At 47.5% G+C, this 115,343-nt stretch carries 95 protein-coding genes and 1 pseudogene (1 of these 96 running past the window's edge); 29 read left to right on the top strand and 67 right to left on the bottom strand.

Translation table 11 applies throughout. The features are described from left to right. Positions 1-458: the beginning of a hemoblobin-interacting domain-containing protein gene (locus WH37_RS21660; protein ID WP_046232724.1), read on the bottom strand. It extends 916 nt beyond the left edge of the window; the window shows 458 of its 1,374 coding nt (coding positions 1-458); the start codon lies at positions 456-458; the stop codon falls past the left edge of the window. A 291-nt stretch (positions 459-749) separates the two neighbouring features. Between WH37_RS21660 and WH37_RS21655 the strand changes: the two genes are divergently transcribed. Continuing rightward, entirely contained in the window at positions 750-3,860 is a 3,111-nt protein-coding gene (locus WH37_RS21655; protein ID WP_052737131.1) for a copper amine oxidase N-terminal domain-containing protein, read from the top strand. A 105-nt stretch (positions 3,861-3,965) separates the two neighbouring features. Here WH37_RS21655 and WH37_RS21650 read toward each other — a convergent pair whose 3' ends face one another. Further along, positions 3,966-5,486, bottom strand: a complete 1,521-nt coding sequence (locus WH37_RS21650; RefSeq protein WP_046232785.1) for a DHA2 family efflux MFS transporter permease subunit — start codon at positions 5,484-5,486, stop codon at positions 3,966-3,968. Between the two features lie 228 nt (positions 5,487-5,714). Between WH37_RS21650 and WH37_RS21645 the strand changes: the two genes are divergently transcribed. Continuing rightward, positions 5,715-6,314 (top strand): TetR/AcrR family transcriptional regulator, encoded by a 600-nt coding sequence (locus WH37_RS21645; RefSeq protein ID WP_046232723.1) that lies wholly within the window; start codon positions 5,715-5,717, stop codon positions 6,312-6,314. Between the two features lie 75 nt (positions 6,315-6,389). On the opposite strand, the gene WH37_RS21640 is transcribed toward WH37_RS21645, so the two are convergent. The 9 genes from WH37_RS21640 to WH37_RS21600 form a co-directional block, all read right to left on the bottom strand. Then, positions 6,390-6,944: a VanZ family protein gene (locus WH37_RS21640; protein WP_046232722.1), complete on the bottom strand. Its 555-nt coding sequence runs from the start codon at positions 6,942-6,944 to the stop codon at positions 6,390-6,392. Between the two features lie 195 nt (positions 6,945-7,139). Continuing rightward, positions 7,140-8,231 (bottom strand): HAMP domain-containing sensor histidine kinase, encoded by a 1,092-nt coding sequence (locus tag WH37_RS21635; protein ID WP_046232721.1) that lies wholly within the window; start codon positions 8,229-8,231, stop codon positions 7,140-7,142. Further along, entirely contained in the window at positions 8,224-8,919 is a 696-nt protein-coding gene (locus WH37_RS21630) for a response regulator transcription factor (protein ID WP_046232720.1), read from the bottom strand. Before WH37_RS21630 ends, WH37_RS21635 begins: the two co-directional genes overlap by 8 nt. Before the next feature lie 63 nt (positions 8,920-8,982). Continuing rightward, positions 8,983-10,533: an SAM-dependent methyltransferase gene (locus tag WH37_RS21625; RefSeq protein WP_046232719.1), complete on the bottom strand. Its 1,551-nt coding sequence runs from the start codon at positions 10,531-10,533 to the stop codon at positions 8,983-8,985. A gap of 380 nt (positions 10,534-10,913) precedes the next feature. After that, positions 10,914-11,834, bottom strand: a complete 921-nt coding sequence (locus WH37_RS21620) for an MBL fold metallo-hydrolase (protein WP_231594314.1) — start codon at positions 11,832-11,834, stop codon at positions 10,914-10,916. Between the two features lie 25 nt (positions 11,835-11,859). Further along, positions 11,860-12,906: an ABC transporter substrate-binding protein gene (locus tag WH37_RS21615; RefSeq protein WP_046232717.1), complete on the bottom strand. Its 1,047-nt coding sequence runs from the start codon at positions 12,904-12,906 to the stop codon at positions 11,860-11,862. A gap of 27 nt (positions 12,907-12,933) precedes the next feature. Continuing rightward, positions 12,934-13,626 (bottom strand): ABC transporter permease, encoded by a 693-nt coding sequence (locus tag WH37_RS21610; protein ID WP_231594313.1) that lies wholly within the window; start codon positions 13,624-13,626, stop codon positions 12,934-12,936. A gap of 4 nt (positions 13,627-13,630) precedes the next feature. Then, complete coding sequence (locus tag WH37_RS21605; protein WP_046232715.1) at positions 13,631-14,470, bottom strand: ABC transporter ATP-binding protein; 840 nt, start codon at positions 14,468-14,470, stop codon at positions 13,631-13,633. Between the two features lie 29 nt (positions 14,471-14,499). Next, on the bottom strand, positions 14,500-15,180 hold the full coding sequence (locus tag WH37_RS21600; RefSeq protein ID WP_052737130.1) for a Crp/Fnr family transcriptional regulator: 681 nt from the start codon (positions 15,178-15,180) through the stop codon (positions 14,500-14,502). An 883-nt stretch (positions 15,181-16,063) separates the two neighbouring features. Here WH37_RS21600 and WH37_RS21595 point away from each other — a divergent pair. The 5 genes from WH37_RS21595 (at position 16,064) to WH37_RS21575 (ending at position 22,695) form a co-directional block, all read left to right on the top strand. Then, complete coding sequence (locus WH37_RS21595; protein ID WP_046232714.1) at positions 16,064-17,620, top strand: response regulator transcription factor; 1,557 nt, start codon at positions 16,064-16,066, stop codon at positions 17,618-17,620. Positions 17,621-17,627: 7 nt separating this feature from the next. Next, positions 17,628-19,370 (top strand): sensor histidine kinase, encoded by a 1,743-nt coding sequence (locus WH37_RS21590; protein WP_046232713.1) that lies wholly within the window; start codon positions 17,628-17,630, stop codon positions 19,368-19,370. A 170-nt stretch (positions 19,371-19,540) separates the two neighbouring features. Further along, a complete protein-coding gene (locus tag WH37_RS21585) occupies positions 19,541-20,917 on the top strand; it encodes an ABC transporter substrate-binding protein (protein ID WP_231594312.1) in 1,377 nt (458 codons plus the stop codon). A gap of 87 nt (positions 20,918-21,004) precedes the next feature. Then, positions 21,005-21,892, top strand: coding sequence for a carbohydrate ABC transporter permease (locus WH37_RS21580; protein WP_046232712.1), 888 nt, complete (start codon positions 21,005-21,007; stop codon positions 21,890-21,892). After that, complete coding sequence (locus tag WH37_RS21575) at positions 21,889-22,695, top strand: carbohydrate ABC transporter permease (protein WP_046232711.1); 807 nt, start codon at positions 21,889-21,891, stop codon at positions 22,693-22,695. Before WH37_RS21580 ends, WH37_RS21575 begins: the two co-directional genes overlap by 4 nt. 301 nt (positions 22,696-22,996) lie before the next feature. Here the strand turns inward: WH37_RS21575 and WH37_RS21570 are convergent, their stop codons facing one another. The 5 genes from WH37_RS21570 to WH37_RS21550 are packed head-to-tail and all read right to left on the bottom strand — an operon-like array spanning position 22,997 to position 27,300. Beyond that, positions 22,997-24,352, bottom strand: a complete 1,356-nt coding sequence (locus WH37_RS21570) for an ABC transporter substrate-binding protein (protein ID WP_197091391.1) — start codon at positions 24,350-24,352, stop codon at positions 22,997-22,999. Between the two features lie 13 nt (positions 24,353-24,365). Continuing rightward, positions 24,366-25,184: an RND family efflux transporter gene (locus WH37_RS21565; protein ID WP_046232709.1), complete on the bottom strand. Its 819-nt coding sequence runs from the start codon at positions 25,182-25,184 to the stop codon at positions 24,366-24,368. A 3-nt stretch (positions 25,185-25,187) separates the two neighbouring features. Then, positions 25,188-25,520 carry an efflux RND transporter periplasmic adaptor subunit gene (locus tag WH37_RS21560; protein ID WP_046232708.1) on the bottom strand — a complete coding sequence of 111 codons (333 nt, stop codon included), beginning with the start codon at positions 25,518-25,520 and terminating at the stop codon, positions 25,188-25,190. A 45-nt stretch (positions 25,521-25,565) separates the two neighbouring features. Then, positions 25,566-26,420, bottom strand: a complete 855-nt coding sequence (locus tag WH37_RS21555; protein WP_046232707.1) for a carbohydrate ABC transporter permease — start codon at positions 26,418-26,420, stop codon at positions 25,566-25,568. Between the two features lie 10 nt (positions 26,421-26,430). Next, positions 26,431-27,300, bottom strand: coding sequence for a carbohydrate ABC transporter permease (locus WH37_RS21550; RefSeq protein WP_046232706.1), 870 nt, complete (start codon positions 27,298-27,300; stop codon positions 26,431-26,433). Positions 27,301-27,493: 193 nt separating this feature from the next. Between WH37_RS21550 and WH37_RS21545 the strand changes: the two genes are divergently transcribed. The 4 genes from WH37_RS21545 (at position 27,494) to WH37_RS21530 (ending at position 31,296) form a co-directional block, all read left to right on the top strand. After that, positions 27,494-28,207, top strand: a complete 714-nt coding sequence (locus tag WH37_RS21545) for a response regulator transcription factor (RefSeq protein WP_046232705.1) — start codon at positions 27,494-27,496, stop codon at positions 28,205-28,207. After that, positions 28,200-29,597: a sensor histidine kinase gene (locus WH37_RS21540; protein ID WP_052737127.1), complete on the top strand. Its 1,398-nt coding sequence runs from the start codon at positions 28,200-28,202 to the stop codon at positions 29,595-29,597. The genes WH37_RS21545 and WH37_RS21540 overlap by 8 nt, the downstream gene beginning before the upstream one ends. A gap of 68 nt (positions 29,598-29,665) precedes the next feature. Beyond that, positions 29,666-30,469 carry an alpha/beta fold hydrolase gene (locus WH37_RS21535; protein WP_046232704.1) on the top strand — a complete coding sequence of 268 codons (804 nt, stop codon included), beginning with the start codon at positions 29,666-29,668 and terminating at the stop codon, positions 30,467-30,469. 134 nt (positions 30,470-30,603) lie between these two features. Beyond that, on the top strand, positions 30,604-31,296 hold the full coding sequence (locus tag WH37_RS21530) for an MIP/aquaporin family protein (RefSeq protein ID WP_046232703.1): 693 nt from the start codon (positions 30,604-30,606) through the stop codon (positions 31,294-31,296). Between the two features lie 186 nt (positions 31,297-31,482). On the opposite strand, the gene WH37_RS21525 is transcribed toward WH37_RS21530, so the two are convergent. From WH37_RS21525 to WH37_RS21500, 6 genes are all read right to left on the bottom strand, one after another. Then, on the bottom strand, positions 31,483-32,598 hold the full coding sequence (locus WH37_RS21525) for a response regulator (protein WP_046232702.1): 1,116 nt from the start codon (positions 32,596-32,598) through the stop codon (positions 31,483-31,485). Beyond that, a complete protein-coding gene (locus tag WH37_RS21520; protein WP_046232701.1) occupies positions 32,595-34,328 on the bottom strand; it encodes a sensor histidine kinase in 1,734 nt (577 codons plus the stop codon). The genes WH37_RS21525 and WH37_RS21520 overlap by 4 nt, the downstream gene beginning before the upstream one ends. Positions 34,329-34,632: 304 nt before the next feature. Continuing rightward, the gene (locus WH37_RS33860; RefSeq protein ID WP_052737126.1) at positions 34,633-38,496 is read right to left on the bottom strand and encodes an S-layer homology domain-containing protein; all 3,864 of its coding nucleotides are present in this window, start codon (positions 38,494-38,496) and stop codon (positions 34,633-34,635) included. Positions 38,497-38,719: 223 nt separating this feature from the next. Then, positions 38,720-40,147: an NAD-dependent malic enzyme gene (locus tag WH37_RS21510; protein ID WP_046232700.1), complete on the bottom strand. Its 1,428-nt coding sequence runs from the start codon at positions 40,145-40,147 to the stop codon at positions 38,720-38,722. A gap of 45 nt (positions 40,148-40,192) precedes the next feature. Continuing rightward, positions 40,193-41,614, bottom strand: coding sequence for an aspartate ammonia-lyase (gene aspA / locus WH37_RS21505; RefSeq protein ID WP_046232699.1), 1,422 nt, complete (start codon positions 41,612-41,614; stop codon positions 40,193-40,195). A gap of 24 nt (positions 41,615-41,638) precedes the next feature. Next, positions 41,639-42,904 carry a cation:dicarboxylate symporter family transporter gene (locus WH37_RS21500; RefSeq protein WP_046232698.1) on the bottom strand — a complete coding sequence of 422 codons (1,266 nt, stop codon included), beginning with the start codon at positions 42,902-42,904 and terminating at the stop codon, positions 41,639-41,641. 244 nt (positions 42,905-43,148) lie between these two features. On the opposite strand from WH37_RS21500, the gene WH37_RS21495 reads away from it, so the two are divergent. Together WH37_RS21495 and WH37_RS21490 are read left to right on the top strand one after the other, a co-directional pair. Continuing rightward, on the top strand, positions 43,149-44,420 hold the full coding sequence (locus tag WH37_RS21495; protein ID WP_231594310.1) for a sensor histidine kinase: 1,272 nt from the start codon (positions 43,149-43,151) through the stop codon (positions 44,418-44,420). A 4-nt stretch (positions 44,421-44,424) separates the two neighbouring features. Beyond that, a complete protein-coding gene (locus WH37_RS21490; RefSeq protein WP_046232697.1) occupies positions 44,425-45,354 on the top strand; it encodes a DNA-binding domain-containing protein in 930 nt (309 codons plus the stop codon). Positions 45,355-45,693: 339 nt separating this feature from the next. On the opposite strand, the gene WH37_RS21480 is transcribed toward WH37_RS21490, so the two are convergent. Continuing rightward, on the bottom strand, positions 45,694-46,146 hold the full coding sequence (locus tag WH37_RS21480; RefSeq protein ID WP_046232695.1) for a helix-turn-helix domain-containing protein: 453 nt from the start codon (positions 46,144-46,146) through the stop codon (positions 45,694-45,696). Between the two features lie 168 nt (positions 46,147-46,314). Further along, positions 46,315-46,995 (bottom strand): YdeI/OmpD-associated family protein, encoded by a 681-nt coding sequence (locus WH37_RS21475; RefSeq protein WP_046232694.1) that lies wholly within the window; start codon positions 46,993-46,995, stop codon positions 46,315-46,317. Positions 46,996-47,210: 215 nt separating this feature from the next. Between WH37_RS21475 and WH37_RS21470 the strand changes: the two genes are divergently transcribed. After that, on the top strand, positions 47,211-50,066 hold the full coding sequence (locus WH37_RS21470) for an S-layer homology domain-containing protein (protein ID WP_046232693.1): 2,856 nt from the start codon (positions 47,211-47,213) through the stop codon (positions 50,064-50,066). 321 nt (positions 50,067-50,387) lie between these two features. Here WH37_RS21470 and WH37_RS21465 read toward each other — a convergent pair whose 3' ends face one another. The 3 genes from WH37_RS21465 to WH37_RS21455 form a co-directional block, all read right to left on the bottom strand. After that, positions 50,388-51,980 (bottom strand): ABC transporter permease, encoded by a 1,593-nt coding sequence (locus WH37_RS21465; protein ID WP_046232692.1) that lies wholly within the window; start codon positions 51,978-51,980, stop codon positions 50,388-50,390. Next, the gene (locus WH37_RS21460; RefSeq protein ID WP_046232691.1) at positions 51,977-52,861 is read right to left on the bottom strand and encodes an ABC transporter ATP-binding protein; all 885 of its coding nucleotides are present in this window, start codon (positions 52,859-52,861) and stop codon (positions 51,977-51,979) included. The genes WH37_RS21465 and WH37_RS21460 overlap by 4 nt, the downstream gene beginning before the upstream one ends. Positions 52,862-53,346: 485 nt before the next feature. Further along, complete coding sequence (locus WH37_RS21455; RefSeq protein ID WP_046232690.1) at positions 53,347-54,033, bottom strand: ArsR/SmtB family transcription factor; 687 nt, start codon at positions 54,031-54,033, stop codon at positions 53,347-53,349. A 93-nt stretch (positions 54,034-54,126) separates the two neighbouring features. Between WH37_RS21455 and WH37_RS21450 the strand changes: the two genes are divergently transcribed. The 4 genes from WH37_RS21450 (at position 54,127) to WH37_RS37475 (ending at position 57,122) form a co-directional block, all read left to right on the top strand. Continuing rightward, the gene (locus tag WH37_RS21450; protein ID WP_046232689.1) at positions 54,127-54,747 is read left to right on the top strand and encodes a flavin reductase family protein; all 621 of its coding nucleotides are present in this window, start codon (positions 54,127-54,129) and stop codon (positions 54,745-54,747) included. A gap of 147 nt (positions 54,748-54,894) precedes the next feature. Next, on the top strand, positions 54,895-56,079 hold the full coding sequence (locus tag WH37_RS21445; RefSeq protein WP_046232688.1) for a MerR family transcriptional regulator: 1,185 nt from the start codon (positions 54,895-54,897) through the stop codon (positions 56,077-56,079). Position 56,080: 1 nt separating this feature from the next. Further along, positions 56,081-57,043, top strand: coding sequence for a GDP-mannose pyrophosphatase NudK (nudK, locus tag WH37_RS21440; RefSeq protein ID WP_046232687.1), 963 nt, complete (start codon positions 56,081-56,083; stop codon positions 57,041-57,043). Position 57,044: 1 nt separating this feature from the next. After that, positions 57,045-57,122: an IS3 family transposase gene (locus WH37_RS37475; RefSeq protein WP_143088524.1), complete on the top strand. Its 78-nt coding sequence runs from the start codon at positions 57,045-57,047 to the stop codon at positions 57,120-57,122. Between the two features lie 169 nt (positions 57,123-57,291). Here WH37_RS37475 and WH37_RS21435 read toward each other — a convergent pair whose 3' ends face one another. The 3 genes from WH37_RS21435 to WH37_RS21425 form a co-directional block, all read right to left on the bottom strand. Further along, positions 57,292-58,236 (bottom strand): alpha/beta hydrolase, encoded by a 945-nt coding sequence (locus WH37_RS21435; protein ID WP_046232686.1) that lies wholly within the window; start codon positions 58,234-58,236, stop codon positions 57,292-57,294. A gap of 31 nt (positions 58,237-58,267) precedes the next feature. Further along, positions 58,268-59,323: an LLM class flavin-dependent oxidoreductase gene (locus tag WH37_RS21430; protein WP_046232685.1), complete on the bottom strand. Its 1,056-nt coding sequence runs from the start codon at positions 59,321-59,323 to the stop codon at positions 58,268-58,270. Between the two features lie 120 nt (positions 59,324-59,443). Then, complete coding sequence (locus WH37_RS21425; protein WP_046232684.1) at positions 59,444-60,721, bottom strand: MFS transporter; 1,278 nt, start codon at positions 60,719-60,721, stop codon at positions 59,444-59,446. A 294-nt stretch (positions 60,722-61,015) separates the two neighbouring features. On the opposite strand from WH37_RS21425, the gene WH37_RS21420 reads away from it, so the two are divergent. Further along, positions 61,016-61,606: a TetR/AcrR family transcriptional regulator gene (locus WH37_RS21420; protein ID WP_046232683.1), complete on the top strand. Its 591-nt coding sequence runs from the start codon at positions 61,016-61,018 to the stop codon at positions 61,604-61,606. A 269-nt stretch (positions 61,607-61,875) separates the two neighbouring features. Here the strand turns inward: WH37_RS21420 and WH37_RS21415 are convergent, their stop codons facing one another. Beyond that, a complete protein-coding gene (locus tag WH37_RS21415; protein WP_046232682.1) occupies positions 61,876-62,220 on the bottom strand; it encodes a winged helix-turn-helix transcriptional regulator in 345 nt (114 codons plus the stop codon). 148 nt (positions 62,221-62,368) lie between these two features. Between WH37_RS21415 and WH37_RS21410 the strand changes: the two genes are divergently transcribed. Then, the gene (locus WH37_RS21410; protein ID WP_046232681.1) at positions 62,369-62,722 is read left to right on the top strand and encodes a DoxX family protein; all 354 of its coding nucleotides are present in this window, start codon (positions 62,369-62,371) and stop codon (positions 62,720-62,722) included. Positions 62,723-63,032: 310 nt separating this feature from the next. Here WH37_RS21410 and WH37_RS21405 read toward each other — a convergent pair whose 3' ends face one another. The 7 genes from WH37_RS21405 to WH37_RS21375 all read right to left on the bottom strand — a co-directional run bounded on the left by WH37_RS21405 (position 63,033) and on the right by WH37_RS21375 (position 76,863). Next, positions 63,033-65,495 carry a winged helix-turn-helix domain-containing protein gene (locus WH37_RS21405; RefSeq protein WP_046232680.1) on the bottom strand — a complete coding sequence of 821 codons (2,463 nt, stop codon included), beginning with the start codon at positions 65,493-65,495 and terminating at the stop codon, positions 63,033-63,035. A gap of 1,116 nt (positions 65,496-66,611) precedes the next feature. Further along, positions 66,612-67,007: a nuclear transport factor 2 family protein gene (locus WH37_RS21400; protein WP_046232679.1), complete on the bottom strand. Its 396-nt coding sequence runs from the start codon at positions 67,005-67,007 to the stop codon at positions 66,612-66,614. Continuing rightward, complete coding sequence (locus WH37_RS21395; RefSeq protein WP_046232678.1) at positions 66,997-67,803, bottom strand: MBL fold metallo-hydrolase; 807 nt, start codon at positions 67,801-67,803, stop codon at positions 66,997-66,999. Before WH37_RS21395 ends, WH37_RS21400 begins: the two co-directional genes overlap by 11 nt. Positions 67,804-67,899: 96 nt before the next feature. Next, positions 67,900-68,613: a DsbA family oxidoreductase gene (locus tag WH37_RS21390; RefSeq protein ID WP_046232677.1), complete on the bottom strand. Its 714-nt coding sequence runs from the start codon at positions 68,611-68,613 to the stop codon at positions 67,900-67,902. Positions 68,614-69,278: 665 nt separating this feature from the next. Continuing rightward, positions 69,279-69,743 (bottom strand): hypothetical protein, encoded by a 465-nt coding sequence (locus WH37_RS21385; RefSeq protein WP_046232676.1) that lies wholly within the window; start codon positions 69,741-69,743, stop codon positions 69,279-69,281. Positions 69,744-70,046: 303 nt separating this feature from the next. After that, positions 70,047-70,823, bottom strand: a complete 777-nt coding sequence (locus WH37_RS21380) for a class B sortase (protein WP_046232675.1) — start codon at positions 70,821-70,823, stop codon at positions 70,047-70,049. Between the two features lie 19 nt (positions 70,824-70,842). Continuing rightward, a complete protein-coding gene (locus tag WH37_RS21375; protein WP_046232674.1) occupies positions 70,843-76,863 on the bottom strand; it encodes a DUF7601 domain-containing protein in 6,021 nt (2,006 codons plus the stop codon). Between the two features lie 730 nt (positions 76,864-77,593). Here WH37_RS21375 and WH37_RS33855 point away from each other — a divergent pair. Continuing rightward, on the top strand, positions 77,594-78,217 hold the full coding sequence (locus WH37_RS33855; protein ID WP_052737124.1) for a hypothetical protein: 624 nt from the start codon (positions 77,594-77,596) through the stop codon (positions 78,215-78,217). 213 nt (positions 78,218-78,430) lie between these two features. Here WH37_RS33855 and WH37_RS34900 read toward each other — a convergent pair. From WH37_RS34900 to WH37_RS36590, 3 genes and pseudogenes are all read right to left on the bottom strand, one after another. Further along, positions 78,431-78,670 (bottom strand): annotated as a pseudogene (locus tag WH37_RS34900) (hemin ABC transporter ATP-binding protein); the annotation flags it as partial. A 458-nt stretch (positions 78,671-79,128) separates the two neighbouring features. Then, positions 79,129-79,422 (bottom strand): TetR-like C-terminal domain-containing protein, encoded by a 294-nt coding sequence (locus tag WH37_RS36595; protein ID WP_231594309.1) that lies wholly within the window; start codon positions 79,420-79,422, stop codon positions 79,129-79,131. Positions 79,423-79,425: 3 nt separating this feature from the next. Beyond that, positions 79,426-79,695 (bottom strand): TetR/AcrR family transcriptional regulator, encoded by a 270-nt coding sequence (locus WH37_RS36590; RefSeq protein ID WP_231594308.1) that lies wholly within the window; start codon positions 79,693-79,695, stop codon positions 79,426-79,428. Between the two features lie 240 nt (positions 79,696-79,935). Between WH37_RS36590 and WH37_RS21360 the strand changes: the two genes are divergently transcribed. After that, on the top strand, positions 79,936-80,892 hold the full coding sequence (locus WH37_RS21360; protein WP_046232673.1) for an NADP-dependent oxidoreductase: 957 nt from the start codon (positions 79,936-79,938) through the stop codon (positions 80,890-80,892). A 314-nt stretch (positions 80,893-81,206) separates the two neighbouring features. On the opposite strand, the gene WH37_RS21355 is transcribed toward WH37_RS21360, so the two are convergent. The 4 genes from WH37_RS21355 to mmuP all read right to left on the bottom strand — a co-directional run bounded on the left by WH37_RS21355 (position 81,207) and on the right by mmuP (position 85,406). Beyond that, positions 81,207-81,890 (bottom strand): hypothetical protein, encoded by a 684-nt coding sequence (locus WH37_RS21355; protein ID WP_046232672.1) that lies wholly within the window; start codon positions 81,888-81,890, stop codon positions 81,207-81,209. A 265-nt stretch (positions 81,891-82,155) separates the two neighbouring features. Further along, positions 82,156-82,635 (bottom strand): 23S rRNA (pseudouridine(1915)-N(3))-methyltransferase RlmH, encoded by a 480-nt coding sequence (gene rlmH / locus WH37_RS21350; RefSeq protein ID WP_046232671.1) that lies wholly within the window; start codon positions 82,633-82,635, stop codon positions 82,156-82,158. 200 nt (positions 82,636-82,835) lie between these two features. Further along, positions 82,836-83,852: a homocysteine S-methyltransferase gene (gene mmuM / locus WH37_RS21345; protein WP_046232670.1), complete on the bottom strand. Its 1,017-nt coding sequence runs from the start codon at positions 83,850-83,852 to the stop codon at positions 82,836-82,838. A gap of 174 nt (positions 83,853-84,026) precedes the next feature. Then, positions 84,027-85,406, bottom strand: a complete 1,380-nt coding sequence (mmuP, locus tag WH37_RS21340; RefSeq protein WP_414812100.1) for an S-methylmethionine permease — start codon at positions 85,404-85,406, stop codon at positions 84,027-84,029. Between the two features lie 362 nt (positions 85,407-85,768). Here mmuP and WH37_RS21335 point away from each other — a divergent pair, with 362 nt between their 5' ends. The 3 genes from WH37_RS21335 to WH37_RS21325 all read left to right on the top strand — a co-directional run bounded on the left by WH37_RS21335 (position 85,769) and on the right by WH37_RS21325 (position 88,848). Next, on the top strand, positions 85,769-86,755 hold the full coding sequence (locus WH37_RS21335) for an iron-hydroxamate ABC transporter substrate-binding protein (RefSeq protein WP_046232668.1): 987 nt from the start codon (positions 85,769-85,771) through the stop codon (positions 86,753-86,755). 81 nt (positions 86,756-86,836) lie between these two features. Continuing rightward, positions 86,837-87,844 (top strand): FecCD family ABC transporter permease, encoded by a 1,008-nt coding sequence (locus WH37_RS21330; RefSeq protein ID WP_046232778.1) that lies wholly within the window; start codon positions 86,837-86,839, stop codon positions 87,842-87,844. Continuing rightward, positions 87,841-88,848 (top strand): FecCD family ABC transporter permease, encoded by a 1,008-nt coding sequence (locus WH37_RS21325; RefSeq protein ID WP_046232667.1) that lies wholly within the window; start codon positions 87,841-87,843, stop codon positions 88,846-88,848. The genes WH37_RS21330 and WH37_RS21325 overlap by 4 nt, the downstream gene beginning before the upstream one ends. A gap of 27 nt (positions 88,849-88,875) precedes the next feature. Here the strand turns inward: WH37_RS21325 and WH37_RS35675 are convergent, their stop codons facing one another. Next, positions 88,876-89,040 (bottom strand): hypothetical protein, encoded by a 165-nt coding sequence (locus WH37_RS35675; protein WP_156182349.1) that lies wholly within the window; start codon positions 89,038-89,040, stop codon positions 88,876-88,878. 53 nt (positions 89,041-89,093) lie between these two features. Here WH37_RS35675 and WH37_RS33850 point away from each other — a divergent pair, with 53 nt between their 5' ends. Then, positions 89,094-90,416 carry an SIR2 family NAD-dependent protein deacylase gene (locus WH37_RS33850; RefSeq protein ID WP_052737123.1) on the top strand — a complete coding sequence of 441 codons (1,323 nt, stop codon included), beginning with the start codon at positions 89,094-89,096 and terminating at the stop codon, positions 90,414-90,416. 89 nt (positions 90,417-90,505) lie between these two features. Here the strand turns inward: WH37_RS33850 and WH37_RS34230 are convergent, their stop codons facing one another. After that, positions 90,506-90,673: a CxxH/CxxC protein gene (locus WH37_RS34230; protein ID WP_063838033.1), complete on the bottom strand. Its 168-nt coding sequence runs from the start codon at positions 90,671-90,673 to the stop codon at positions 90,506-90,508. 375 nt (positions 90,674-91,048) lie between these two features. Next, a complete protein-coding gene (locus WH37_RS21315; protein ID WP_046232666.1) occupies positions 91,049-92,389 on the bottom strand; it encodes a S1C family serine protease in 1,341 nt (446 codons plus the stop codon). Between the two features lie 191 nt (positions 92,390-92,580). On the opposite strand from WH37_RS21315, the gene WH37_RS21310 reads away from it, so the two are divergent. Next, positions 92,581-92,820 carry a hypothetical protein gene (locus tag WH37_RS21310; protein ID WP_046232665.1) on the top strand — a complete coding sequence of 80 codons (240 nt, stop codon included), beginning with the start codon at positions 92,581-92,583 and terminating at the stop codon, positions 92,818-92,820. Here the strand turns inward: WH37_RS21310 and WH37_RS21305 are convergent. From WH37_RS21305 to WH37_RS21235, 15 genes are all read right to left on the bottom strand, one after another. After that, positions 92,789-93,595 carry an MBL fold metallo-hydrolase gene (locus tag WH37_RS21305; RefSeq protein WP_046232664.1) on the bottom strand — a complete coding sequence of 269 codons (807 nt, stop codon included), beginning with the start codon at positions 93,593-93,595 and terminating at the stop codon, positions 92,789-92,791. The genes WH37_RS21310 and WH37_RS21305 overlap by 32 nt on opposite strands. Before the next feature lie 316 nt (positions 93,596-93,911). Then, positions 93,912-94,649: a two-component system regulatory protein YycI gene (gene yycI, locus WH37_RS21300; RefSeq protein WP_046232663.1), complete on the bottom strand. Its 738-nt coding sequence runs from the start codon at positions 94,647-94,649 to the stop codon at positions 93,912-93,914. Positions 94,650-94,663: 14 nt separating this feature from the next. Next, positions 94,664-96,025: a YycH family regulatory protein gene (locus tag WH37_RS21295; RefSeq protein WP_052737122.1), complete on the bottom strand. Its 1,362-nt coding sequence runs from the start codon at positions 96,023-96,025 to the stop codon at positions 94,664-94,666. Beyond that, a complete protein-coding gene (gene walK / locus WH37_RS21290; RefSeq protein ID WP_046232662.1) occupies positions 96,025-97,869 on the bottom strand; it encodes a cell wall metabolism sensor histidine kinase WalK in 1,845 nt (614 codons plus the stop codon). Before walK ends, WH37_RS21295 begins: the two co-directional genes overlap by 1 nt. Further along, positions 97,866-98,630, bottom strand: a complete 765-nt coding sequence (yycF, locus tag WH37_RS21285) for a response regulator YycF (RefSeq protein WP_046232661.1) — start codon at positions 98,628-98,630, stop codon at positions 97,866-97,868. The genes walK and yycF overlap by 4 nt, the downstream gene beginning before the upstream one ends. 312 nt (positions 98,631-98,942) lie before the next feature. Beyond that, positions 98,943-100,511, bottom strand: coding sequence for a M23 family metallopeptidase (locus WH37_RS21280; RefSeq protein WP_046232660.1), 1,569 nt, complete (start codon positions 100,509-100,511; stop codon positions 98,943-98,945). A 143-nt stretch (positions 100,512-100,654) separates the two neighbouring features. Beyond that, positions 100,655-101,557 carry a hypothetical protein gene (locus WH37_RS21275; RefSeq protein WP_156182347.1) on the bottom strand — a complete coding sequence of 301 codons (903 nt, stop codon included), beginning with the start codon at positions 101,555-101,557 and terminating at the stop codon, positions 100,655-100,657. Positions 101,558-101,666: 109 nt separating this feature from the next. Beyond that, on the bottom strand, positions 101,667-102,215 hold the full coding sequence (locus WH37_RS21270; protein WP_046232658.1) for an NADPH-dependent FMN reductase: 549 nt from the start codon (positions 102,213-102,215) through the stop codon (positions 101,667-101,669). 91 nt (positions 102,216-102,306) lie between these two features. Beyond that, positions 102,307-103,593 (bottom strand): adenylosuccinate synthase, encoded by a 1,287-nt coding sequence (locus WH37_RS21265; RefSeq protein WP_046232657.1) that lies wholly within the window; start codon positions 103,591-103,593, stop codon positions 102,307-102,309. A gap of 188 nt (positions 103,594-103,781) precedes the next feature. After that, positions 103,782-105,143: a replicative DNA helicase gene (dnaB, locus tag WH37_RS21260; RefSeq protein ID WP_046232656.1), complete on the bottom strand. Its 1,362-nt coding sequence runs from the start codon at positions 105,141-105,143 to the stop codon at positions 103,782-103,784. Positions 105,144-105,165: 22 nt separating this feature from the next. Then, a complete protein-coding gene (gene rplI, locus WH37_RS21255) occupies positions 105,166-105,609 on the bottom strand; it encodes a 50S ribosomal protein L9 (RefSeq protein WP_046232655.1) in 444 nt (147 codons plus the stop codon). Next, positions 105,606-107,573 carry a DHH family phosphoesterase gene (locus WH37_RS21250; protein WP_046232654.1) on the bottom strand — a complete coding sequence of 656 codons (1,968 nt, stop codon included), beginning with the start codon at positions 107,571-107,573 and terminating at the stop codon, positions 105,606-105,608. Before WH37_RS21250 ends, rplI begins: the two co-directional genes overlap by 4 nt. A gap of 18 nt (positions 107,574-107,591) precedes the next feature. Continuing rightward, a complete protein-coding gene (locus WH37_RS21245; RefSeq protein ID WP_231594307.1) occupies positions 107,592-108,542 on the bottom strand; it encodes a DUF2232 domain-containing protein in 951 nt (316 codons plus the stop codon). A gap of 199 nt (positions 108,543-108,741) precedes the next feature. Then, positions 108,742-109,164: a CBS domain-containing protein gene (locus WH37_RS21240; RefSeq protein ID WP_046232653.1), complete on the bottom strand. Its 423-nt coding sequence runs from the start codon at positions 109,162-109,164 to the stop codon at positions 108,742-108,744. A gap of 54 nt (positions 109,165-109,218) precedes the next feature. Beyond that, a complete protein-coding gene (locus tag WH37_RS21235; protein ID WP_046232652.1) occupies positions 109,219-110,268 on the bottom strand; it encodes an LCP family protein in 1,050 nt (349 codons plus the stop codon). A 212-nt stretch (positions 110,269-110,480) separates the two neighbouring features. On the opposite strand from WH37_RS21235, the gene WH37_RS21230 reads away from it, so the two are divergent. Continuing rightward, positions 110,481-110,834, top strand: a complete 354-nt coding sequence (locus WH37_RS21230) for a DUF4870 domain-containing protein (RefSeq protein WP_046232651.1) — start codon at positions 110,481-110,483, stop codon at positions 110,832-110,834. Positions 110,835-111,036: 202 nt separating this feature from the next. Here the strand turns inward: WH37_RS21230 and WH37_RS21225 are convergent, their stop codons facing one another. After that, positions 111,037-111,804 (bottom strand): DUF1836 domain-containing protein, encoded by a 768-nt coding sequence (locus tag WH37_RS21225; RefSeq protein WP_046232650.1) that lies wholly within the window; start codon positions 111,802-111,804, stop codon positions 111,037-111,039. Positions 111,805-112,048: 244 nt separating this feature from the next. On the opposite strand from WH37_RS21225, the gene WH37_RS21220 reads away from it, so the two are divergent. After that, positions 112,049-113,371, top strand: a complete 1,323-nt coding sequence (locus WH37_RS21220; RefSeq protein WP_046232649.1) for a hemolysin family protein — start codon at positions 112,049-112,051, stop codon at positions 113,369-113,371. Positions 113,372-113,426: 55 nt separating this feature from the next. On the opposite strand, the gene WH37_RS21215 is transcribed toward WH37_RS21220, so the two are convergent. From WH37_RS21215 to WH37_RS21200, 3 genes are all read right to left on the bottom strand, one after another. Further along, on the bottom strand, positions 113,427-113,771 hold the full coding sequence (locus WH37_RS21215) for an MmcQ/YjbR family DNA-binding protein (RefSeq protein WP_046232648.1): 345 nt from the start codon (positions 113,769-113,771) through the stop codon (positions 113,427-113,429). 665 nt (positions 113,772-114,436) lie between these two features. Continuing rightward, positions 114,437-114,784 carry an Imm3 family immunity protein gene (locus WH37_RS21205; RefSeq protein ID WP_143088521.1) on the bottom strand — a complete coding sequence of 116 codons (348 nt, stop codon included), beginning with the start codon at positions 114,782-114,784 and terminating at the stop codon, positions 114,437-114,439. A gap of 16 nt (positions 114,785-114,800) precedes the next feature. Then, positions 114,801-115,343 (bottom strand): deaminase domain-containing protein (locus WH37_RS21200; protein WP_269431338.1); only part of this gene is annotated, 543 nt, incomplete at its 5' end.

Raw genomic sequence — 115,343 nt, 5'->3', positions numbered from 1 at the left:
GGAGCTACCGTACCAATATGATTGGCTCCAACCGCTAGCGATGTGTAACCTACAACCTCTCCGCTTTGAGCGTCTACTTCAACGACAGATAGGATATCGCCAGCAGCAGCAGGTACAAAAGGATTGTAGTTCAGGTTATAAGTATAAGCATTGGCAATCGTGCTAAACAGCGTTCCTGCTTGAGGTACCGCTTCTGCACTTGCCTGTCCATAGGTCGACCATACAACTGTACTATTCGAATTAACAAGGCCCGTCACTTTCACTTTACCCTGTGTAACGATTCCGCTGTTTGTCTCCAAGTCCAATGTCATGAGATTTGGACTCACCGAAACCGGAGTCGGAGCCGCCATTGCCGCGCTTGGCAGGATAGACAGCGCTACGACTAACGCCAACATCATAGACAACACAGTAAAGCTAGATTTCCCTTGCGCCTTTACTTTAAACCAACCTTTTAACATGAATCTTTCACTCCCCTGTACATTCTCGTATTCGACATACTTTTCAATGAGCAACCTTCCTACCCACTATTCCAGCTAAGTATAATTCACTCCAATGACAGCAAAATGACAAACTCCGACAAAAAACATCCCCTAAGTGAAATATCTCAAATCTCTCATACTCCCTTTATTCTGGGCGCCAAATTTTTTATGAACAAAATATGAATAAGCAGAAACTTTTACTCGTCTTGCTTCGTCTTATTATCGATTCAGAAAATGATGGAAGAACGATCCAGAGGGGATATGAACGCTATGAGAAAAATGGTTTCCGCTCTAGCTGCTTTTGCAACGCTGTTTTTTGTGTTACTTCAGCCTGTAGCGCAGGCAGCAACAACCGATATTAAAATTTATATCGATGGGCAAGTGCTGCAAACTGATCAACCCGCTATTATTATTTCAGGCAGCACCTTTGTGCCCTTGCGCGGGATTTTTGAAGCTTTAGATGCCAAAGTATTATGGAGTCAAAAAACCAAAACGGTAACCGCCACGAAAGGCGATACGACCGTTGTTCTTAAACTGGGTGCCAGAACGGCCACGATTAACAATACAACCGTTACACTGGATGCCCCGGCCCGTTCCATTAAAGGCAGAACCGTCGTTCCTGTTCGCTTCGTCAGCGAATCGCTTGGTGAAGACGTGAAATGGGACTCAAAATCAAGAAGCGTACGCATTACTACATCTGCATCCGTAAATGTTGGCGCAGCCACTTCGGTAAGTGTGTCCACTGTTAGCCAAAATGGAGATGGAAGGGATTTGCAGGTTAATTTCACACCTCCAGCAGATATGACGAATGTGAACAGCTACCGCATACTCGTTGTTCCGGCAGACAAAGCCACGGCCTTTAATTTGGCTAAAGCGCAAATTGTGGGAGCTACGAATTATACGGCACTTCCTACATCGTCTGCGTACCAAAATACGGTACTAACGGCTCAAACGAGAGATACAGACGGGGCATTGCTTCGTGCTAATCTGGCTTATAGAGTGTTTATTTTGACCGTTGGCAATAACGATCGTTACGCGCTATCCAGCGCTTCTTCATCTATTACGCTAAGCGTCAAATCGACGGTAGACGCTGCTTCGAATGTACGCATTAGTGATGTTAGCGATTTCGGCGACGGCCGTGACCTCTCGGTCAGCTTTACACGGGCCTCCAATGAAAACAACATTTCCAGCTACCGGGTTATCATTGTGAAGACCGCCAATGCTTCCAAATTCGATTTGGCAGCAGCCAATACGCTTAATAGCTCCTATTACACGACGGTTTCCAAAACGGGCAGCAGTACGATGAGTACAGGCTTCAGCTCCTCGGCAAGGGACACTTCGGGTGAATATATTAAAAATGGCGTAGCCTATACCGCTTATGTTCTTTCCATGAGCAGCAGCGTCGGTACTACTTCTAATACCTTGTCTTCGGCTTCTTCGTCTGCGACACTTGGCTCTTCTTCCGGATTTAATCCGACTATTACGAGCGTAGCCGATGTCAGCAACTATGGAGATGGCCGCGATTTGCGCGTTAATTTTAATCGGGCATCGGATGAGTCCCGGATTAGCTATTACCGGATTTTCGTAGTAAGAGAGGCTGATTACGGAAACTTTAATTTAACAGAGGCGAATAACGTAGCGTCGGGAAGATATACCGATGTTTCTAGAACTGGAAGCAGCAGCTACAGCCAAATTCTCTCTTCCAGCGCAAGAGATGTGAAGGGGAATTCCATTATTAATGGTGTTGCCTACCGTGTGTTTGTAATGGGTGTTACTAATAACAGCTCCTCCTATTCCAGCACCTTGTCCACCGCCTCCTCCAGTATTGCTCTTTATAGTACAGGAGTCAGCAGTGTAACCAATGTAGGCGTAAGCGACGTGAGCGACTACAACAATGGACAGGATTTGCGTGTTTCATTCACTAGAGCTGGCGATGAGAGCAGCTTGAACCATTACCGCATCTTCGTCGTTAGGACGGCAAATGCAAGCAGCTTCAATCTGGCTGCAGCGAACAGTATAACGAATTCCAGCTATTATACGACGGTTTCCAAAACAGGTGGAAATATTAATCAAGTATTGCCTTCGACAGCGCGCGACGTTAATGGCGTGCTCATCCAAAATGGCATCAGCTATCAGGTATTCGTCTTGTCCGTCGGCAATGGAAGCTCGACTAGCAATAATGCTCTGTCTGGCAGCTCGATTCCGATTATCCTGTCAACTAGCGCTGTAACAGCAGCAGCGAATGTTGCTGTCAGCGACGTAAACGAGTTTAACAACGGTCAAGATTTGCTCGTTGCCTTCACAAAAGCAGCCGATGAGACGAACCTGAACCACTACCGTGTTTTCGTAGTTAAGACTGCTAATGCAGGCAGCTTCAATCTGGCGGCAGCTAACGCCGTGAGCAACGCCAATAACTATACGACAGTGGCTAAGACAGGCGGCAATATTAGCCAAGCACTTGCTGCCACTGCGCGGGACGTAAATGGCGATCTGATTCAAAATAACATCAGCTACCAAGTATTTGTATTGTCCGTTGGTGGCGGAAGCTCTGCCGGTACGAATGCGCTGTCCCTCGGTTCAGCAGCTATTACACTGACAACTAAAAGTGTATCTGCGGCAGCCAATGTCGTTGCAGCTGAATACAATAGCGGTCAAGATATCAAGGTCGATTTTACAAAACCTTCGGATGATAGCAATATTGATCATTACCGTATTTTCATCGTCAAAAGTGCGAATGCAGGCGGTTTTAACCTGACCACGGCGAACCGGATTACTCTGCCTGATTATTTTACGGCAGTCAATAAAACCGATACACCGAGCAAAGTGCTTACTCGCAACACACGCGATACAGACGGAGAATTTATCCAAGCTGGCGTCAGCTATCAAGTGTTTGTATTGTCGGTTGGCGGTGGAAGCTCGGCAGGCACCAATGCGCTGTCTTCCGCTTCTGCGCCTATTACACTTCCTGTGCCGCTGCCTCCCGCAGCGGCAGCAACAGCGGTTAATTCGACTCTGCTCGCGAGCGGTCAGGATATTCAAGTATCCTTCACTAAACCGGCTGATGAGAGAAACGTCTCACAATACCGTGTGTTTATCGTTAAAGACGCCGATGCTGGTAGCTTTAACCTTGCTGCGGCAAGTGCATCCAACAATTATACGCCGTCGCCGGCTGAAGCTATGCTAACGCTATCCAAAAGCACACTTGATGTGAGCGGGCAGCCACTCGCATATGACACCAGCTATCGTGTATATGTGCTTACCGTAGCCAAAAGCGGTGCGAACGCCTTGTCCGATCCTTCGGCAGCCGTTCAAATGCCAACGCCAGTTGCGCCGGCTCCGGCACCAACAACACCGGCTCCTGAACAGCCTACAGGAGTTTAGATTTATTGGAATAAAGATGTACGTTTAAAGGCCGGGACCCCATCGATGGGGTCCCGGCCTGTTTGCGTTACCTGAATCTAGCCAATAACAATTGAGTCTCTTATATTAGGTGTTCTTCAGTTCTTTAGTGTGTCTCATTCCGGTTGTTACTTTATTATTTGCAGGTATTTTAACGCCTTCCTCTTCACCCTGCTTGACACGTTTAATAAAGAAAGAAAGCACAAGTCCAATGAGGCCAATTCCAACAATAACAAGATACGCATCATTGATGCCTTGAATGTTAGCGTGTATCATCATTTCCTTGGAAGCCGTCTGTGTGCCACTAGTCACCATCGTATCCGTCAGATGGGTTTTGGTGCTCGACGTCATGACGGTTACGAGCAAGGAGGTGCCAATCGCGCCTGCCACTTGCTTAATCGTATTAGAGATAGCCGTTCCGTGCGCATTCAGTCTCGCAGGAAGCTGATTCAGACCCGCTGTAGTAATAGGCATCAGGAACAGAGCCATACCGATCCGTCGTCCCGTAGACATCAGCAGCAAGTAGTTATAGCTGGTTGAATCCGTCAAATTTACAAATCCAATTGTAGTCCCAATTGTAATGATCATACCCACGATTGACAGCCACTTTGCACCAAAGCGGTCAAACAGCTTCCCGGATACTGGCATCATTAGTGCCATAAGCAGAGCGCCAGGCAGCATAAGCATGCCCGATTCCAATGCTGTATATCCGCGCGCATTTTGCAAATACAGGGGAAGCAGCATCATATCAGCATACATCACCATGGTGACGGCGATATTGATAATAGTCGTTAAGGAGAACATATTATATTTGAACGCCCTGAGATCAAGCAGCGGACTGCCCGAGCGCAGCTGCTGCCACGTAAACACGGCCAAGGAAACAATACCCACTATAAGTGAAACCACAACTTCCGTGTTGGACCAGCCTAGGCTGCCCGCCTTGCTAAACCCATAAATAACCATTCCAAAACCGATGGTCGAGAAGATCATTCCCCATACGTCGAGCTTAGGGAACAATCGCTCAGCTACATTTTTCAAATAAAAATGAGCAAGAATAATGACTAAAGCAGCAACAGGAATAATCGCCTGGAACATCGTACGCCAGCTATATTCCTCCATGACATAACCCGTGATAGCAGGGCCAACAGCAGGTGCAAAAACAATGGCTAAACCAACCACTCCCATGGCAACCCCGCGTTTGTCCGGAGGGAAGATGGTAAGGATCACGTTCATCAATAACGGCATAATGATTCCGGCGCCGGCCGCTTGAATCAAACGTCCAACAAGCAAAATTTCAAATGAATTCGCCACCGCCGACAAAATGGTGCCTCCGAGAAAAATAACCATGGCCGCTTGAAAAAGCTCACGTGTCGTAAAACGCTGCATGAGATAGGCTGTAATCGGAATGAGAACGCCATTTACCAGCATATACCCGGTGGTGAGCCATTGAGCTACGGCAGCTTCAATTGAAAATTCGACCATTAAATGGGGAAGCGCGACACTCATAATGGTCTGATTCAATACGGCGATAAATGCCCCTACTATTAAAACGAACAACAAGGGACCTTTCTTAATTGAGCTGCTGTCAAAAACGGTGTTTGTACTAATCTTACTCAATCCTTTCGACTTCAACTAATTGACAGTCTGTAGTATAATTTACTTAATGTAAAAGATTATAGGCGTCTCGTTTTATGATTACAAGCGACACCTTTTTCATTACTGTTTAATAGTTTACAAATATCTATAATCTGTCGTTTTACTTCGAAATTATCTACAAAATCATTGAAAACTGTCGTATAGACGATTGATTTAAAAGTTGAAAGGATCGGTGTTCTCATGCAGGCAAAATCGCCAAAAATGGATCCGCGTGTTATACGCACACGACAATTGATTCGAGAAGCTTTTCTCGAGTTGATTCAGGAGTACGATTTAGAGAAAATTACGGTGAATCGACTTGCGGAGCGGGCGACCATTAATCGGGTTACCTTCTATCTTCATTATCGGGATATCCCGGATATGTTGAATCAGATGGCGGACAACATGACCACGCACATTCGTAATCTGCTAGAAGATGTTGCCGATCATTCCTGCTCCGCTAAGGATGAATGGCCCGAGCTGGTCAAGCTTATTCAGCATTTTGCCGATCATTCAGCTTCTTACAAAATACTGCTCGCTTCCAAGCGTCTGCCCCTGTTTACGGAGCGCCTTTCTGTGCTTATGATGGACTATATTAAAAGTAAAATGAGTAGTCACAATGCCGCATCCAAAGCCATTACTCCCGAAATTCCGAATGATATTACCGCTTGGTATGGCGCCTCTGCCTTTCTTGGCACGATCGTTATATGGCTTCGCAACGATATGCCCTATACGCCTGCCTTCCTTGCCAAGCAGCTTTTGCTTATGGCTCCATTCCGATCAAATGTAGACAGCTCGTAGAATACGAGTCCTTGCTTAATTAAAATTCGACGCATAAAAACCGGGAACCCCTTAAGGTTCCCGGCTGTTCCAAGCTCATGTAGGAGAAGTCCTCTTTAACGTTCTCGCCGCTGCGGGCTGAAACCCTTTCACGACAACCACATATATTTTCCAAGCCGCGTATCCCATCATTCCGCCAACGGTGTTTAACAGTAAATCATCCACATCAAAGATGCCAATACCTAGAAAAAACTGGGATAATTCAAAAAATAAGCTGAGCAGCAGGGAAAGCACGAAAACTTTTATGCCTAATACCCTTTGGGATTTGATGAGCTCCGCGATAAAAGCACCAAACGGAATAAAGGCCAGTGTATTGCCAATCAAATTCGTAAACAAGATAGAACTAGAGAAACGAGAGATCGATAATCCATCAATATCTCTTGAAATCTCGTCGAATAGCTTTAAGTTCGCTTGGCGCTCGTAAATCAGATAAGGATGGTGCAGAAACGTTTTGAAATGATACCACAAAGCATCGAGACCAATGGAGTTCCATTTGAGCAAAATGATTTTAAATAAAAAAAACAGATACACAACAAACGCCGCTCCTATAAAAAGCTCCCACTTATTCGTCTTAATTTCCTTCTGCTTCAATTGGCATCCTCCTTTACCGTCACAATCACGTCGTTCTATTTAAAAAGCTCTCTGTCCGTCGCCGCATAGCCCAGCAGAACCAAGCATATAAAAATGCCCCACCTCGTCATTAACGTTTCCTCCTCTTGCCTTATACTTCTAGGATAGAGAAAACAAGTTAAAAAAAAGTGGGGCAAATTTAAAGTTTTTCTTAAATTATGAGCGCACAGGCAGTCGCACCTCGAAGACAGTCCGCACCACATTGCTCTCGGCCGTGAGGGTTCCTTCATGCTGCTCTACAATATTTCTGGCAATGAACAGGCCAAGCCCCGTGCCGCCCTCTTGATGCGCCCGTGACCGGTCGCCGGTATAATACATTTCGAAAATATGCGGCAAATCTTCTGGAGGAATCTCCCCTCCATAATTAACGACTTGAATGACCACATGCTGAGCATCCAGGTGCCCATTAATATCTACATACAAGCCTTCTTTGCCATGTCGAGCGGCATTCGTCAACAAGTTCTCGAATACCCGGGCCAGCAGCTCCCCGTCACCATAAATATAAAGATCGGGAGTCACATTTATTCGGGATAGTAAACGATTTTTCTCAAAAACAGGATATAGCTCCTCGTTCAGCTGCTTGAGCAGCTCGCTGAGATCGATATGCTCTTTCTGAACGGGCAGCTTGCCGTAGTTCATACGGGTAATATCGAATAATCCATCAATCAGCTTCTCCAGACGCTGTGATTTATTGAAGGCAATCGCGGTATAATGCTTGATCTGCTCATCCGTCAGCTGATTATCCTTCACAATCAAATCGAGATAGCCCAATATTGAGGTCAGCGGCGTGCGTAAATCATGCGCCAAATTCACGACCAGCTGATCCTTGCTATTTTCGGCAAAATCCCCTTTTTCAACCGCCGCTTGCAGCTTTTCGCTGGCCAAATTCAAATCCTCTGCAATGCTGCTAAACTCATCATTAGAGGAAATATGCACCCGATTGTCAAAATCACCATTAGCCAGCTGGCGGATTCCCTTGGAAATTTCATTGAAATAAGTCCCATAACGCTTCGTAAACCAGAAGAAAAACACAATAGCCAGCGGGATGAAAATAATGAGGAACACATAAATATCCCCCACTTCCCTCATCATCTTCCGGTACTGGGCCAATCGATCGCCTTCACGGACATCGACATAATAGAGCTGCAGCATTTTATAAATGCCATACGTAATTGCGCCGGATAAAAGCATGCTTAAGCCCAGCAGCATAATCATCGTGGTCCGAAAGCTTCGTCTGCTTTTAATCATTGAACGTGTACCCTACGCCCCAGATCGTCTTAATGAATTTACGCTTGGTCGTATCTTCTCCCAGTTTTTTGCGCAGTGTACGGATATGGACCATAACCGTATTGCCGCTCTCATAGTAGGTCTCGCCCCACACCTGTTTAAATATGCTTTCTGCGCTAAACACCTGCTTAGGGTGGCTCGCCAGCAAATAAAGAATGTCGAACTCCTTCGGCGTTAATTCGACGTCCTCGCCGTACAAGGTGATTTTATGCTGGTCGGGTGAAATCACGAGTCCGCCTAGCTCCAGCACCGCTTTGTTCATGACGGCTGGCTGATTGAATTGCAGCGACCTACGAAGCTGCGAATTGACACGCGCCACCAATTCCATTGGATTGAAGGGCTTGGTCATGTAATCGTCCGCACCCATTACAAGACCTGTGATTTTATCCAGGTCAGAGGTTTTGGCGCTTAAGAAAATAATCGGCAGATGGTACTGCTCCCGAATTTTACGAGTTACCTCGTATCCATCCATTTCAGGCATCATAATATCCAAAATAGCCAAATCGATCGTTTGCGATTGCACAGCTTGCATAGCTGCCTTCCCATCGGATGCTTTTATAATGTAATAGCCTTCTTTTTGCAGGTGCAAGGCGACCAGATCCGCGATCTCCACCTCATCATCTGCGACCAAAATCGTAATACGCCTCAAATCCCAGTCACCCCTAACTGTCATGCCTAAAAGTAATGATCAACAAGTTAAGCCATATGCCTTCTATTCAAATCGGCTTAACAACGCCAAAGCCTCTTCATGATCAGGCTCAAGCTCCAAAAATTGCTGAATATAGCCCAATGCCTGCTCGTCCAACTCTAGCTCAAAACAGCTAATAGCGAGACAATAAAACACGGACGAAACAATCTCATCTTGTTCTTGCTGCACCGATATTTCTAGAAAATGCTTGGATTCTTCGTACATTTCCATTTCAAACAGCAGCAAGCCAGCATCCAGTGCCAAGTCATAACGCTGCTCCATGACATAGTACGACGACCACATCAGCTGGATGCCTCTTAGAAGATCCTGCATTTCTTCATCATTTGCATCCGGCAGCAGGCTGGCTATTTGCTTCGTGCTCTGAATGAAAAACTCCGCATCATATCCACCCAAACGCCAAAAGCTCAATAATGGTTGCAGCTCCATGCTGGCGAGATTGCGGTCAACCCACATTTTCATGCTGAAAAACTCGTCCGGACCAAAACGTTCAATAAATCGGCGGTAGGCTAATCTGGTATTAGAGTACGCCAGCGGCTGATCCATATGGAGAATGCAGCCAACATTTATATTTTTATAATGATGCGGGGGAAATAACGCTTGGGCTCCTCTTTGTTCAAACACATGCTGTATCGCATGGTAGTTGGCGGTTAATGAAAAGCTGCCATGCAGGAACAGCTCTGGCGGCTCGGCAAATTTCCAATTACCCGGCAGGTGGTCGCCTTTGTCAGCGGTTATCAATAGGAAGCCTGCCTGAGATAACTGATTCAATCGCTCCAAGCAGGTTAAGCCAGCGGAAGGAAATAAAATATGCGAATCTTCCAGCTGGTCCTGATATACGGCGATGACATCACGGTAAGGATAGTCGTCTTGCTCATACTCGGGTGCCCGCCTGTGCTCATAATGCAAAGCGATTTGATCTAATAGTTCGGCTGGTTTAAGAGCATCCCTATTGTCAGGATATTCGACAAAAACATCCGCTTCATATATCTGGCCGTCGCCTACATAAATCAGCTCTTGTGGAATGCTGTCAAAAAAATAATTGGCGACAATGATTAATGGCTGCTCTAAGTCTTGCTCTCTAATGGTTGTGCCTGACACGACGAGGCTTAGCGCCGTATCATGAACCGCATCAAATCGTGCAAAATCTAGCAGTCCCTCGGCGATAAAAGCTTGCAGGGCAGGATGCTCCTGCCAGGCCAGAACATTTTTCATGGCCAAATCGGTCATAATATAGCGGAAAGGGGGGAGTACTATCCCCGCATAGTCTCTCAACTGGCATAGCTCATGCAGCACATGATAGGCGAGACGGCCTGCTCCAGCCCCTAGCTCTACAATAAACACAGGCTCTGAGCTTTTCCCCATATTTGCCCGATCTTGAAGCAGCCCAAATATCATTTCGGCATAGGCGGCAGCAATCATCGGATTACTCGTTATATATTGAGGAACTTGATCATTGTTCCAAGCCTTCATTCCTTCTTCTTCGAAATATTCCCTTTGAATATGCCATATAGGAGCTTCACTGAAGCGATAGCGTTGTGTTTGATTAGTGGTCATTTAAACAAATCCTGCCTTCTGAAAGTTATTGCGTTCCGTTGCATTCCAGCTTGCTTGCCTGCACATTACTTATTTTCATAATATCCCTTTTTATGATAGCACATTCCTTTCAAATACGCCGTTTCAACCTGCCTTGCGAATGGCAACACAGATATTTCAAGCTTGAAAGAATAAAACCATCATGACTCCGATTGCATTAAAAAAAAGGACGCCTAAATCAGCGCCCTAATAGTTAATGAAATGAAATGACTTAATCAGATTCAATAAGTCCGACTTTCTTTAAATCTTCAATCTTCAGATACATCGTCCGTTTATACTTCTTGACATGTATGTCATCTAAAACAAGATAGAAGGGCACCCTGCCGGGTGCCCTTTGTCCGCTACTTTAATTCGAAGACCATCAAGTCGCGACCTACTGTGATCGGGCCAGCGTAAATGCCAGCCATCCCCTCGATATACGCTTGCTCGGCCTTTAGATTCGCCGCTGGCGCGGGAATGTGATGCGTGAGCACGAGATGCTTGACTCCCGCCCGTTGCGCGATTGCAGCCGCTTCCAGCGTCGTCGTATGATACTTCGCGGGGTTTGACAGCGCCTTCTCGTGCTTCGGATATTGCGCGGTCAGGGCGTCAAGCCACGACTTGTTGTACGCTTCGTGAACGAGCAGATCTGCCCCGGTCGCTTGTTTCTCCGTATTGGCCACCGGAATCGTATCGCCTGATATAACGACCGTCTTGCCGTTATACTCGAACTTGTAAGCGATAGCAGGATAGACAGGGCGATGGTCCACTTCGAAGGCCGTAATTCGGATGCCGTCCTTGTCGTAGACAACACCCTCGTTGCATTCCGTATACTCGATTAGCGAGCCCGCTTCATCCGACAGATTATAGCTGATTCGGAGCTTGACGTCGAACTCGAAGGACTCCCGCATTTTGCCGATGATCTCCTTCGTCGTCTCTGGTCCGTACACTTGCATGGGCACTGAACGACCTTCGAAGACACGTTCTGCGGTAATATGCGTGCGCCAACTCGTGATGAACACGTCGAAGAATCCTCCGTTATGATCGTAATGGTGATGGGTGAACAGGACATCGGATATCCGTTGAGGCATGATGCCCGCTTTGATTAGTTGGTCCACCGTAGAGCCCCCGCAATCAACGAGGAACGTCTTGTCTCCCGCGAGCACCGCGGCTCCGGGCTTCGCTCGACCATAGAAGGCACGGGGAGAACCCGTCCCGAGCAGAACGACGGTCAGATCTGGGTGGTAGTCTGGCCTCAAATTCATTTGTGGCTGGATATACATTGCTGTCAGCCCTCTCATCTTCGTTTTATTTGCCTTCCTGCGTCTCCTTCAGCAGCGACAGATCGTACAAGCCTGCCAGATCCAAGCCATCTGCTCCTACTCCCTTGATATAGCCGGCATCGACCGCTACCTGCGCCATTATCTTCAAGGAATCTTGGTCGATGTTCATCGTCAGATTTAGATGAGACAGTGTGGCCTTGATCAATTCGGCTTCCAAGCCCTTGCCCGTCAGTTCCTTCAACTCGTCGCTAACGAGAGAATACGTGTCGCCTGGACTATCCTTGATAAACTTGATTGCGTCCTCGTTGGCCAGAAGAACGGATTTGGCCAAATTCCGATGTTCCTTCAGGAAGTCGTCGCTAGTTACGATAATCGTAAGTGGATAATTCCCCTTGTTCGGCGGAATCTGATCCCACTCGACGGCGATATTACCGATGCCTTCGTTCGCGATCTGCGTCCCCCATGGCTCCGGCAATAGCGCCGCGTCTACCTGGCCTTGCTTCATGGCCGTCAGCGTATCCGCCGGAGCCATCGCAATAAGCTGAACCCCGCTCTTGTCCGTCGACACCTTCAGGCCCTGCTCCTGAAGAAGCAGACGCAGAGAGATCTCGTTCGTGCTCCCCTTTGTCGGGATGGCGACCAGCTTGCCCGCCAAGTCCTTGACGCTCGTCACGCCGGAGCCCTTCCTCGTCACTAGCACGGCGCCGCCGTTGTTCGCTCCTGACAGAATCTTGATGTTCTTGCTCCTTATATATTGGTTGATTATCGGGCTTGGCCCGACGTAGCCGATGTCGATCTGGCCTGTCGCCATTGCAGTCGAGAAGTCGGAGCCGTTGTTAAAGCCCTGTACTTCGAACTTCACATTAGCGCCAAGACGGTCTTGCAGATAGCCCTTCTTGATCGCTACGAAGGCCGGAGCATGGGTCACGTTCTTGAGCAAGCCGATCCTCACCGTAATTGGGTCGACCGACTTGGAGCTTCCGTTACTCCCCGAACCAGAGGTCCCGCAGCCGGAAAGCAGAGTCAGAATCAAGACGATCATAAGACTCGAATAAGCCACTTTTCTAAACATGCATCATTCCCCTTTTCCTAGTTAAGCTTACGTTTTGGCAGCATTCAGACCGTACTGGGTCCAGATCCGCTCCTCTATGCGCTTGAAGACGAGGTGGTCGGAGATCGTACCGAGAATCGCGATCACGAGTACGATGCAGAGCATAAGAGAGGTGTCGCCGAGGCTTCGCCCCTCCTCCAACAGCTGCCCCAAACCGATGCCGCGCGCAATGAGCTCACCGGAGACGAGTGCCCGCCAGGCGAACGCCCAGGCCATGCGCATGCCCGTAATGAGCTGTGGTATGGCTGCGGGGATCATCACTTGGTAAAAGAGTCGGAACCCGCGGCCTGTTCCAAACATCTGCGCCGACTTCAGATAGATTGGAGGAATGTTCTTGATCCCACTCCGACTCGCAATCGTCATCGTCCACGTCGCCCCAATCGTCGTGATGAACACTACGGCGAAGTCGTTCAGCCCGAACCATATGATAGCGAAAGGTAACCAAGCGATGCTCGGCACCGTCTGCAGAGCGACGACGACAAATCCGAACGTCTCGTCCAGCAGCCGGCTCCGAGCGAACAAGACGCCGAGTGTCATGCCGATGCCGCACGAGAGGACGAACGCGATGAGGATTCGCCTCAAGCTGCTGAGCGTCGCTTCGAGTAGTTGCCCATTTGCCATCCCATCGTAGAATGTCTGCACCGTCTGAAGCGCCGATGGAAAGCGCCAGCCCCAATGCATCGTCCTATATGCCGTCTCCCAGATTATTAGCAGTAGAATGAGAAAGAGGGCTTTTCTCCAGAGTGTAGTCATTGCCATATTCCTCCTTCGCCACCTTCTCCAGTTCAGCGGCCAACGTATCCATAATCTGACTTTCGATATGGTGCAGAAGAGAATCGCCAGGCTCCCGCGGCCGTGCCGCCTGTACGCGGAACTCCTTCTTAATCTTTCCCGGCCGGGTAGACATGACGAGCACTCTGTCCGACAGTATGACCGCCTCCCGAATGTTATGCGTGATGAACAGAATGGTCTTCCGCGTGTTCAGCCATATTTGCTCCAATTCCTTATGCAGCAGCAGCCTAGTCTGTTCGTCCAGTGCAGCGAACGGCTCATCCATGAGCAGAATCTCCGGGTCCATGACGAGCGCCCGCGCTATCGCCACCCTTTGCTTCATCCCGCCCGACAGCTCGTGGGGATAGCGGTCCGCAAACTTCCCCAAATGGACAGCCCGGATCTGCTCCATGGCTCGCTCGCGGCGCTCCTTCTTTTTGATTCCCTTTTGCTTGAGACCGAATGCGACGTTCTCCAGCACGGTAAGCCAAGGATACAGTGCATGGTCTTGGAATACGACGATTCGATCAGGCCCTGGGGCCGTGACTTCCTTGCCATTCGCTTCTACTCGGCCGTGATCCGCCCGCTCCAGACCTGCTACCAAGTTAAGCAGTGTGGACTTGCCGCAGCCGGAAGGACCGAGGATGGAGACGAACTCTCCCTTTCCTATCTCGAAGTCAATGTCTTCCAACGCAGTATAGCCCGCTCTACCCCGTTGCGCGAACGTCTTACCTACTCCTTCTACCCGAATCATGCTCCCGCCCCCCATGGCTTTCCACATCGTTACAAGTGCTGTTGGAACTCGTTGGTATCATGAATGACAACTATTTTCTTCTCATAGCGAATGATGCCTTCCTCCCGCCATCGACCCAATGTCTCCGTAACCGTCTGCCTGCTGCAGCCGATGACATAGGAGATCTCCTCATGGGTAAGCGAAAGCGTGACGACCGTCTCCTTCCCGACACGAACTCCGAGCTGCATTAGTAGCTGAGCCAGCCTCCAGGCAACCGGCCGTGAGATGAGCGTCTCTACGTAACGCTGTGTCTGCAGCAGACGACGGGCGTTGACCACCGTTAGCGCGTAAAGGGCATTCGGATGTCTCTTCAGCAAGCTGGTGAATTGGGAAGTCGGAATCGAGAGAATCCAGCTGTCCGTGATGCATCGCGCATAGCGTTGTCTCTTCTGCCCCGTCAGAACCTCGGCCGCACCGAACACCTCGCCCTTGTGCCTCAGGAACAAGGTAATGCTCTGGCCCTCTTGCGCAAACTGCGAGATCTTCACCAGTCCGTCCTGGACGAAATAGATCTCCTGACTTTCTTCCTCGCTCCTGAAGATAAAGGAGTTCTTCTTCATGCCACGAGAAGAGCCAAATTCCTGGAAGAGCTTCGCTAACGCGAGTTGCTCGGCTTCACCGTTATCCGTTACAGTTCCTTCCCAATAGGAGGACATACCCTCTTGGTCCATCGTCGTTCCACCCTTCTCTAGCTGTTGGCGAATTCAAAGTTTACCTATCGGTATTTACAATTATAATTCATGGTCTAAAACAAAAAAAGTCGGCTAGCCGACAAAATATAAGACGTATCATTGGTTTATTTGTCGGAGATGGTAGTGACAGAAAAAAATAAGGTGGTCCGGAAAGGCGGCAAGGCCTTAGAGACAACCAATATTGGATCCAATAGAATAACCGGACGCTCAAGAGGGCCACCATCAGAACTGGTTTCTTCACTCTTGGTATCTCAACCCCAAACATCCCATCGTTGATAATTGCTCCGCCAATTCTGTTATCATCGTACATAATCCAAAAACATTGATCAGTAAATTTAGTATCATTAAGTCGGGAATTCCAGTCGTACCACATTTCGATATCAGCATCTGAATATAGTACCTGATACACTGCAAATAAGTCTTATTCGGCCTATTCTGCCTTTGATCGCTACAGTCTGGACGGTATCTGGTTCGTGACGCGTCTGAAAAACAATACGCATGTGGAGCCGCTGGAGGAACTCGCTGTCCCCCTTTTTCATTTCACCCTGAAAAATAATTTACTGAATATTCACTTTTCTAAATGACTGCGTTTTTATGCAACGCTAGTGAGGATCGGTCATATAAAAAATACAAATATTCAGGTTTTCGTCGTATACTTGGCGAAAGTTAGTCCATTTCTAAGAACACCTTTGGGTTCTCAAATCATCTGTCATTTACGAGCCCTCCATGAATGAAATGAGGCATACAGGAAATTATTTTACATAGAGAAAGAATTTGAAAGAGAAAGACTCAGTTGTATTTAGATACATGGCGCAAAAGAATGATAAATTTTAAGCATTAAGAATATGGAGGCAAGAAACTGATGAACTGGGTTAAAGTGATGCTCGTGGATGATGAAGTGCTGGCGATTGAGCATATGAAAAATCTAATTTCGTGGCAGCAGCTCGGATACGAGATCGTCTGCACGGCGAACAAGCCATCGCAGGTCGTAAGATTGGCGCGGGAGCACCGCCCGGACTTGATCATTATGGATATCGTCATGCCTGGCAAGGATGGGCTGGCGCTTAGCAAGGAGCTGCTGGCGGAGAGACTGGTGCTGAAAATCGTGCTGCTCACCTCCTACAAGGAATTCGAGTACGCCAAGGAAGCGCTAAAGCTGGGCGTAGCCAACTATTGGATTAAGCATGAGATGGATGCGGAAGCGGTCAAACGAGAGCTTGGCGGTTTAAGGGAAGAGATTGAGAGCGATAGGCGGCTCCGGAAAAATGACCGCGGCAGACTGCTCGTTGACTGGCTCGGCGGGAGGCCTCTGTCGGACGCGCAGTGGAGGACGGCGACGGCTGAGGCAGGAGAAACGTTCGATCGGCTCCATCTGCTGGTGCTTGAGCCTGCACGGATTATGCCGCTGCTGCCCGGCGTAGTGTCCGATAATCCCGTATTGCCGCCGGAATGGCCGGGCGTGGAGGATTCCAGCCTTTTGGCGGCTATCCGCTTTCTAGACAGTTGCTTTGTGCTCATATACGGGGATAAGAGCAGCAGGGGTGAGGGCAAGATGCGGGAGCTGCTCGAGGAAAAGGCGGTCGAGGCACGGCGAACGATAGAACAGTTGACGGGCCGCCCTACATCCATGGCGATGGCCTACGGCTTGCCAAACCGGGCGGACGTTCCGGGCAAGCTCGCTGAAGCTTTGAAACGGCTGTCACTGGCGCTGTTCCACGGTCCTAGTCATCTGTTCCGATTGAACGAGCTTCGGCGTGAAGAAGAGAAGGTCCCCGTACATTTGGAATGGGAAGAAGGCTTAACGAAGACGAAAGAACTGCTGTCGGACAAAAAATATGAAGAAGCGGCACGGGAGGTTTCGACCTTGTTTACGCTAGCTTTGGAGGCAAAGGATGCGAATGGATTCGCGGACCTGTGTCGGCAGCTGGTCACCGTGTTGAACCGCTGTCGCTCCACTTGTGGGCTGCCATCTCTATCGGAGACTTGGGCGGCTGGCCCCGGCACGGCAGCCGATTGGACCTCGCTTGCAGGCATCCGCGATTGGTTTTTGTCGGAGTTGAATACGCTTGCAAAAACGGATGCCGGACTGCCTGCAGTTTCACGCAAAGTGCGCCAAGCGCTGGAGCAGATGGAGAGCCATTACGGCGATCCCGAGCTCGATGCGGATACGATTGCAAGGCAGCTCGGCATTTCGCGCGACCACTTTCGCCACTTGTTCAAGCTGGAGACAGGCAAAACAGCGCTCGACCGTCTCACAGAAATCCGGATAGAGAAGGCCAAGCAACTGCTGGACGAGGGCAATCTCAAGGTATATGAGATCGCCGACCGGGTCGGCTTCCGCAATGGGCAGTATTTTAGTCAAGTATTTCGCAAGGTGACGGGCATGACCCCGCTCGAATATATGGAGAAACGCAGGTGACCTTACAATGCGCATGAGGATTCGCACCAAGATTATCGCCAGCACCGTTCTTGTCGTCTCCATTTCGCTGATCCTTAGCGGCTTTTTCATCTACGACTACGCCAAGGACATTATTCGCGAGCAATCGATTAAGGACAGCCGGACGAAGCTCGCGCAAATTTCATTTCAATTGAAGAAAATCCAAGAGCAGGTCGTCAAGACAGCGGAGTACATCGTATCCGACGAGGAGATAACGGCACTAATTAATGCGCCAGCAAGCGAGGATATTGAGGTGAATTATTTTCGCAAGCAAGCCGTACAGGAAAAGCTCGGGCGGTTCGTGGCGCTCAGCAACTTCATCCTGAACGTCGTGATCGTTACGCCGAACGAGGAAACCTACTCCAATTACAGCGGATACGAGGAATATTTCTCCGAGTACTTGAAGCAGGACTGGTTTGTGAAAATGAAAGATACACGCGCTGCCTACAGTGAGCCGCATCCATTCTTCTTTATCAGCGGCAACCGGCAGGTTTTTAGTTACGTGTTGAAATACCGCCCAATCGGTCAGGACTTAGATGCGGAAAGCTATCTTGTCATCGATATCGCCTATTCGGAACTATCAAACGTCTTTTTGCAAAGCGCGCAGGATTTCGAGCAAATAGAGCTGTTCACCGGCTCAGGCGCATTGCTGCTTGCCGCCAATGATAAGCTGCCAGAATCGGACCGGTCGTTTATGGCGAGCGCATTACATTCCGGCGAGCCATTTGCGGAGAACGCCCGCACCATCGTGTTGACTGACGACGCGATGAGCCAAGGATGGAAACAGGCGGCTTTGCTGTCTAAGAGCAAATTGTTTATGAAAATTAATCGCGTTTTCTTTTTCTATATCATCATCATTATTACCGCCATTATCGTAACGCTGGTCGTCATGCTGCCCATTATTGTCAATCTGATGAAGCCATTGATTCGGCTGACGAACGCGATGAAGCGCGTAGCGGTCGGCGATCTCGGGACAAGCGTCCAAATTCGCAGCGGGGATGAGCTGGAGATTTTGGGCACGGGTTTCAATCGGATGGTCAGAGACTTGAAAAACCTGATGGACACTGCCGTACAGAACGAAACGGTGAAACGGCAAATGCAAATCGATTTATTGATGGCTCAGATCAATCCGCATTTCCTGTACAACTCCTTGAATACGGTTATTTACTTGTCCCACGCCAATCGCGGGGCAGAAGCGGCCGAAGTGACTCAGGCGCTCATCTCTATTTTGCAAAATACGATCAAGACGGGGGAGGGGGCCGTGCGTGCGCCGCTGTCGGAAGAGAAGCGGATCATCGACAAATACACGGTCATCCAGCAGACTCGTTATCCTGGCCAATTCCGGCTCGTCTGGGAGATGGATGAAGCACTGCTTGACCGTTCGGTTCCCCGGCTGGTGCTGCAGCCTCTCGTCGAGAACGCGATTGTACACGGCATCATTCCGTCGGATTTAGAGGAGGGCATCATTATTGTACGGGCTTACCGGGACGGAGAACAGCTTGTTTTGGAAGTTGAAGACGACGGTCAAGGCATGACTGTGCCCGAAGAAGGCTGGAAGATGCAGATGGGACAGGGGGGACAGGAGCCCGAGCGCACGAGAGGAATCGGCTTGTCCAACATTCAAGAACGGCTGCAAACCCATTTTGGCGCTTCGGCGCGTCTGGAAGTATTTAGTGAATGGGGGCAGGGCACCCTTATACGAATTAAGCTTCCTTGGACCGATCAAGCGTAAACGGCTGTCGCCGTCCTCTGGCGGCAAAGCTACCGTTTCGAGGGTGAAATCGATTTGATCACCGGATTTTATACGAAATCGCCGTTTTGGCTAATTACCACCTAACAGGGTCCTGGGTTACGATATCAGTGTAAGCACTTACAAAATTATTTTTAGGGGGACTCACCATCGTGAACAGAAGAAAAAATGCCAAATGGGTGGGCGGTTTCATATCTCTGCTTATGGTGACGGGGCTGCTCGCAGCCTGCGGCGGCAACAACACCACTGGAGACAACGGTACTGGTAACAATGGAAGCACTGCTGCTCCGTCGGCGTCGGCTGCGGTCAGCACTGATCCGACGCAGATTAGCGGCACCGTTAAAGTATGGGATTGGGACGAAGCGTTTCAGAAGGGCATGATCGTGGAATTTAATAAGAAATACCCGAACATCAAAGTTGAAGTAACCGTCGTTAATCCGAACGACTACCTACAGAAGCTGCAAAGCGGCATCGCTTCCGGCTCTGACGTTCCAGACGTCATCCTTGGAGAGTCGGCTTACCGCGGCAAGCTGTTTGACCTTGATGTACTCGACAACCTGGAAGCAGCACCTTATAACTTCGATAAAAGCACCATCATAGATTACGTTGTGCCGTACGTTTCTAATTCCAAGGGCGAAGTCATCGCTGTCGATCAATCGCTGACGCCTGCCGGGTTCGCTTACCGGAGAGATTTGGCGAAGGAATACTGGGGCACGGATGATCCGGCTGAGCTAGAGAAAAAGATTTCGACATGGGATGATTTCATCGCCGCTGGCAAAGAGCTGAAAGACAAAAGCGCTGGCAAGGTGCTGATGTTCCCAGGTCTGGGTGACGCCTATCTTGCCTTGAAAGGGCAAAATTTCGTTTCCTACGTGAACGGCACCGAAATCGATTTGACAACCAAGCTGCAAAAGCCTTTGAACCGCTTGTTTGAGATGCGTGACGCTGGCATTATCGGCAAAAATGAATTGTGGACACCGGCTTGGTCTGCTTCCATGGCGAAAGGCGAGTTCATGTTCTATCCGATGGCACCATGGGGAGCCAAATGGCATATTTCAGCTAACGATCCGGATGGGTCGGGACGCTGGGGTCTCCTTAAAGCGCCAGAAGGCGGATTCACCCGCGGTGGCACAGCAATCGGCATTTACAAGGACAGCAAAGTCAAGGATGCCGCTTGGGCATTCATCCAGTATGCTTACTTGTCCGATGAAGGCTCCGCATATAACTTCAAGACGTTCGGCAACATGACCAGCTCCAAGTCGTTCTATGAAACCCAAAAAGCGCTCATCGACGCACCGGGGGCTTACGATGAATTTTTCGGCGGCCAAAATCTCGCGAAATATTTCGTCGAGAATATCGTTCCAGATATGAAAGGCGAGGCGCAGTCCAAATACGATTCTGTCTTGGACTCTGTATTTAACGCTCTGTACCCGCTATGGATGAAGGACGAGTCGGTTACAGCCGATTCCGCCCTGCAGAAGTTCATTCAGGAAACGAAAAACAAAGCGTCGGACGCGACCGTTAAGTAAATTTTGGGAAAACGAGGGATGACCGTGAATGCGGAACGCATAATCAACACTTCCGCCGCATCCAGCAAACGCAGATGGGGGCCACGCATGTGGCCCTATCTTTTCGCCCTGCCTTTTGTGCTGACGTATGCGGCGTTTCAATTGTATCCAGTCCTTTACTCATTCGTGCTCAGTCTGCATGACTGGAATGGCATAGGTGACAAGACGTATGTCGGCTTTAAAAACTATGTACAGCTTTGGACAAATGACCCTTTGTTCATTAAATCCTTGTGGAACACCCTGATCATGATGGCTATGTTTATACCAGTAACCTTGATTCTAGGGCTCACGCTGGCGTATTGGACGTTCAATTTGACGCGCGGCAAGAGATTATTTCAGACAATCAATGTACTTCCATATATAACGACCCCGGTAGCCATCGGCTTTATTTTCTCCTACTTGTTCGACTGGCAGACGGGAATTGTGAACTTGCTCCTTACGAAATTTGAAATACTGGAAGAAGGCTTTTACTGGCTTCAGGACCCATGGGGCTCCAGGGCAATTATCGCTCTAATGGTCATATGGCGCAATCTCGGGTATTTTATGATTATTTTTATGGCCGGCATGACAGTTATTCCTCAGGACGTATACGAAGCAGCCAAGGTAGACGGCTCTACAGGACTTCATACATTCCGTAAAATCACGATGCCCTTGCTTCGGAACATTATCGTATTTCTCGTCGTCACATCCGTTATTAACGGATTGCAATTATTCGATGAACCAAAGCTGCTTTACGGCGGATGGTCGGGCTCGGCACAGGTAGGCGGTCCTGACAACACAGCTCTTACAATTATTTGGAAATTTGTGGACGAATCATTCGGTTCCAATACACGTTTCGGCTATGCTTCAGCCATTGCCTACTCGCTGTTCTTGCTAATCGTGCTATTCTCCATACTAAGCTACCGATTGACAGCACCTAAGGAGGACAAACGATGAAAACAGCGTTGATGTGGTTTTGTCTAATTGTCATTTCCCTGCTCTCGCTCTTTCCGTTCTATATTATGATCGTAATGGGAACCCATTACAGCGAGGATCTATTCAAGGGGATTCCGATCCTTCCAGGCAGCTATTTGGGGGAAAATCTGAAGACGGTCCTGCAGGCCGACTTCATAAAAGTATACGGAAACAGCTTGATTGTATCCGTTGTATCTGTCGTGCTGGCGACATTCACCAGCACACTCATCGGCTATGCCGTGGCGAAGTTCCAATTTCGCGGACGCAAGCTGCTCCAGACCTTCGTTATCATCACGATGATGGTGCCGACTCAAGTCGGATTGATTGGTTATATTATCGAAATGAGGCATCTCGGCGTCGGCAATACGCTATGGCCGGTCATCCTTGTCTGGGCCGCATTCCCGTTTGGCGCATTTTTTATGATCCAGTTCATGCGCGATTCGATTCCAAACGACCTGCTGGAATGTGCGCGAATTGACGGCTGCTCGGAGCCCGGTATTTTCGTTCGGATCGTGCTGCCCATTATGAAACCGGGTTTGGCAACGCTCGCGACTCTCGTGTTTCTATGGTCATGGAACAACTATTTGCTGCCTCTCGTAACAATCAACAAATCCGAGTGGTACACGCTCCCGATATTTATCTCGAATCTGGGCATCGTACATCGGACTGATTACGCGGCACGAATGACTGCGTTGACCATGACAACAATTCCCGTGCTGATTCTGTTTATTCTTGGCTCGAAAACGTTTATGAAGGGCTTGACCGCTGGCGCGGTCAAAGGTTAAACGTTATAGGTGACATGAGCCATATGTAGTCCTCGTTCTTCCATCATTTCTACCAGACTACGATAACTGAGGCTGTATTTTTACCATCAGATGTCAAGCAAGATAATCACCGATTCAACGAATCATTTAAACGGCTACACAAAGAAGTCACTCTACAAGAGTGACTTCTTTGTGTATGATTCGCCTCCCAGCGGAGGGCATCCGAGATTTTCAAAGGCTTGGTGCGCAGGCTCATCTACAGGCAGATACACGACAATTTGCAGGTACATCCGGTTGCTCATCCCTTCGTTTTCATATCCTATCATTCGTTCAAATACGTATTCACCCGATTTTGGATCAGCTTGCTCACTTCCTCCGCCGATTTCTGGCCGCTCATGTACGAATCGAATTCTTCTATGGCGATCGCGGATACCTTTATGTCTCCAGGCGCTTTCGTCCTCGCCCTTTCCAATATCTCCTGTAGCGCTAGAATATTTCCCTTGAGAGTTTCTGCGCTGGGCTTTCCCCCCGGAACGGGAATCTTTCCTTGTTCAATCATTTGACGACCCTCTTCGAGCGTTTTATCCAATACACTTTTATTTAATGGATACCCTCCCAATTGGGGAGAAGCCTGCATCTCTTCCGAGAGCAGAAATTTTATAAATTCCCAGGCTTCCGGTTGTACCTTCGATTTGCTGTTTATGCCGAGCAGCAACGTTGTACGGTAACCGAAGCCGCTCGGCTTTCCGTCAAAGGAAGGCATCTGCAAAAATTGCGTATCCGATCGAAGCATGTCCATCAAAGCGCTCAGCGGTTCGACAAGTCCGTTCAGGGAAAACATCGTTTGTTTCTGATCCATCACAGGCTCAGCACTCAAAATGCCTTCGTCATACATCGATTTGATCTGCCGCATGACGTTCCTGAATGGTTCGGTATCGAAATTCGTTTTTCCTTGACCGACAAGCTCTGAGTAATGAGCGTCGATGTATTGATAAAGCATCTGCGAAGGAGGCATGTTGGCGAAAGACGGGAAGCTGCTGCCTATTTGGCCCTGCAACTTCTTGGCGATGTCCTTGAACTGATTCCATGTCCATGCGCTGTCGTCGATCGTTATTTTGGCCTTGTTCAACAGAGGGGTATTCGCCATGATGACCTTCTCCAAATAGAAACTAAACGGTATTGAGTAAAGGCCTTCTCCGACTTGAGAGGTTTGCAAAATGTTTTGGTAATATTGACTCTTATCGAATGACGCGTCCTTACTGATCAGGTCATTTAAATTGATCAATATTTTTTTCTCAATGAATTTTTCCTGCGGCAAGTTATCCATGGCGATCAAATCAGAGGCGTTTCCCGATAGTGCCTGAGTGGTGACGGTCTGTACGAATTTCTCCATATCCTCCTGCGTCATCCCAGGCATAGCCGTTCCTCCGCCCGATTGCGGCGTTGATTTGTATTCGTTGATTTCGATATGGATATCCTTATGAAGCTCTTCAAATTTCTGGACGGCCGTTAGCAGAAACGGGTCTGCATTCATCACGGCTACGGCAACCGTTTTTTGACCAGCAGGCGCCTTAATGTCTTGGGGTGCTGTAAGGTCGTCAGTGCCGGTTTCTTTGCCGCTGCATGCAGTAAGCAATAATAACGAGCACAATAGGAAATATATCCAATTCTTCTTCAAAGCCATCATCCTCTCAATCCAGTCGAATTCTGTTGTCTTCTTGCAGGGGTTCGCTTGTTTCCGCGATGATATCGTCTTTCGCAAATAGTCCGTCCAAGACAATAATCTCCTCTTCGTTCCAATCTCCCGTCTTCACATATGCTTTATGTACGGTGTAGATATTGCCCAGTGAATTTTTGTTCTCACGAACGACGAGCACATAGCTTCCTTTCTCATCCTTCTTCAGTCTCTCTTTGCGTATGACTAATCCTTGCTGTTCGGCCTTTTTCTCCACGGCTACGCTGGCTGCCTCACCTCCTTGCAGGCTGTCGCCGGAGACGAACACAACGACTGCTTTACGGCGATCCGCGCCCTCTTCTCCATTCCCGTTCAGAGCTCCGCCTTCTGCGCCCAGATTGCCATTTGACTCGCCGCCGCTTCCCTGTGACACATCCTTGATTTCAGCAATCTTCCCTTCCAATTGCCAATTTTTCTCCCCTTTCACATCCACCGTCACTTTCTCATTGTTCTGAAGAAGGGACGCCGATTCTTCGTCCGTCGTGAAGGAGAACTGGAAGCCTTCTTCCGTCTTTATCAACTCGAGCAAAATTTGCCCTGGGGCCATGTTTGTTCCTTCCTCCGCCTGAAGATTCGCAACCACCCCTTCAAAAGGAGCTTTGAGCGTACGGTTACGGGATAATTCCTTGCGCATTTGATCGATTGTTCGCTGCCCGATGTCCCGGTCCAACTGCCAGCTCTTCAAGTCGCGTACAGCTTTACGAATCATCTCTTCGCTCCCCTCCCGTTGCGTAAGCACATACTGTTCTTGCAACGCCTCCAAGTTCAAGATCATCTTCTACAGCCGGGCTTCCTCATCTAGCAGTTGCTGCTGCGCCTTCGTACTGTCGAACGTAATAAGAACCTGCCCTTTCTTTACGCGCTCGTTATCGTGCACATGCACCTTCGCGGCCTTCCAACCGCTTTCGTTCACAAGAGCTGTCATTTGCCGCGGGGTAATCATGCCGTCGCCTTTAATGAAATGCGACAATGTTTTTTTGACGGGTTTCTCCGTCGTCACTTTCGGAAGCATAACGGATTGGATCGTATTGCTGAATATCGTTAAACCGGCTAACACGAGGAAAAACAAAGTCAATAGGATGCCTGTCAGTCGCTGGCGTCGTATTACCATGGGATCGCTCTCCTTTTTTCTTGCTGCAGTAAACCATTCTTCACATCATCCTTTTACGCCTGAAAGCTGTACGCCTTGGATAAAATACGGTTCGGCGGACAGAAACAAGAGTACCATCGGTATCATATAAACCACGGAAGCGGCAAACGAGACGCCCAGCGCTTCTTCCTGAATGCGGGACAAAAAAATGGACAGCGGCTGCAATCCGGGATCCTCTAAAAAAATGAGCGGCTGCTCAACCATATTCCAATAGTCGGCGAACAGCAGCACGACAAGCGCGGCGATCCCCGGCTTGACCATCGGCAAGACGACCGAAAGGAAAATTCGGAAATAGCCTGCCCCGTCCATTCTGGCAGCCTCCATGTAGGCTGAGTGGATATGAAGCATAAATTGCCTTAATAAGAACACGCCGAATGCGCCGAACACGCTCGGCAATATGATCGAGCTGTAGCTATTCAGCAGTCCCAGCCGATCTACCATCATGTAATTGGGTACCAACGTTACTTGGAACGGCATTACCATCGTAATTAAGTAAAGAAAAAACAAGGGGTCTCTCCCCGGAAAACGCAGCTTGCCGAAAGCGAATGCGGCTAATACCGATACCGCCGCTTGTCCGACAATGATGGATGCCGACATGTAAACGGAATTCCAATACAATCGTAAGAATACCGATGTCTCGATCAATACGTTCGAATATTGCTGGAAGGAAACCCAATCAGGAATCCATTTCATGTTTACAAACAAACTGGAGTCGCTTTTTCCCAGCATCCTGTAATTTGCCATAATCTCCCTCTCGGTCATGAGAGAATTGACGACCGTCAAGGCTACCGGAGCAAGCAGAAAGGCTGCTATTGCAATCAATAGAAACGTGCACAACAAGAGCATTAACGGGTTCTTCATGTAGTTCGCCTCATTCCATAAAAGAGCTGAATGCCCGTTCAGTTCGGAACAATACGGCAACAAGCGCCAGAATACCGACTGCCATTACTACCGCTGCGGCAGACAGCTTGTGAATATCGAGAGACAGGAACATGTTGTTCATATAATGCTGCATCATATAGATGCGATCATAGGGATAATCGCCAGTTAGCAAATACGTCTCGCGAAACATTTTAAATGAATTCAGCACAGACATCAGCACGATCAGAACCGTCGTTGGCGTCAAATACGTCAAAGTAATCTGCAGCAGCTTGCGAACCGGACCGGCCCCTTCCAAATCCGCGATTTCATAATATTGCTCCGGAATATTCTGGAGTCCGGCCAGAAAAAGGATGATGTTGTACCCCACGTACTTCCAAATATAGATCAGAAGGAGAACAAGGCTGGCCCAATCCGATTTTATCCAATCCTGACGGCTCATACCCCAATCATTCCATATAGCATTTAACACACCGTTCCAATCGAACAGGATCTGCCATACCATGACAATCGAGGCAGCCGGTACAACGAGGGGAAGGACATAGGCCGTCCGCAACCAATTGCGTAAAAAAACTCGCTGGTTCAAGAGCATCGCCAAAGCAAGCGACAAGACGATAAGAGTCGGCACGCTGATTGCTGTGAACCAGAACGTATTGGCCGCTGCTTTCTGGAAAGAGGAACTCTGGAACAGTTCTCGATAGCTGGCAAGCGTCAACCCTTCACCTTCGAGCCGGCCTTGAAAGGAAATGACTATGTTCTGACCAAACGGGATCAGATAAAACACCGCAAAACCGATTAGGCTCGGAGCGAGAAAAGCAAAAGCGACTCCAGCTTCCTTGTATGCCAGCCGATGCATCTTCATGTATGGATCCTCCTATGGTTACGCGGTATCACGCTGCGCAAATTTTTATTTTGCTTCTTTGTTTTTAGTATAGCGATCGCCTAAGTTGAAACTTCGGAAGAGGTGTGGAAAGAATGAGGAAAAAGTGTGGAAATTAGCTGAGTCGATCCGTTTCCTGATACTATGGAAGAGATTCAGGTTTGGAGGTTGTGAAATGAAGTCTTATCAAATCGCGATTGTAGAGGACGATTCACAGATCCGTGGAATCGTAGAAGCTTATTTGCAGAAAGAAGGCTACCGGACGATTCCGCTCCCGACTGCGGAAGAAGCGTGGGAATTATGGAAGGACGAACCGCCGGATATGTGGATTCTTGACATTATGCTGCCAGGGATGAACGGCTTTGAATTGTGCCGCCACATCCGTAAAGAAGCCGAGGTTCCCATTATTATGGTTTCCGCACGGGATGAGGAGGTCGATAAAATCCTCGGTCTGGAGCTCGGAAGCGACGATTACATGACCAAGCCATTCAGCCCCAGAGAATTAGTTGCACGGGTGAACCGTTTGTTTCACCGATTCAGCTCTATCCGGCAATGGCAGGAATCCCCGGCCTCACCCCAGTCGCACAATATACAAATAGAAGCAAGCCGTTTGCGGCTGTCCCTTTCAGAAAGACGCGTATTTTGGCATGAAGACGAAATTGAGATGACCCTGAAAGAATTCAAGCTGCTTCAGACGTTGGCCGAGCAGCCGAATCGCGCCTTCTCCAGAGACGAGCTGCTGGACCAGGTTTGGGGAGACGACTATTTTGGCAGCGAGCGGGCGGTTGACGATCTGGTGAAGCGGCTCCGCAGAAAAATAAACGAGCTTCCGATCGAAACCGTCTGGGGCCATGGATACCGTTTGAAAATGGAAGGGAAAGATGAATAACGTGAAGTTGATTCACCGGCTTAATCTATCCTTTGGGATTCTTCTTCTTAGCGTTCTGACGATTACGGCGGTTCTCATCTACCCCCTGCTTTTCAATACCTTAATTGACAGACAGCGGCAAGAGATGCAGACCCAGGGCAGCATGCTGATGAATTTCGCTGTTCCTTCCACCCCCGCAATGCCGGTGCAATCCCCGAAGCCGATGGAACAGAAGGACAGCGTAATAGAGGATCGTCAAATCGATATGGTATTGTTTGCGCCCAATGAGCAAGTGATTTACAGTAACCTGCCTCCCGCAAAAGCGATGAAATGGATCGAACTATCGAAACAATCAAAATTGGATAAGGGAATCTGGCGTGGCGAAAACGATAAATATATTGTCGAAACCATTTCAACAAAAGGAAGCATGTCGATGGCGAAGGACATCACCGCCGTAATGGCCACTCCAATAAGTGAAATTAAATCCCTTCAGCTTTCCTTATTCCTGCGATTGATGATCATCCTGTTCGTAGGCGGAATTACGGCTTTTCTGTTAAGCACATTGATTACGAAACGACTTGTTACACCGCTGGCAAATTTACGAGACGAGCTGAAGAAAGTAGAAACACGTCGATTCTCTGAGGTCCGATTGGTCGCATCCGGAGGGGAAATCGGAGAGGTGGCGAAAAGCGTCTATCAGCTCGCCGGTGTGCTGGAGAAATATCAACGGACCCAGAAACAGTTTTTCCAGAACGTTTCCCATGAGTTGAAGACACCCCTTACATCCATACAAGGCTTTACCGAGGGCATTAAAGACGGCGTCTTTACGGGAGTGGCCGCCGAGAAGGCGCTGAACGCCATTGTCAACGAATGCGTCCGATTAAAAAAAATCGTGACAGAGATGATCCTGCTGGGCAAGCTGGAGAGCGAAGAAGGCATTTTCCATATGGATAAGGTGGCGGTGCAGGATTTGCTTGCCCAGACAGTGGAGCGAATCAATCCGCTGATCGTCAAGAAGGGATTGCAGGTGCGAATGTCCGGAGAAGAGAAGGAGCTTTATATTTATGCCGACCGCGAAAAGCTGCTGCAGGCGCTAATCAACATTGTAAGCAACGCCACGCGCTATGCCAAGGATACAATCCGCTTTCAAACATCTGCAAACGATAACGGCATTGACATCGAGATTGCGGATGACGGCGAAGGGATTTCCGACGACTTGCTGCCCCTCCTCTTTCAACGCTTCGTCAAAGGAAAGAACGGTGAAACGGGGCTCGGCTTGGCCATCTCCCGCGCGATTGTCGAACGGTGCAACGGACAGATCTCGGCCCGCAACCAACCTGAAGGCGGAGCCTTGTTTGTTTTGCATTTCCCGAAAAGCACTTTCTGGCCCCAAAGAAGTAACGATGGTTGACTTTGAATAACAGAAACCGCTTTGAGGCGAAAACGTAATAGGAGGAAAATAAGGATTAGAGGTGAAAAATGAAGCCTATAACGAAGAAAAAAATCCAGACGATACATGGAACCTTTGAATACGCACAATCCGGGCAAGGCTCCCCAGCTGTCATTTTTATTAATGGCGGTAGCGGACCAATTGAGGGTTGGTACAAAGTATTTCATGAGACAGCTCAAGAAACTTCCGTTTTTGCATATAACCGACTAGGAGTTAGCGGCAGTGATAAACCCCATAGTCCTCAGCACGGAAATGAGATCGTAGCTTCACTTGTACAAGTGCTTGCCGATATAGAGCTTCCTCCTCCTTATATTCTTGTCGGGCATTCCTTAGGAGGGTTATACGCCAACTTATTTGCCCGTCTCTTCCCCGACCAAGTAGCAGGTGTAGTGCTGCTAGACTCCAGTCATCCGCAGGATCTAATCATCAATGATACCCAAAATGCATTCATCCGAGGGATCAATCGATTGCTGGCAATCTTTGATTTTTTATCTCCTCACCGCAAGTGGAATGAGGTTCATTTTGTGGAGCAGACCGTCCAGCAAATAGAATTGGCCGGCCCTTTTCCCGATAGGCCTCTCTTTGTCGTTTCGGGCAATAAAAAGCCACCAATGATGCCTGAGCATGTTATGGAAATTCGGAGAAAGAATCAGTTAGGTCTTGTGCAATTAAGCACGCATGGCCATCATGTCCTTGCTTCCCACAGCGGACACTTCCCCCAACTAACAGAGCCAGATATAGTGATCCAGACTATTCAAAAATGTATCCAGCTTGCCGTTACTCATGATACGGTTCAACTGAACGGGCCTATCATCGAAAAAAGATCTACTTGATCGACAAACCGTCGGCAATCAGCTTCAATATTCACTTAAAATCGACGTTTCTAAAAAAAACTCTCCTTGTTCAGTTTTTGTAAATATGCTTCATTTATAATCAAACTGATATTTAATCATTGGGAGGTAAGGTTATGAACGCTTCATTCAAAAAATATGCTGCCGAATTCATTGGAACATTCGTCCTTGTTCTGTTTGGCTGCGGCAGTGCCGCTACAGCGGGAGGTGAGCTTGGGTATTTGGGAATCGCATTAGCATTCGGGCTGTCTATTGTGGCGATGGCCTACGTCATCGGTCCGATATCGGGGTGTCATATTAACCCGGCGGTTTCACTCGCCATGCTCATTAGCCGTAAATTATCGGGAACCGACTTCATCGGGTACGTGGTTTCACAAATCGCTGGCGCTATTGCAGGCTCCGCCATTTTGTACGCTATTATCGTCTCCTCGGGCATGCCCACAACGGGACTCGGTCAGAATGGTTTCGGCCCTGGCTACGGGATCGGGATTACAGCGCTGATGGCATTCATTGTCGAAATCATCTTAACCTTCGTTTTTATTTATACGATCCTGGGTGTGACCGCAACTGAGGGCAATGGAAACGTAACAGGCCTTGTCATCGGGTTGACGCTCGCTTTTGTGCATATTCTTGGCATCGCCTTAACAGGAACATCCGTCAATCCTGCAAGAAGTCTGGGACCAGCATTGCTGCTCGGCGACCAGGCCTTATCCCAAGTGTGGGTGTTTCTTATCGCCCCGCTTGCCGGCTCGGTGCTGGCCGTTGCTGCGTATAAGTGGCTGAACAGCCATAAGGGAAAGCAAGCGTAAAAAATGAATAACAATCAGGTTGGAGGCTGCCCATTAGTTGAGCAGCCGTCCTGCTTGAGTATGTTATTCATAATAGTTTCGCGGGATTTCGAGAGAAGAGGGCTATTGGGAGGTTTTCCAGCAGCTCTTTTTTTGTGTTTGCGTATTCCCTCGACAAAAAGACCCCCTCAATATACGAGGAGGCGATCACTGGTATAATTTATAAATCTGAAGAAATTCCTCTGAAGGCTGCAGGCCCAGCTCATCAAACAGCAATTGCGTATAGTGCTCATAATAGCTGCTTATGGACTGCCGATCTCCCATAGCTCCGAGAATTTTTAGCAGCAGAAGATTTGACTCTTCTTCAAATTCATTGCGCGCTACGATTCTTCTCGCTATTTGCTGCGCTTCTCTAAAACGCTTCTGGTCTAGCAGCCAGCTTGCGAGACGCTTAGCCAAGGAATCATATATAATGGCCAACCGTTCACGTTCCACAGCTGCCCACTCAAAAGATTTATCATCAAACAAATCACCTGCAAATTGTTTCTCCAGCTCTATGGCCATCGCTACATTGGATGCGTTGATTTCGGATAATGCCTTCGCATGCTGCTCAAATTGAATAAAATCAACATCGGCCTGATCTAAGTCAACACGATACTGCTCTTGCGCTGAAATGACCACCTCTTTCAACCCATGCGGTGACAACACTTTTCTAAGCTGGTAAACCGCTGTACGGAGATAAGTTTCCGCATTCTTAAGAGGCATATCCGGGAAAATATCCTCCAAAATACGGATTTTAGACGTGCTGCGACTATGGTTAATGAGCAAATAGGCGAATAATTCCATGCTTTTTTTAGAAATCCATCTTACAGTACCCTCTTGCTTGCTGCTAACCTCGAAACACCCTAAACCACGAACCGACAGTCGATTAGAGGTGAGGTCCCCCGTATGATGGGAAGAAGCGTTCTGTCTGCTTGCCGCTTGTGTAATTGTCTGGGCTAAGCGCTTTCTGGAAACCGGCTTAACCATATAGTCCAATGGATAAACATCGTAGGCTTGAATGGCAAATTCAGAATGGGACGTCGTAAATACGATATCTAGCTTACCACGAATCGAACGCAAGCTGTGGGCCAGCTCTAACCCGTCATCCCCAGCTATCTTAATATCTAGAAAGGCCAGCTCCACGTCATTTTCCTGAACGAAGCCCAGCGCCTCAGCAGCATTTTGGAAGCTTCCTACAAGCTCTACGTCCTCCATAGTCGACAATAACCGCTTCATAGCGAGCAGCATGGCAGGCTCATCGTCAACGATAACCACTTTCATCGCTCTGTTCCGCCTCTCACGCTGAATTGAAATAGGCTTCCTTGCCCTAGCTTACTTTCCACCCATAAATCCCCACCGCTTAGCTTTATAAACTGCCGGCTAACAAGCAGCCCAAGTCCCGCTCCCTTCTCTCCCAAGGTACCCGTCAATGAGTTTAACTGCTGCTCGCTAAGCAGCCTATGAACCTGTTCCTCGTCCATCCCGACTCCGTCATCGCGGATTGAAACAACCACCATATCCTCCGATAACTGGGCCTCTATATGAACAGAACCACCCTGTCCAGAAAACTTAATCGCGTTGGATAATAAGTTGCGGATCACTAAGCCAAGCACCTGCTGATCAGCGTACACATAAGTCTCAGCAGCAATGGTGTGATGCATATTTATTTGTTTAGCCTCGCTAGTAATATGCAGCAGATGGATGCACTCCTCCACAACCTCAGACAACTCTAGCCGTTGTGGACGGAGGACAATATCTTCCCGCTGGCTGCGGAACCACTCCAGCAAATTATTGGCCATGCCGAGCGTATTACGAATCTGTCCACCTAGCGCCTCAACGATTTCACGATGATCGCTCTCCATTCTGCCTCTGTCCTCTTCTAGAAGCTCAACCAGTTGGAATTGCAACGCCAGGGGACTGCGAATATCATGCGAGACGATCGTGAACAGTTGATCCTTCAACTGGTTGAGCTGTGCGATCTGCTCTAGATGCCGCTGCTTCTCTGTTATATCGAAGATAAGGGATATGCTGCCCTGCGTCTGTTTGCTCCGCTTTTGCAGCGGATATACGTTCACACTATAAATCTTTCTCTCGCCATAGAGCCAAGTGTCAATTTCTACACTGCCCTGCTGCATGGACTTGCACAACTTTTGCCATTGCGGCCATGGTGCCAGCAGCTCCGCCATATCCCGGTTATAAATCTCGGCATGACCCAGCTCTGAAAGCCACTGAACAGCCTGTTTATTGCTGTCGATGATCTTTCCTGAAGCATTCGCAATCAATATACCTTCCTGAAGCGTATCGAGCACGGCATCCCTAGCATAAGGAACAATAGAGAAAAACTTATACCGCATGGCAATGACCAGCATGATGATGCCTGTGAAACCACAATAAACCGACAGCCTTAACAGCCATGATGACATTTCCGGATTCAAAAATTTAACGATCTCAAGCACAAACGGAAATGACCCTAGAAATAGGACCCACATGCCTGGCTTGCGAAATTCATCTCGAATACTCCGCACATAATGAACTAAAAAATAAATACATACACTCACGATGCTGTAACAAACGAGAGTAAATATAATGGAATAGATGGTTCTCGTCGTTATTAATTGGCCGTTATAGAACTCAATCGTGCGAAAAATCAAATGAAGCTCGGGATCGAACCATACAAGCAGCGACCATAACACGAATACCGTGAACAGCAGAACTTTCCATCGAAGCTTAATTACCTTGTCGGAACCGATCAAATAATACACAAATAAGACTAAGAACGGAACCATTAAATTAAGCATCGTATGCTGAACATTACGAAAAATCAGCTTTTCCATTAATAAAGAACGGCTCTGCTCCATAATGATGGCACCGGAGTATATAAACCGGCAGACCGTCAAGCCGATAAGATAGCCTACTCCACGCACTCTTCTAAAACCGTATTCCGATAATAATATGATCCCCATCATTATCAATGAAGCAATCATAGAGACGAGCTCTATTGTGGAATCCATAAGGAAAGTCCCTCTATATTTGACATAAATAGAATAATAGCTTTTTTTATTCTCTCCATACAGTATACGAATACGAAACCATAGAGCGCAACATAAGTTGTTGCATATTTCATCAAAAAAGCCAATTATTCGACAGCATGGGATAGGGGCTGAAGCCGCAGCATACATAGAAAATCAAAAAAAGACTGGCCGAGCATATCATTAAACAATGACATACTCAGCCAATCCTAGTTCTAAATCGGGGGATGGGCGCTGCAGCATCGGGGGATGAGTACTGCAGCATATTGAATAAGAATTTATTTGATTAATAAAGAATGTTCCAAAGCCGCAGCAGCACGACAGTGGCTTCCGCTCTAGTTGTCAGTCCAGCTGGCACGAATCTATTGCCTTCCCGGCCCTCTATAAGCCCATTCACACGAGCATTGTGAACATGCGCTTTGGCCCAGGCTGGAATATTCGCAGCATCGGTAAAAGAAGCACCTTCCTGAGAGTCAATCTCCCACTTCATTGCCCGGGAGACCATTGCAGCCATTTCTGCCCGGTTTACCGTTTGCTGCGGCCGCAATGTCCCGTCGGAATATCCTTCGAGAATGCCCTCAGCTACTGCTGTCTGAATGGCCTGTTGTGCCCAGGCTGGAATGCTGTCCTTATCACTAAAAGACATCGCAATCGATTCATTGCTAATTGGAATTTGAAGGGTACGAAGCAGCATTACAGCAAACTCCGTCCGCGTTACGTATCCATTAGGCCCGAAGGTGCCAGTACTCATGCCATCCACGATTCCAAGTCCTGCTGCTTCGCAAATCTTCGATGCTGCCCAATGATTTTTAATATCTTCAAATGTACATGCAGAACCTGTATTCCCATTATCGGAAATACGATTAATTTTTAACGTATACGTTTTTATCGTTCCATCCTCGGCTTGAACCGTGATGGCGAACACATTTTCACCCCTTACTAAAGGAACGTTCGTTGTCTTTCCTATGTGTTCTCCCAACAGCTTAACCGCTGCCATGGCATGAGCAGGCGCCAATTGCAGCTCGACTTCTTTTGCATTCGTCTTCGTTATATACTCCGTAGTCCCGGGTGTAAATAAAGGCGATAGCTCTACTGCTTTACCGCCGGCAAAGACGTTTAAGTAAGCTAGGTTTGCATTGCTAGAACGCGTTACGGATGGCGACGTTGCTGCACTCACTACGCTAAAGCTTGCGGTTGCTGCATCAAGCGCATTTCCATATTCGTTTTCCACTTCGCCCCCAGCCGCATTCACCCTGTACAAGCCATTGTTAAGCGTGCCATTAAACGTCAACGTATACGTTAGCAAAGACTCATCAAATGATGTCGTATAAGAGGAAAATGCTTGTCCGTCCTTCGACATGCTGATCAGAGGCTGTGCATTTGCAGAAGTGAGTGGAGCCCCTCCATTGATCCAATATACCGATTCACTGACAGTCACGGAGACTTGGGCGGGCGGCACAACGAATGACTGCTGATCGGTAAAGCCACTGAATGCAACTACAGGTTTCGCCGTATTATACAGCAAGCTGAGTGTGTTGGATGCTGTATTATCCAGTCCTGCGGCATTTGCTGCTGCTCCCGCACCAATCGATACAGTCACAGCTTGACCGCTCGTCAGAGGTGTAATGGTCGCTGTGTAGGTCGATGCGCCCACGGAAACCAAATTGGATGCTGTACCGTTTACGACTGCAAGGTCATCCACTGTGAAACCAATTACACTCTCGTTGAAGGTAATCGTCACCGGAAAAGCGGCATTCACGGTTTGGCTTGCTGAGCTGGATACGGTTACTGTCGGTGCCGTGTTGTCCAATACAAAGGGATTGGATACAGCATCGACAACATTGCCTACTTTGTCTAAGGCTCGAATGTGCAAGTACCAGTCGCCATCAACATTGGTCTGGCTTAACGTATCCTCGTTGCTGAAAGCCGTCCAGCCTCCGGTTGGAACAGCTGTGCCTTGCGTCCATGCATACAGCAGCAGTGAGGAAGGCTCCACGCCGCTTTGCGTGTCGCTAACCGTTACTTTACTTGATGCGCTTGTTGCAGGCATTAAGCCTCCATTAGTGCTGAACTCTACCTCTGGTGGAGTTGAATCAATCTCTAACGTAATCGTATACTTTTGGTTAGGAAAGAAATAAGGCTCGACGCGAACAGGAATGACCGTATCCGTTGTTGCTCCCGCCAAATTGATGGTCGCCGCACTGCCGCTCGTTATCGACTGATTGTTCACATACACCAAGATTTGGTCTGGGTCTGTCATCGTTGGCGTTATATGGGCACTGGACAAAGACTGCCCGTCATAATAATAGGTGTAGGACGTGACGGTGACGTCAAAGGCTTCTGTAAAATCGCCCTCCTGCAGCTTCAAATCGATCAGCTTGCCCGGTACGGTGCTTTGACCAAAATCGTCGTTCCCCCAGGCAATGACGCTTCCATCTGCTTTTAAGGCAAGTGAATGCTCAGCGCCAGCAGCGATGGATACGACATTATCCAGTCCAGCTGGTACGTTAATCTGGCCGCTAGCATTGCTTCCCCATGCGACGACGGTTCCGTCTGCTTTCAAGGCTAGCGAATGCTCAGCGCCAGCAGCGATGGACACGACATTTTCTAATCCAGCCGGCACCGTTCTTTGGCCACTATTATTGTTTCCCCAAGCAACTACAGTGCCGTCCAATTTCAGGGCTAGCGAATGGCTGTCTCCAGCAGCAATGGACACGACTTGGTCCAGTCCGGCCGGAACGGTGCTTTGACCGTAATTATTTCTTCCCCAAGCGACGACCGTATGGTCCGATTGCAAGGCGAGCGAGTGGAATTCTCCTCCGGCAATTGCGATCACTTCATCTAGTCCAATCGGAACCGTGCTTTCTCCATAAGTGTTGCTTCCCCATGCGGTGACCGTGCCATCCGATTTCAGCGCAAGCGAATGATTAGCTCCCGCCGCAATCGATGCTACATTATCCAGCCCAGCCGGAACGGCGCTTTGACCATTGCTGTTGCTTCCCCATGCAGCGACGGTGCCGTCCGATTTCAGCGCGAGCGAATGATTAGCTCCTCCAGCGATCGACTCTACACTTCCCAGCCCAACTGGTATCGCACTTTGTCCATTGCCATTGTCTCCCCAAGCAGAGAGGGTTCCATTCGATTTCAAGGCAAGCGTATGAGACCCGCCCGCAGCAATCCTGCTTCCTTTAATGGGTGAAGCATGGCCTGCCGGAACGTCCTTCTGACGATTATTGTTGCTTCCCCACGCGACGACTGTGCCATCTGCTTTCAGGGCGAGTGAATGAAACCAGCCGCTAGCAATCGCGACCACATCATTCAGTCCCGCAGGCACATCCGTCTGACCGGTATCATTTCCTCCCCATGCAACAACAGTCCCATCCGCTTTCAGGGCCATTGCAGTCGACCTGCTTGCAGAGATCGATACTACTTCACCATCTGCCGCTCCAGTTGGTATTATCGTTTGACCACTAGCGTTGTTTCCCCATGCGACGATCGTGCCATCCGCTTTTAAAGCCATTGCAAAAATGGATCCTGCGGCGATTGACACTACGTTACTCAGACCAGCAGGGACATTCGTTGCGCCAGACTGGCCCCATGCAACGACCGTGCCATCCGATTTTAATACGAGCGAAAACTCTTTTCCGGCAGCGATTGAGACCACTTCGGTCTCTGCTGCTGGGGGTACGTTCAAATGGCCATATTGATTATCTCCCCACGCCACGACCGTACCATCCGATTTCAAAGCGAGCGAAGAACCTCCTCCTGCAGCAATGGCAGTTACCCCTCCCGCTGCTAATTCATTCGGTACTGTCGTTTCGCCTACGCTATTGTTTCCCCATCCGACAACTGTGCCATCTGCTTTCAGGGCGAGTGAATGCTCACTCCCAGCTGCAACAGAGATTACATTAGCAAGACCTCTCGGTACATTCGCTTGGCCCACACTATTGAGACCCCATGCGACGACGGTACCATCCGCTTTTAACATGACCGAATGGTTGGCGCCTGCGGCAATCTGCACTCCCTTCACACTTCGCATGCCCTCTTGTGCTGCATAAGCGGTACTCTGTCCATAGGGTGTAAGCAATCCCATCAGCAGCACGAGGATTAAAAAAGGGTAAACCATCTTTCTTGATTGAATGAATAACAATATGTACGCCTTCTTTCATGCTAAAAATTTTGGTTAAAATTCTCTAATTGAAATTTTAACAAATCCCCGTGAAAGAAAAATGAAAGAGAAGCATGGCTAGTAAGGCAGATCATGAATAATGCCCGCGAAAAATGAGAACGAGCTTCTACAGAAAAAAAGCAGCTATCACAAAGGAAAGCTTTGTGATAACTGCTTGTATGAATCACCGTCAAGGTGACCGAATTCACTCTTTATTTGAATCTCTTAGTCTTTTTCGGGCAACCCCAGTACGATAGGCCGCTTCTATCACTGCCTCTCTTACCTTTTCCACTACCTTCTGGTTGAATACGCTCGGGATAATATACGTTTCGTTCAATTCTTCATCCGTCACAACGGATGCGATGGCCTGAGCGGCTGCAAGCTTCATTGCTTCATTGATTTCACTCGCCCTGCAGTCCAAGGCGCCGCGGAAAATACCCGGAAAGCAAAGCACATTATTGATTTGGTTCGGCTTGTCAGACCGCCCTGTCGCCATAACCCTAACGTAAGGCTCGGCCAACTCCGGATCGATCTCCGGTATCGGGTTCGCCATTGCAAAGACGATTGGATCTTTCGCCATGGACTGGACGTCATCAACCTTGAGAATATTCGGAGCCGATACGCCGATAAATACATCCGCATCCTTGATCACTTCAGGCAAGCTGCCTGTTTCCAGATTCGGATTCGTTAACTGGGCAAACGCCGTCCAATGAGGATTGTCATAATGCTTGTTCCGATGAATAGCGCCCTCGCGGTCCACACCGATCAAATTACGCACGCCTGCGGCTAGAAGCATCTTCGAGCAAGCAATGCCCGCTGCGCCGATGCCGTTCACAACGACTTTAATATCCGACATTTGCTTGCCTGTGATTTTGAGCGCATTGAGCAGCCCGGCCAGGATGACGACAGCCGTTCCGTGTTGGTCGTCGTGAAACACGGGGATGTCCAATTCCCGCTTCAAACGCTCCTCGATTTCAAAGCAGCGCGGTGACGAAATGTCTTCCAAATTGATGCCTCCGAATGCCGGAGCGATTGCCTTTACGATGCGGATAATTTCATCGGTGTCCTTCGTATCCAGGCATATCGGAAAGGCGTCCACACCAGCGAATTCTTTGAACAGCATGGCCTTGCCTTCCATCACCGGCATGGCCGCCATCGGCCCGATGTCGCCAAGCCCGAGTACGGCCGTCCCGTCGGATACTACGGCGATCGTATTGCGTTTGATCGTCAGCGAGTAGGCCTTATTCGGCTGTTCCGCAATCGCTGTACAAACTTGCGCAACACCGGGGGTATATACCCGTGATAAATCATCACGGTTTTTCACCGGTATTTTGGAGGTGATCTCAATTTTCCCACCCAAGTGCACCAGGAAAGTCCGGTCCGACACATGAATGACTTTAACGCCTTGCAGCTTTTGAAGCGATTCGACGATCAGCTTGCTGTGCGCCTGATCGGATACGTTAACGGTGATATCGCGGACGGTGCTCGCACGGCTCGACGAGATGACGTCAATCCCCACGATATCCCCGCTTGTCCTTTCAATCGCAGCGGCGATATCGCCAAGCGAAGTTAGTTCTTTATCAATTTGCAGTCGAAATATCATATAGGTGCTGGCACCGCTTGTTACGGACATCTCGCTCTCTCCTTTTTGGTAAATCTGATTCTAAAAATTCCTTTTTTAGTTTTTGTCCAAAAGCTCCACTCCCGCGATTCCCGGGTTCGTCATCTCATACGGATCGAGAATGATTTGGAGCTCCTCTTCCGTTAACACATTGTATAGCAGGCATAGCTCACGAACCGGACGGCCTGTCAAAATCGCTTCGCGCGCAATTCGGGCTACAACCTCATAGCCAAGATGCGGGTTGAGCGCAGTGATGACCCCGACGCTTTTCTCCACATACTCTTTGCAGCGCTCCACATTCGCTTCGATTTCTTCCAAGCAATGGGCTCTAAAGACTTTGAATACTTGATTCATCATGCTGAGAGACTGAAGCAAATTAAATACAAGCACAGGCTCCATGACGTTAAGCTCAAGCTGCCCGGCTTCAGAGGCCAAACAAATCGTATGGTCATTGCCTATGACCTGGAATGCCACCTGATTGACGACCTCTGCCATGACCGGATTGACCTTGCCCGGCATAATGGACGAGCCCGGCTGGCGGGCAGGCAAATTCAATTCCCCGAATCCGGCACGCGGCCCGGAAGCCATCAAGCGCAAGTCGTTGGCGATTTTGGACATGTTGATCATGCATACTTTGAGCGCAGCGGACACCTCCGTATAAGCATCCGTATTTTGTGTAGCGTCGACCAAGTGTTCTGCATTGGTAAGCGGCAGTCCGCTAAGCTCGGCAAGCGATTCAACGACCCGCTTTATATAACGGGGATCGGCATTTAAGCCAGTTCCGACAGCCGTTGCTCCCATATTGACTTCGTACAAATGGCCGCGGGTTTGCTTGATCCTTTTAATATCACGTTCCAGAACACGGCTGTATGCCTCAAACTCCTGCCCCAGACGGATCGGCACGCCATCCTGAAGATGCGTTCGTCCCATCTTGATAATCCCGTCGAACTGCACGGCTTTTTTTCGAAACGCAGCTAGCATTTCCTCCATCGTCACAAGCAGCTTCTCAATCAAAACGAGCGTTGCAATATGAATGGCCGTCGGAAAGGCATCGTTGGTCGACTGGGACATATTTACATGCGTATTGGGGCTTACTTTAAAATAATCGCCTTTGGTTCCTCCTAGTATCTCGATCGCCCTATTGGCGATGACCTCGTTGGCATTCATGTTAAGGGACGTGCCAGCTCCACCCTGTATCGGGTCAACGATAAATTGCTCATGCCATTTACCGTCCATCACTTCCTGCGCTGCTTGCATAATAGCCTTTCCGGTTTCCGGGTTCAGCTGTCTAATCTCCATGTTCGCTGCAACCGCCGCATGTTTAACGATTGCCATCGCACGTATCAGCTCTTCATGAATGCGGTAGCCGGTAATTGGAAAGTTTTCTACTGCACGCATCGTTTGAATGCCATAATAGGCGTCCTCGGGTACTTCTTTGGAGCCAAGAAAATCTTTTTCGATTCTAAAATGAGCTGACATTGGACGTTCCCCCTTGTTATGATCTTATGAACCCTTTTTGATCGACTCTAAATATTGTTGCCCTTTATCTTGATCATATTGTTTCTCCCATTTCGCCATTACAACCGTAGCGATGGAATTGCCGATAACATTGACGACGGTCCGGGCCATATCCAGAATGCGGTCAATACCCGCGATAAAAGCAAGACCTTCGAGCGGAATGCCTACAGACCCAAGAGTGGCTAGCAGAACGACGAACGAAGCGCCCGGCACCCCGGCAATTCCCTTCGAAGTTAGCATCAAAACAAACACCAACATAATTTGAGAGCTGATCGGCATATGGATACCGTACATTTGCGCAATAAACATTGCGGTTATCGCTTGATATAAGGTGGACCCATCCAAATTGAACGAATATCCGGTTGGTACGACAAAAGAGGTGATCGCTTTCGGCACACCGAACTTCTCCATTTTTTCCATCATCTTAGGAAGAGCAGTTTCAGAACTTGCTGTCGAGTAAGCTAATATGAGTTCATCCTTTAATATCCGTACAAATGCCATCAGACTGGTCCCACACAGCTTCGCGATCAGACCTAGAATAAGCACCACGAACAGGAACATTCCAACATACACGGCCAGTACCAATTTCCCTAAAGGAAGCAGGGAGGCGATGCCAAATTTGGATACCGTCATACCAATTAATCCAAAGACGCCAATCGGAGCAAACTTCATGATCTGGTTCGTTACCCAAAACATCGATTCGGCGAGACCTTGGAAAAAAGCCAGGACCGGCTTCCCTTTTTCACCAATGGCGGCAATACCCAAGCCTAAAAATACCGAGAAGAATATGATGGCGAGCATATCACCAGCTACTAAGGATTCAAAAATGTTTTTCGGAACAATATTGACAAAGGTATCCATAAAGCTATGGCTGGTCACCTTTTCAGTCGCTTCCACATATTTCGTAATGTCCGATTTAGCTAGTCCAGCCATATTAACCCCGGCCCCGGGCTGAAAGAGGTTCGCGACGAGCAGGCCAAAAACAATAGCTGCCGTCGTCACGATTTCAAAATAAAGAATCGTTTTCCCACCAAGCCTGCCGAGCTTTTTAATATCTCCTACACCCGCTATTCCGACAACCAGAGAGGAAACGACAATCGGAACGACAATCATCTTGATCAATCGTATGAAAATGTCTCCCGCCGGCTTCAAGTAGCTTTCGACGGTCGGGTTGCCATAAAAAATGGCCCCTACAGCCACCCCTAATATAAGGCCGACTAAAATTTGAAAAGCCAAACCAAATTTTTTCATCCTGCTTCCCCTTTTCTGTAGAAGATTATTAAGCGCTTTCATTTATCATGACTTCGGTAATAGCTTTGAATGGTCTCATTGTACAGGCAAGCTACAGAAATCTATTTGAATCTACATATTGGTTATAAGAATTTATAAATTTCGGCATAATGAGGAGGCAAAAAGAAATCATTCAACGAAAGGAAAATGGCAAAAGATGTCGAATGACTGTTACGTTATGTAAGAAAGGAGCTGTATCTCTGCATTGAAAGAAAAATGGTTCCTATTCATGCTGATGGTCATTTCAGTTCCTATCGCGGGTGAATTGAATTTTTACCCGTTTCACAATGATTTTCGGGTAAGTCTGGGTACGCCAACCTTTTTCCTCTTCCTGCTCTGGCTCAGATCACCCTCTCCACTTGTCTCCGGCTTGCTTGTTGGCGCAGCAGTTACTTTTTTTCGTACGGGACTCGAGGTCGCCATAGGGCCGCTTTGGAGCTGGGAAGCCGCTTTTCAGTACCACTATCCGGTTTTCTTTTATTATTTGACCTACGCATTAGCATTCAAAGCCGTTCGAATGAACCGCTACCATAACCGGCCGCTTCTGCTCGGATTATTAGGCGTAACGATTGAAATCGCCGCAACGTTGGCAGAGCTGCTTCTGCGCTATTCGATTACGGAGCAAATGACCAGCTTCTCCACCTGGAATCAGATTTTGCTCATTGCTATTTTTCGGAGCTTCTTCGTGCTTGGCTTTTTCAATTTAGTTAAATTGAGACAGTCGAAAGCGACCGAGGAGCTGACTCGCAAGGAAAACGAGAAGATGCTCCTGCTGATCTCGGAGCTGTATGAGGAATCCATTCAGTTGAAGAAAACGCTGCACAACGCGGAAAATATCGCCCGAGACAGCTACGGACTTTATCAATCGCTAAAAAATGGTCAAGCTGTACCACTTGAAGAGCTAGCCCAACAGGCTCTGCGGATCTCTGGGCAGGTTCACGATATCAAAAAGGACAATCAACGCATTTATGCCGGACTGTCCGGCTTAATATCGCACGAAAGCGACTATATGCGGGTGGAAGCATTAGCTGATATCGTTCTCCGATCCAATAAAAAATATGCCCGCTCACTTGGCAAGAAGATCGATTTCTCACTGCACACGGAGGGTGTCTTTCCCTTGTGCCATGTATACGTTACGCTGTCTTTGCTCAATAATCTGGTCGTCAATGCCGTTGAAGCACTAAATGAACCGGGCTATATCCGAATCGAGGTTAAACGGGAAAAGGAGGCTGTCGTTTTCACAGTAGCCGATAATGGTCCGGGTATTGCGCCCAAGCATCGGGAGAAAATCTTCATGCCCGGATTTACTACAAAATACGATGAAACGGGCAACCCTTCTACAGGTATCGGCCTAGCTTATGTCAAGCAAGAGACAGAACGTCTGCTCGGAACCGTCCAAGTTGAAGCCGGCAGCGATGAGTTAAGCACCATTTTCACAATCAAATTGCCCGTTGGTCAAATAGGAAAGGAGGAGTAGGACGATGCGTTTCTTTATTATCGATGACGATCCGGCGGTACGCTCCATGCTGGAGCAAATGATCGAGGATGAGGATTTAGGAAGTGTTGTGGGTGAAGCCGAAGACGGGGCGCATGTTGATAACACTTTGCTCGACCTCAAGCAAGTAGATATCGTTCTGATCGATTTGCTAATGCCCGTTCGTGACGGCATAGAAACCGTTCGAGAGATTTACAGCGGCTTCAAAGGGAAAATCGTCATGCTTTCTCAAGTGGAGTCGAAGGACATGATAGGCAGGGCCTATTCCTTCGGAATTGAACATTACATCACCAAACCGATAAATCGTTTGGAATTTATTTCTGTTATTCGCAAAGTTTCCGAGCTGCTTCGTCTGCATCAATCGCTTCGGGATATTCAAAAATCGCTTAGCGCCTTAGGTTTAGGCGGCACATTAACGGAGAAAGAGCCGTCTTCCAATGAGAAAAGCATCATCACTTGCGGAAACTACGTGCTATCGGACCTCGGTTTGATCGGCGAAGCTGGCTGTAAAGACCTGCTGGAAATGCTCGATTATTTATTCCGTTATGATAGCGAGCATCCATTGGAGCAGGGCTTCCCTCCGCTTCAGGAAACCTACAAGCAGCTCGCCTTGAAAAAATTAGGCCCCACCGCTTCTGAACCCGACTTAAAAAAAGAGGTCAAAGCCGCCGAACAGCGGGTACGGCGGACGGTGAATCAAGCGCTCACCCACTTGGCCTCCCTCGGATTAATGGATTATTCGAATCCAAAGTTCGAGCAATACTCGACCAAGTTTTTTGATTTGAGCGATATCCGCAAACGGATGAAGGACCTGGAGAATGAAGATTCTGATTCCATGAGCATGATCAGACAAAACACCAAAAAATTTATTCAAGTCCTTTATCTAGAATCAAAAAAGTTAATGAGCCAGCAGTAAGCGGAAGCTGCTTGCGATGAAGGCTATAACTAAAAACGCAGCCTCATTGGCTGCGTTGATCAAGGATGTGAACCTACGTACCGATAGGCAGTTTCATGCTTTTCGTTTCATGGGTCCGCTCCCTGCACAAAGATAGATTTGGTGGACACAGCAGCCGCTATTTCAACAGAATCACGGGTTATGGCACAGGCTGCGGACTTAGGAGCCGCTAATGCACTGCCCATCGCCATTTTGACGGGATAATGAGAGCAATAACGGATTTCCTGTCCGCTTACGGCCTGAAATCGGAGCAAAAGCCAGAATAGCGGAACCTCAGTCCGTCTCCAATTTGCATACACCCTAGTCTTTTTTATATTTCTCCTTCATAATACCGGAACCTATTCCACCGATGACCATTAGAATTAACGGGCCAAAGTTCCAAAAGAACGTTCCGCCGAACAAAGCCATATCCCAAGACATTACTTTGTTCAAAAAAAGGACGCCCAGTTTGGTTATCAGTAGAATAATACCTGCTGCCACCAATACGTCAAATATGAACTTCGATTTGGGATAGGCCAATTGTTTACTGTCTCTTATCACTTTCTTGGTCAGCTCCTCATCGCTTTTTAATAGCTCATCAATAGTTAAACCAAAGAGGTCGCTTATGTTAATAATGACTTCGATGCTCGGATAGTTCTGGCCATTTTCCCATTTCAAGACCGACTGTCGACTAACAAAAAGCTTTGCTGCTAATTCCTCTTGAGACCATCCCATTTGTTTTCTTGCCGATTTTAACTTGTCTCCAAAAACCATATTTCAGCAGCAACCCTTCCGTTTTCTATACGTCATTATTTGCTGATCCCCCTGCCAAAGTAAAGACCGCGTTGGTTGCAGTGCCCGCAACCTCTGGTTGCCACCCTTATTTCGCCCAAGCAATTTCCGATTTATCGTTAAAAGCCGCCCGTACTTGTAAGCTCAACCTTATTCCGTCTCTCGTTTATCTCTTCGATAAATATCTATACTTTTATACCCTTCAGCTAAAAGCTTTTTCATTTCTTCCCTTCGCTTTGCTCTTGTTTCTTCTTGTGCGGCACTGTAAACATAACGAGCCCAATCCTTCTGGTAACCAGGAGCAAGCGATTGGTAAAAAGCAAGAGCCTCCGGCATATGCTGCAAAGCTTTTTTCACATCGGGGATATTCGATACATAATCGGCTACGCGCTGACTCGGCTTTGATGATGCATCCTTTTTCTTCCGTGCCTCTAACTTGAAGCCAACAACGGTAAACACCTCGTTTAAGCCTACCATTCGTGCAAATTTCATGCTGCTCGTCCCCATATATCCGTCCTCATCTGCCCCAAGCCCTTCAAAAAGGCTGTCTCGGTGAATATATTCGGGATACACTTTATTACCCTTTTTCGGATATGCAGCGAACAAATAGCCGCCTTTATTTAAATAGTTATGATCAAGCACTTTTTTGACGAGCTTTTGCAACGCGTCCATATTGAGCACATATGCAAAAATCAAATCATAACCGCTGTCCGTCAACTCGGTGTCATAGTCCGCCAGCCCCGATAAACTATCGTCATCCTCAGGCTTGTCTAATACGGCAGCTTTCTGAAATTGGAGCAAATTTAATTTATCGACAATTGTTTTAGACATATGCGGCCTCCTGTTTGAGTTTCTATAGCCTGATATCCTATTATTTTTTACTATTTTCGACAATCAACGCGGTTTTGTGAGAATCTTGTGAGGACATTTTGATAAAGTATGAATGGTTAAATCTAGTCGAAGTGAAGTGAAGTGAAAATTTACTTCAAAGGCATGTCGCAAGTCCTGTTCATCTTTTATTATTTAATTCTAGGAGGAATCTTGCAATGATTAGCAAATTTTTACGAAAGACGTGGTCTATGACCCTTGTTATCGCTATGCTGGTATCCTTATTTCCCGGCGGTCCAGCTGCTCAAGCATCGACAACCGGTGATGATGTCTTCAAGAAAGCCTACATCACCAGCTTTAATACTGGCAAGATAGATGTTGTGGACCTCACCAATAATACGGTGCAATTGGGAAAAATAACAGCCGGACGCAATCCGAACAGCGCAGCAATCAATCCGAACGGTACACAGGTTTTTGTTACTAACCGTAGTAGTGCTACCGTATCGGTTATTGATCCTGGGACAGATACCGTTATAAAGACCATCAATGTGGGCAGTTCCCCTCTTGGTGTTGCCTTTACCCCTGATGGAACCAAGGCATATGTGGCAGAACAAGGAAACGGCGGTTCGATCAGCATCATTGACACGAATTTGCTGACCGTAGTCAAAACCATTCCCGGGTTTAACAGCCCCACCGCTATGGTTATTGTTGATCAGGCCTTATATGTAACAGAAAGCTCATCTAGTCAAGTGTCCATCATAAACACAACACAAGATATTGTCTCTGGGACAATTGCCGTAGGTAGTGGCCCATACGGTCTTTCGGCCAATCCCGCTGGAACCAAATTATATGTCGCCAACCAATCTGCTAATAGTGTCTCCGTTGTCAACTTGGACACACAGACGGTGGAAGCTACTATTGCAGTCGGTGCAAGCCCTACCTCTACCGAGGTATCCCCTGACGGAAGTCGCGTATATTCGGCAAACTCAGGTAGTAACACCATATCGGTTATTGACACCTCAAACAATACGGTTATCAGCACGATTAATGTGGGAACTGGACCTTTTGTTGTTGGCGCTCTGGGAGATGGCAGCCGCGTCTACTCGATTAACTATTATGATAGTTCTATGAGTGTCATCGATACATCCAACAATACCGTTATTCAAACGATCAATTTAAGTTCTGGTCCGTTCATGGTTGGTACCTTCATGGTACCTACTGCCGTAGTCAAGCCGCCTGCGGAGCCTCCCGTTATTTCCGTTCAGCCTGAATCCACTACAGTAGACGAGGGCAGCAACGGTTCCTTCTCCGTAACGGCGACCGGATCGAATCTGACCTACCAATGGCAAATCGATAACGGTACGGGATTCGAGAATATTTCCGACCAAACGAGTGCAACCCTTGCCTTGAGTACAGTCAGCTCCTTGTTAAATGGCAATCAATACAGGGTCGTCGTTACCGGTACTGGCAATTTGTCTGTAACCTCAAGCGCTGCATCCTTGACAGTTCGTACCGCACCACAGGCTCCAGCAATTATTGGAACATCGGCAGGAGATACATCCGTAATCCTTTCCTGGAATCCAGTTAACGACGCGACAAGCTATCAAATTTACCAAAGTGTTACCTCCAATACTTACGGGTCGGTTGTAGCAACAGTCAGCAGTTCCGACAATCATGCAACGATAACCGGTCTTACGAGCGGTACAACGTATTATTATGCAGTGACAGCCGTTAAAGGAGCTCTGGAAAGTGCCTACTCAAATCAAGTTAGCGCAACGCCACAAGTGCCAGCTCCCGGCGCTCCGGTCCTAAAAGTACCTACAGCCTTTAACGAGAAAGTCACGCTATCATGGGACCCAGTAGAAGGAGCGACAGGGTATAAAATTTATAAAAGCCTAGCTTCTTCTACACAAGGCAGCTTGCTGGATACCGTTTCAGGTTCCGTATATAGCTACGACGCTACAGGTCTCACCAACGGCTCCACTTATTATTTTGTGGTAATGGCTACCAATCCAGGAGGCGACAGCGAAGGATCCAATCAGGTTAGTGCAACGCCGATGACAATCCCAACGGCACCGTTGAACATTGTGGCCACAGGCGGAAATCAACAAGCCGTCATCCGTTTCGATGTACCTGCCAGCAATGGAGGCTCCGCCATTACAGGGTATGAAGTATCATCTTCACCCGAAACTAGCATTACTCGCGGGACAAGCAGTCCGATTACGGTTACCGGTCTTCAAAATGGTGTATCGTATACGTTTACTGTAAAAGCGATCAATGCCGTTGGTGAGGCAGCATCAACCGCCTCCAACGCTGTCATTCCTCAAGCACCATCGGGAGGGGGAGGCAGCACTAGTCCAGCAGTCGAGACGAAAGACCCGATAAAGGAGCCTGAGAAGAAACCCGATGCTCTTGATATTTTCCGTAGTGACGTCGTGCAATCAGATCATAATGTCGTGAAAAATATTACGACCCTAGTGCAAAATGCACTCCAAACGCCAGTGAAGGCAGAGTTTAGCGATACGACAGGTCACTGGGCGGAGAAGACCCTTAGCTTGTTCGCGCAGCTTAATGTTATCAAGGGTTATGAAGATCATACAATCAAACCGAATGCTCCGATTACCCGAGCCGAGTTCGCAGCAATCATTTCCCGTGTGTTTGATATCCAAAACGGCAGCAAGGACGCGACAGTAATGAAGGATGTATCCGGCCATTGGGCGAAGGAAGAGATCGAGAAGCTGTCAAATGCCGGTATCCTGAACGGTTATGAAGACCAAACGTTCCGCCCCGACAACACGATCTCCCGTGAAGAGATGGTTGTCATACTGGCTCGAATCGTCAATTTCGCAAACGTGACGAAGGATTCGTCCAAAGGGACTTTTGCCGATGTATCTGACTCTTATGCATCCGATCAGATTCGAGAGGCGGCACAGGCTGGCATTATCATCGGCAAAAATAGCGATTCCTTTGAGCCAAAAGGCGCTTCTACACGTGCCGAAGCTCTGACCGTCATTCTGAATACGCTCAATTTGAACCAGCAAGTTAAGACATTGCTAGATAGCTTAAATAGATAGATACCCTCTAATACCATGCAAAGCAAAAAGCAATAAGCCATTCCCCATGGGACTGTGCTTATTGCTTTTTGCTTTTTCTCTATTTATCTGAACAGCATTGCAGGAAAATATATGCCATTCTGAACAATCGCTCTTCGTTCATTTAATCTACTACTATCCTATCACCTTTTTTATTTGGTTACTTACATAATCATTTTTCACTAAATACCAGTTGTCGCAATTTTCACCCTCAATAAAATGATGACGATTGCTTTGCGGCTGATCGTTTGGCTTGAATGAGCGTCAAAGACACACCATTGTGCTTCGACGCTTCAACTAATATTAACTATACATTTTCGCTTGACGCACTCTTCCAATGACGGCCAGCATCAGCAAAATAATGGTGGCTAGCAGGTAATACATATATACCCCTCGGTCCAGAGCTTGCGGTGTTGACCCCATAAAATCCAAAGCCTCCCACTTGTTCAAGGGACCCATATACCACAGCAGCATAAATACCACTTGAAACAGCTTGCCATTCCCCGACCATATGCCTAAAGCCACAGCTAGTGTAGGTATAAACAATCCGCCAACGACCATGGCCGTTAAGCTTTCCCATTCACCCGCAATAAGAAAATGAATGAGTGCCCCGCTGCCCGTCAAATAAGCAACAATAATTCCAGCCAGCCACAATCCGATAAATGGATTCCGAACGGGATGCATGGCTGTAAAAATTAATGGCTGGGTACGGTAATACGTTTCATTTGTACCCATTGTCGACCAAATGAGAACAGGCCACACCCAAGTAAAAGGTACAACATACGCTACTACAGATTTCATCGGCAATACTAAACCTAATACGATCATTACCAATGCCACCAAGTACCACCACAAACGTTGCCCTTTGAGCATAAGACGCAGTTCCAGGGCTAATGTTTTGAAATCGTTCGATTGCCACTTTGTATTCGCATAAGGAGTTAACTTTATTTCCGTGTCATTCCTATATACAGGCTTACTGTGAGGCTCTGCATTTCCAGCTTCATTGGGCTTGCTTGTTTTATTTATTTTAGCGAAACGTGTTAAATCAAACCGGTGAAAAAAGAATGAGGCCATTGTTACAATAATTACTGCCACGGCTAACCATGTATACCGTTCTAAAAACATCTGTATCGTCCAATGTACGCCGTTCCAGTCGTAGGTTAGCAAGTCGCCCTTCAAGGGGCTTATCCCCGAGACATGGCCCCCATGGCTATTAGGAATCCTTTCAATCGCCTCGCTCGACATCTTGGTAATAATCGGTGAGATTCCGAACATATCCTGGTTGGAATGAGTTGCCTTAGTCGAAAAAATCAGCGAAAAGATCCATATCATAAAATATATTAAATTGCCCAATCCCTTACGCAACCAAGGTACGGCTTCAAAAAAGATCGCAATTGAAGCCACCAAAGCCATCGTTGGCAATGTCGAATACATAAATGGAAGCCATAATGCTGCAAAATCAACCGCATAATCTTCCCCTCTAATCAGTTGCATGGCAAGCGCAGATACCATTAATACGGCAACGATAGACATCAAGAAAACGAAGTTGCTCCACATTTTACCCATGGTGTACATCCACCTGGTAATCGGGGTCGTCGCGATGATTTGTCCCACCCCAGTCTGCACATCTCGTTCTATCGCATTTTTCACTAGAAAGAACGCCGGAAGACTTAATAGCATAGATGCTAATACCGCGATTCCACTACCGACCCATGCGGAGTTATATAGGCCGCGTATAGATTGTAACGATAAGGTTACGTAATTTTCATCACTTGAAGGAATGTACTTATACACGAAAAAAATCGATAGCAGCACTGTAATCAAAAAGCTGTAGCTTCGAACCCTTTCGAAATAGTCAGCTTTCATCATATGAAAGAGAATACGAAGCGAGGTCATGCTGTTGCCCCCTGCTTGTTTGCCGAAATGTAATACAAATAGGCATCCTCTAAAGTCGGCAAAACCACGCGGCTCTCCGCTGAAGGCTGAGTATCGGCAATAACCCTTACACGCACCCCTTCACTGCTTTGGATGGTGCTGCTGACTAGCAATTGTTTGCGCACCTCCATCCATGTATGACTCGGTATCAGCCACTCCCACACTTTTCCCGCCGTCGCTGCCAATAATTCGCTCGGAGCTGCCTGTATGACATTTCGTCCTTGATTTACAATTGCGATATCGGTTGCGGTTGCTTCGATGTCCGATACGATATGGGTTGATAAAATAACTATACGTTCCCCAGATAATTCGGACAGAAGGTTCCGAAACCGAATACGTTCCTCAGGATCAAGTCCAACCGTTGGCTCATCAACGATTAATAGCTTGGGATCATTCAGTAACGCCTGTGCTATGCCTACTCGTTGTCTCATCCCGCCTGAAAAACCATTCAGCGGTTTTTTGCGGACCTCATGCAGATTAACCAAATGCAGCAGCTCGTCGATTCTTTTTCTTGCGATTTTATAATCCAACCCTCTGATCGCTGCTAAATATTCTAAAAACTCAACTGCATTTAAATGAGGGTATACGCCAAAATCTTGTGGCAAATAGCCTAAAATGCGTCGTACAGCATTGGGATCTTTCGTAATATCGATGCCGTTCCAGCTCACCTTTCCCCCTGTCGGCCGAGTAATGGTTGATAAAATTCTCATCAATGTCGATTTCCCAGCACCATTCGGACCTAACAAGCCCAAGACGCCTGTTTTTATCTCCAGGGATAAGTCCCGAAGCCCATAAAAATCCCCCTTATATTTCTTGCTTACACTTTCAATGATTAGTTCCATAAATGCACCCCGCCTATATGTTAATTGAATACCCCAGCATAAATATTTTTCATTATCAAACCTGCTCTATTCAGCTAATATCCTCTTCGCTAGGGCCGTTATAGTTTCCAATGTTATCCCCTGCAACCTACTTTAACTAAAAATTACCTTTTCCATATCTGTCTTAGGTTCAATTCATTACTGGACTTTGGTCTCGGAAAGAACGAAGAGGTTCCGTGGGATAGTCGGGGTTATGTTCCTCTTCTTGTACCTTAACGATCAAAATCATCATGTAATCATTAAGATAATTTGATAAAGACATCATCGGCATAGACCTCGGAATGAAATATTTATTCGCTTAGAGTCTTGCTCGACTCTAAAATAATGCAAAAAGCAATAAGCCTAATCCCCATAGGACTGTGCTTATTGCTTTTCGTCTATTTATCTGTAACGGCATATTTTTGTAATTACCACAGCTGATTTAAATTATTCAACTTTGTATGTCCTCAGGTATCCAATGAAAATACTTCTTTAAAGCCTATTTTACCCTCAGTAGTCATTTTTATCGCTCGTGTTTCTGGTAGACGCTGCACCCAATTTAGCTCTAAAAGCCTCTCCAGAAGGGCATTTCCTAATGCTCCAGCAAGGTGGTGGCGTCTTTCACTCCAATCCAGGCATTTGTGTGAAAAGGAGCGGCGTTTGTTCTTAACATTTTCAAAGTCAATTTGAAAGCTTGTAAAGAACTTCTTCCCATTTTCAGTAACAGTAAACCCTTCCTTTTCTTCACGCAGAACATCCATTCTAAGGAATGTATTTGTTAATTGCACCCCTAAGCTCCCTGCGAGATGATCATAACATGTCCTTGCGTAACGCAGCGCTTTATCTTCTGAAGCTTGTTTTAAAGACTTAATTTCAACTGGGGGAGCGATTGATAATAAGGATTCCATAACCTGGGCAACTTCTTGATTTTGAATTCCGTAGTATCGATGCCTCCCTTGTTTTTCAACGGCAACTACATTCGCATTGACCATTTTTGCTAAATGGAAACTTGCCGTTTGAGGTTGGATTCCTACCCTATATGCTAACTCACTTGCTGCATGAAATCTCCCGTCTAATAAGACAGTTAATATTGCTGCGCGAGAAGTTTCACTCACAAGAGAAGCGATTATAGCCACATTCGAATTTGCTTTCATTTTGACCTCCACTTTGCAATCCATACTTCGATGATAATTGAACTATTTACATTATACAATTAGAGAGAACGTAAAAATAGGAGGAGAAATACAATGAAAAATACGAAACAGATTCCCCAAATAGAAACGATCCAACCTAAAATTCTATATTATGGAACTCCTGTGATTTTGCTAAATACATGGAATGAAGATGGAACAGTAAATATTAGCCCTATTTCATCATCGTGGGCATTAGGAGACTGTATTGTATTAGGAATTGGTCTTGAGGGGAAAGCAATTGAAAATTTAGAACAACTTCCTGAGTGTGTAATTAATATTCCGAGTCCTTCTCTTTGGGAGAATGTTGAACAACTAGCCCCTTACACAGGGAAAAATCCCGTTCCAGAAAATAAGAAAAAATATGGATGTGCCTATCAAAAAGACAAATATGCTATTAGTGGATTAACTCCTATTGAGTCTAAGGCGGTAAAACCTACTCGAATTATGGAATGTCCCCTACAAATTGAAGCAAGAGTAAAAAACATTCGAATTCCTGATCATTCCCCTAACTTTGCAATTATTGAGACACAAGCTTTGCATGTACATGCTCACAAAGAAATTATCATGGAAGGTAATCATATCGATCCTGAAAAATGGAGTTCCCTCATCTATAATTTTCGTCATTATTTCGGTCTAGGTAATCAGCTCGGTAAAACCTTTCGTTCTGAAATATAAATAATCAAGTACGGAACAAACGTCTGGCTCACCGCCGCCGCGTGGCAACTTCAATTTGCATAAATTTTGCTTGAAGGTGACGTTACGTCACTTGATATACTGACTAAGAACGACATGCCAGAGCAAACAATTGGATGTGAGGAATGGATGAACAAAGAGAACGATCTGACGACAGGACAGCTTGCCAAACGTACAGGGATAACGGTCAGGACATTGCGATATTACGATCAAATTGGGCTTCTGAGTCCAGAAGGCCATCACACTGGATCCATAAGATCGTACAACATGAAAGATCTGGAAAGATTACAGCGAATTCAGACGTTGAAGTATCTAGGGTTACCGCTTCAAAAAATAAAGGACATTTTAGATGCAGAATCGCTATCCAACGGGGAGATCAGACACTCGTTGCAAGCACAACTCGATGTTCTACAGAGGAAAATCGCTCATACGGAGCACGTAGTGCATGCAATACGAGATGCTATGAAAATGTCGGCCTATGAGTCCGATTGGAACCGTTTGGCGGATATTATTCAAACCGTGCAGAGTGAGAAAAATTGGGGGGAGCAGTATCGGACGGCGAACCGCTTGCAAACGCGGATACATCTTTACGACAAGTACAGTACGAATCCTCAAGGCTGGCATCGTTGGATCTTTGAACAACTGGAGGTGCAACCGGAAGCCCACATTCTCGAGTTGGGCTGCGGCGATGGAACCTTTTGGATAAGAAACGCCGAACGAATTCCAAGCAGCTGGCGCATCACGCTTACCGATATGTCAAGCGGGATGGTGGAAGAAGCACGTTGCCGCTTGGGAAGCAGCCATTCGCAGTTTAAGCTTTTGTCTGTTGACGCGCAGCAGATCCCCTTTCATGATGAGCAATTCGATTTGGTTATCGCTAACAACATGCTGTATCACGTGCCGGACATCCCTGGAGCAATCCGTGAGATGCATCGTGTCCTAAAGCGAGGAGGTATAGTATGCACCTCTACGATGAGCACTCAACACCTACATGAGGTTGAACACTTGGCGGTTTCGTTCGACCCCGATCTTCATGTGTTGGATGATGCTATTAAACGGTTCCACCTGGGTAACGGAGGGGACTTGTTGTCTTCTTGCTTCTCTGATCTTCGGCTGCTTCGATACGACGACCGTCTGTTGGTCGACGAAGCGGAACCCCTGATCGAATATATGATTTCGACTCCGATGAACGCAAGAGAGCGACTTGTCGGAGCGGCAATTGACAAGTTTCGAGACCATGTCAATGGGCTTCTGCAGCAGAACGGGGCCCTCGAAATGACTAAAGAGAACGGAATCTTTCTAGGGAGGAAATGAGATGAAGGCACAGCAGCACCACCCAAGAGTACGGATTGTAAAAGAGGAGCTTCTATCGGATAACTGGTACATCTTGAAGAAGGTCACATTCGAGTTTGAAAAAGACAATGGACAATGGGAGTCACAATCACGAGAAGTGTACGATCGCGGCAACGGCGCGACGATCCTGCTCTATAATCGCCACAAACAAACCGTTGTACTGACCAGACAGTTCCGAATGCCTACTTATCGGAACGGCAATGAGACTGGAATGCTTATCGAAACCTGTGCGGGACTACTCGATAAAGAAACACCGGAAGAAGGTATTCTGCGAGAGACGGAGGAGGAGACGGGGTACCGTATCGACCGTGTGCAGAAAGTTGGCGAGGCCTATATGTCACCGGGCTCCGTTACCGAAATTCTGCACTTCTATGTAGCCGAGTATAGTGAAGATATGACAACGGGTCGCGGTGGGGGCCTTGAGGAGGAGCAGGAAAACATTGAAGTAGTGGAACTTCCGTTTGCTCAAGCGCTAGACATGGTCGAAAGCGGCGAGATTCGTGACGCCAAGACGATAATGCTGCTCCAATATGCTCAGATCCAAGGTCTCTTGAAAGTGAAATCGAAACCGCTGCATATCCTCATCGCAGGCCCGTATCGTTCTGGAACGAATGATGATCATGTATTAATCGAGAAAAATGTCAACTATATGAATGAAATCGCACTTCAAGTTTACGAGGCTGGGCATATGCCGGTGCTGGGAGAGTGGTATGCGTTACCCCTTATCGCGACAGCTGGTTCCACTGCCCTGGGAGACGAGACTTTCAACAGAATTTTTCATCCGTCCTCCATTCGCCTGCTTAATTACTGTAACGCCGTACTGCGAGTCGGAGGAGCATCTCAGGGTGCCGATGAAATGGTAAGAGTGGCGAAAGAGAGAGGATTGTTGATTTACGAACGGCTCGACGAACTTCCGTTGGTGTAATATATACAACGAAGATCGGGTGCAACGAAAGCTAAACAAGCTGACGCCAGTTGAGTACCGGCGCCAGCTTGTTGCTTAGGTGTTTTTTTCAATGTCCATTAAATGGGGTCTTGATCAAGCATTCTGACGGTTCTTTTTAGGTTAAACGCACATCGTTGTAAAAGAAAGCTACTATCAAGCACTATTTCCTTACTGATTGTATGTACCCTCACTTGTGGTACGGTTCAGCTTAAAGGTCATCTATTTGTTCAAGGATTAAGCGCTCTCGCCATCGCATCTATATAGCTTTGACTGGCGCGTTGACTGACTTCCGCTTGCGGAACCATCATTTCAAAGCTGTGGAAAGTGCCGGGATACATATGAAATTCGACGTCTACACCCGCTTGCGCAAGTCGTGTCACATATTCGATCGTCTCATCTCGGAACAGATCGAGCTGACCTATGCACGTATAGGTAGGCGGCAGCCCTGCCAAACTTTCCGCTCTCGACGGTACCGCATATGGGGATAACTCGCTGTCTTCTGCATGCTTACCTAAGTACATGTTCCAAGCCTCTAAATTATTCGTCCGATTCCAGTTTGCGTTGTCGGCCGTAATCTCATAACTTGACGCCGTAACATTCCGGTCGTCGATCATCGGATACAGCGGCATTTGGAAAATGAGGGCTGGACCCCCCTTGTCACGGGCCATTAGAGCAAGAGCTGCAGTCAGACCGCCGCCCCCGCTTGCACCGGCAATCGCGATCCGATCCAGATCGATGCCCAGCGACTCTGCTTCATCCGTCATCCATGTTAAGCTGGTGTAACAGTCATCGATAGCAGCGGGATAGGGATGCTCCGGGGCAAGTCGATAATCAACAGACACGACGACGCAATTAGCCGCTTGCACGAAACGTTCGCACAAAGCATCGTCCATATTAGGATGCCCCAGCACATAACCTCCCCCGTGAATCCACAACATCGCCGGAAGCTTAGCATCCGTTTCCGTTCGCTCACTTGGTTCGTAAATTTTGACCCGTACCTCCCCTTCTGCGCTTGGAACCATGCGGCTTGTCGTGCGTACATGCGTTGACCCCTCAATAGGAGAACTCGACAAATAGCTCCTGCTCAGTTCTAAATTTCTCTCCAGTTGAAAACCAGGAAATTGTGTTAATATCGGCCTTAATTCCGGTAATACCCGACTTTCGAAATCCATGCAAATTCCTCCAATATCATTCAATGTACTTTCAGATGTCCATCTCAGCTTCCCACTTGGCTACTTCCTCTCGAACTCGGGGAGCTACCTCTGTTCCAAGCAGCTCAATGGCTCTCATTACCTCGGCATGCGGCATCGTGCTTAACGGTACATACAGCATAAAGCGTGTAACGCCTACATTTTTGCGAAGGTGAATGATCTTCTGGGCAACCGTCTCGGGATCGCCGACATACAGTGCACCTTCGAAGCTGCGCGCGGCATCGTAGCTAGAACGATCATAATGCGCCCATCCCCGCTCCATGCCTAATCTATTCATACCTGCCATGGTAGAAGGAAAAAATGTATCTGCAGCTCGCTTCGTATTCTCTCCAACAAATCCTATCGAGTGCGCCCCAACCTTAAGCCGCGATTCGTCATGGCCAGCGTGCGCCGCTGCTTTCTTATACAGCTGCACGAGCGGTGCAAAATTCGTTGGGCTTCCACCAATGATCGCCAGCATCAGTGGGAGTCCTAACAAACCTGCCCGGACAGCCGACTCCTGTCTGCCTCCGCTGCCAACCCATATCGGCATTGAATCCTGAACGGGCCGTGGATATACGCCCAAATTGTTAATCGCTGGCCGATGCCCGCCCTTCCAGGTTACTTTCTCGGATCCCCGTATTTTAAGGAGCAGTTCCAAATGCTCTTCATACAGCTCGGCATAATCGTCCAAATCATAGCCAAACAATGGGAAAGATTCGATAAAGGACCCTCGGCCCGCCATAATCTCCGCGCGTCCATTTGAAATGCCGTCGAGCGTAGCAAAATCCTGAAACACGCGCACCGGATCAAGGGAAGAAAGCACCGTCACAGCGCTGGTCAGCCGTATCCGTTTCGTCTGCGCTGCAGCCGCAGCCAGTACAATAGCTGGTGAAGATGCCGCATAATCCTCCCGATGATGCTCACCTATGCCAAACACATCAAGTCCCACCTGATCAGCAAGGACAATTTCCTCGACAACTTCACGCAGCCGCTGTGCGTGACTGATCACTTCACCCGTGTGAACATCCGGCTTGGTTTCTACAAACGAAGTTATACCTATTTCCACGAACACCCGCTCCTTTAATTTAAAAGTTTCTCTCGGTATATCAAATTGAGAGAAATTAATTCAGATTGATTTGCAGCTCCAGATTTATGATGCTGAATCTGTACCTCATGCGACAGAAGCTTACTTTATTGCAGCAGCCGTAGTGCGGCGGGTCATTGCCCAAAATAGCAGCGCTACAGCACTAACAGAAGCCCCAAGCACGCATACTCCTTCCCAGCCGTAATGCGCGTAGATGTGGGTCGAAGCAATTGAACCACCGGCACTTCCAATCGAATAGAACACCATATACCCGGCAGTAAGCCGACTACGAGCCTCCGCACGCAACGGGAGAATCATCGTCTGATTCGTAACATGTACGGCCTGCACGGCCAAATCGAGAAGCACGATACCAATGACCAATGCGAACAGCGATTGTTCTGTATAGCTGATGAACAACCATGAAACTAATAACAAGGTTAGAGCAGTGCCCGTCGTTCTCTGTCCATAACCTCGATCAGCAAGCTTCCCCGCTCGAGCTGCAGCTAACGCTCCAGCTACTCCTGCAAGACCGAATGCTCCAATTGCACTGTGCGAAAGCGATAATGGTGCAGAGCTAAGAGGCAGTACGAGTGAAGTCCATAAAATACTGAAATCAGCAAAAATCAGCAGAGCGAGAACAGAACGGATACGTAATATTCGTTCTTGAATAAATAACCTAAACACCGATCCTAGCAGTTGAGGATAGGACAGTGATTTCACCTCGCGTTCAACACGAGGCAGTACCTTATAAAACATACAAACCATAACAAGCATCAGCGCTGCAGAGACCAAATACACGGATCGCCAACCCGCAAGATCGGTTAATATTCCTGAAATGGACCGCGCAAGAAGTATGCCGATTACGATCCCGCTTGTTACCATGCCAACGACACGTCCCCGTTCGGCAGGTGCTGCCATAGTTGCCGCGAACGCCACAAGAGTCTGCGTCACAACGGCTAGCAGGCCCACCATAGCCATACCTGCAAATAATACGGTGCTGTTGGCCGCCGTTCCAACGACAACCAGAGCTATCATGGACAATAACATCTGACCGATAACCAAACGGCGTTGGTTCAGTAAATCTCCAAGCGGCACCAACAGCAGCAGTCCCAATCCATAAAAAATCTGCGTGATGGTAACAACGATACCAATGATAGAATAGTCAATTCCGAACTCGCTTGACAGCCGATCGAGTATCGGTTGTGCGAAGTAGATATTGGCAACCGACATCCCGCAGGCAACCGCAAACAATAGAGTCACATAGCGAGACATGGAAGCAGGTTGCTCTGAATCAGACCCGATCAGCGGTGCCTGTGACGAAGCTGCCTTGCTATCGGTGTTGACTGCTGCCTTTTCTAAAACCTCCTCTGTTTTGTACACACCTTTCCCCCATTCAAATGACATGATAACAAAAATAACATACTAATCGGTACGTTATTATCCCCAGTAAATATAGCCCGCTGTTATACTTAATGTCAATAAAAAAAATGATTGTACTGGTCATTTTCTTATGTAATCTTCTCCCTTGTTGAAATAAACCCAGCTTCATTTGACAAATTATCCGGCTGAATATAAAATAATAATATACTTTTTGGTACAGAAAAATCGACAGTTGAGATGTCCGGAATCATGGAGTAATGAACAAAAATTTAAGATTAACGAGGGGTATTCATTATGGCAAGAACCCGTGAATTTGATGAACAAAAAGTATTAGAAGCAGCGATGGAGCTATTTTGGGAAAAGGGATATGAAGCTACCTCGTTAAGTGATTTAACTGCCAGAATGGGGATCCAACGCCCCAGTATATACTCGGCCTTTGGAGACAAGAAAGAATTGTTCGAAGCTGCGCTACGGAGATACACGATGTCCCGTGCTTCCGATGTACGAGCTAGACTACAGAACCATTCTTCTGTAATAGAAGCTTTTTCCGCTTATTTTGAAAGCGTGGTTGCTGAGGAATATGCAGAAGATCGCAGTCGGGGCTGTTTTTGCATCAATACCATGGTCGAACTTGCGCCTCATGACGAGAAATTTGAAATTCTCACCAGGGAACATCAAATGTACCTATCTGTTATATTTCAAGAAACCATTGAACGAGGTATACAATCAGGTGAGCTCAAGCGTGGTATCAATGCGAAGGCTTTGGCGCAGGCGCTAATCGTATCGTTAATCGGACTAACCGTAATCTTGAAATCTCGTCCGGAGCGATCATTTGTTGATCAGGCGATAGCGGTCACACTTACACTCCTTACAACCACTATATAGTCTTCTAGATAAGGCATCACGTACGAGGATCTCAAATTCATTTAACTTAGCCATAGATCTATCCTCCATTTTCTTTCCCTCATTTAGCTTATTTATGTAGTATTCATCCAGAACTATCTCCTGCCTAATCCTGTTTACCATCACTTGTGATACGGTTCACCGCGCTGTCTGTAACGGCAAGTTTTTGGGCACCTTAACAGGTGCCCTCCGCATTATTTAACGCCTAGCAGGCTTATATAACCTCTGCTCGCCATCGTTTTTCACCCAAATTAATTTCCTGAACGATCTGCTCCGTATAGCTCAATCATATGCTCGCTATGAGCCTCTCCCCAATCGTTCAGTGCCTGTAACACAGTGCTTAAACCTTTGCCGTAGTCTGAAATGGAGTATTCCACTTTCGGTGGAATTTGGCTATACACCTTGCGATAAACGATGTCGTTATACTCCAGTTCTCTTAATTGTTGAGTGAGCATCTTTTTGTTTATATCCGGTATTGCTCTTTGTAGCTCACTGAATCTCATTATGCCGTTCGAAATAAGTTGAAGCAGAATGACAGACTTCCATTTCCCTACCAAAATATCCAGTGCCGATTCAAACTTGCAATACGATTTCATTGAACCCTCCCGTTTCCCTTTGCTTTGTTAAGGTAACTTTTTGTTAACTATGTTTAGTTAAAGTGCCTACTTCCTTAAATTAATTACTTAGGTCTATTATACCTTTAGCAAGTAGTGAATAAGTAGTAGTCAGGAGGCGGCATCATTAATGAATATCGCGTTATGGATCGTTCAAGGTCTGGTAGCACTGGGCTTTGTTTACTCAGGATGGTTGAAGGCGTTTCAGTATGAAAAAGCCAAAGCGTCTTGGGGATGGGTACAGGACGTTTCAAAAAAGTTCGTGGTCTTTATTGGATTAGCAGAATTGCTCGGGGCAATTGGAATCATTCTGCCTCAAGCGACAAATGTCTCGCCTGTGTTGACGCCAATTGCCGCGATAGGACTTGCCGCAGTTGTTCTTTTCGGCGCTCTCTTTCATGTTAAGCGTAAGGAATATCGAGAAATTAGCGTGAACATCGTCTTCTTCGCATTCGCTGTATTTGTTGCGATCAGTCGTTTTTAAGCTGCGAAATCGGAAGGTACCCGTTTAGGTGCCTCTTGCTCGACTAGATTTGATAACATATTCGATCTAGGAAGGGCGTACTAGTATAGGGTAACAAGTAAGGTTCTCGCCGTGATTCCCGCTTAACACAAGAGACAGTCCCCCAAGGGTACTGTCTCTTGAATAACAATCGGCTTACGTTACCTAGCGCTTTCAATACCGTCACGACCTCTGCTCTCGTCGTTTAGTCGGCGGGATAGAAACACGTACAGGCTATTCCCTAAATCCTCGCAGGCCTCTTGGCATTGTTCCTCTTCCCGAAATACATGCATTAATTCAGATGCCGATGCTGCTTGACTCGTTGAATGGCTTGCGTCCGATTGTTTACCCCTAACTTACGATAAACGTTTTTCATATGGAATTTTACCGTGTCCAATGAAATATTAAGTCGAACGGCTATCTCCTTATATATTAATCCCTCTGTGAGCAAACCAAGCACTTTCTCTTCCTGTTCGGTCAGAGCTTCATTCGACAAAGACTTATAAGACAAGTCGCTGCCTGCGGCTTCAAGAAGAAGATGGATATATTTCAAGGGCACTAGTGGCATCGCAGCCTCTTGCTGCTCGTTCAGAAGCTCGGCCAGCATTTTAACCATCAGCGGACCTTCATCGAGGAAGCTGCGAATATAGCCCGCCGGTTCCGAGAGCCTCAAAGCGGTCACCAAAGTTTCAAATGCCTCTTGGGGATGATCGGATTGTCGAAGCACCATACTTTGTACGATCTTCAGCTTAATTCGGCCTCGCAGACGATTCTCCTTGTCCGCCAGACGTTCCAACTGCTCGAGCAATTGTTGAGCGTCCTCAATCCGGTTGTTTGCCGCGAGAATTCTCACCAGAATTAGATATTCCTCAAAATAGCGGGGCTTAACTTCGTCCAAATGCGATATCCCGCTTTGCTCCAACCAATCACAGGCCTGCTGAGGCTGACCTTGGCTCAGGAACAGCTGAGCTTGCTCCGCCTTAATCCTCTTCCAAATGACTTGCTGATCGGGCGAATCTACGTTTGAGCCCAGATCGTTCAGCCATTCTATCGCCTGGCTTTCTCTCCCCAAAGCACGTTGAATCCAGGATGAAGCGAGACCAAGATGAATCCAGATCCACACGTTGGTACGCAGATCGTCCCGACTTATCGCTTGTCCAAGATAAAGCTCCGCCTCTTCAATCCGATTCCACTCATATAGAAGCAGACAATAAGACAAATAATGATATCCAACAAACGGGTAGTTTCTTTTCTTCTCCCACGTCTTAACCCACTTCAGCAGAAATTGTTCCACCTCGCGAAGATTGTTGGTTAGGGAGAGAAGATCCATAAATCCTTCGTGCCCCTGATACCTTTTACTTGAAATCCTCTGAAAGCTGCTGCCTTCCGGCAGATATAGCTCTGACAGCTCGAAATATCGTGAAGTTAGTGGCAAATCCTGCTGCAAATAAGAGAAGATACCGCATAAGTAATAAAGATTGCCGATTAACTGATTCCATTCGGGCTCAGGGATAAACCCTCTCATGGCTTCAAACCGCTTTTCCGCTTGCTCGGCCCTGTGCAACCCCCGACTCCATTCTCCATCCATTAATAAATTGGAGATATAGAACAATTCGAATGTCGGCATGTGCTCGTAGCTGCTCTCCGGTAGAGAAGTAATCCATCTAACAAGCACACTGCCCTTCGATTGCATGAGTTCCGGCAAGAGGCGGTCGATAAGCCGGACCGCATCATCTGCTTGCTGCGCTTTAATGTAATGCTCCACTGCCTCTTCGTAGAGCCCCTCATTCTCATGCCAAGCTGCGGCCCGATGATGCGATTGTTTCCACAGCTCCGTATGTTCTCTAGCACTTAGTTGTTGCAAGAACTCAGACAACAGATGGTGATACCGGAACCAATTGCGCTGATCGTCCAGCGGAACAATAAACAAATTCAGCTGTTCTAGCTGTTCCAATTGGTCTTGACTGTCGGCCTTTCCCGTTACCGCTAGGCACATCTCCCAGTTCATGCGATTTAGAACGGAGGTGGCCAGCAGGAATTCCCGCAAAGATACCGATAAATGCTCAAAAACTTCTTCCAACAAATAATCGGAGATATGACGCTGTCGACCATTGAACTGGCTAATCGTGTCGGCAATGTTGCCGCTTCGTTTCAGTGAAATGGCCGCAAGCTGCAGTCCGCTTACCCAGCCTTCCGTTTGATGGAACAACTCGACCACTTGCTTTTCCGTCAAAGATAAGTCTGTCGTCTCCCGAAAGAAAACAAACCCCTCTTCCAGCTCGAATCGTATATCATCGACCCGAATAACATTAATCTCCCCTTTTGCCAGCAGCCTGGCTGTAGGGAAGAGTAATTCTGTTCGGCTTGCTATATAGAGATGGACATGAGGAGGCAGATGTTCAAGCATATATCGTATCGATTCGTTTACAGGCGCATTCTCAATGACATGGTAGTCGTCAAGAATAAGAACAAAATCGTCTTTAATCAAATTTAGCTCATTCAAGAACGCTGAAATGGAGGAATCAATGGAAGCCGCCGACTCTTGCTCAAGTAGAAATCCAATCGATTCCCCGAACCGCGGCAAACTTTCTCGTATGGAATCCAAGACGCAGCTCCAGAATGCGCTCCAATCGTTATTGTACTTATCCAGCGAGATCCAGGCAACCGGGCAACGGCATTGCCTCGCCCATTCACTTAACGCTGTCGTTTTGCCATAGCCTGCTTGGGCGGATAACAAAGTCAGCTTGGTCTCCATTCCTTCCTCTAGCTTGCACGTCAGTCGCGGCCTTGACACCAACGATTTTCGCACAGGGGGGATAAGAAGGCTTGTACTCCTAATCATAATCGAGTCCTCCGCACGCTGAATTAAACAAATATTTTATTCAATAGTATTCGATTTGTTTGGACATTTTCCCTTTTATCATCTTTAAAATAAGGGTAAAACCCGATTATGCATGGAGCATGCGCTGAAAATAATATTTGGACGACATTGCAGCTTTAGCAATATTATTGAATGGCGGTATACGCGAAGAATATAAAAACCTCTGGAAATGCGAATTCTATAAGTAGCATTTAATCCATGAAGCCAGAACAAACTATCATTCCAATCTCCAATGCCATATTGATTGACCAGACAGTATTCTAAATATTTTGGATCTAAGACGGAACGTAGGATAGTCTTTTCATGAAAAAGCTGTAAAAAACACTAAACTATTGTCCCCTATTAACGTGAAGATGTCCCAATTACCATGTCCAAGTAATTTCTCAAACCATTTTTAGCGTTTGAATTATTTGTTTAATTACCTAAATTCTAACTCATATATCAAAGCCCACGGTAGCGAGATGCAATTTTATAAAGTTCATAGTAACAACCATCCCCTTATAATTTAATAGGTAACTATCCTTATTGGATTGAGAGGAATCGAAGAATATAAAACAACATCCAATCCGAATATCACCGGAAAAGGATGTTGTTTTGGGGGTTGTTCAGTGGCCTCGAATAAAACCCGGGCGTTTTATGATTTAACGATCTTCAAACTTAATTCACGGGGTCCGCGTTAACTCATGGCCAGGAAATCTCACCTTTGATTACCTGAGCGCTCGTTTCCAAGTCACTTGTATTTTTGAAGTCTGGATGAGCCTTTTCCATCTCCGGAGCTCTCACCCAGGTAATGACCAGGGATAACCCGTTCCGGATTCAGCGCTAGAATTTGGTCCAAAAGCTCACGCCAGTGATCACGACTCTCTGGAGTCTGGTTGTCTGCCATCCACACATGCTCGTTTTCGTAGATTGGAACACCGCCAAGGACCGTCTTTTTCGAAGGTACCCAGAGAACCGTATGAGATGGCTCTGAACCGTCAAGGCCGATTATTATTCAGATACCATAGCATTCTGCACCAGATAACTATCAACATATTGCTTGAATTTCAAAATCTTCTGATCTTCTAGCTTCCATATATGCACAAAATCTGCTTCGAAGTATTTACCCGTCTGTTTGTACGTTCCTGAATATACACCTACCGCAACAACGGTATCACCATCTTCATAAAACTCGCTGACTTCTACTTTGTATCCATCCCATTCCGTTCCCAGACGGAAGAACACATTTTTGGAAATTTCATCATAGCCAATATATGTTCCAGCGTAAGGAAATCCTGCTGCTTCTGTCCATTCCGCATGTTCAGCCAAATAGGTTTGGTACTTCACACCGTTTTCCTTGGAATCTCCTTCATATGTGCTTTTGATAATTTCCAGATTACTCGGCATGGTTCACCCCGAAAGCTTTGGCGGCAAGGATCAATCCAATTTCGACAGTATTCAGCTCTGGGAAGCGAGATTTCACATTCGCAATGATTTGATCTGTTGTTGGTGATTCGCTTAGCACTTCATCAAAAGCAACGAGGTAACGACGAGTGTGTGCGATCGCTTCAGGAGTATTTTGGGTATTGTAAGCCTGATGTCCTGCGATCACGATTTCAGGATTCAAAGACTCAAGCTCATCCAGAGTCTGGTGCCATGCCTGACGGGATTCTGCATTAGTTTCGAGCGTCCATACAAAGGTATCATTATAAACAATATCTCCGGTAATGAGCGCTTTAATCGAAGGAATCCATACATAACTGTTATTCGGTGTATCACCTTGCAAGCGGCCCTTGATTTTCAGTTCGTTTCCTTCGAGTTCGATGACATCCTGATTCAGTACATCCGGAATTACTGGTACGTCAGGAACGTTGTTCCCAACTGCAGGCTTCCATTGATCGATTTTTTTGGCGAATGTATTCTTAATATCCTCAACTGTTTCTGCCAGAGCGAGCACCTGAGCTTGAGGATACGCCGATTTAACGACCTGAAGACCGAAGTAGTGATCTGGATGAAAGTGGGTTACGTAAATGTGCGTCAGGTTTTTACCCAGCTCGAGCAATCTCGCGGTCAAACGGTGTGCATCGCTGAGCAAAAATTGAGCATCGACCAGAACGGCGTCCTTTTCTCCGTATACAATAGCAGAGTTGACGTTAAAAGCCTGAGTTGAACCTGTAAATACTTCGATGGACAAGTTGGACATAATATTTACTCCTTTAACCTCGTATATTTTTTATTCCTATGATGGCCTAACATTAGAATGACCCTAATCTGCAAACACACGTTATAGATCGCTACATTATTTGATGCTGCATGCACCATCACAGCATGTATCTGTGGATTTTGAATCCTTAGCGGTGTCATTCAACACTTGCAACAGCTGAGAATCCTTCCACGCTGTCGTCAGAGTTTGCAGGAATTTGTCGCTTGATTGTGCTCCAGATAAGGCATACTTTCGATCTATGACGAAGAAAGGCACTCCCGTTGCGCCAAGTCGTTGTGCTTTCTCCTCATCCGCACGGACCTCTTCAGCATAATCATCTCCACCAAGAACATGGCGAATTTCATCCACGTTAAATCCTGCTTGTACAGCTAGTTCAATTAATGTTTCATGATCCCCTAAATGCCGACCTTCCATAAAATATGCCTTGAAGAAGTCTTGTAATATTCTTTCTTTTCCTTGCTCCAATGCGTATTTAGCTAATCGGTGGGCATCAAACGTGTTGGTTAGTTGAATCGAATCAAACTGAAACGCTAGTCCAGCGTCTTCGGCTTCCTTGCCGATATTGTTATTCATCGCGATTGCTTGGTGACGGTTCATTCCATACTTGCCAACCAGCATGTCGTGTACATCATGATCTACGCTTTTTGGAGCTTGGGGATCTATCTCGAAACTTTTGAAAACGACTTGCACGTCATCTTTGTTAGCAAATTGTTCAAGTGCTGTTTCGAATCTTTGTTTTCCGATAAAACAAAAGGGACAGGCAAAATCCGACCAAACCTCTATTTTCATTCAAAGAACTCCCTTTTACACTTATTAGCTGTAACAATTAAAGTTACAAGTTAAGTTGTAAGTATTATAGTTACAGATGATCATCTTTGTCAAGTATCTTTTTAAGGTTATGCTAATTACTCTGTGGCCAAAGTCTGACATGCAAGAACATCTGGCAAAAAACAAAAAAAACGAGCCCCTAGCATCGCTTCTAGGGCTCGTTTCGCGTTTCCATCCGACCATTAGGATACGCTTGTAAAATGTCCACCAAAAACTGTTGAAACGCGGTTGCTGTGGATTTTTTTCTTCTCGGTGAGTCGAGATTTTTCGCTGGTGTCCTTTCGGAAATTAGTTATATTGCAAAGCCAGGTACGCACGGATAAGTGCAAGTAACCGAAAGCTAAACAAAGAGCGGACCTTCAACGTGGTCCCATATAAAAGAAACGGGAGCCAATCGGCAAGCAGCTTTCCATCACTAACGCAAAACGCGAGAAACACTTCACGCTGCTATCTTACCTTCTTTGTAGTACAAATAAACTTGCCCCTACTTGTGATACAGTACTCCGTGCTGTCTGTAACGGCAAGATTTAGGGCCATCCTTTTGTGGAAAGGCCCTTCCTTTGATTACATATTTTTTTGCAAATAAAAAAAGTCGATGGATTCCTTCAATTGCGCTTTTGCTTACTTTAATATTCTCTTTTAATTACAAAAAACGAACCCCGAATGGTACCAGCTAGTTTAGACTTCTGCCTGGCAAACTTAAACTTCTCTTCTAACTCCTTTGGCACCTCCATCCCCTCAGAAAGCTTGAAGCCAACGGCCCGCTTCTTAGGGTCATCCACCGTATACATGACGTTGACCCCAAGACCATCCTCATAAAAGACATAGGCAAATTTGATATTTTCCACTTGAAACTGCGACGTTTCTAAAGGCTTGGCCGCAAACTCAATATCACGTTCTTCTTTCAAAATGCGGTTCACATAATCAAGGGTCTCTTGGCTGTCGCTAGCTTGTACAACCGTAAATTCGTGCTTGTATTTGTTCATGAAATAACGGGCTTCATTAGCACGCAAACCAGCAAGCGCTTCTATTACAGGTGAAGACTCTAAACCAACCGTAGACACATGATTAAAATCAACGATATAGGACATTTTCATCTCTCCTTTTATCTCATTATTTCCAAAAAAACTTGCTGTTATTTATGATACATTCCTCCGCGCTGTCTGTAACGGTAATTATTTTTGCGATTTTTCTTACGATATATTTGATACAACGCGTATAAGAGAGGAATTACATTATCGACCGATTTACCCGTCGTTCTATTCGGCGAGAGATGCAGGGGCATTGTAAGAACAAGGATATAACGCCACAGAGTTTCGGAGGCAAAAAAAATCGCGTCCTCCAAGTGGAGAACGCGATATGAAGCAGATTGATTTCGTGTTTTAACATCGTCATTAACGCTTTCGGGCGACCACCGCTAACCGGCCGTTTTCGGTCGAGTACTCGCACGTGGACAGCACAATAAGCTTGTCGCCATACCGGGCTGTTACTCCAGTGTCATAAAGAGCGAGTTTTTTGATGTTCTGAACATACGAATCGAACTCGGCGGGCGTACTTACATTCTCAATCTGGTAGTATTTAAAAACGTCGTCCGATTTGCGATAAACTTTTGAAAGAATAACGGCAACTATCTCATACTCTTCCTTTTCGTAAAGCGTGCTGAACTGGAACGTAGCATGCTCTTTATAAAAGCTTTCGTTCTTGTACTTCATTAAATCTTTGAACATCCAGCCGCTTTTCATGTGATGTCCATGAATCAGCAAAATGTCCGAGCCGTTGGTCCGACTATGCGCGTCCAAAAATGGGAGGCCGCCTTTGTTTGCCTTTTTATCGAAATCATGATTGAGATAGTACTCGGCATCCTGTAGATTCTGCATGACTGGGTACTCAATTCGGGTACCGTCAATCTTCAGCCAGCCGACGATGTCCGGGTTCCTCTCATAGAGCTCTCGAAATTCGGGGAGCATGATCGGCTCATTCGCCTTATTGAACAAAAGGGAGGGGAATGCATCCCCTCCGACTTTGTCCGACCCATCCTCCCAAACTTTTGTCAGCTCTTCGAGTTTCTGCTGCTCAGCATAATCCCGCAGGAGAGTTCTCGCAGCACTAACGAGAGAAAATACCAGCACAAGGAAGGAAACGGCGATAAGAATTTTTTTAGTTTTACTCATTTTCTTACCGCCTTTCCGGTCACTGGATGTACTTTTTCTTCTTGTTACCGAGTAAACAGAACCCGATCGTCATCAAGGACATCAGCGCCAAAGCCATATAGAAGATTGGCGGTACGCTGTTGTCTCCAGTCATCGGAGCATCGTCCAGCTCGTTGTTGCCGTTGTCGGTTCCGCTGTTGCTGTTGTCGGTTTCGTTGTTGCCGTTGTCGGTTCCACTGTTACCGTTGTCGGTTCCGCTGTTACCGTTGTCGGTTCCGCTGTTGCCGTTGTCGGTTCCACCGTTACCGTTGTCGGTTCCACTGTTGCCGTTGTCGGTTCCGCTGTTACCGTTGTCGGTTCCGCTGTTGCCGTTGTCGGTTCCGCTGTTACCGTTGTCGGTTCCGTTGTTACCGTTGTCGGTTCCGCTGTTACCGTTGTCGGTTCCGCTGTTGCCGTTGTCGGTTCCGCTGTTGCTGTTGTCGGTTCCGCTGTTGCCGTTGCCGATTCCGCTGTTGCCGTTGTCGGTTCCGCTGTTGCTGTTGTCGGTTCCGCTGTTGCCGTTGCCGGAGTTGCCGCCGGAGCCGCCACCAGAACTGATCGGCTTCATTGGCACGTCGTATTTTACAATGTCAAAATCGACAGAAATCGTATCACTCCTGTGCGTCTCGTATCCATCCTTCGTTACGATCAAATAGTAATCCGCTTCAGGAAACACCATGTACGCATAGAAGCCATTTGCGTCGCTATCCTGCTCCGGGCTCTCGTTGTCGTGCGGCGGAAAATTTGGAACCGCAGGAAGCGTTACTTTCGTATCCGGAATGCGGCCGTTATCTCTATTCCGCTGCGTATCCGCATAATACAATGTAACTTTGGCTCCGTCAATTTTCTTGCCAGTGGTGGCATCTCCTGTCGTTTCATCATAAACCGTACCGTAAGGGTCGACCAATTCCTCGGAAATATTCAACTCTCCGTTAGCTTTCACGTCCAGTTGCGTCACTTTGAGGAGCAGTTCTTCGCCGGTCTCAGCTTTATAGCGAACTTCCATTGTGTACTTCTGCTCGCTTAGCCCTTCCACGGAGAAAGTTCCGTTCGAAGCCATCGGAAACGCCTTGGGACGACCGTTCTCCGTAATATAATTGCCGGCCTGGTCCTTCAAATAGATATGCATCTGGCTGGTAAACGAATCGTTGAATAGCTCTGTCGCTCCATCCAGCTGCTTGAACATAACGATCCCTACCGCCGTAATGTCCGCCGGAACGGTCTCGCCTGTCACGCTGCCGTCCACATTTGCTTTTTGCGTGAATTCTACAGGGACATCCTTCCCGCCTACCTGATACCTCTTCGTATATGTGATCGTATAGTCGGTATCCGCTGTGACTGGGACCGAATATTCACCCTTCTCATTCGTCTCCACCTGAAGCTCCTTGCCTGTCTTCAGATCGGTCACCGTAATGGGCGCATTCGGAATGACTTCTCCTGTGTTGTTGTCACGCAGTACGCCTTCCAGATACGGGCGGGTATTGACAAAGTGTGCTTCGGCCACTTTTTTCTCCGGAATGGTGCCTGTGCGAACGAGACTTTCGGGATCCGTCACATAGCCGTCATTCGTATAATCATCTTGGGTCACCTTATACTGAAGATCTGTCGGAAGTCCTTGCACAACGAGCGTCTGGCCATCTGCAAGCTCGAAGGTCTCCCCGCTCTTAATTGCACCCTTGCTGCCGTCCGACTTCTCATAGGAGTAGGATTCGTTCTCTCCCTCGCCTGTGAAGGTGACCGTGTACTTGAACGGCATCTGTTTGTCTTCGTCTTTGCCTTTAACCGTGTTGCTGATTAGTAGGCCGCCCTTCAAGACTCGCAGGTTCGTAAATGGGGCATCTTCATCTTTGCCCTCCATAACTCCGGTATAATACCGTTCCTCAGGAATGGTCACGTATTCGTCGGCTGTGTATTCCTTCTGGGTAATGGTGTATTTCAGAGCCTTAGGCAGATCCAAAATATCCAGTGTCTCTCCATCCTTGAGCTTGAAGGTATCACGGGACTTGATCGTACCTGTGCCGCCGCCCGATTTCAAGTAAGAGTAGCTTCCATCCTTGCCTGCATCCTCAAAGAGGACGGTGTACTCGAACTCCTTCGTCTTGTCGCCGCCATTGCCCATGACCGTATTGCTGACGGTCAGCTTGTTAACGGTTCGCTCATTGATGAAGTCCGCCTTGTGGTCGCCTTTATTCACGATTGTGCCCGATAGCTCTCTCGTCTCCGGCGTGGTGGTATAACCGTCAACGGTCGTATAATCGGCCTCGGTTACGGTATACACCAGATCCGCTGGCAATACCGGGAACGTCACAGATTCCCCGTGCTTGAGGGTAATCTTGTCTCCGCTCTTGATCGTGCCAAACGTATTATCCGACTTCTTATAGGCGTACTCTCCGTCCTTGCCTTCGCCAGTGAAGTTCACGGTGTATTCAAAAACCTTGGAAGAGTCGCTGCCGTTTCCTTCCACCTTATTACTAATGGTCAGCTTTCCTTGCGCCGGCGTAGGCACGACCAGCGGATTATCAGAGGTTACCTTCACGCCGTCTACCCAGATGGGCTTTCCAGGCGTATTCCCTACGTACACCTGATAAATTCTTATAGTTGGCAACCATGTCGTTGTGTCAATATAAGTTTCTTTCAGCTCGTAATACCCTGGATCCGGGAATAGTAGATTAAGTTTCCCTCCGCTATCGGTTGTTCCTTTAGCGACTTGAGTTCCGTCGCCTTTCTTATAGAGCGTGAACTCTACATCTTTTAGCGGATTGTTGTTGGGATCTACCTTTTTCAGGGGCAGCAGGGCATTGGAGCTTGAACTGCCGGCTACGTCTGAATTGTCCAGTGTGCTTTCACTTTTGGCACTGACAGATTTCAGCTTATCATCGCCCATCAGCTTTACCTCGTTGCCCATTTTGTCGCCAGCTTTCGCTTTAGAAGGGTCAACCTCGGTTTGGTACACTAACTGGTAAAACTTATTAGGGTTGTCCATTTTGAATGTTAGAACCGTGGTGCCGTCCTCACCCGGCTCGGCTTCCACCCGAACCTCAGAATTCGGGTCGCTGAGATTCAGTGCAGCACCGTCTCGTTCCAGAGCGCCGCCGGCAGTCAGTTTAGCAGGATAGACCGCCATACTAGGCGCTGTCAGTACAAGCTTTCCGTTTACTTCATAGCGCGGATTCATACCTGCACCTAGGGTATCCTGTAAATAAACGCCCTGCTCCATGTTGAATGGTGGGGTATAGTTCACCGTCCACTCCAGCACCCCTGGAACTGGTTTAGTTACCGACTTGCCCAGAGTCTGAATAGGTACAATAACTTTGCGCTGTTCGGTGAGAATCTTCTCTTCTCCGCCCCATGTCATATGTAGGTCGGCTTTGTTATACAGCACCTGCTTGTCTGTGCCGTTGGTGGTGTACTCCTCTAAATATTTCTCCAGAGCCGCATTGGAAGGTCTTGCCTTCACCAGAATGACATAAGGGCTTTCCAACTTGGAGAAGGTGAAGGTGCCTTCATTACCGCTATGGGAGAAACTCGCCACATGAGCGGGGTTGTTTGGCTCAATGATTGACACGGCGTTGTTTCGAACCCCATAGCCAGTGCCGCTGACATTATCCGAGTAGCCCTTATAAAGTTCATAGTCCTTTCCATCTCCAAAAGGAACGAATTCCCAACCCTCGGGTAAGGTGTCCACCAGCTTCACATTGGTGATGACCCGACTTCCGCCGTCTTTCGCCATTTCGACTGTGTTGTAACCCGGCATATTGATGCCTAGGCGGAAGGTGACCGTCTTAGTTATCCGGTCATAACCAGCCAAGGTGTATGCATCGCCGCTTGATGAGCTGTCATAACCGATATAGCGTTGAACGTTGTTCGGAGTATACCATGTGTCAGCCGTCCCATCCCCCTTAATAGGGTAGGATGCCGTAAGCATATCCTTGTTCAGCATACGCAGGTGAAGGTTGGCGCTGTTTTGCGCTTGTTTCACGGTTTCGCCGTCAATAAGCAAAGCCCGATTCCAGATTGTTTTCCCTGCGTTAATATCCTGTCTGAAGAGGATGTCTGTGTTGGTCTCAAGTGCACGGAAGCTGAAGGATGAAGCTTCGTCGGTGTATCCGGTCACCTTGATCAAATCCGCCACCACTTTACCATCCACGGTTAAAGGAATATTTTTTATGGTCAGGCTGGTTGCATTAGTCTTTAGAGTTCCCGCCTGATATTGCTTCCAAAGCTGCGCAGAATTGACGTTTCCTTTGATTTTCGCAATCGTTTCCGCACTCACCTCGCCCGTTTCATCCACAGCGTTGTCCAAGACGTTCAAATCTCCGCCGTGCACCAGCACATCGTATACCGCAGCATTTGGCAAGGCATACTGTGGCGTTAGATTAACGGTCCATGTAATGCCGCCCAGGTTATAATCCTCCATCGTAATAGCGCCTGTTTTTGTAAAAGTGTGCGCCCCAATGGTGACAATCGCCTCGTCAGTCACTGCGTTAGGTCTTGTGCCAGTCATGACATCGTTGTTCTGTATGCCATTTGGTGTATCCATATTCCAGTTGGCACGAGGGTCGATTCTGAAGCTGGAACCGCTTTTCACCTTGCTCTTAATTAATAATTCTACTTTACCGTTAATATCCCCAAAGGAATAAACTCCGTTTGAATCTGGTGTAATTTGTGTTTCTTCAGATACAGTACCATCTACCGTTGTCTTCCATGCAGCCGATTCAAAATCCAGCCCAGCAGGTAATACATTTGTTATAGAAAAGTCCTTTAACCCTTTTTTGTTATATTGGTTAACCGTTACTTTCCATGTAATCGTTTCATTTGGATGGTCATATGAAGCCGAGGCTTGAATCCAGTCGGGTGCTACCCACGTTTCCCGTACTGCGCTGGCTTTTACACTAGCACTCTCATCCCTCAGTTCAACTTTTGGATCAAAACGCTGTCCGTTAGATCGACCGGGATCGAGCCCCACGCCCCGATATTCTTTATAATACACATCCTTATGGAACCATGCTTGATACTCAACCTTTGGATCCACCCCAGTGTCCGCCGGGAAAATGTAGCTCAGCCCGCCATCTGCATCAATAGTTGGCTCTACCGTAGTGCCGTTTACCTTGAAGGAGCCCGGTACATAGACCATACGGTAATCGGCAGGCTTCGTATAGAACGTCATCCCATCTAGTGGCAGCTTGATTGTTGCATCAAGCACATCAAAAGAGGATGGAGTAGACTGGATGGTCAGATAACCATCCTGATAGGCTGGCACGGTCACATACCACCAAGTCCAGCTCCCATTCTTTGGCCAGTTGTTTCCTGTCAAGTTGATGCTGTACGCCGGCGTAACATCCGGGTTCTTTAGCTCATACGCTCCCCCGAAAATCGAGATAGGCTTGGTATCGCCGTAATTCATGCCCGTTACATCCGAATTGGCAGTGGTTTCAAAGCCGAAGGTTACCGCTTTTCCAACACCATTGAAAAACCAATCGTCGCCATTAAATACAATCTTGATGCTATTTGGGGTGAAATACGCGGTGCCAAGCTGTTTCACACCAAAATCAGTTGTGGCCATTAAGGATTTGGTAGCTGTTGGCAGCACCACTTCCTTAAAGTAGGGATCCCTGTTTAGCTCGATCGAGTCTCCCTTCTGAATGTACTTGGTAGTGTCATTTTCATCCGGCGTATTTGCATAATCCCCCTTCACCGGCACCTTGAGGCCCTCTGATTTGAGGGTAAATGCCTGTCGGCCCTGGATTGTACCGCCTGGAGCAATTTCAGCTCCCTGCGTCACCTTCAGCGGAAAGGTTGCATTAGCATCCATAAACACCACCGTTTTATCTGTCACGGCTGCCGTCATCATTATGGAATTGTTCGGCACATCGTATACCGCCTCAGTTACTGATTGCGGTTCGTCCGCGCTCGGCGTGCTTTCCGCATATGCAGGGACAGAGAATGCCACCGTCTGCAGGACAAGCATAATTGCCAGGCAGAAAGAGAGTATTGCTTTTCCTATGCTACGTTTTCGATTCAAGACACATTTCTCCTCCATTCCCGAAACTACTGATACACTTTCACCCAAATTTCAACACTTTCTTTCTTAGTTTAAAAACCTAATCTCTACAAAATCTCTACATTATGAAAAATTTCCTTCTCCTTGCAAATTTCAATAAAAAAACAACCGCTTACAGACTTCAAAACGTCAAATATAGTTCGCAATAATGGCTTCCTAACATTGCATTTTTTCCTTTATATGAATGGTTTGGGGTGTGGGGTATTCCTGAAGCGATCTCCGTTTTTGGAAAGAGGGCTTGTTCTAAAAATTGGGCAATGCTTAATCTCCATCTGACTTTTCTGCAAGGACTGCAAGAAACGCGTATACCTCGATCGTCTTAAACTTCGAAACCTTAAATAGAAAATTATGGCTTTTCCCATTTTCGGTTGCTATAATGGTAAATAAAGTATATGTCATACGATGATGTGGACTGGCTTCTAACAACAAGTACCATATCTGAACCTCTATCTCCTAAAGAGCATAAATCAAATTACATAATATGTACCAAGAGCATTTACATTTTCTATCAAAGGAGGTGACCCCGAGAGCATTTTAAATCTTATTTCCCGTGTTCCACCTAATGGGGATGTGTTAATTTCTCCTTCACCGCTCCTGACTGAATGCTGCGCAGAAACATGCAATAACTGTAAGAGTTTATTGTTCTATGCATTTAGCTATAACCATTATAAGGAACATAGGAGCGTGTCAAATGAACAAACAACTTTTTCCCAAATCTTTTCGAATCCTTATGGCTTGCTTGCTGCTTTTGGCATTTGCCGTACCAGCGACGGCTTCCGCCAGCTATCTTGGAGATAAGCTTACTATAGGCGGCAGCATGTCGAAAGGCGATTATCTCACCTCCCAAGATGGTAGGTTTTCAGCCATTTGGCAGAATGACGGTAATTTTGTCATCTATCAGAATGGTTCCTCTCTTTGGAGTAGTGGCACCAGTAACAGTGGGGCCGTTTCGTTCAAATTTGAAGCATTTGGGAAACCGGTCATATACAAATATGGCGGAAGCTATCAAGATGTATTCCAATATGGATATCGCTATGGATTCAACCCTGCCTCAGGCAAGTACGAATATTACACTGGTTGGGGGTATGATAAGGTTTGGGTGATTAATACTTCTATACTGCAAGCCGCTTGGTTTGCCAACACTGCCTCTTGGATTCCAACCCATCACGGGAGCGGGTTGCCGGCTGACACAACTGGTGACACGCTGGTCATGCAAAATGATGGAAATTTAGTTCTCTATAACACAACCATGACAAACAGCTATTATCCTAATAGTTACATTCCTGTCTGGGCTTCAAATACAGGCGGACGCTAAAATCAGATTGAGAGCCGCATAATGCGCGGCTCTTTTTTTGTTTATCCAAGTAACCTGATAATTTCACTACTTAACGCAAAGAGGTCAACCCGTAAAAACCGGCTGACCTCATAATACGACGGACGGAGTGCGTTAGCAAAATAAACAAAACGTCTGTCAACGAACAGGTCCGTCTTCATGACGTAACATACGTTAATCATTCCTGGATACTACTTAGATACGAATACGCCCCTCAATTTCCTGCTGCAAAGACAATCCGCAATCATGCATCCGGTATATTTTATCGCAATATTCAAGCATACGCTCATCATGGGTAATCATAATTGCCGCTTTTTGGCGTGACTTAACCTCTTGCGCTATTAGACTGACCACTTCATGGGCTCGTTTGGTATCCAAACTTGCTGTCGGCTCAACCATTAAAATGATGTTAGTATTATTAATTAAAGCACGAGAATTGCTATCCGTACTGCATTCTGCGACCTACTTTACCATACCAAAATAGAGTCGATCTGCCACTTATTTGGATAGATTTAGGGGATAGGCAATCTATGGCTTAAATCGACTTTACACAGGTTAAAAAACTTGCCGCTATTTATGGTACGGTTCCCCGTGCTGTCTGAAGCGGCAAGTTCTGAAGAGAGACCATCCCTTAAATTACTGAACAGTGCTTTTTTAATAAAAACGAGCCAAACATTCCTACATAGGGTTGATTAATTGAATCTGTACCCAATGACTGTCATTTCAACCTTCATTAAATCGCAGTTCACATCTGGAATGTGGCCATTTGTGCTCTCGAAATGGATACCGCTGCGCATGCACACTCTCCCGCTCCCTCAGGAACTTCAGACTTTCCTAAAGATGTCATGTCGATCAGCCACTGGTATGTAGCCCGGGCCTTTCTTACATATCTTTCATTGGTCCAATGGCTGAGGCACCATCTGATTGCGCTCCATCAGCGCCCACAATTGTTCGACCACTTCCGCTTCTGAATAGGGCATTGAGTGGGTAATCCACCATTCTATCATTCCAGCGATAGCCGAAGCCAGAAATTGTACCAATATCTCCTTATTCATGTCCCGATTGATGCCGTCCATATCTATTTGTTTGTCAAGACCCCGCAACAGTGCAGCCTGCAGACGGTTTCTGAAAGTCGGAATGCCTTTGTTTTCCAGTACAGCGGCATAGAAGAAAATATGCTCCCTCAAATATTAGAATGTGTGGCGCAGTGAAGATTTGGAAGGGAAAATACCAGTGACGCCACAGGGCAGGAAGCTCTCAATTAATTGGACTAAGTGAGACTTTATACACTGATCCAGCAGATCGTACTTATCCGTATAATGCAAATAAATGGTGCCACGGCTTACATTCGCCCGGTCAGCAATTTCATTTATGGTGATATGCTCAAAATTTTTCTCTGCCATCAGCCCGATAAAACCCTCGACAATAGCTTCTCGGGATTTAAGTATTCGTCTGTCCATAAGTTACTCCTTTTTATCCATATTACAAATTTGTTACAAAGAAATACCGATGTGTACGTTTAAAACCATGTGTAAACTCTCCCTCTCTTCTTAATGAATAAGTATCCGGATTTTGTCTATTAATGAACGAATACAACTATTTTAACAATTGAAGCGAGTTAACAGCACTGGTACGATCATTATATTGAACGGATGTGACTATATCAACAAACGTTCGACAAATGATTGGAGGATCTTATTATGAAAGCAATTGTTATACACGATTACGGAAATCCCGAGGGTTTCGAAGAACAAGATATAGCTATTCCAATAATAAAAGAGACCCAAGTGCTCGTGGACATGTACGCCACCACGGTCAGTTCCGCAGATCAGCTAGTCCTGTCGGGGGCATTCCGGCATATGTTACCGGTCCAGTTCCCGCATGTTCTCGGTGTTGAATTGGCGGGTGTGGTGAAAGAAATCGGAGAGAAGGTCACGCATGTGAAAGTCGGGGACCGCGTAATGGGGCTGGTTAGAGCCGGTGGGTGCTATGCGGACTATGTGGCACTGGAAGAGAGCGCACTCACTATAATTCCATCAACCCTTTCGTTTGTAGAAGCCGCTGCGTTACCGGCGGGTGCGCTTACTGCCTGGCAGTCGTTATTTCAGTATGCTAAACTGCAGCCGGGACAGCGCATTCTTATTCACGCCGGTGCAGGGGGAGTGGGCCATATCGCTGTTCAACTAGCCAAACAGCACGGTGCCTACGTTATCACTACAGCGCGGAAACACAATCACGAATTTGTACGGCAGCTCGGTGCCGATGAGGTCATTGATTACACCACCACCGATTTTGCTAAAGCCGTAAGCCCTGTAGATATCGTACTGGATATGGTGAGGGATACAGTTATTGATACGGATACGGGGATAGGAGTAACAGAATCGAAGAACTACACAATTCTGAAGGAGAGCGGCAAGCTTATTTCCCTAGTAGACCCCTCAATTGCTACGCATCCAAAGATTCGCGCAATCGAATCCCAATTTGCCTATATTGAACCGAACCCCAGTGATTTAGCAGCCATCGTCCAAAGCGTCCAAGAACACAAGCTGGAGGTTCATGTGGATGGAATTTTCCCTTTCACCGCAGAGGGAATCGCAGAGGCGTATCATCATAAGCATAAGAAAGGAAAATTAGTAATTCAGAGGAAGCCATTCTAAGACGTCGCATTTTCAGCGCACCTCATCTTTAATGATCTGTTGGAATTCAAAAGGAGTAAAGCATCCCTTTTAAGGTTGCTTTACTCCTTTGTGTTCATACCTTCATATCCCGTTCCTCAATAAAACTTATAGATCAGGGACCTATACACATATATTCAAACCCATGCCTCATGAGGAAATAAAACATGCCGTTACTTATGATACGGTTCTCCGCGCTGTCTGTAACGGCAAGTTTTATTAAAAAAACGGGCGCCAAATTCGTGGCGCCCGTTAATGTATATTAATATTCGACTCAAAATTCCAAGTCCCGGAGTCTATTTAATGTTGAAGCTGGAAATAATTTTATCGTATTCCTTCAAATCCTTATCTTGATACCGAGTCCTATCGACAAAAAACAGCAAGGTTGCGAAACTAGAATCTTTTTGGATGAAGACCAACTTGCCGACCGTGTCACTTGTCTCGTAATCGATCACCTGGGCTTCTGCTCCGGCTACCTTTGTGTTCGTTTGCTTGTTCACTTTAACGTATTCGAATGCATTCTTTAATGCCTGCTTGACATACTCGTCCAAGCTCAAGCCTTTCTCTGACTCTAATCGGAAGTCCACTCCCATATAATAGTTACTGTACAAATTCCGGTTGTCAGTCATTACAGAGGGCCTCCAATTGCCGTTAATGACAATCTGGAAGAAGTTCGCGGTGTCCTTATCATATAAATGCACGTACATAGGACCGCCAATGATTAATTTATTTGCCTTGTTGTCGAAAACGAGCTTCGAATTTAGACCGAAATAATCGGAAACGCTCTTGGCTGGCAAATATAAGCTTCCATTGTACTGTAATGCTTTGACACCATCGATTTCCTGACCGTTCAATTCCACTTTGAGCGAAGGATTAAAGAGCGCCTTTACTTCCTTCCAAGCAGAACCTGCCCAGGCTCCGGTTGCGTTGCCAAGCAAGAACATTGCTACAATAATCCCCACCCAATATTTCTTCTTCATTTACCTTCCCCCTATTATTCAACAACAACCCTAATTCTACCATATATTTTCAAAAAGGGGCGTTTTAAGAGGACATCGCACATATCAAAATGGATGAAAATACTGTAAATGTCAGCCCTCTTGGTGAAGCAAAAAAAATCGTTAAACTAGAGACCTTGTTTCAAATCATAAAATAAATAACTCTGGGCGACAGCATTGTACTCGTCTTCATCTATCAGGCCGAAATCTTCATTTCGTTGTAAGCAACTGTCTGAAATACTTGCCGTTATTTATGATAAGGTTCACCGCGCACAATCTTAAACACCCGATAAACCTGCTCCGTCAGCACAAGACGAAGCAACTGATGCGGATAAGTAATTCGTCCAAAAGAAAGCTTCATATTAGCGCGGCGCAGCACTTCATCAGCGAGCCCCAAGCTTCCGCCAATGATAAAAGCGAGCTGGCTTTTCCCATATGTCCCGAGCTCCTCGACATGCTTCGCCAATTGCTCCGACGTCCACATCTCACCTTCAATTGCCATTGCGATAACGTATGTATCCTGTTTAATATGGCTCAGTATCCGCTCGCCTTCCTTCGCCTTCACCTGCTGCTCTTCACTCGCGCTAAGCTGCTCCGGCGCTTTCTCATCCGCTACCTCAACCAGCGTTAGCTTCGCATACGGAGCCAAGCGCTTAGCGTATTCCGCAATCCCTTGGGTTAAATATTTCTCTTTCAGCTTGCCCACTGAAATAATCTGTATTTGCACTGACAACTTCTCCTTTATTCGCAGCCTGCTTATCGGCCTGTCCTATTAGTACCCATCATACCATCCACCCGCGGCAAAAACACTTTAAAAAGCCCAGAAAAAAAGGCCAACCAGAGAACTCTCTGGCTGACCTTATAAATCGAAAACCCCGACACTATCCTCGCATGTCCATCAGGCTTCATCACTCACTAAAGACCTTCTCAAGCTCGCCATTTCCTCGCGATCGCTTCAATCTGCTGCGGCGAAGTCCGGCAGCAGCCTCCAATAATACGGGCGCCGGCTTCGTACCAGCCTTCCGCTTCCTCCAGGAAGCTCGGGCAGCTGCCCTCGCCATGCCAAGTCTTTGTCTCCGGATTATAGCTTTCCCCAGAATTCGGATAAACAATAACCGGCTTCTGCGAGTGAGCGTGCAGCACCTTAATTGCCTCCGTCACGACAGCGCCGGGAGCGCAGTTCATGCCGATCGCGGCAATCTGCTCGCTTTGCGCGAAGGCAGCCGCGCATTCAGCCAGCGGAGTGCCTTCGCTGATCGCCGTTTCATTTTTCAATGAGAACGACAGCCACGCATACACGCCCGGAAATTCCTTCAATAAAGCATCCAACACTCTGGCTTCCTGTAGGGAAGGAACCGTCTCGAACGCCAATAGATCCGCACCAGCTTCAATAACCGCTTCCATTCTTGGGCGGTGAAACTCCGTCAGCACCTCATCCGTTACGCCGTAGTTGCCGACATACTCCGAGCCGTCCGCCAAATAAGCGCCATATGGCCCAATGGAAGCAGCAACGAGCGGCCTCGGTCTATTCGTGGCAAGAGCACCAGTCCCCGAAGAAACATCATCAGTACCCTCCTGGGCACCACCTGCACCCTCACCCTCTTGCTCCCAATAATCATCACGCGCTTTCCGCGCCAGCTCTACCGTACTCTTGATCAGCTTCAAAGCTTCCTCTTCGCTAAGCCCGCGCTTGCGAAAACCATCCACCGTCGCCTGATAGCTCGACGTCGTCGCGCAATCCGCTCCTGCGCGGTAATAATCCAGATGCACCTGATAAATCAGCTCAGGCTGTGACAGCAGCACCTGCGCCGACCATAGCGCATCATTCAAATCGCAGCCATGCCGCTCCAGCTCCGTCGCCATTGCACCATCCAGCACCATAATCTCATGCTTTTGCAAAATATCTTCTATAGCATTGTGCGCAGTACCGTTAGGCTTTCCCATAACGTTTTTCCTCCCCTTTTCCTACTATTTATCAATCTCTTTTTCTTTCAGCTCTATATTTCCCGTCACTTCAAGTAACCTCAAGTCACTTGAAGTCACTTCAAGTCACTTCAAGTCACTTCAAGTCACTTCAAGTCACTTCACGTCACTTCAAGTCACGTCCTGCCTCACTCGCTACTTCTTCACACGATAAAACGAATAATAGCTAATGTAGCACAGCGCAATAAACGGAACCCCGCAATACAGCGCAATTCGCTGTGTCGGATCGAATGCGATACCGATGCAGGACGCTAAGCACAATAGGAACGAAGCAATCGGCACAAAAGGATACCAAGGCGTCCGGTACGCCAGCTTGTCCACCGAGTTCCCCTCGCGGAGATACTGTCTGCGGAACATAAACTGCGAAGCGCTAATGCTCATCCACACGACGACTACCGCAAGCCCCGATATTGACACCAGTGCAATATACACCGTGCCCGGCGCAACAATACTGGAGAGCAGCGCAAGCCCGCCACCCATCATACTCAGAATGACAGCATTCAGCGGAACGCCATGCTTCGACAATTTTGCGAACAAAGGCGAAATGGTCTTCTTATCGGCCAGCGACCACAGCATCCGAGACGACGCATACAATCCGGAGTTCGCCGCCGACAAAATCGCGGTCAAAATAACAAAGTTCATCACATCCGCCGCATACGGCACGCCAACCCGCTCCATTACCGTCACGAAGGGACTTTCCGTTACCCCCGCCTCCGACATAGGCAGCAAGGCTGACAGCACAACAATCGTTCCAATGAAAAAAATAACGAGACGAAACAGCGTCGTGCGAATCGCTTTCGGAATCGTCTTCTCGGGATTCACCGATTCTCCTGCTGCAATTCCGATCAACTCCGTACCAGAGAAGGCGAAATTCACCGCCAGCATCGTCAGTAAAATAGCGAAGGCCCCGTTCGGGAACCACCCTGCGCTCGTAATATTGGTTAAAAAGGGCGCTGGCGCCGATTCCGCCATTGGCACAATACCGAACATCGCTCCCGCTCCGATGACAATAAACAGCACAATCGTTAAAACTTTTACAGATGAAAACCAAAATTCCGATTCCGCAAAAAAACGTACCGATCGTGCATTTAAGACAAATATTAATGCGGCGAATAACGCGCTCCATATCCATACATTAACCGAAGGGAACCAGCGCTGCATGAGCAGCCCAGCCGCCGTAAATTCCGAGCCTAATGCAACCGTCCAGGTGAGCCAGTACAGCCAAGCGACAGTGTAGCCCGTAGCGGGACCGATATATTTTGCCGCATAGCTGTGGAAAGCTCCTGTCTCCGGCATATGTACCGATAGCTCGCCCAAGCACAGCATCACGAGATATACCGCAATGGCGCCAACCAGATAGGACAAAATCGCGCCAAACGGGCCGGCCTGCTGAATCGTATAACCGGAGCTTAAGAACAAGCCCGTCCCAATAACACCGCCAAGCGAGAGCATAACGATATGCCGCGCCTGCATTTTCCGCCTAAACTGCTGCTTACTTCCATTGTTCACGTTCATTCTCCTAGGTGTCATATTCAGACAAATAAAAACACACTCCCTTTCGAAAAAGAGTGCGCCACTAACGAATCTGCATAAGCGGATTTTAAGTTTTTCTCGCCCCTGCAACAAGTTAATTTCAATATATCGGGCTGTCAGGTTCATGTCAATGTTAATATTGACCGGCATCTTGACAAGCTAGGCAACACGCTTTAAAATTTGCAAGTGTGATGATGAGAATCATTATCAAGAATTTGGCATAAAGACTTGGGGGTCTTGCCACATTGCAGTCATTCGCAGTCTTTTAAAGTCTTTTGAAGTCTTTCGAGTCCGTCGAAGTCATTTACAGACGCTCCGGCGTCAAAACAAAGGAGAGAATTTCATTGAAAAAGCTTTTTCTTCCATCCTTACTTATCCTCATGCTCGTGATCAGCGCCTGCGGCAATGGTGCAGCATCGAACGGCAACAGTGGAAACAGCAGCAATGCAGCGGCATCTACTGCACCTTCCGAATCACCAGCAGCCAGCGATGCCGCGGCTTCCACCGAGCCAGCAGCAACGGGAACGATAACCTACCAATCGGAGCAAGGTCCTGTTGAAGTACCAGCGAACCCGCAGCGCGTAATCGTGCTTTCCTCTTATGCGGGTAACGTTATGGCGCTCGGCGTAAACCTCGTCGGCGTGGACGATTGGTCCAAGATGAACCCTAACTTCGAAGAGAAGCTGAAAGATGTTGAGGCCGTAACCGACGAGAGCCTGGAGAAAATCATCGAGCTCCAGCCAGATCTGATTATCGGCCTATCCACCCTCAAAAACGTGGACAAGCTGAAGCAAATCGCTCCAACGATCACTTACACCTATGGTAAAGTGGACTACCTGACGCAGCAGCTCGAAATCGGCAAGCTGCTCAACAAAGAGAAAGAAGCAACCGCTTGGGTTGACGACTTCAAAGCTCGCGCTCAAAAAGCCGGCGAAGAAATTAAAGCGAAGATCGGTGCAGATTCCACCATTTCCGTTATCGAAACCTTCGACAAACAGCTTTATGTTTTTGGCGACAACTGGGGACGCGGCACTGAAATTCTGTATCAAGAAATGCAGTTGAAAATGCCGGAAAAAGTAAAAGAAATGGCATTGAAGGACGGCTATTATGCCTTGTCCGCTGAAGTGCTGCCGCAATATGCTGGCGACTATGTCATTTTCAGCAAAAATCCGGATGCCGACAATGCGTTCCAGAACACGGATACGTATAAAAATATTCCTGCCGTGAAAAATGGCCACATTTACGAAGTCAATGCGAAAGCCTTCTACTTCAACGATCCAATTACGCTTGAATATCAACTGGAATTCTTCATTAAAAGCCTGCTAGGCTAATGAATCGTCTATAGATGTTGAAGGAACTCTTCCTGCAAGAGTTCCTTCTGTATGCTTACGGAAGGAACGGATGAGAAACCGATGAAGAACAAGAAACGCTCCATCCCTTTTATTTTCAAACTGACTGGCTGTCTAATCATCTTTGTCGTCTTATTTGTGATATCGCAAATTTATGGTGCTGCAAATGCTACCGCCAAGGATGTATGGCTGGCCATTGCTTCAAATGAGGTGAGCGACAGCATTCTCGTCATTCGCGAGCTGCGGCTGCCGCGTGAGGTAGCCGGTATTTTGGTTGGGGCAGCACTCGCTGTGGCTGGAACCATTATGCAGGGCGTTACACGCAACCCGCTTGCCGATCCGGGACTGCTTGGCCTGTCATCGGGGGCAAGCATGGCGCTGGCCCTTACACTCGCTTTTGCTCCAGGCGTAGGCACGTTCGGCATTATGCTGGCCTGTTTTTTGGGCGCGGCGCTTGGCGCTTCTCTCGTCCTTCTGCTTAGTGCCATGCGAAGAGGCCAACTATCCCCTACCCGAATCATTCTTGCCGGGGCGGCGGTATCTGCTTTTCTGTACGCCGTATCCGAAGCGGTCGGCCTTTATTTTAAAATTTCCAAGGATGTGTCCATGTGGACGGCAGGAGGGCTAATTGGAACGACGTGGGGTCAAGTTCAGGCCATTTCACCCGTTATTATAATTGCTGTTGTACTCGCTCTGCTGCTCTCGAAGCAGCTCACCATAATGAGTCTCAGCGATGATGTGGCAGTAAGCTTGGGCCAACGGCTCGTGCTGATTAAAGCTTTTTTGTTCCTTGTCGTTATTGTGCTGACGGGCGCATCGGTCGCACTTGTCGGCAATATCGCCTTTATTGGCCTCATGATTCCGCATATTGTCCGCACTTTCGCGGGCACCGATTATCGTTCCGTTATGCCTTTATCCGCCATTACAGGCGCTTCTTTCATGCTGCTGGCCGATACGATGGGGCGTACCATTAATGCGCCATACGAGACGCCCGTTGCAGCCATTGTTGCGATGATGGGTTTGCCTTTCTTCCTGTTTGTCGTAAATAAAGGAGGAAAAAAACGCTCATGATTCCATCTGCTCTTGTCCGCAAACAAAGGCTCATCGTCCTGTCCAGCTTGCTGCTTATTGTTGCAACTGCCATTGTCAGCATGGGTCTAGGCGCTTCGTCTCTGTCCTATAACCGGCTAATTCCAGTCCTCATGGGCGATGGCGTGTTTAAAGAAAATTTTGTGCTGTTTTCCGTTCGTCTGCCGCGCATTATTATTACGCTGCTCGCAGGCATGGCACTTGCCTTGTCCGGTTCCATTTTGCAAAGCATTACGCGCAATGATCTTGCCGATCCCGGCATTATTGGCATCAACTCGGGGGCAGGAGTCGCCATCGCGATCTTCTTTCTTTATGTTCCGATAGATGTCGGTTCATTTGTGTATGTTTTGCCGCTGGTCGCTTTTATTGGCGCGGTCATTACGGCGGGGCTGATCTATCTGTTCTCTTACCGCCGTTCGGAGGGGCTGAACCCCATCAAGCTAGTTCTGACCGGTGTCGGCTTCTCGCTCGCCCTGTCCGGCATTATGATCGTGATTATTTCAGCGGCGGAACGGGAGAAGGTAACGTTCATTTCCCAGTGGCTGGCGGGAAGCATCTGGGGGACGGACTGGCCGTTCATTTGGGCACTGCTTCCGTGGCTCGCCATCTTGATTCCATTCACGCTGTACAAGTCCACACGCCTGAACTTGCTTGGGCTTGGCGAGCCAACCGCCATTGGCGTCGGCCTGCGGGTCGAGCGCGAGCGTCTCGTCCTGCTGCTGACCGCTGTCGCTCTTGCTGCATCAGCGGTAGCTGTGACGGGAGGCATCGCCTTCGTCGGCCTTATGGCGCCACATATCGCCAAGTCGCTTGTCGGCCCGCGCAACCAGTTGTTTATTCCCGTCGCCATCTTGATGGGCGGGTGGCTGCTGCTGCTGGCCGATACAGTCGGACGCAATCTTGTCGATCCGGACGGCATTGCCGCAGGCATCATGGTCTCCCTGATCGGTGTGCCGTATTTTGCTTATTTGCTGCTAAAAAAATAAACGCATAACAGGCCAAGATAATATGCCTCAAATATTAAAAACAAAAAAATCACGATACTGAGCTCTAAGCTTGGTATCGTGATTTTTTTTGCTCATAAGAAATAGCAAATCCGTAATGATTATTCTTTTTACTACTTTGATAATTCCATCTAAAATATTCCAGTTAAATATAGGGATAAGCTCTCCCATCATGATATACTTCCTATATACCTGATATGATTTTTAATTTGAAGAGGAGAGCTTGTATGAGCAATATTCATTTAGATGATTTAAAGCATGATTATCTCAATAATCAATTGGTACCATTTATAGGAGCAGGCCTATCTATTCCTTTTAATATTCCAGATTGGAAAGATCTAATACGACTTCTGGCAGAAAAATATGCCGTTGGGGATAGCGCATTCGCAAAGGATGCTGTCGAATGGGACCTTAAACGGCATAACTACTGGGGAGCAATTGATGCCCTAAAAAATTATACTACGATAATAGAAGATGACATTAAGTCGAATATCGCCAATCTAATCAACAAAAGAAAAGAAATCCCGAATGATGATTCCGCCCATAACTATTCTGATTTACAAAAAATGAAATTCGCCCTTTACTTGACCACAAACTATGAAGACCTGTTGAGTCAATATTTGAAGCATGACATATCGACTATTCTACTTAAAGATATTCAATTCAATACACAGGAGGTATTTGGACAACGAAGAGTGCTTCAGCTTCATGGGTCTGCTTCAAATAGCGGATCAATCGTAATCAGTAAAGAAAGTTATCAAGAGCTTTATGAAAATAAAAAGTACGACAACATTATGAAAATCATAACAGGCTCAAAAAAACTGCTTTTTATGGGCTTTTCATTTGATGATCAATTTATTAGAACGTTAATTAAACAACATAAAAAATATTTTTCAGGACAACATTATATCGTATTAGCCAATCCTACAAATGAAAAGATAATGGAACTAAAAAAAGAATACGGCTTGCTGACTATACCTTATTATACGGACAGTAATTCTCACACCGTCGAAATTCGTAAAATACTCCAATCTATAGATGATTCCGTCACAGTAACAAAAAAGGAGACGAACGATGCGCCTCATCAAAGAGGATTTATCCAAATCACGGACCCTTTGAAATCAAGTTGGTTTGTAAGAATGCATGAAAAAAAGTCTGAAACGGTAAACTTTCCTTGGCCATTCCCATTGAAAAGTATGGACCCAATGCCATCACCAAATGACTTGTTTGTCATTCAAGAGAAAAATAAAAACAAATTTATTATTGGGGTAGTTTTGGACTTTAAAATAAACATCAATATAGAAGAAATCTGGAAGGAACAACAGCTAAACAATATAGATTGCGGCTTTAACGATAAAATGGAGCTTGCAAAATTCACCCGTGGAAATAATCGGGTCACATGTGTAAAGTTGAAAATAATCGCCATAGAGGATGAATTATTTTACAATAAATTTAACCACACGGAAGTAGTTAACTTAAATCAATATGGATTCAAGTTTTACAATATCACTAGTGAAATAACCAAATACCTCTCAGCACTCGACTACTAATCCGTTATTTTAAAGTTATATGAAAAATTGCTGGGCATATCAACATGCCCAGCAATTTATTAAAACTATTCATATTATCGGTTCTTCCCTTATACGACCAAAAACAGTGCCCCATCATCGCATAAATCGCATTTGCGCGGCGGGTCCCAGTCTGCAAATTCCGTTTCCTTCAAATCCACGATATCCGGCGCGTCCTCATACTCATCAACGAACTTATCGATCGCTAGCTCCACGTGTTTTTTGCATACACAATACATAGTTGGTTCGCTTCCTCTTCTGCTTGATTTAATCAGGGTGTTGTCCCTTTGCCTTCCGTTAGCATAACAAACAACCTGCATATTGTGAAGCCCGCACCTATCGGCCTAAGAAAAACGCCTGGCGGCGTCCTTTCTATTAGACGCCATCGTTTTGGCGAAACGTATAGAGAAAGCATGAGAAAATTCATATACTTTCCTATACGTCAAGGTGAAACGGCTTTCGCCGTCCTCTGGCGGCGCGGCGCGTTTCATTCCGAGAAATATAGAGAAAGGATGGAAACATCATATACTTTCCTATATTTTAAAGAAAAAAAGAGCCGCCGCAACAGGCTTCCTCCCTGTCCACGACCGCTCTCCCTAATAGGATGACGATTTTTATTCTTCCACCTTATCGGTTAACGACAATTGCGCCGTCGTCAGCTTGCCGTCCCGGTAGAAGGTCACTTCCACCTTGTCGCCGATATGCTTCTTGGAATAAAGGTACTTCCGCAGCTCCATCGTGCTGCCAACCGCTTGCTTATCCAGCCTGACGATCACATCGTTGAAGACGAGTCCTGCCTCCTTTGCTGGACCGACCGCCTCCAGCACAATGACTCCCGCACGGACATCCTCCGGCAAAATAAGCTGCGCCGCTCCTTCTGCCTCATCGTCGCTGCCGTCCTTCGAACTGTCAGATTCCCCGCCAGCGCTGCCGCCCTGCTGTGCAAAATATTGCGCCAGATCCATCGTATACACGCCCAAATACGGACGCGGCACATAGCCATTTGCGAGCAAATCGCTTACGATGGGCATCGCATTGTTCGTCGGAATGGCGAAGCCGAGGCCTTCCACGCCGATATCCGCAATTTTCATGCTGTTGATGCCGACAACCTGACCATCCAGATTAATGAGCGGGCCGCCGCTGTTGCCCTGGTTGATGGAAGCATCCACTTGAATAACCTCTTGCTCCCAATCATAATTGCCATCCTGGTTCAGCGAGACGGGCACGATTTGACGCGTTTTGCTCACAATACCCATTGATAAGGAATCGCCCAATCCGAGCGGATTGCCGATGGCAATTACGAATTCAGCCGGCTGCAGGGCAGAGGAATCACCGATTTCCGCAATTGTATCAATGCCCTTGTCGTCGATTTCCAGAACCGCCAGATCAGAAATTTGATCTTCGCCAATTATTTTCGCCGCGCGCTCCTCACCGCTAATGAGCGTCACTTTAAGCGCATCCGCATCCACGGTGACATGGTAGTTTGTCATAATATAGGCTTTGCCATTTTCTTTTTTGAAAATAAACCCTGAACCAACTCCGGCCTGCTGCAAGCTGTTCTTCTCCGTACTTTCTTTGCTTTCGCTGCCTTCGCCTTCTTCATTCGGAACGCCCATACTGAAAACCTGCTGCTGCTCATTAATAACGCTGACGACAGCCGGCCTAACCTTCGCCGAAGCCTGAATCGTCTTCATTTCCAGCGATTCGCTGTCATCCGACATCTTCGCCGTGGAAACCGCCTGCACTTTTGCGCTGCCGCCAACTCCACCATTAAAGAACAGCCCGAACAGCAGCACAGCCGCTATTGCGCTTGTAGATGAAGAGATAAAGGCAATGCGCACACTGGACCAGTTCCGCCTCGTTTGCTTGCTCGACAAGATGCGCCGCTCCTTGCTGAAGGCGCGTGTACGTCTGGATACTTTCGTCGAATAGAAATCGTCATCGAATAAACCCATATCTATCTCTCCTCTCGATGTCCGGCCGACATCAAGACTATTTGGTATATCTCTCGATCGAAATCAATGCTGCTAGGAATAATTTCGGAAGATTGGACTACAATAATAATAGATTACAATCCGCAGCTGGAAAAAAATTTTATATTATGACGATCGGCTTTCTATTTCATTGCCAAAGGAGCTTGATTTTAATGAAAAAACCTTCTTCCACCCCATCCGCCTGGGAGCATGTGCAGCTCGGCGCGATGCTCGCAGACCTGAAAGAGGAGCACTATCGTACCGTTCTGACCTTAAGCGCTTTGCTAGAGCTTCTGCTAGAGAAGGGCATTATCACACTAGAGGAATTACAAACCAAGACTAGCCAGCTTGACGGGCAAATGGATGAACAGCTGCACAAGCTTATTTCTTCTTCACTTCGTCCCATGGCGTAGGCTTGTCGTGATACGTGTGCCGCAGGGGGAAGTCCTCCTTTTTGAAGAAAATCCCGTGGTCTTCTAATATATTATTAACGGTTAGCATCGCTAAGTCCATTAAATTATGATCAAGGCTAAGATGGGCCAAATACACCCGTTTTGTGCGGTCAGTCAGCAGCTCGCAGAGCGCTTCCCCAGCCGCTACATTGGATAAATGTCCGACGTCGCTTAAGATGCGCCGTTTCGTATTCCATGGATAACGCCCCATACGAAGCATTTCCGTATCATGATTGGATTCCAGCACAAGCACATCCGAATCGATGATCGCCTGCTTCACCTTATCGCTCATGTAACCAAGGTCGGTCGCCAGACTCAGCTTAACGCCCTGATCGACGAAAGTATAGCCGACTGGCTCCGCAGCATCATGTGAAATCGGAAAAGACTGTACTTGCAGCGATCCGAAGTTAAGCGTATCTCCCGTCTCGATCACAATGCGCTTATCGGCGTCAATTTTGCCGACATGCCGCTCCATCGCACCCCAAGTCGCTTCATTCGCATAAATAGGCAGCTCATGCTTGCGCGCAAACGCGCCGAGCCCTTTAATATGATCGGAGTGCTCATGCGTGACGAACAGCGCGTCCAGCTGATGGCCGAACACTCCGCGCTCCTTCATGAGCTCCTCCATTTTTTTGGCGCTAAGCCCCGCATCGACGAGTACCATTTTGTCGCCATTATTAATAATTGTGCCATTCCCCGTTGAACCGCTTGCCAGTACCGTAAACCATAGTCCCATTTCCGCCTCGTCCTATCCTTTCTCCCTCTTGAGCATGTCGCTGAATAACTCCGCTATATAAGTCGAACTATTGTTGTTTATGGTAGCTAAGGTCGCTATTACGAGAAAGATTGGACTTCCGGCCGCTGTTGTTTTCTAATTTCTTTTCATGATTCCTCTTTGAGGATGAAATAAGAAAACAATAGTTAATGCTTACGAAGCAGCTTTTCTCCGAAAAGCTGTGACTCCTTCAGTACCAATCTTTCTCTTCATTACTCCCATGCTCCATTACATTCTTTTGTTCAACTGATATAGCTCATTAAATCATCGCATTCTCCTACTGCTCTTTATCCTGGGCAACCTCACCACTTACCGCATGGATATAATAAGGGCGGTCCGCATCCTCCACCAGCACTCGCCAATAGGGCGCGGATACTTGCGTCTCCGTATCGAACGTCTGTCCATGATAGCCAAGCTGGATATCGGTAATGACCGAGCCATCCGGCAAATTCCGTTCAATGAACGGCGCCACCGCTTTCGCTGCGGGCAGCACCGTCTGCTGCTTCGCATCATTGCTCTCCAGCACCTCAATGCGCGACTGCTTAAAACCTGTAATTTTCTGATTGCTGGAATACAGCTCCAGCCTCACCTCGAACAGCGGCCGATTGTCGACCATCCGGTACAAGACGAACACGCCCGCCTTGCTTCCCAGTGGATCGAAAGCGTACTGTTCAATATCCGGAATTTGATTGCCTAATGCCGTCAGCAAATCCGTTTGCGAGAATACAATTCGGCTGTCCACCGGCGTCTCCAGCTTCACAACCTCCTGCTCCTCCAGACTTTGCGACTTGAGCTGGTACGTTAAATCACGCATGCTTGGCGTTTCAAGCGGCAAGTTGGCGTTCAGCTCGATGCGCTTCTGCTTCATCACCGCGACGGTCTCCGGCGGAAGCTCCGCTGAGTGATTGTTGATGTCCAGCTGCTCCCGCACCTCCAGCCATACCTGATAGCCAAGCAAAATATTAAGCAGCAGGAAGCTGCCGATCAGCACACTTTTCGCTCTGCTCCAATCCAAGCGCCTCTCACCTCCTACTTCGCCGCTCCAGCCGTTCCTTCGGCACCCGTCGTTGCTTCCAGCGGAACGTAGCCTGTCGGATAAGCCTCCATCAGCACTTCCTGCGTGCCATCCGCAAGCTTCACGCCCCATACGGGGACAAAATCCAGCTTGCTTCCTTCCTTTGGCACCGCCTGCAGCGCTGGGAACAGACTAGCGACCTCGGACAGCTTGGCATAATGCTCCAGCGCATTGCGCAGATCATCGCCGCCAGGCAAATAACGCGACTCCCGCGATTCTGCCTGATTGCCAAGCGTAATCAGAGAACGGTTGTACTCCGTCACCACGCCCTGCTGCAAAATCAGCCGAATCCAGCCGTACTGAAAGCCTGCCGTCTCCAAAACCGGATATTGCTCCAAATATTGCTGGAACATCGCCGTTCTGCCCAGCTTGCTGTCCGCATCCAGTACGGGATTAACGAAGCGATGCGTGCCATCCCAGCCGCCATGCTGATTCACAAACTCGACTGCGGCATACACATTATCGCTCAAAATATTATCCGCACTCTTCGACGCCGCCGGATCGGTATAAATCATCCAGTTGCCGCTCTGCTCCACTTGAAGCCCGCGTTTGCCATCGGTATAGATTTGTGCGCCGCTGCGATCCTTGAGCGCCTTCGTCGTTCCTGGATCGAAGAACAGATTGCGCTGCACCACATCAGCGGAATAAACCGTATACGGATAAACGATTTCCACTGCCTGAAGCGGCTTAACCGGAATATACAGATCGCCGTCCGCATACTGATAATTCGTCTGGTATTCGCCGAAGCCGACGTAATCCTGCACATCGCGCACCGTCAAATCAGCCTGAACCGATTCATAGACGATATCGCCATCTGCACTAAAGAAGAAGGTTCGCACCTCTTCCGTATTGCTCGTTTTGAAAATCCAGATGCGGTCAATCGTCTCATTCAGAAACATAATGTCGCCCTGTACCTTCAGCAGCTTGCGCAGCAGATCAACAGGCACGCCATTCTGGAAGCGCAGCTCTACGCCAGCATCCTTTTTCCGCACCTGCTCCCAATCCATCACATCGATCGGGCTCCGCTGAAACCCTTTAAACTCACGACCCTGTATGCGATCCTTGAGAATCATATTATAGAAGGTCATGCCCGGATACAGCACCGTATGCTTGTCCCCGCCGAAGTGGATAATCAGCTCATCGGGAAAAACAACGTTTTCCACCGTCGTCTCCTCGCCAAGCGGCTCTGCATTAATGTAGTCCTGCTCCGTCCGTACCGTAGCTCCAAGCCCCGGCATGCTGTAAGCGAGAAAATAGCTTTGTATGAGACTAAAGGCGACCAAAAAAATTAAAAGCATCGTTTTCGCCCGTTCCATTAGCTCCGCTCACCGTCCTCTTCCAGCATCGGCAGCGTGAACGTAACCGTCGTACCGACATTCAGCTCCGAATTAAGCGAAATCGTGCCGCCATGCGCTTTGACGATTTCCCGGGCAATGGACAAGCCGAGGCCCGTTCCTCCCATATTACGTGAACGCGCCTTATCTACGCGGTAGAAACGGTCAAAGATTTTTTGCAAATCCCGCTTCGGAATACCAATCCCCGTATCCTTGACGCTGATCGCAATTAGCGCTTGCTCCTGCTTGCGGGCACTCAGCTGAATTTTGCCGCCGTCCAGCGTATATTTAATCGCATTGGAAAAAAGATTATCCAGCACCTGATCGATCTGATCCCGGTCCAGCCAAGCCTCCTTCAGCTCGCTATCGACCTGGATAAAAGCCCGAATCGACTTCTGGCGCAGCTGGAACGAGAACCGGTCCGCCACCTCGTCGAGCATATCATGGATGTTCGTCTGCCTGCGCCGCATCGGCGCCTGATTGGAATCCAGCCGCGACAAATGCAGCAGGTCGGTTACGAGGCGAATCATCCGCTCCGTCTCATTGCTGATGACGCCGACGAAACGCTCCGACAGCTCCCGCTCCGCTAACGCCCCGTCATTCAGCGCCTCCGCATAGCTCTTGATCGTCGTCAGCGGCGTCCGCAGCTCATGGGAGACATTCGCAACGAACTGCCTGCGCGACTGCTCCAGCTTCTCCTGCTCGGTGACATCCTGCAAGACGACTATCGTACCCGTCGTCCCTTTATCCCGCCGGTGAATGGGCGTAAAGGTGACGCGCATAATGCCTTCCGCCTCATCCATTTCCGCTTCCTCGCCCCGGTCGAGAATGAGCGTCTGCTCCTTGCCCTGCCGCAGCTCATCCAACCGCTGCTGAGGCAGCGCAAGCAGCTCGGTCAGGCTGCAATTCTCACAGCTTTTGCGATCAAGCATTTCCAGCGACCGCCGATTCCAGACGATGACCTTCCCATGCTCATCCGCTGCAATAACGCCATCGCTCATATTCGAGAGAATGGAATTCAGCTTCTCATTCTCCTCCTCATTGACCGATAGCGCCTCCTTCAGCCGGATCGTCATATCGTTAAACGCCATGCTGAGCCGCCCAATTTCATCATCGCCAAGCACCGGAACCTTGAAATCGAACTTGCCTTCAGCGACCGCTGCCGCCTGCCGAGTCAGTCCTTGAATCGGGCTCGTGATCGTGTGGGCAAGCAAAATGCCCAGCACCCCCGTCAGCCCCAAAGCAATAAGCGTTCCTGAGAAAAAAATCTGATTGACCCGGTTCACCGTGTCATACAGGCTGTCCATCGACGCGACCATGTAGACCGCGCCAAGCACATTGTCATTGTCGTTGTCCGTTACCGGCAGCGCAATGATCTTTTTCCGAACATTATTTTCGTCAATGATTTCTTCCTCGTTCTCCGGAATGCCGACCAATGCCCGGCTCACCGCGAGCGATGGATTTTTCTTGCCTACATACGATTCAGGCACCTGAACGGACGTCGCAACGATTTTGCCGTTCGCGTCGAGCACCTGCACCTCTGTACCGCTTATGCTGAACAAGTTGCGAACGACGAGGCTGAGCCCTTCTGCGCTTTCCGCATTCGTATCCAGATCGCCGCCTGGCTTGATCGACAAGTGGCGCGCCGCCAGCTTGGACAAAATATCGGCCTGCTCCTTGAGGTTGTTCGTGAAGCTGTCCGTCAGCGACGTCTTGACCGTGCTGATGAAATAAACGCCAATCAACTGCATCGCCACCAAAATCAGCAACAAATAAATAATGACCAGCTTCACCTGGATCGTGCGAAAAAATCGCCGCCCCCTCATACGTAGCCGTAACCTCCTGGCTTCGTGCTTCGCATCATATAGCCCAGTCCGCGCCGGGTCATAATGAACTCCGGCCTGCTCGGATCATCCTCAATTTTCTCACGCAGCCTGCGGATCGTCACATCCACCGTTCGCACATCGCCAAAATACTCAAAGCCCCATACCGCCTGCAGCAAATGCTCACGCGTCATGACTTTGCCGCTGTTGCGCGCCATGTAATAGACAAGCTCATATTCCCGATGCGTCAAATCAAGCGGCTGATTGTCCTTGTAGACGACATACATGTCGGTATCAATGAACAGATTAAACAGACGCAGACCCTGCTTCTCCTGCTCAGCGTCCTGTCCGCCTGCCGAATCCTGCGCGCCTGCCGCACTTACCGTAACCTCCGCCGACTTCTGCTGCCTTCTTAAATGAGCCTTCACTCGGGCCAACAGCTCGCGGGTGCTGAACGGCTTCGTCACATAATCATCCGCACCAAGCTCTAGGCCGAGCACCTTGTCGATTTCCGTATCCTTCGCCGTCAGCATAATGATCGGCATATGCAGCTTCGCGCGAACCTCGCGGCACACATCCATGCCATCCTTCACCGGAAGCATCAAGTCGAGCAGCATTAAATCCGGCTTCTCTGCGAAAGCAAGCTCCACAGCCTGTCCGCCGTCGAAAGCACAAATGACCTCGTAGCCTTCTTTCTCCAAGTTGAACTTCAATATATCTGCAATCGGCTGTTCGTCGTCGACCACTAAAATTTTACCGTGCATCGTCACACCGCCTGTCGCTTCCTAATTCTTATCGGTTTGATCTTCCCATACTTTAGGGTGAAACTTTATACACATAGCAATACTATCTTACCATACTGCCATACCCAGTTCCCAATTAAAGTTCCTTCATGCGCCTGGGCCAAAGTGAAACGGCTGCCGCCGTCCTTTGGCGGCGCGGCGCGTTTCAGTCCGAGAAATATAAGCCTATTTATAGATGTGAAACTTATAAATGCTTATATTTTTAAAATAATAAAAGGAGCGCCCCCGCAAGCTTTCGCTTCGGATGCACTCCCCCTGATGGTATAAGTCCGATTATAAATATTTCAACGGGTTTTGAAGCTCTCCGTCTTTATGAATTTCAAAATGAAGATGTACCCCGAAAGAGCGTCCTGTGTTCCCCATTACGCCTAGTGTGTCGCCTTTTTCCAATATATCGCCTACGCTGACGCTAATCGAGTTAAGATGGCCGTACAGCGTTTCATATCCGTTCTTATGGTCAATAATGACTACGTTGCCGTAGCCGTTCTTCGTGCCCGCAAAAATGACAACGCCATTGTCGGCTGCTGTAATGGTTTTGCTGCCCGTCATGTCAATACCTTTATGCATCCGGCCCCAACGCTGTCCGAACGTACTGGACACCGTATAGCCCGATACTGGAGAAGAGAATAAACCCGTTCCTTCACCCAAAATGACCTTCGTGCCCTTCATCATAACGGTTGGAATAGCTTCCTTAATCACCTGCTGGTCTACCAGCTCTTCGCTAATCAGGTAACCATTCTCTTTCACGATTTTGTAGGTCAGGCTCTTGGAGCCGCTGACGCCTGCGCTGATCAGCTTGGATTCTCCAACACGCATATCATCGTTTTTCTGAACCTCAGTTGGCGGGTCGATCGTCACGATTTCCGTCAAATTCTCGGTTGTCCGAACCGACAGCTCCGGCTGGCGAACGGTAAGATCAAGTACATCTCCAACCTTGATCATATCATCTTCAATACCTTTGTTATTCTTATAAATCACTTGCGGTGAAATATCAAATTTCTGAGCGATACAACCGACGCAATCGCCTTGCTGTACCGTATATTTCGTTGGCTTAATCGTGCCCTCTACGAGCAGCTTGTACATATCATTGTCTGAAACGATGTCGCTAGGCGAAGTCGATACCGCATCCGTCTCCACCTTCTCTACGAAAGCAACATCCGTCAGTTCCTTGCCTGCCTTAGGTGTATTCTCGTCCGCCTTTTCTTCCTCTGGTGAAAAAGCGAGTGCGCGAACCTTCGTTGAATCCTTCTCCGTCTTCTCCTCCGGTGCATATTTGCTCTGCACGCGTGCGAGTACGGCGTCTGCTGCTTCTTGGCTCTTCACAATACCGATTACTTTGCCATTTACCTTCACCTCTACGCCAATAGCGTGGGTTGTAAGCAAGCCTTCCAGCTTCGCAAGCGTCTGCTGCGTATCTGGGTTGCCTTTGTAAGCACTTGTACTCGTATATGTAAGCTGACCTGATTCCACCATAATTGGAATATCTGGCGTTTTCTGCTGTGCTTCAGATGCCTTCTGCTCAAGCAGCGCTCCAACCTCCAGCGGGCTGCCGACCGTTCCTACTTCGGTGCCGTTCATATATAAGTGATAATAGTCATTCGTGTTAGCCTTAACGTATTGTATACCGCCAATTCCGACTGCTGCCAAAATCGCGATTATTCCGCCTGCAAGGATGATAGGTTTTTTATAGTTAGTAGCTACTGTAGTTGTCGATGTCGCTTGCACTGCTGCGGACGGTTGTTGATTGATGCCTTTCGAGTCTTGTGTTCGGAATTGCCGAAAGAACTGAATGGAGGTATTCCACGCCTTTCGGATCCGACCCGTTCCCCTAAAATCGGTCATGATCGTCTCCTTCTCGCCTTAATGCCGCTATCTTAATTAGGTCTTCCGATTCATATCAGGGCCCTTTGTCCCGACAGAACACCCGAATATTACTTTAACATAGCCTTAATACGAGGAGCAACCTCTCCGAATACCGCTTAATATTAATATTTCTTCAGAATACTCATAATTTGCTCGTATTCTTCCTTGCTCAAATGCTGGGCAATGACCTGCTGAAGCTGGGTCAGCTCTTCATCTGTAAGGCCATTTTCCATGTAGCCGGATATCGTCTGCCAAGCTTCCTGGGGCAGCTTGGTCATTAATAATCCGAATAGCTCCGTCTTGTCCGTGTCGCTCATTTGGCTTTTGACCTGGTTCAGCTGATCCGTCGTAACGGCTGTTTCCGTACCGTCAATGGCGGAGCCATCTGTGACCGGCTCTGACTCCACTAAAGGCTGCTCTCCGTCCACTGCTTCCGTACCGCCGTTCGTCGCTTCGCCGCTGTCCGCGCCACCTGCTCCTATGCCAAAGGTTGCGCCGCTGTCCGCTTTCGTCCCGCCACCAATGCCGATATCGGTAAGCGGCGGCTCCGATTGCTGCCCGAAAGCATCGATGGCAAGCGGGGAATCTTCCCCTGCTGCGGCATCCTCGCCTGAAGAAATTTCTCCATCTGGCTTCTGCGCCCCCGTCTCTCCTTGCTCAGCCGAGCTGCTGCCGTTTGACCCTGAGCTGTCCTTTCCAGCCTGCGAGGCGCCAGACTGCCCCTTGAAGCCGCCTGTATCCGCCATCAGCGGATCAGCGCCCCACATTTTCCCCCATAACCCAGTTAGCGCCATTGGCTTTACTTCCAGGGGCAAATTATATTGCTTCAAAATCGTATCCACATAGCTGCTCACAATATAGCCCGTCGTCCAAATAGACAAGAAGCTTATAATAATTCCTGCCGCCACCGTTTTCGCCAGCCAGCCTGTCATTTTCCACATGCTCTTCACCTTGCCCTTCCTGCTTAACCCATCCGAATAAATGATGCCCACTACCCGATGCAGATGCAGATGCTTGGCGCTCACGATGCCTTGAAACACGATTAAGCCGAGTGCACAGCATTTGGATGGTTTCTTTTACCATTATGGACAAGAGAAGGGGCACATAACCGCTGTTCAGCGCTAACCATCCCTTTTATTCGCCAGAATTGGACTGTCCCAGACTAGCCAGCATGGCGAGCAGCTGCTGCTTCGTCTCTTCATCCGTAATAGCGCCTTCTTTGTTCATCTTGAGAGCGATATGCGGAATCATTACCGTGCCTTGTTCCACGATAATAGCATTTATCATATTCAGCGTGAGCAGCAGCGAAGCATTTGCTTTATCCCCGCCCATCGGAGATGGCGATGCGGTGACGACCGCAACCCTTTTGTTGACGAATTCACCGGAGGACACGATCCAGTCGAGCGCATTTTTCAAGGAGCCTGGGACGCCGTTTCCGTATTCAGGTGTACAAATAAGAACGCCGTCTGCCTCCTTTAGCTGTTTCCGCAGCTCCCTAACCGTTGCTGGCCCTTCCTCTACATCCAAGTCAGGATTAAAATGCGGAAGCTCGCCCAGCCCGTTGTAAACACTGAAACGCACAGGCTCTGCAGCAAGCGCGATAATAGCGTTCATAAGCGCGGTATTGGAAGATTTCTTACGCAAGCTCCCCGAAATTGCCAAAAGATGAATATCCTTTTTCATTCCTCATCATCCCTTTTCATTATAGTGAAAAAAAGAAAGAAGACAGCATTCGCAGCTGCCTTCCCATTTTTTATCCGTCTAACGGATTCGTCTATTCGTAAATTGCTACAACCGGATTTGTCTGCTCGCGGTTGCGGCCGACTGAGAAAATCGCAATCGGAATACCTGTCAGCTCCGATACGCGGTTCAAGTAATTGCGCGTGTTCACTGGCAGATCATCCAGCGTTTTCGCGCCAGAAATATCCTCGGACCAACCTGGAAGCTCCTCATATACCGCTTCGCATTCTGCAAGCATTTTCAGGCTTGCCGGATAGTGCGTAATGATTTCACCTTTATATTTGTAGCCTGTGCAAATTTTAACCGTATCAATGCCTGTCATAACGTCAAGCGAGTTAAGCGACAAGCCTGTAATTCCGCTAACACGACGAGCGTGGCGTACAACTACGCTGTCGAACCAGCCTACACGGCGCGGACGGCCAGTAACCGTACCATACTCGTGGCCTTTATCGCGAATCAAATCGCCGATTGCATTGTTTTGCTCAGTCGGGAACGGACCATCCCCTACACGTGTTGTATAGGCTTTTGCTACGCCGATAACTTGCTGGATTTTCGATGGGCCTACGCCAGAACCGATACATACGCCGCCAGCGGATGGATTGGACGAAGTAACGAATGGATACGTACCTTGGTCAATATCGAGCATAACGCCTTGCGCGCCTTCGAAAAGCACCTTGTTGCCAGCATCAATTGCATCATTCAGTACAACGGAAGTATCCGTTACATACGAGCGAAGCACTTCAGCATAAGCGAGGTATTCCTCAACGATGCTGTCTGCATTCAGCGGTTGGCCGCCAAATACTTGCTCAATCACTTGGTTTTTCTCAACAACAAGACGGCGCAGCTTTTGCTCAAACTCTTCTGCATCCATCAGGTCGGCGATCCGAATGCCGTTGCGAGCGGCTTTATCCATGTAGCAAGGACCGATGCCTTTGCCCGTTGTACCAATTTTATTATCGCCTTTACGCGTTTCTTCCAATGCATCTAGTACGATATGATAAGGCATAATGACATGGGCGCGATCGCTGATTTTCAAGTTTTCAGTCGAAAACCCGTTTTCTTGAATATAGTTAATTTCTTCAATTAGCGCTTTAGGGTTAATAACCATACCATTACCGATGACACACACTTTATTGTGATTAAAAATACCCGAAGGTACCATCGTTAATTTATATTTCTTATTGTCAATGAGAATAGTGTGTCCGGCATTGTTACCGCCTTGATAGCGAGCGACGACGTCGGCGCCTTCAGCCAGATAATCGGTAATTTTGCCTTTTCCTTCGTCTCCCCACTGCGTACCAACCACAACAACCGTAGACATAAACATACCCCCGTCCGGTGTATAGACACACCGAAAATTACTGTTCTTCTATTGCACCGGTTTTCCCTTTCGTACGAGAACAACGGGTGTCACACGAAGACAGCAATATTAGTGTAGCAGTACCCGAAATAGAAGTCAAACAAAAAACGAACAATTGTAGAAAGAGCTCTACAATTGTTCGGATATCATTAAGATGCCTGCGATGGATCCTCGTGAGAACGGTCCAAGCTGACGAATTTATTGAAATTTTTCAGAAACACCAGCTCTACCGTACCAACGGGTCCATTCCGCTGCTTGGCGATAATGATCTCGATAATATTCTTTTTCTCCGATTCCTTATCGTAATAATCATCCCGATAAAGGAAGGATACAATGTCAGCATCCTGCTCAATCGAACCGGATTCCCGAAGGTCAGACATCATAGGACGTTTGTCCTGACGCTGCTCAACGCCCCGGCTGAGCTGCGACAGCGCGATAACCGGCACTTCAAGCTCACGGGCAATCTGCTTCAGTGTACGGGAAATTTCCGATACTTCCTGCTGCCGATTTTCCCCTGCCTTGCCGCGGCCGGAAATCAGCTGGAGATAATCGATCAAAATCATGCCAAGTCCGCGCTCTTTCTTGAGACGACGGCATTTCGCACGAATATCGGCGACCGTTATACCAGGCGTATCATCAATGAAGATTTGCGCCTCGGATAAGGCTCCAATCGCCATCGTCAGCTTTTCCCAGTCGTCGCCCTCCAGATAGCCTGTCCGCATCCGGCCCGCATCCACATTCGCTTCCGCACAAATCATCCGCTGCACAAGCTGTGCAGCCGACATCTCTAGACTAAATATGGCAACCGTCTCGCGTGCGCGCACGCCGACATTTTGTGCAATATTCAGCGCGAACGCCGTCTTACCAACGGAAGGACGGGCCGCAACGATAATGAGATCGCTGCGCTGGAAGCCGGACGTCATTTTATCCAGATCGATAAAGCCCGATGGAATGCCCGACGTACCGCCTTTGTTCATATACAAATGCTCGACCTTCTCGAACACTTCCATCAGCACATCGCGGATGGAAATAAACCCGCTGCTGGAGCGGCGATTGGATATTTCGAGAATTTTCTGCTCCGCATCGCCGAGAAGCGCGCCCACCTGCTCCGTTCCGGCATAACCTTCGGTTACGATATTCGTAGCCGTGCGGATCAGACGACGCAGCAAGGACTTCTCCTCTACGATCTGCGCGTAATAATCGACGTTCGCTGCCGTTGGAACAGAGCTTGCCAGCCGTGCCAAGTAAGACACGCCGCCAATTTCGTCGAGCAGCTGCTGATCCTGCAAATGCGCAGTCAGCGTGACAAGATCGATCGGCTGATTATTTTCAGCCAGCTCAATCATCGCTTCATAAATACGCTGATGGGGGCCGCTGTAAAAATCTTCACTGCGAAGACGCTCCATAGCTGTAATCAGCGCTTCCGCCTGCAGCAGTACGGCACCGATAACGGCTTGTTCCGCCTCCATGTTCTGCGGCGGAACGCGATCAAACTTCAGCTCTGTACTCATCATTTCCCCCTATATCAATCAATTATTCCTCAACTGTCTGAACGCGCAGCTTTGCTTTAACTTCAGGATGCAGCTTCACAAGCACTTCCGTCATGCCAAGTGTACGAATCGGCTCTTCCAGCTCAATTTTACGCTTGTCGACCTTAACGCCTTGTGCAGCAAGCTGCTCCGCGATTTGCTTGGATGTGATGGCACCGAACAAACGGCCGCCTTCGCCAGCCTTCGTCTTCAGCACAATCGTCATTTCCTCCATCTTCTTCGCAAGCGTCTTCGCATCTTCCTTCTCCTGCGCTTTACGCTTCTGCTCGGAAGCATTTTGTACTTCGAGCGTCTTAAGATTGCCGTCTGATGCCGGTTTTGCTAATCCTTTAGGAAGTAAAAAATTCCGCACATATCCCTCGGATACGTCTTTAACCTCGCCTTTTTTCCCTTGTCCTTTAACATCTGTTAGAAAAATTACTTTCATTCAAATAACCCCTCTTCCTTTTCAATTTCTTTTAATACCGCTTTAAGCTTCTCCGCTACTTCATTAACGGTGCCTTCAAGCTGGGCGGCAGCATTCGTTAAATGCCCGCCTCCGCCCATTTTTTCCATCACGACCTGCACGTTCATGTCGCCAAGCGAACGTGCGCTTATGCCGATTAAGCCGTCTGTGCGCTCGCCAACGACGAACGATGCCAAAATATCCGTCATATTGAGCAGCGTATCTGCCGCCTGCGCAATTAACAGCTGGCCCACCTTGCGGCCCGGCTCGGTTACAGCAATCGCGATATGCTCATAAAGCACGCTCGCATGCTTAATAATTTCCGCCTTGCGGACGTACTCTTCCAAATCTTCCTTCAGCATCCGCTGCACCAGCATCGAATCCGCGCCGTTGCGCCGGAGGAAGGAGGCCGCCTCAAATGTCCTGGCTCCGGTACGAAGCGAGAAGCTCTTCGTATCTACCGTAATACCGGCAAGCAGCGCTGTCGCTTCCCGTACATCAAGTACAATGCGGTCAGCAATGTATTGCAGAAGCTCTGCCACCAGCTCGCAAGTCGAGGATGCATAAGGCTCCATATAGACCAGAATCGCATTCGCAATAAACTCCTCGCCTCGACGGTGATGGTCAATGACGACGATTTTCCCATGCGCTCCAATGAGCCGCGGTTCCTTCACCATCGACGCCTTGTGGGTATCGACGACAACCGTCAGCGTCTTGTTGTTCGTCATGGACATGGCCTGCTCCGGCGTAATGAACCGTTTGGAGAAACGCTCATCCTCGCGCAGCATCTCCATCATTTTCTGGATGGAAGGATTGATGCCTTCCAGCACGATATAAGCTTCCTTGCCGAACATTTGCGCCGCCTTCGTAATCCCAATAGCTGCACCGATTGCATCCATATCCGGCATCTTGTGGCCCATGATGATGATATTGCCGCTTTCCTTTATCAAGTCTCTAAGCGCATGCGCTACCACGCGAGCCCGAACACGGGTCCGCTTCTCGACCGCATTGGACTTGCCGCCATAGAAGGACTGTCTGCCGCCGATTTTGACAGCCGCTTGATCCCCGCCACGCCCAAGGGCAATATCAAGGCTCGATTGCGCCCACTGGCCCAGCTCGACAATGCTCTCTGCCTCAGCAGCAAAGCCGATGCTGAGCGTTGTCGGGATTTTATGATCGCAGGTCAGCTCACGAACTTCATCGAGCAGCACAAACCGGGATTGCTCCAGCTGTCTAAGCGTCTTGAGGTTCGTGATGAGCATAAACCGATCTGAGGTGAGCCGCTTTATATGAAGCTGATAACGCTGCGCCCACTCGGTAATCTCGGTCGTAACCTTGGACAGCAGCGCCGAACGCTGGTTATCGTCCATGCCCTGCGTCACTTCATCCAAGCTGTCAATCATGACGATACCAAGTGCCAGCTTCTCGTCTTCATATTTCTTAGCGAGATGCCACTGCTCAGTAATATTTTTCACGTACAAAATGCGCTCTTCCGGCTTGAAAATCAGCTGAAAAACATAGTTTCCCACTATGACCTGTGGCTCCGCCTCGCGTTCCTTGTCCTTCGTCTGGTGCAAGGAAGGGAATAGCTCCGCTATGGTCTGCCCCACGACAGAATCATGGCCCAAAATCTCGGCAATATAAGGGTTATGCCATTCAACCGTCTTGTCTTCATTATACAATATAATACCGAAAGGAAGCTCGCTAATCACATCATTGCCAGCCTTCTTTACCCGGTAAGAAATCGTACCCAAATACGTTTTTAAATCTTTGCGGAACGCCCGCTCCGCCAGAAAACCATACACGCTGAAACCGATCATAAACAGCAGAGCAACGAGCCCGATTCGCCAATCGAACCAAGCAAGGGCTGTCGTCATAACCGCCATAATAGCGAAAGCCGCCAACTGATGCATGCCATGCCAGCGAACAACTAAAAACTTTGGCATTTCCTGATCGCTCCTGTGCTAGGATTTCTTTGTAAATGACTTGCGGATGGGAAAAGCAGCATCAAGCACACCGATTAAGCTCAGTGGAGAGAAAAGCAGTACAGGTATTGCAATCAGCACTGGAATAGCCGGATTCCATTTGCGCTCATGGGCCAAATAGAAGAAAAACCCGACGGCCTGGATAGCAAAAGCCAGCCTCAGCAGCGGCAGCAAATTCAGTACCGCAACTCCAATGAAAGACTTGCTGTCTGGACTGACAAACAGGCTGAGAATGTAAACAATCACATAATAAATAACTAATACCCGCGGCAGCATCCAATCTTTCGCCAGCGGCATTCTCGGCACCTCTATGCCTGAGGACTTAAGCACACGCCGCGAAATATACTGGGTAACAACAGCGTAGAAGAACGATACGCTAATAACAGCGAGCGGAATCGTATTCAGCATCATTTGAATGAGCATCTCGGTATACTCATCGCTCCATTCCACAGGAAGCAGAGGCTGCAATTGTGGATCATTAAATACGGAGCGGACAAAATTGCTCATTTCGCTAATCAGGGACAAATCTAAAATCACTTCAAAAGCTGCAAATTCCATCAAAAAGAGTACGAGCAGCGTAATAACCGTTCTTGACAGCACTTTATGTGCGGGCAGCTGCTTCTTGAACATATGCCCCATCACAATAGAAGGAACAAGGAAAAACAAACCGATAATTAACGCTGGAGTCCCTAATATGAGGAAGGACAGCACCCATACCGGCAGCATATGCAGAATGAACCCACGCGCGGGAAGCGCTGTGTACAACACCACATAAGGAACCATAAGAAACAATATGGTCAAAATATTAAGAACAGGTACAGCTATGGACAATAAGAGGAGCAGTGCTGCCGCGCTCCATAAAACAGATTTCATACCGGTCTTCAAACCGTTCACCTCTTGCACATGTATATTCGTAAATCTAGCCGCCATGCTTGCCAGACCCCATTATATCATAAATAAGCTTCACCGCATCCAACAAGCGTAAACGGCATTGCCTTACTTTGGAGGCAATGCTCGTTTCGCGGTGAAATAGAAGCCCATTTATTATACTTATATTTCAAGCGTAAACGGCATTGCCCTATGTTGATAAAAGGCGGAGAGCCGCTGCTCTCCGCCTTCTTGAAATAGACTATGCCTCAATCGCAATCGCGCTTTGCATAATCGTCTGACAATAATCAATAATTTCACTGCGCCGCACAATGCCAATAAAATGCTCGCTGTCATCGACGACCGGCACAAAGTTCTGCACCTTCGCCAGCATAATGAGGTCTTCCATGTTCGCATCAATTCGAACCGAGCGGTGATTCAGCCGCAGCGGAACGTCCGCCAGCTTGACTTTATTCGTCATTTCGAAAGTCAGCTCCGGCCTATTTTTCATAAACCATAATAAATCGCCTTCTGTGACAGCACCTGCATATTCGCCCTCAGCGTTAATAATCGGTACGGCTGTATAACGGTGATGCTCCATTTTCTCCAGCGTCTGCCTAAGTGTTGCGTCATGCGTTACCGTTACGACTTCCTGCTTGGGCAGCAGAAAAAACGCAATGTTCATCCGTCACTCAACTCCATTTCTTCCTTCGCTTACCGCCATGAGACTACCCGCAGTCTACTCAGCGTCGCTTGCGCTGGACAATGAGCCAACTGGCTTTTGCACTTTCGAAGTGTACTCATCCGGCATGATTAAATCCTGCTTCGCCGTATCCGGGTTCAGCCAGCTGCCAATCATCGCCTGCGTCTTGGACAAATCGTCTTTATCCGCAAAATAATACCATGCGCCGCCGTTCGTCAGCCTGTGCCCCTCGCCTTTTAGCGTATGGCTGTATATCGTCCGATTGTCTGTTTGCAGCAGTTGCTGCGCCAGCTTAATCATTTGGTCAGGCTGGATGTCCATACTGAAATTTTCACCCATAATATCGATCAAGTCGGGAATTTTACTCCATTGACCGACCTCGGATACTTTATCCAGCAATTGATTCAGAAAAATTTGATGTCTTCCCGTACGGCTCATATCGCCTCCGGCATCTTCGCGGTAACGAACGTAATTCAGCGCATCATTGCCATTATATACATCCTGACCGCCTTTCACGACAAACTTTTCGTGATCGGGATCTTTATTTACTATATCTTCTGCAATCGGCAGGGAAATCCCTCCCATTGCGTCAATAACATCTCTGAATCCCTGGAAATTAATAGCGGCATAATAGTTGATAGGCTGGTCAAAAAGATTTTCGACCGTCTCAATCGCCATCTTGGCTCCACCGAAGGCATAGGCATGCGTAATTTTGTCCTCTTTGTTCTTACCCACAATTTCCGTATACGTATCACGCGGAATGGACACCATGAGAATAGCGCCATCCTTCGGACGTATGACTGTGTAAATCATCGTATCCGATCTTCCTGTTTCCTTGCCGCGCTGATCGACGCCGAGCAGCATAAGTGCGAACGGATTCGTATTCATATTGCCGACTTGAACGGGCTCTCTGCCTTCTATTGGTTTATAGGTTTGCTCCAGCTGGGTAGCTACCTGATCGGAGAGAAACCAGTTGAAGCCCAGCATAGCAAGCGCTCCGCGATTGAAATAACCCGCCGTTCCAAGCACAAGCACCGCTGCGCAGAGCGTATATATCCATTTCTTCTTTTTTGTCCATTTTGACATCGCCCTAACTCCTAACTAGTAAGGTTATAGTGCTCAAGAAGCACACTCACCATCATAAACGACAACCCTGAGCCATAAGTTACAAAACTTTTACAAGACTTTGCTACCAAATGATGTATTCTAGCGAGTTTTGGCAGGAATAATAGTGGGCAAGGAAGAATATAGTATAACGCACCATTCATTTTTCGAATCAGAAAGGATGACCTTCACAAATGCAACAATTCAATCAACCCGATCAATCCTCAACTGGGCTCGATCCTAAGGTCGCAGCGCTGCTTTGTTATGTTTTGAGCTTCGTGTCTGGAATTATATTTCTGGTATTGGAGAAAAATAGCCGCTTTGTGAAATTCCACGCTATGCAATCGATTATTACATTCGGCGGCTTGTTCGTGGTCATGATGGTACTGAACATTATTCCGATTATCGGCACACTGATTAGCGGATTGCTTGGTGTTCTTGGATTCGTCCTCTGGATCGTCCTGATGCTTCAAGCTTACCAGGGCAAACAATTCAAACTGCCTTACGTTGGCGACATCGCCGAGAAGCAAGCTGCACAATTCAAGTAAATTGGTCAAGGTGAAACGGCTGTCTCCATCCTTTGGCGGCGCAGCGCGTTTCATTCCGAGAAATATAGAGAAAGGATAGCGTATTGTTATACTTTCCTATATTTTAAAAATAAGGCTCCCATCCGCTTAAGGATAGGAGCCTTATTATTTACTCGTCTTGCGTGCGCTGCGAGCCTAATCGGACATGTCCCCTACTGCACGGTTATCGGTGCAGAAACAAGGTTGCATTCAAATAACGGCGGGCCAGCGAGTGGAAATACGCTGTCTGGATCGAAATCGCCGCAATGAACAAAATATTGCGGAGCGCCTCCGACTGGTCTTTCGTCAAATCCGGCAGCTTCCGGGCAAAGCGGTCCGCCGAAGCCTTAATCGCATTTTCCGTCAAGGCATCCTGCTTGCTGCCGCCCTTCACATGGCCGAATGTATCCAGAAGCTGGTCATTATTCGCATCAAGCTCCTCAAACATGGTCGAGTAAGACGCATATAGCTCAAGCGGGCCAATCAGATCGGCCGATTCATCCTCCGGCTTGACGAATAAAATCTCAAGCAGCTTGCGAATCGATTCAAAATCGAGATTCGACTTCAAATCATCAATGACGAACAAGAGCGCCGCCTGATTCAGTGAATATTTTTTGCCCATTTTTGGACAATCAAAATAAGCCTTAAAATCGCGCTTCACCCAATTCTGCATAGAGGTAATAGACATGTTGGAATACTCCACCATATGGCCGAGCGTAGCGATTTCCTGCAGTGAGAAGCCTCTCACCTCATTGCCTTTTATCATCTTCTCCAGAATGGGGGGAAGGGCCGTGGATAAGAAGGCGGGCAGAGAAGCTCCCGCTTCCAAAGCATCGCGGTGCGTTTTCTTCCAGGCATCCTGCAGCACCTGCAAGGGACGATGTCCATCCTGTCCATCCAGCGCCATTAGCAGGCAAGCCATTTCTTTCCGAGTAAGCGTAAAAGACTCCATATCGCTTTCCTCCTACTTGTACTGAACCATTTCAAGTTCGAATGAACTTATCATACGCCTGCGATATAGGAATGTAAAGATGAGATAATAGCCAATAATATCAACATTTTTCGCATTTTTGCCTGTAATTTGCCCCATATGGTCTGCTAACAACGAATGACGAGATTGCATATTGACCCTTGAGTTCGGTATATTAGTTCATAAGAACTTAAAATTCATTTAAAAAGGATAGTGAAAAGTAGACATGGGTATAGGACTTAATCTGTTATTGATTGCATTATTAATTGTGATGACTGCCTTTTTCGTAGCAACGGAATTTGCCGTTATCAGGCTCCGGGCAAGCCGGGTCGATCAATTAGTGCTTGAAGGCAAGAAAAACGCTCTTGCCGTACAACAGGTTACAAGCAATTTGGATGGTTATCTGTCGGCCTGTCAGCTTGGTATTACCATTACAGCTCTCGGGTTAGGTTGGCTGGGTGAACCGACAGTGGAGAAAATCCTGTTCCCTCTTTTTCAACAGCTTAGTATAAGCAGTGAAGTCAGTCACGTACTGTCCTTTATTATCGCTTTTGCTTCCGTAACATTCCTGCACGTTGTCATTGGTGAGCTTGCTCCGAAGACGTGGGCGATTCAAAAAGCGGAATTTATCAGCTTCGCAGTAGCAAAGCCTATCATTTTGTTCCACAAAATTATGTATCCTTTCATCTGGGTATTGAACGGTTCCGCAAATGCGCTTGTGCGCTTGTTCGGACTAAAGCCCGTGAAAGAGCATGAAGACGCTCATAGCGAGGAAGAAATTCAGATTATTCTGAATGACAGCTACCAGAGCGGCAAAATCAACAACACGGAGTATGGCTACGTGAGCCGCATTTTCGCTTTTGACGAAATGCTCGCGAAGGAGATTATGGTGCCCCGCACCGATATGATCTGCCTGTATTCCAACAAATCGTTAGTTGAAAACATGGAAATCATTCATAAAGAACAATATACACGCTTTCCTGTCGCACAAGACAGCAAAGACAACATTATCGGCATGATTAATACGAAGCAGATGTTTTTGCAATTCCATCATAATAAAGAGTTTGATTTCAAAAAGCTGATCCATCCTGTACTTACGGTTTCCGAAGTGCTGCCTGTCAAAACGCTGCTTAAGCGTATGCAGCAGGAGCAAGTGCATATCGCTATTTTGATGGATGAATACGGTGGAACTTCTGGCCTCGTTACGATTGAAGATATTTTGGAAGAAATCGTAGGCGAAATTCGCGACGAATTTGATGCTGACGAACGCAAGGATATTGAGAAGCTGGATGACAACTCCTACCTGCTCGACGGCAAAGTATCGCTGGACGAACTAAGCGAGCTGACAGGCATCAACCTGGAGCATGAGGAAGTCGATACGGTTGGCGGCTGGATGTACAGCGAAATTCAAGATCCGCGCATTGGCAAAGAGCTTCATCACCTGAATATGCGCTTTATTATTCGCGAGATTGGCAAGCATAGAATCAAGAAGGTCGAGCTGATTATCGAAGCCGATGATATAGATGCACAGGTTGTAACAACCGCATAAGGCCAATTATATAAAATCGGGGCGCTTCTCTAGAATAGGGAGGCGCCCCGATTTTTCAATTCCCGCTCAAGCTCTCGCGTATCGCCTTCGGAAGCGACTTCACCACCAGCTCGTAGGAATGGATGATCATGCTTTCGACCTCTTCCGGCTCCAAGCTGCCGTCCAGCAGCACTGTATTCCAGTGCTTCTTGTTCATATGGTAGCCGGGAATGACTGCCGCATGCTGCTCACGCAAATTTTCAGCAATGACAGGGTCGCATTTGAGCGAAATCGAGTTCCGTTCATCTGAAAAGAGGGCAAACATTTTTCCTTCCACCTTCATAACCTGCGCTTCCGGACCAAACGGATATTCGTCATAAGCGCCCTTCATTTCAAGGCAAAAGTTAATATATTGCTTCATCTCAGCCGTCCTCCTTTTTTATCGAGCTCTTGAACAAGCATTAGAAGGCCACTCAAAAATAAACTGATTGACTTTGACTAGTAGTATCTCCTCGTGATGAGCATTTTCTGCGAAATGCCTGGCCGCTATATACGTTTTGCAAGGGATAAGGGCTTGCTTCGTTCATCGTTCGCAATCAACCTTATCATTTAGGGCGCTTTTTCATTATAATTCGATAGCTGCATACGTTTCAATACAAGAACTGAAGTACCCAATCAAAACAAAGCTTGCAACAACGACTACTGGATGCAATCTATAATCTGGGTTGCATCCAGTAGTCGTTGCACTTCGTCTTCATCTGCAATACCTTCCTTTCTTGTGCTATTATGCCGCTTTGGAGTTGCGGAAATCTCCTGTTCCCCTCCCTGTCGGGGCGGCGTAAGCTTCAATTGCGTATTATTTTGAAAAAACTGTGAGAAAACGAACATAACAAAAAACAGGTCAATCATGGTGGTATCTGACCATAATCGACCTGTTTAATGTAACGGAATAGCGTTATTTAGGTTATAAAATAAAAGCATTTGATGTGCGTACAAATGAAATGATGAAATCTTTATACGGGTATTACATGGGTTATATGTGTTATTGGTTGAATGTTGGGTTCATTCGTGACTGGGTAGCCCCCATTACAAAATATGCCCCAAGTGTCCTTTATATTGTTCAATATCCTGCAAGATTTTCTTAATATCCTCGGCTTCTAATTCTTCCTTCAATGGTATTAATGAAATATCACTAATCATATTATTCAATTCATTTTTTACATCTTCTCTAAGATAGCTTTTTTGAAGACAAAGAAGAGAAATTGTCAGATAAATAACTAATTTTTCAACGTTACTGTTGACAATTCCACGATGATATTCCACAAGTAATTTTTCCGTTACTTGTGATAATGATAACCCCTCATCTAAAAATTCATCAAAATCTTCAACAATATATTGCTCAAGTTCCTTATATCCGCTTAACATTAGCATCATTCACCTCTCTCTAATTTTAAAATTCACCTGAGTAGACATTCAATTTGATATTGGGATACTCTTGTCTGAATTTCATTATAATATCGGAACAACTTCCGCAAGCAGGTAATTCCGTGAATAAATCAATTGTACCTTTAGCTTGCTTGTTATTCCCTAATTGATTTGCTATATCCTCTAAGATTTTTCGCTCTGTGTCATTATCCCTAAGAAAAGCCCCCTCACCGCCAACTTCTCCTTTTTGGTTCACTGATTTTGCAGGGAATTGACCTTCGCCTGTTACTGACGAAAATCCGTCGGCATTTTCCTTATGAATCCTACTATGGGCTTTGAACTCTGTTTTAAGTCCGGGAATATTCACATCCGCAACCGCAACATTACCATAATTCTTATACTTGTTCGGTAATGAATCACGGATAGCCTGCGCTCTTTCTTGGAACATTTCTACTTTTTGAGCATAGCTGAGATTACCCGTCCCCTCAGCATCATTCTTCAAACGATCCGCCAATTCCTTCTTACCCGCTTCGGATTCCTTAAAGAAATCCTTATGATGCTGGGACGG

The sequence above is a fragment of the Paenibacillus algorifonticola genome (genome assembly GCF_000971975.1).
Lineage (GTDB): Bacteria > Bacillota > Bacilli > Paenibacillales > Paenibacillaceae > Pristimantibacillus > Pristimantibacillus algorifonticola.
This window is presented reverse-complemented; position numbering and strand designations above follow the sequence as displayed.

Bases quoted from the DNA above. Each gene is read 5' to 3' on its own strand.
- WH37_RS21605 (WP_046232715.1), bottom strand. From the start codon at position 14,470: ATGATTCGGGTAGAAGGAGTAGGTAAGACGTTCGCGCAACGGGGTAGA.
- WH37_RS21330 (WP_046232778.1), top strand. From the start codon at position 86,837: ATGAAGAACAAGAAACGCTCCATCCCTTTTATTTTCAAACTGACTGGC.
- WH37_RS21595 (WP_046232714.1), top strand. From the start codon at position 16,064: ATGAACTGGGTTAAAGTGATGCTCGTGGATGATGAAGTGCTGGCGATT.
- WH37_RS21305 (WP_046232664.1), bottom strand. From the start codon at position 93,595: ATGGGACTATGGTTTACGGTACTGGCAAGCGGTTCAACGGGGAATGGC.
- WH37_RS21240 (WP_046232653.1), bottom strand. From the start codon at position 109,164: ATGAACATTGCGTTTTTTCTGCTGCCCAAGCAGGAAGTCGTAACGGTA.
- WH37_RS21520 (WP_046232701.1), bottom strand. From the start codon at position 34,328: ATGGATTCCACAATAGAGCTCGTCTCTATGATTGCTTCATTGATAATG.
- WH37_RS21535 (WP_046232704.1), top strand. From the start codon at position 29,666: ATGAAGCCTATAACGAAGAAAAAAATCCAGACGATACATGGAACCTTT.
- WH37_RS21445 (WP_046232688.1), top strand. From the start codon at position 54,895: ATGAACAAAGAGAACGATCTGACGACAGGACAGCTTGCCAAACGTACA.
- WH37_RS21230 (WP_046232651.1), top strand. From the start codon at position 110,481: ATGCAACAATTCAATCAACCCGATCAATCCTCAACTGGGCTCGATCCT.
- WH37_RS21550 (WP_046232706.1), bottom strand. From the start codon at position 27,300: ATGAAGATGCATCGGCTGGCATACAAGGAAGCTGGAGTCGCTTTTGCT.
- WH37_RS21610 (WP_231594313.1), bottom strand. From the start codon at position 13,626: ATGCATTGGGGCTGGCGCTTTCCATCGGCGCTTCAGACGGTGCAGACA.
- WH37_RS21280 (WP_046232660.1), bottom strand. From the start codon at position 100,511: ATGACCGATTTTAGGGGAACGGGTCGGATCCGAAAGGCGTGGAATACC.
- aspA (WP_046232699.1), bottom strand. From the start codon at position 41,614: ATGTCAGCTCATTTTAGAATCGAAAAAGATTTTCTTGGCTCCAAAGAA.
- WH37_RS21435 (WP_046232686.1), bottom strand. From the start codon at position 58,236: ATGGATTTCGAAAGTCGGGTATTACCGGAATTAAGGCCGATATTAACA.
- WH37_RS21450 (WP_046232689.1), top strand. From the start codon at position 54,127: ATGAAAAATACGAAACAGATTCCCCAAATAGAAACGATCCAACCTAAA.
- WH37_RS21560 (WP_046232708.1), bottom strand. From the start codon at position 25,520: ATGGTAATACGACGCCAGCGACTGACAGGCATCCTATTGACTTTGTTT.
- rplI (WP_046232655.1), bottom strand. From the start codon at position 105,609: ATGAAAGTAATTTTTCTAACAGATGTTAAAGGACAAGGGAAAAAAGGC.
- WH37_RS21355 (WP_046232672.1), bottom strand. From the start codon at position 81,890: ATGAAGAAGAAATATTGGGTGGGGATTATTGTAGCAATGTTCTTGCTT.
- WH37_RS35675 (WP_156182349.1), bottom strand. From the start codon at position 89,040: ATGATGGGAGAGCTTATCCCTATATTTAACTGGAATATTTTAGATGGA.
- WH37_RS21215 (WP_046232648.1), bottom strand. From the start codon at position 113,771: ATGAAGCAATATATTAACTTTTGCCTTGAAATGAAGGGCGCTTATGAC.
- dnaB (WP_046232656.1), bottom strand. From the start codon at position 105,143: ATGAGTACAGAGCTGAAGTTTGATCGCGTTCCGCCGCAGAACATGGAG.
- WH37_RS21580 (WP_046232712.1), top strand. From the start codon at position 21,005: ATGTGGCCCTATCTTTTCGCCCTGCCTTTTGTGCTGACGTATGCGGCG.
- WH37_RS21540 (WP_052737127.1), top strand. From the start codon at position 28,200: ATGAATAACGTGAAGTTGATTCACCGGCTTAATCTATCCTTTGGGATT.
- WH37_RS21360 (WP_046232673.1), top strand. From the start codon at position 79,936: ATGAAAGCAATTGTTATACACGATTACGGAAATCCCGAGGGTTTCGAA.
- WH37_RS21220 (WP_046232649.1), top strand. From the start codon at position 112,049: ATGGGTATAGGACTTAATCTGTTATTGATTGCATTATTAATTGTGATG.
- WH37_RS21500 (WP_046232698.1), bottom strand. From the start codon at position 42,904: ATGAAAAAATTTGGTTTGGCTTTTCAAATTTTAGTCGGCCTTATATTA.
- WH37_RS21575 (WP_046232711.1), top strand. From the start codon at position 21,889: ATGAAAACAGCGTTGATGTGGTTTTGTCTAATTGTCATTTCCCTGCTC.
- mmuM (WP_046232670.1), bottom strand. From the start codon at position 83,852: ATGGGAAAGCCTAACGGTACTGCGCACAATGCTATAGAAGATATTTTG.
- WH37_RS21295 (WP_052737122.1), bottom strand. From the start codon at position 96,025: ATGGAACGGGCGAAAACGATGCTTTTAATTTTTTTGGTCGCCTTTAGT.
- WH37_RS21490 (WP_046232697.1), top strand. From the start codon at position 44,425: ATGCGTTTCTTTATTATCGATGACGATCCGGCGGTACGCTCCATGCTG.
- WH37_RS21590 (WP_046232713.1), top strand. From the start codon at position 17,628: ATGCGCATGAGGATTCGCACCAAGATTATCGCCAGCACCGTTCTTGTC.
- WH37_RS21420 (WP_046232683.1), top strand. From the start codon at position 61,016: ATGGCAAGAACCCGTGAATTTGATGAACAAAAAGTATTAGAAGCAGCG.
- WH37_RS21405 (WP_046232680.1), bottom strand. From the start codon at position 65,495: ATGGAGACCAAGCTGACTTTGTTATCCGCCCAAGCAGGCTATGGCAAA.
- WH37_RS21465 (WP_046232692.1), bottom strand. From the start codon at position 51,980: ATGACCTCGCTTCGTATTCTCTTTCATATGATGAAAGCTGACTATTTC.
- WH37_RS36590 (WP_231594308.1), bottom strand. From the start codon at position 79,695: ATGGACAGACGAATACTTAAATCCCGAGAAGCTATTGTCGAGGGTTTT.
- WH37_RS21245 (WP_231594307.1), bottom strand. From the start codon at position 108,542: ATGGCGGCTAGATTTACGAATATACATGTGCAAGAGGTGAACGGTTTG.
- WH37_RS21625 (WP_046232719.1), bottom strand. From the start codon at position 10,533: ATGACCACTAATCAAACACAACGCTATCGCTTCAGTGAAGCTCCTATA.
- WH37_RS21460 (WP_046232691.1), bottom strand. From the start codon at position 52,861: ATGGAACTAATCATTGAAAGTGTAAGCAAGAAATATAAGGGGGATTTT.
- WH37_RS21475 (WP_046232694.1), bottom strand. From the start codon at position 46,995: ATGTCTAAAACAATTGTCGATAAATTAAATTTGCTCCAATTTCAGAAA.
- yycF (WP_046232661.1), bottom strand. From the start codon at position 98,630: ATGCACGGTAAAATTTTAGTGGTCGACGACGAACAGCCGATTGCAGAT.
- WH37_RS21510 (WP_046232700.1), bottom strand. From the start codon at position 40,147: ATGTCCGTAACAAGCGGTGCCAGCACCTATATGATATTTCGACTGCAA.
- WH37_RS21390 (WP_046232677.1), bottom strand. From the start codon at position 68,613: ATGAAAATAGAGGTTTGGTCGGATTTTGCCTGTCCCTTTTGTTTTATC.
- WH37_RS21480 (WP_046232695.1), bottom strand. From the start codon at position 46,146: ATGGTTTTTGGAGACAAGTTAAAATCGGCAAGAAAACAAATGGGATGG.
- WH37_RS21270 (WP_046232658.1), bottom strand. From the start codon at position 102,215: ATGAAAAAGGATATTCATCTTTTGGCAATTTCGGGGAGCTTGCGTAAG.
- WH37_RS21395 (WP_046232678.1), bottom strand. From the start codon at position 67,803: ATGTCCAACTTGTCCATCGAAGTATTTACAGGTTCAACTCAGGCTTTT.
- nudK (WP_046232687.1), top strand. From the start codon at position 56,081: ATGAAGGCACAGCAGCACCACCCAAGAGTACGGATTGTAAAAGAGGAG.
- WH37_RS21470 (WP_046232693.1), top strand. From the start codon at position 47,211: ATGATTAGCAAATTTTTACGAAAGACGTGGTCTATGACCCTTGTTATC.
- WH37_RS21455 (WP_046232690.1), bottom strand. From the start codon at position 54,033: ATGAAAGCAAATTCGAATGTGGCTATAATCGCTTCTCTTGTGAGTGAA.
- WH37_RS21645 (WP_046232723.1), top strand. From the start codon at position 5,715: ATGCAGGCAAAATCGCCAAAAATGGATCCGCGTGTTATACGCACACGA.
- WH37_RS21380 (WP_046232675.1), bottom strand. From the start codon at position 70,823: ATGAGTAAAACTAAAAAAATTCTTATCGCCGTTTCCTTCCTTGTGCTG.
- WH37_RS34230 (WP_063838033.1), bottom strand. From the start codon at position 90,673: ATGTATTGTGTATGCAAAAAACACGTGGAGCTAGCGATCGATAAGTTC.
- WH37_RS21525 (WP_046232702.1), bottom strand. From the start codon at position 32,598: ATGAAAGTGGTTATCGTTGACGATGAGCCTGCCATGCTGCTCGCTATG.
- WH37_RS21410 (WP_046232681.1), top strand. From the start codon at position 62,369: ATGAATATCGCGTTATGGATCGTTCAAGGTCTGGTAGCACTGGGCTTT.
- WH37_RS21400 (WP_046232679.1), bottom strand. From the start codon at position 67,007: ATGCCGAGTAATCTGGAAATTATCAAAAGCACATATGAAGGAGATTCC.
- mmuP (WP_414812100.1), bottom strand. From the start codon at position 85,406: ATGAACGTGAACAATGGAAGTAAGCAGCAGTTTAGGCGGAAAATGCAG.
- WH37_RS21620 (WP_231594314.1), bottom strand. From the start codon at position 11,834: ATGTATATCCAGCCACAAATGAATTTGAGGCCAGACTACCACCCAGAT.
- WH37_RS21545 (WP_046232705.1), top strand. From the start codon at position 27,494: ATGAAGTCTTATCAAATCGCGATTGTAGAGGACGATTCACAGATCCGT.
- WH37_RS21205 (WP_143088521.1), bottom strand. From the start codon at position 114,784: ATGATGCTAATGTTAAGCGGATATAAGGAACTTGAGCAATATATTGTT.
- WH37_RS33850 (WP_052737123.1), top strand. From the start codon at position 89,094: ATGAGCAATATTCATTTAGATGATTTAAAGCATGATTATCTCAATAAT.
- WH37_RS21555 (WP_046232707.1), bottom strand. From the start codon at position 26,420: ATGAAGAACCCGTTAATGCTCTTGTTGTGCACGTTTCTATTGATTGCA.
- WH37_RS21225 (WP_046232650.1), bottom strand. From the start codon at position 111,804: ATGGAGTCTTTTACGCTTACTCGGAAAGAAATGGCTTGCCTGCTAATG.
- WH37_RS21325 (WP_046232667.1), top strand. From the start codon at position 87,841: ATGATTCCATCTGCTCTTGTCCGCAAACAAAGGCTCATCGTCCTGTCC.
- WH37_RS21655 (WP_052737131.1), top strand. From the start codon at position 750: ATGAGAAAAATGGTTTCCGCTCTAGCTGCTTTTGCAACGCTGTTTTTT.
- WH37_RS21235 (WP_046232652.1), bottom strand. From the start codon at position 110,268: ATGTCAAAATGGACAAAAAAGAAGAAATGGATATATACGCTCTGCGCA.
- WH37_RS21250 (WP_046232654.1), bottom strand. From the start codon at position 107,573: ATGCCAAAGTTTTTAGTTGTTCGCTGGCATGGCATGCATCAGTTGGCG.
- WH37_RS21565 (WP_046232709.1), bottom strand. From the start codon at position 25,184: ATGATCTTGAACTTGGAGGCGTTGCAAGAACAGTATGTGCTTACGCAA.
- WH37_RS21600 (WP_052737130.1), bottom strand. From the start codon at position 15,180: ATGGACCAAGAGGGTATGTCCTCCTATTGGGAAGGAACTGTAACGGAT.
- WH37_RS21315 (WP_046232666.1), bottom strand. From the start codon at position 92,389: ATGGGTTTATTCGATGACGATTTCTATTCGACGAAAGTATCCAGACGT.
- WH37_RS21530 (WP_046232703.1), top strand. From the start codon at position 30,604: ATGAACGCTTCATTCAAAAAATATGCTGCCGAATTCATTGGAACATTC.
- WH37_RS21385 (WP_046232676.1), bottom strand. From the start codon at position 69,743: ATGTCCTATATCGTTGATTTTAATCATGTGTCTACGGTTGGTTTAGAG.
- WH37_RS21265 (WP_046232657.1), bottom strand. From the start codon at position 103,593: ATGTCTACGGTTGTTGTGGTTGGTACGCAGTGGGGAGACGAAGGAAAA.
- WH37_RS21310 (WP_046232665.1), top strand. From the start codon at position 92,581: ATGAAAAAACCTTCTTCCACCCCATCCGCCTGGGAGCATGTGCAGCTC.
- WH37_RS33855 (WP_052737124.1), top strand. From the start codon at position 77,594: ATGAACAAACAACTTTTTCCCAAATCTTTTCGAATCCTTATGGCTTGC.
- WH37_RS21635 (WP_046232721.1), bottom strand. From the start codon at position 8,231: ATGATTAAAAGCAGACGAAGCTTTCGGACCACGATGATTATGCTGCTG.
- walK (WP_046232662.1), bottom strand. From the start codon at position 97,869: ATGAGGGGGCGGCGATTTTTTCGCACGATCCAGGTGAAGCTGGTCATT.
- WH37_RS21415 (WP_046232682.1), bottom strand. From the start codon at position 62,220: ATGAAATCGTATTGCAAGTTTGAATCGGCACTGGATATTTTGGTAGGG.
- WH37_RS21615 (WP_046232717.1), bottom strand. From the start codon at position 12,906: ATGTTTAGAAAAGTGGCTTATTCGAGTCTTATGATCGTCTTGATTCTG.